This window comes from Pseudomonas sp. Irchel s3h14, assembly GCF_900187425.1.
Classification (GTDB): Bacteria; Pseudomonadota; Gammaproteobacteria; order Pseudomonadales; family Pseudomonadaceae; genus Aquipseudomonas.
This window is the reverse complement of sequence record NZ_FYDJ01000004.1, coordinates 1-114,491: the sequence shown is the minus strand read 5'-3', so window position 1 is coordinate 114,491 and position 114,491 is coordinate 1. Positions and strand designations below refer to the sequence as shown.

General features: G+C 59.3%; 108 protein-coding genes (1 of these 108 running past the window's edge). 52 read left to right on the top strand and 56 right to left on the bottom strand.

Annotation, left to right across the window (positions count from 1 at the left end):
- Positions 1-532 carry the 5' portion of an oxidoreductase gene (locus CKW16_RS09790; RefSeq protein WP_095128233.1) on the bottom strand. 314 nt of this gene lie to the left of the window's left edge, so only the first 532 of its 846 coding nucleotides appear in the window; the start codon lies at positions 530-532; its stop codon lies beyond the left edge, outside the window.
- 114 nt (positions 533-646) lie between these two features.
- Here CKW16_RS09790 and CKW16_RS09785 point away from each other — a divergent pair, with 114 nt between their 5' ends.
- Positions 647-1,567: a LysR family transcriptional regulator gene (locus CKW16_RS09785; protein ID WP_095128503.1), complete on the top strand. Its 921-nt coding sequence runs from the start codon at positions 647-649 to the stop codon at positions 1,565-1,567.
- A 10-nt stretch (positions 1,568-1,577) separates the two neighbouring features.
- Here the strand turns inward: CKW16_RS09785 and CKW16_RS32490 are convergent, their stop codons facing one another.
- On the bottom strand, positions 1,578-1,769 hold the full coding sequence (locus CKW16_RS32490; RefSeq protein WP_095128232.1) for a hypothetical protein: 192 nt from the start codon (positions 1,767-1,769) through the stop codon (positions 1,578-1,580).
- Between the two features lie 114 nt (positions 1,770-1,883).
- Between CKW16_RS32490 and CKW16_RS09775 the strand changes: the two genes are divergently transcribed.
- From CKW16_RS09775 to CKW16_RS09765, 3 genes are all read left to right on the top strand, one after another.
- Positions 1,884-2,387 (top strand): VOC family protein, encoded by a 504-nt coding sequence (locus tag CKW16_RS09775; protein ID WP_095128231.1) that lies wholly within the window; start codon positions 1,884-1,886, stop codon positions 2,385-2,387.
- A 35-nt stretch (positions 2,388-2,422) separates the two neighbouring features.
- Positions 2,423-3,256 (top strand): AraC family transcriptional regulator, encoded by an 834-nt coding sequence (locus CKW16_RS09770; protein WP_095128230.1) that lies wholly within the window; start codon positions 2,423-2,425, stop codon positions 3,254-3,256.
- A 460-nt stretch (positions 3,257-3,716) separates the two neighbouring features.
- Positions 3,717-7,169, top strand: coding sequence for a hypothetical protein (locus CKW16_RS09765; RefSeq protein ID WP_141232723.1), 3,453 nt, complete (start codon positions 3,717-3,719; stop codon positions 7,167-7,169).
- Positions 7,170-7,179: 10 nt separating this feature from the next.
- Here CKW16_RS09765 and CKW16_RS09760 read toward each other — a convergent pair whose 3' ends face one another.
- Positions 7,180-7,767 (bottom strand): LysE family translocator, encoded by a 588-nt coding sequence (locus CKW16_RS09760; protein ID WP_095128228.1) that lies wholly within the window; start codon positions 7,765-7,767, stop codon positions 7,180-7,182.
- Between the two features lie 170 nt (positions 7,768-7,937).
- On the opposite strand from CKW16_RS09760, the gene CKW16_RS09755 reads away from it, so the two are divergent.
- The 5 genes from CKW16_RS09755 to CKW16_RS09735 all read left to right on the top strand — a co-directional run bounded on the left by CKW16_RS09755 (position 7,938) and on the right by CKW16_RS09735 (position 12,305).
- Positions 7,938-8,558, top strand: coding sequence for a LysE family translocator (locus tag CKW16_RS09755; RefSeq protein ID WP_095128227.1), 621 nt, complete (start codon positions 7,938-7,940; stop codon positions 8,556-8,558).
- Between the two features lie 73 nt (positions 8,559-8,631).
- A complete protein-coding gene (locus CKW16_RS09750) occupies positions 8,632-9,672 on the top strand; it encodes a DMT family transporter (RefSeq protein ID WP_095128226.1) in 1,041 nt (346 codons plus the stop codon).
- Between the two features lie 81 nt (positions 9,673-9,753).
- Positions 9,754-10,836, top strand: coding sequence for a bifunctional transcriptional activator/DNA repair enzyme AdaA (locus CKW16_RS09745; protein WP_095128225.1), 1,083 nt, complete (start codon positions 9,754-9,756; stop codon positions 10,834-10,836).
- 43 nt (positions 10,837-10,879) lie between these two features.
- Positions 10,880-11,683, top strand: coding sequence for an isocitrate lyase/phosphoenolpyruvate mutase family protein (locus tag CKW16_RS09740; RefSeq protein ID WP_095128224.1), 804 nt, complete (start codon positions 10,880-10,882; stop codon positions 11,681-11,683).
- Positions 11,684-11,687: 4 nt separating this feature from the next.
- Positions 11,688-12,305, top strand: a complete 618-nt coding sequence (locus CKW16_RS09735) for a DNA-3-methyladenine glycosylase (protein WP_095128223.1) — start codon at positions 11,688-11,690, stop codon at positions 12,303-12,305.
- A 147-nt stretch (positions 12,306-12,452) separates the two neighbouring features.
- Here the strand turns inward: CKW16_RS09735 and CKW16_RS09730 are convergent, their stop codons facing one another.
- From CKW16_RS09730 to CKW16_RS09720, 3 genes are all read right to left on the bottom strand, one after another.
- Positions 12,453-13,550 carry an extracellular solute-binding protein gene (locus CKW16_RS09730; protein WP_095128222.1) on the bottom strand — a complete coding sequence of 366 codons (1,098 nt, stop codon included), beginning with the start codon at positions 13,548-13,550 and terminating at the stop codon, positions 12,453-12,455.
- A 2-nt stretch (positions 13,551-13,552) separates the two neighbouring features.
- Positions 13,553-14,677 carry an agmatine deiminase gene (gene aguA, locus CKW16_RS09725; protein WP_095128221.1) on the bottom strand — a complete coding sequence of 375 codons (1,125 nt, stop codon included), beginning with the start codon at positions 14,675-14,677 and terminating at the stop codon, positions 13,553-13,555.
- 100 nt (positions 14,678-14,777) lie between these two features.
- Positions 14,778-15,662 (bottom strand): LysR substrate-binding domain-containing protein, encoded by an 885-nt coding sequence (locus CKW16_RS09720; RefSeq protein ID WP_033054579.1) that lies wholly within the window; start codon positions 15,660-15,662, stop codon positions 14,778-14,780.
- Between the two features lie 265 nt (positions 15,663-15,927).
- Between CKW16_RS09720 and CKW16_RS09715 the strand changes: the two genes are divergently transcribed.
- The 3 genes from CKW16_RS09715 to CKW16_RS09705 all read left to right on the top strand — a co-directional run bounded on the left by CKW16_RS09715 (position 15,928) and on the right by CKW16_RS09705 (position 17,756).
- Complete coding sequence (locus tag CKW16_RS09715; protein ID WP_033054578.1) at positions 15,928-16,332, top strand: PaaI family thioesterase; 405 nt, start codon at positions 15,928-15,930, stop codon at positions 16,330-16,332.
- Positions 16,333-16,378: 46 nt separating this feature from the next.
- Complete coding sequence (locus CKW16_RS09710) at positions 16,379-16,867, top strand: GFA family protein (RefSeq protein ID WP_095128220.1); 489 nt, start codon at positions 16,379-16,381, stop codon at positions 16,865-16,867.
- A 100-nt stretch (positions 16,868-16,967) separates the two neighbouring features.
- Positions 16,968-17,756 (top strand): MipA/OmpV family protein, encoded by a 789-nt coding sequence (locus CKW16_RS09705; RefSeq protein WP_095128219.1) that lies wholly within the window; start codon positions 16,968-16,970, stop codon positions 17,754-17,756.
- A 110-nt stretch (positions 17,757-17,866) separates the two neighbouring features.
- Here CKW16_RS09705 and CKW16_RS09700 read toward each other — a convergent pair whose 3' ends face one another.
- The 3 genes from CKW16_RS09700 to CKW16_RS09690 form a co-directional block, all read right to left on the bottom strand.
- Positions 17,867-19,153 (bottom strand): ATP-binding protein, encoded by a 1,287-nt coding sequence (locus tag CKW16_RS09700; RefSeq protein WP_095128218.1) that lies wholly within the window; start codon positions 19,151-19,153, stop codon positions 17,867-17,869.
- Positions 19,154-19,861 carry a winged helix-turn-helix domain-containing protein gene (locus CKW16_RS09695; RefSeq protein WP_095128502.1) on the bottom strand — a complete coding sequence of 236 codons (708 nt, stop codon included), beginning with the start codon at positions 19,859-19,861 and terminating at the stop codon, positions 19,154-19,156. It abuts the gene before it with no gap.
- Positions 19,862-20,016: 155 nt separating this feature from the next.
- Positions 20,017-20,625 (bottom strand): tRNA-(ms[2]io[6]A)-hydroxylase, encoded by a 609-nt coding sequence (locus CKW16_RS09690; RefSeq protein WP_095128217.1) that lies wholly within the window; start codon positions 20,623-20,625, stop codon positions 20,017-20,019.
- A 160-nt stretch (positions 20,626-20,785) separates the two neighbouring features.
- Here CKW16_RS09690 and CKW16_RS09685 point away from each other — a divergent pair, with 160 nt between their 5' ends.
- Entirely contained in the window at positions 20,786-21,649 is an 864-nt protein-coding gene (locus CKW16_RS09685) for a universal stress protein (protein ID WP_095128216.1), read from the top strand.
- Between the two features lie 102 nt (positions 21,650-21,751).
- Here CKW16_RS09685 and CKW16_RS09680 read toward each other — a convergent pair whose 3' ends face one another.
- Positions 21,752-22,222: a DUF1289 domain-containing protein gene (locus tag CKW16_RS09680; RefSeq protein ID WP_033054572.1), complete on the bottom strand. Its 471-nt coding sequence runs from the start codon at positions 22,220-22,222 to the stop codon at positions 21,752-21,754.
- Between the two features lie 567 nt (positions 22,223-22,789).
- On the opposite strand from CKW16_RS09680, the gene acnB reads away from it, so the two are divergent.
- Positions 22,790-25,399, top strand: a complete 2,610-nt coding sequence (acnB, locus tag CKW16_RS09675; RefSeq protein ID WP_095128215.1) for a bifunctional aconitate hydratase 2/2-methylisocitrate dehydratase — start codon at positions 22,790-22,792, stop codon at positions 25,397-25,399.
- Between the two features lie 194 nt (positions 25,400-25,593).
- Here acnB and CKW16_RS09670 read toward each other — a convergent pair whose 3' ends face one another.
- On the bottom strand, positions 25,594-26,874 hold the full coding sequence (locus tag CKW16_RS09670) for a serine/threonine transporter (protein WP_095128214.1): 1,281 nt from the start codon (positions 26,872-26,874) through the stop codon (positions 25,594-25,596).
- Between the two features lie 269 nt (positions 26,875-27,143).
- Between CKW16_RS09670 and CKW16_RS09665 the strand changes: the two genes are divergently transcribed.
- The 5 genes from CKW16_RS09665 to CKW16_RS09645 all read left to right on the top strand — a co-directional run bounded on the left by CKW16_RS09665 (position 27,144) and on the right by CKW16_RS09645 (position 31,343).
- Positions 27,144-27,527 (top strand): tautomerase family protein, encoded by a 384-nt coding sequence (locus CKW16_RS09665; protein WP_095128213.1) that lies wholly within the window; start codon positions 27,144-27,146, stop codon positions 27,525-27,527.
- Positions 27,528-27,558: 31 nt separating this feature from the next.
- Positions 27,559-28,176 carry a TetR/AcrR family transcriptional regulator gene (locus tag CKW16_RS09660; RefSeq protein ID WP_095128212.1) on the top strand — a complete coding sequence of 206 codons (618 nt, stop codon included), beginning with the start codon at positions 27,559-27,561 and terminating at the stop codon, positions 28,174-28,176.
- A 179-nt stretch (positions 28,177-28,355) separates the two neighbouring features.
- Positions 28,356-29,315: a 2-hydroxyacid dehydrogenase gene (locus CKW16_RS09655; RefSeq protein ID WP_095128211.1), complete on the top strand. Its 960-nt coding sequence runs from the start codon at positions 28,356-28,358 to the stop codon at positions 29,313-29,315.
- A gap of 144 nt (positions 29,316-29,459) precedes the next feature.
- Positions 29,460-30,527 (top strand): phosphotransferase family protein, encoded by a 1,068-nt coding sequence (locus CKW16_RS09650; protein WP_095128210.1) that lies wholly within the window; start codon positions 29,460-29,462, stop codon positions 30,525-30,527.
- A gap of 48 nt (positions 30,528-30,575) precedes the next feature.
- Positions 30,576-31,343 (top strand): SDR family oxidoreductase, encoded by a 768-nt coding sequence (locus CKW16_RS09645; protein ID WP_008149805.1) that lies wholly within the window; start codon positions 30,576-30,578, stop codon positions 31,341-31,343.
- Between the two features lie 87 nt (positions 31,344-31,430).
- Here CKW16_RS09645 and CKW16_RS09640 read toward each other — a convergent pair whose 3' ends face one another.
- Entirely contained in the window at positions 31,431-32,027 is a 597-nt protein-coding gene (locus CKW16_RS09640; protein ID WP_095128209.1) for a hypothetical protein, read from the bottom strand.
- On the bottom strand, positions 32,027-32,440 hold the full coding sequence (locus CKW16_RS09635) for a hypothetical protein (protein WP_095128208.1): 414 nt from the start codon (positions 32,438-32,440) through the stop codon (positions 32,027-32,029). Before CKW16_RS09635 ends, CKW16_RS09640 begins: the two co-directional genes overlap by 1 nt.
- 321 nt (positions 32,441-32,761) lie before the next feature.
- Between CKW16_RS09635 and CKW16_RS09630 the strand changes: the two genes are divergently transcribed.
- Entirely contained in the window at positions 32,762-33,877 is a 1,116-nt protein-coding gene (locus CKW16_RS09630) for a Gfo/Idh/MocA family protein (protein WP_095128207.1), read from the top strand.
- A gap of 415 nt (positions 33,878-34,292) precedes the next feature.
- Here the strand turns inward: CKW16_RS09630 and CKW16_RS09625 are convergent, their stop codons facing one another.
- The 6 genes from CKW16_RS09625 to CKW16_RS09595 all read right to left on the bottom strand — a co-directional run bounded on the left by CKW16_RS09625 (position 34,293) and on the right by CKW16_RS09595 (position 40,721).
- Positions 34,293-34,541 (bottom strand): DUF1652 domain-containing protein, encoded by a 249-nt coding sequence (locus CKW16_RS09625; RefSeq protein WP_095128206.1) that lies wholly within the window; start codon positions 34,539-34,541, stop codon positions 34,293-34,295.
- A 129-nt stretch (positions 34,542-34,670) separates the two neighbouring features.
- Entirely contained in the window at positions 34,671-36,167 is a 1,497-nt protein-coding gene (locus tag CKW16_RS09620; protein ID WP_095128205.1) for a helix-turn-helix transcriptional regulator, read from the bottom strand.
- Positions 36,168-36,393: 226 nt separating this feature from the next.
- A complete protein-coding gene (gene sigJ, locus CKW16_RS09615) occupies positions 36,394-37,287 on the bottom strand; it encodes an RNA polymerase sigma factor SigJ (RefSeq protein WP_095128204.1) in 894 nt (297 codons plus the stop codon).
- 3 nt (positions 37,288-37,290) lie between these two features.
- Positions 37,291-37,725, bottom strand: coding sequence for a carboxymuconolactone decarboxylase family protein (locus CKW16_RS09610; protein WP_095128203.1), 435 nt, complete (start codon positions 37,723-37,725; stop codon positions 37,291-37,293).
- Positions 37,726-37,820: 95 nt separating this feature from the next.
- Positions 37,821-39,104, bottom strand: coding sequence for a Zn-dependent hydrolase (locus tag CKW16_RS09605; RefSeq protein WP_095128202.1), 1,284 nt, complete (start codon positions 39,102-39,104; stop codon positions 37,821-37,823).
- A gap of 132 nt (positions 39,105-39,236) precedes the next feature.
- Complete coding sequence (locus CKW16_RS09595; protein WP_095128200.1) at positions 39,237-40,721, bottom strand: NCS1 family nucleobase:cation symporter-1; 1,485 nt, start codon at positions 40,719-40,721, stop codon at positions 39,237-39,239.
- 551 nt (positions 40,722-41,272) lie between these two features.
- On the opposite strand from CKW16_RS09595, the gene hydA reads away from it, so the two are divergent.
- The 3 genes from hydA (at position 41,273) to preA (ending at position 45,509) form a co-directional block, all read left to right on the top strand.
- Positions 41,273-42,712 (top strand): dihydropyrimidinase, encoded by a 1,440-nt coding sequence (hydA, locus tag CKW16_RS09590; protein ID WP_095128199.1) that lies wholly within the window; start codon positions 41,273-41,275, stop codon positions 42,710-42,712.
- 154 nt (positions 42,713-42,866) lie between these two features.
- Complete coding sequence (locus tag CKW16_RS09585; RefSeq protein WP_095128198.1) at positions 42,867-44,234, top strand: NAD(P)-dependent oxidoreductase; 1,368 nt, start codon at positions 42,867-42,869, stop codon at positions 44,232-44,234.
- The gene (gene preA / locus CKW16_RS09580; protein WP_095128197.1) at positions 44,235-45,509 is read left to right on the top strand and encodes an NAD-dependent dihydropyrimidine dehydrogenase subunit PreA; all 1,275 of its coding nucleotides are present in this window, start codon (positions 44,235-44,237) and stop codon (positions 45,507-45,509) included.
- Positions 45,510-45,620: 111 nt separating this feature from the next.
- Here the strand turns inward: preA and CKW16_RS09575 are convergent, their stop codons facing one another.
- Positions 45,621-46,241, bottom strand: coding sequence for a TetR/AcrR family transcriptional regulator (locus CKW16_RS09575; RefSeq protein WP_008149783.1), 621 nt, complete (start codon positions 46,239-46,241; stop codon positions 45,621-45,623).
- A gap of 140 nt (positions 46,242-46,381) precedes the next feature.
- Between CKW16_RS09575 and copC the strand changes: the two genes are divergently transcribed.
- The 6 genes from copC to CKW16_RS09545 all read left to right on the top strand — a co-directional run bounded on the left by copC (position 46,382) and on the right by CKW16_RS09545 (position 52,350).
- Complete coding sequence (gene copC, locus CKW16_RS09570) at positions 46,382-46,747, top strand: copper homeostasis periplasmic binding protein CopC (RefSeq protein ID WP_095128196.1); 366 nt, start codon at positions 46,382-46,384, stop codon at positions 46,745-46,747.
- A gap of 3 nt (positions 46,748-46,750) precedes the next feature.
- Positions 46,751-47,611 (top strand): copper homeostasis membrane protein CopD, encoded by an 861-nt coding sequence (gene copD / locus CKW16_RS09565; RefSeq protein ID WP_095128195.1) that lies wholly within the window; start codon positions 46,751-46,753, stop codon positions 47,609-47,611.
- A gap of 265 nt (positions 47,612-47,876) precedes the next feature.
- Positions 47,877-49,175, top strand: coding sequence for an OprD family porin (locus CKW16_RS09560; protein ID WP_095128194.1), 1,299 nt, complete (start codon positions 47,877-47,879; stop codon positions 49,173-49,175).
- Positions 49,176-49,504: 329 nt separating this feature from the next.
- Positions 49,505-50,329: an NAD(P)-dependent oxidoreductase gene (locus CKW16_RS09555; protein WP_095128193.1), complete on the top strand. Its 825-nt coding sequence runs from the start codon at positions 49,505-49,507 to the stop codon at positions 50,327-50,329.
- A 53-nt stretch (positions 50,330-50,382) separates the two neighbouring features.
- Positions 50,383-51,270, top strand: coding sequence for an SMP-30/gluconolactonase/LRE family protein (locus CKW16_RS09550; RefSeq protein ID WP_095128192.1), 888 nt, complete (start codon positions 50,383-50,385; stop codon positions 51,268-51,270).
- Positions 51,271-51,474: 204 nt separating this feature from the next.
- The gene (locus CKW16_RS09545; protein ID WP_095128191.1) at positions 51,475-52,350 is read left to right on the top strand and encodes an aldose 1-epimerase; all 876 of its coding nucleotides are present in this window, start codon (positions 51,475-51,477) and stop codon (positions 52,348-52,350) included.
- Here CKW16_RS09545 and CKW16_RS09540 read toward each other — a convergent pair.
- From CKW16_RS09540 to CKW16_RS32485, 14 genes are all read right to left on the bottom strand, one after another.
- Positions 52,335-54,062 carry a NahK/ErcS family hybrid sensor histidine kinase/response regulator gene (locus CKW16_RS09540; protein ID WP_095128190.1) on the bottom strand — a complete coding sequence of 576 codons (1,728 nt, stop codon included), beginning with the start codon at positions 54,060-54,062 and terminating at the stop codon, positions 52,335-52,337. The genes CKW16_RS09545 and CKW16_RS09540 overlap by 16 nt on opposite strands.
- The gene (gene ercA, locus CKW16_RS09535) at positions 54,046-55,209 is read right to left on the bottom strand and encodes an alcohol dehydrogenase-like regulatory protein ErcA (RefSeq protein ID WP_008149766.1); all 1,164 of its coding nucleotides are present in this window, start codon (positions 55,207-55,209) and stop codon (positions 54,046-54,048) included. Before ercA ends, CKW16_RS09540 begins: the two co-directional genes overlap by 17 nt.
- Before the next feature lie 258 nt (positions 55,210-55,467).
- On the bottom strand, positions 55,468-56,610 hold the full coding sequence (pqqE, locus tag CKW16_RS09525; protein ID WP_095128188.1) for a pyrroloquinoline quinone biosynthesis protein PqqE: 1,143 nt from the start codon (positions 56,608-56,610) through the stop codon (positions 55,468-55,470).
- Positions 56,588-56,860, bottom strand: a complete 273-nt coding sequence (pqqD, locus tag CKW16_RS09520) for a pyrroloquinoline quinone biosynthesis peptide chaperone PqqD (RefSeq protein ID WP_095128187.1) — start codon at positions 56,858-56,860, stop codon at positions 56,588-56,590. The genes pqqE and pqqD overlap by 23 nt, the downstream gene beginning before the upstream one ends.
- Positions 56,857-57,609, bottom strand: a complete 753-nt coding sequence (gene pqqC / locus CKW16_RS09515; protein WP_095128186.1) for a pyrroloquinoline-quinone synthase PqqC — start codon at positions 57,607-57,609, stop codon at positions 56,857-56,859. Before pqqC ends, pqqD begins: the two co-directional genes overlap by 4 nt.
- A 126-nt stretch (positions 57,610-57,735) precedes the next feature.
- Complete coding sequence (pqqB, locus tag CKW16_RS09510; protein ID WP_095128185.1) at positions 57,736-58,650, bottom strand: pyrroloquinoline quinone biosynthesis protein PqqB; 915 nt, start codon at positions 58,648-58,650, stop codon at positions 57,736-57,738.
- Positions 58,651-58,705: 55 nt separating this feature from the next.
- A complete protein-coding gene (gene pqqA / locus CKW16_RS09505; protein WP_003253598.1) occupies positions 58,706-58,777 on the bottom strand; it encodes a pyrroloquinoline quinone precursor peptide PqqA in 72 nt (23 codons plus the stop codon).
- 227 nt (positions 58,778-59,004) lie between these two features.
- Positions 59,005-60,525, bottom strand: coding sequence for an aldehyde dehydrogenase family protein (locus CKW16_RS09500; RefSeq protein ID WP_095128184.1), 1,521 nt, complete (start codon positions 60,523-60,525; stop codon positions 59,005-59,007).
- A 284-nt stretch (positions 60,526-60,809) separates the two neighbouring features.
- Positions 60,810-62,588: a PQQ-dependent methanol/ethanol family dehydrogenase gene (locus CKW16_RS09495; protein ID WP_095128183.1), complete on the bottom strand. Its 1,779-nt coding sequence runs from the start codon at positions 62,586-62,588 to the stop codon at positions 60,810-60,812.
- Positions 62,589-62,877: 289 nt separating this feature from the next.
- On the bottom strand, positions 62,878-63,816 hold the full coding sequence (locus tag CKW16_RS09490; protein WP_095128182.1) for a quinoprotein relay system zinc metallohydrolase 1: 939 nt from the start codon (positions 63,814-63,816) through the stop codon (positions 62,878-62,880).
- 16 nt (positions 63,817-63,832) lie between these two features.
- Entirely contained in the window at positions 63,833-64,594 is a 762-nt protein-coding gene (locus CKW16_RS09485; RefSeq protein WP_095128181.1) for a quinoprotein dehydrogenase-associated SoxYZ-like carrier, read from the bottom strand.
- A complete protein-coding gene (locus tag CKW16_RS09480) occupies positions 64,594-65,469 on the bottom strand; it encodes an ABC transporter substrate-binding protein (RefSeq protein ID WP_033054528.1) in 876 nt (291 codons plus the stop codon). The genes CKW16_RS09485 and CKW16_RS09480 overlap by 1 nt, the downstream gene beginning before the upstream one ends.
- A 3-nt stretch (positions 65,470-65,472) precedes the next feature.
- Positions 65,473-65,934, bottom strand: a complete 462-nt coding sequence (gene pedF, locus CKW16_RS09475) for a cytochrome c-550 PedF (protein WP_095128180.1) — start codon at positions 65,932-65,934, stop codon at positions 65,473-65,475.
- 151 nt (positions 65,935-66,085) lie between these two features.
- Complete coding sequence (locus CKW16_RS32485; RefSeq protein ID WP_256580463.1) at positions 66,086-66,208, bottom strand: hypothetical protein; 123 nt, start codon at positions 66,206-66,208, stop codon at positions 66,086-66,088.
- A 158-nt stretch (positions 66,209-66,366) separates the two neighbouring features.
- Here CKW16_RS32485 and CKW16_RS09470 point away from each other — a divergent pair, with 158 nt between their 5' ends.
- The 6 genes from CKW16_RS09470 (at position 66,367) to CKW16_RS09445 (ending at position 71,610) form a co-directional block, all read left to right on the top strand.
- Positions 66,367-67,551 (top strand): ABC transporter substrate-binding protein, encoded by a 1,185-nt coding sequence (locus tag CKW16_RS09470; protein ID WP_095128179.1) that lies wholly within the window; start codon positions 66,367-66,369, stop codon positions 67,549-67,551.
- Between the two features lie 45 nt (positions 67,552-67,596).
- Positions 67,597-68,571: a YVTN family beta-propeller repeat protein gene (locus CKW16_RS09465; protein ID WP_095128178.1), complete on the top strand. Its 975-nt coding sequence runs from the start codon at positions 67,597-67,599 to the stop codon at positions 68,569-68,571.
- Positions 68,568-69,299 carry an ABC transporter ATP-binding protein gene (locus tag CKW16_RS09460; protein ID WP_095128177.1) on the top strand — a complete coding sequence of 244 codons (732 nt, stop codon included), beginning with the start codon at positions 68,568-68,570 and terminating at the stop codon, positions 69,297-69,299. Before CKW16_RS09465 ends, CKW16_RS09460 begins: the two co-directional genes overlap by 4 nt.
- Positions 69,296-70,087: an ABC transporter permease gene (locus tag CKW16_RS09455; protein WP_046048912.1), complete on the top strand. Its 792-nt coding sequence runs from the start codon at positions 69,296-69,298 to the stop codon at positions 70,085-70,087. The genes CKW16_RS09460 and CKW16_RS09455 overlap by 4 nt, the downstream gene beginning before the upstream one ends.
- Before the next feature lie 246 nt (positions 70,088-70,333).
- The gene (locus CKW16_RS09450; RefSeq protein ID WP_095128176.1) at positions 70,334-70,891 is read left to right on the top strand and encodes a PQQ-dependent catabolism-associated CXXCW motif protein; all 558 of its coding nucleotides are present in this window, start codon (positions 70,334-70,336) and stop codon (positions 70,889-70,891) included.
- Positions 70,892-70,947: 56 nt separating this feature from the next.
- Positions 70,948-71,610 carry a response regulator transcription factor gene (locus tag CKW16_RS09445; protein ID WP_008149733.1) on the top strand — a complete coding sequence of 221 codons (663 nt, stop codon included), beginning with the start codon at positions 70,948-70,950 and terminating at the stop codon, positions 71,608-71,610.
- A 128-nt stretch (positions 71,611-71,738) separates the two neighbouring features.
- Here CKW16_RS09445 and nahK read toward each other — a convergent pair whose 3' ends face one another.
- The 4 genes from nahK to CKW16_RS09425 form a co-directional block, all read right to left on the bottom strand.
- The gene (gene nahK, locus CKW16_RS09440; protein WP_095128175.1) at positions 71,739-74,333 is read right to left on the bottom strand and encodes a hybrid sensor histidine kinase/response regulator NahK/ErcS'; all 2,595 of its coding nucleotides are present in this window, start codon (positions 74,331-74,333) and stop codon (positions 71,739-71,741) included.
- Positions 74,302-75,465: a nitric oxide-sensing protein NosP gene (gene nosP, locus CKW16_RS09435; protein WP_095128174.1), complete on the bottom strand. Its 1,164-nt coding sequence runs from the start codon at positions 75,463-75,465 to the stop codon at positions 74,302-74,304. The genes nahK and nosP overlap by 32 nt, the downstream gene beginning before the upstream one ends.
- Before the next feature lie 155 nt (positions 75,466-75,620).
- On the bottom strand, positions 75,621-76,805 hold the full coding sequence (locus CKW16_RS09430) for a porin (RefSeq protein ID WP_095128173.1): 1,185 nt from the start codon (positions 76,803-76,805) through the stop codon (positions 75,621-75,623).
- A 209-nt stretch (positions 76,806-77,014) separates the two neighbouring features.
- A complete protein-coding gene (locus CKW16_RS09425; RefSeq protein ID WP_095128172.1) occupies positions 77,015-77,821 on the bottom strand; it encodes a sulfite exporter TauE/SafE family protein in 807 nt (268 codons plus the stop codon).
- Between the two features lie 161 nt (positions 77,822-77,982).
- On the opposite strand from CKW16_RS09425, the gene CKW16_RS09420 reads away from it, so the two are divergent.
- Positions 77,983-78,846 (top strand): MBL fold metallo-hydrolase, encoded by an 864-nt coding sequence (locus CKW16_RS09420; protein WP_095128171.1) that lies wholly within the window; start codon positions 77,983-77,985, stop codon positions 78,844-78,846.
- A 153-nt stretch (positions 78,847-78,999) separates the two neighbouring features.
- Here the strand turns inward: CKW16_RS09420 and bkdR are convergent, their stop codons facing one another.
- Complete coding sequence (gene bkdR, locus CKW16_RS09415; protein WP_033054503.1) at positions 79,000-79,488, bottom strand: Bkd operon transcriptional regulator BkdR; 489 nt, start codon at positions 79,486-79,488, stop codon at positions 79,000-79,002.
- A 185-nt stretch (positions 79,489-79,673) separates the two neighbouring features.
- Between bkdR and CKW16_RS09410 the strand changes: the two genes are divergently transcribed.
- From CKW16_RS09410 to CKW16_RS09390, 5 genes are all read left to right on the top strand, one after another.
- Positions 79,674-80,909, top strand: a complete 1,236-nt coding sequence (locus CKW16_RS09410) for a 3-methyl-2-oxobutanoate dehydrogenase (2-methylpropanoyl-transferring) subunit alpha (protein WP_046048921.1) — start codon at positions 79,674-79,676, stop codon at positions 80,907-80,909.
- 1 nt (position 80,910) lies between these two features.
- Positions 80,911-81,969 carry an alpha-ketoacid dehydrogenase subunit beta gene (locus tag CKW16_RS09405; RefSeq protein ID WP_033054499.1) on the top strand — a complete coding sequence of 353 codons (1,059 nt, stop codon included), beginning with the start codon at positions 80,911-80,913 and terminating at the stop codon, positions 81,967-81,969.
- Positions 81,970-83,247 carry a dihydrolipoamide acetyltransferase family protein gene (locus CKW16_RS09400; protein WP_095128170.1) on the top strand — a complete coding sequence of 426 codons (1,278 nt, stop codon included), beginning with the start codon at positions 81,970-81,972 and terminating at the stop codon, positions 83,245-83,247.
- A gap of 11 nt (positions 83,248-83,258) precedes the next feature.
- Positions 83,259-84,641 carry a dihydrolipoyl dehydrogenase gene (gene lpdA / locus CKW16_RS09395; protein ID WP_095128169.1) on the top strand — a complete coding sequence of 461 codons (1,383 nt, stop codon included), beginning with the start codon at positions 83,259-83,261 and terminating at the stop codon, positions 84,639-84,641.
- A 224-nt stretch (positions 84,642-84,865) separates the two neighbouring features.
- On the top strand, positions 84,866-85,885 hold the full coding sequence (locus tag CKW16_RS09390; RefSeq protein WP_095128168.1) for a branched-chain amino acid aminotransferase: 1,020 nt from the start codon (positions 84,866-84,868) through the stop codon (positions 85,883-85,885).
- Between the two features lie 188 nt (positions 85,886-86,073).
- On the opposite strand, the gene CKW16_RS09385 is transcribed toward CKW16_RS09390, so the two are convergent.
- From CKW16_RS09385 to CKW16_RS09340, 10 genes are all read right to left on the bottom strand, one after another.
- The gene (locus tag CKW16_RS09385; RefSeq protein WP_095128501.1) at positions 86,074-86,838 is read right to left on the bottom strand and encodes a LuxR family transcriptional regulator; all 765 of its coding nucleotides are present in this window, start codon (positions 86,836-86,838) and stop codon (positions 86,074-86,076) included.
- An 89-nt stretch (positions 86,839-86,927) separates the two neighbouring features.
- A complete protein-coding gene (locus CKW16_RS09380; protein ID WP_095128167.1) occupies positions 86,928-87,521 on the bottom strand; it encodes an aminodeoxychorismate/anthranilate synthase component II in 594 nt (197 codons plus the stop codon).
- Complete coding sequence (locus tag CKW16_RS09375; RefSeq protein ID WP_095128166.1) at positions 87,518-88,993, bottom strand: anthranilate synthase component I family protein; 1,476 nt, start codon at positions 88,991-88,993, stop codon at positions 87,518-87,520. The genes CKW16_RS09380 and CKW16_RS09375 overlap by 4 nt, the downstream gene beginning before the upstream one ends.
- Positions 88,994-89,532: 539 nt before the next feature.
- Positions 89,533-90,405, bottom strand: a complete 873-nt coding sequence (locus tag CKW16_RS09370; protein WP_095128165.1) for an alpha/beta fold hydrolase — start codon at positions 90,403-90,405, stop codon at positions 89,533-89,535.
- A 29-nt stretch (positions 90,406-90,434) separates the two neighbouring features.
- Positions 90,435-91,319, bottom strand: coding sequence for a DMT family transporter (locus tag CKW16_RS09365; protein WP_095128164.1), 885 nt, complete (start codon positions 91,317-91,319; stop codon positions 90,435-90,437).
- Positions 91,320-91,326: 7 nt separating this feature from the next.
- Positions 91,327-91,938, bottom strand: coding sequence for a flavodoxin family protein (locus tag CKW16_RS09360; protein WP_095128163.1), 612 nt, complete (start codon positions 91,936-91,938; stop codon positions 91,327-91,329).
- A 4-nt stretch (positions 91,939-91,942) separates the two neighbouring features.
- Positions 91,943-92,629: an iron-containing redox enzyme family protein gene (locus CKW16_RS09355; RefSeq protein ID WP_095128162.1), complete on the bottom strand. Its 687-nt coding sequence runs from the start codon at positions 92,627-92,629 to the stop codon at positions 91,943-91,945.
- Positions 92,622-93,176 carry an acetyltransferase gene (locus CKW16_RS09350; RefSeq protein ID WP_095128161.1) on the bottom strand — a complete coding sequence of 185 codons (555 nt, stop codon included), beginning with the start codon at positions 93,174-93,176 and terminating at the stop codon, positions 92,622-92,624. The genes CKW16_RS09355 and CKW16_RS09350 overlap by 8 nt, the downstream gene beginning before the upstream one ends.
- A 13-nt stretch (positions 93,177-93,189) precedes the next feature.
- Positions 93,190-94,545: a phenylacetate--CoA ligase family protein gene (locus tag CKW16_RS09345; protein WP_095128160.1), complete on the bottom strand. Its 1,356-nt coding sequence runs from the start codon at positions 94,543-94,545 to the stop codon at positions 93,190-93,192.
- A 315-nt stretch (positions 94,546-94,860) separates the two neighbouring features.
- Positions 94,861-95,760, bottom strand: coding sequence for a LysR substrate-binding domain-containing protein (locus tag CKW16_RS09340; RefSeq protein WP_095128159.1), 900 nt, complete (start codon positions 95,758-95,760; stop codon positions 94,861-94,863).
- Between the two features lie 105 nt (positions 95,761-95,865).
- Between CKW16_RS09340 and CKW16_RS09335 the strand changes: the two genes are divergently transcribed.
- Complete coding sequence (locus tag CKW16_RS09335; protein WP_095128158.1) at positions 95,866-96,474, top strand: LysE family translocator; 609 nt, start codon at positions 95,866-95,868, stop codon at positions 96,472-96,474.
- On the opposite strand, the gene CKW16_RS09330 is transcribed toward CKW16_RS09335, so the two are convergent.
- On the bottom strand, positions 96,471-97,235 hold the full coding sequence (locus CKW16_RS09330; protein ID WP_095128157.1) for a helix-turn-helix transcriptional regulator: 765 nt from the start codon (positions 97,233-97,235) through the stop codon (positions 96,471-96,473). The two genes, CKW16_RS09335 and CKW16_RS09330, sit on opposite strands and share 4 nt — an antisense overlap.
- 82 nt (positions 97,236-97,317) lie before the next feature.
- Between CKW16_RS09330 and CKW16_RS09325 the strand changes: the two genes are divergently transcribed.
- A complete protein-coding gene (locus tag CKW16_RS09325; protein ID WP_095128156.1) occupies positions 97,318-98,439 on the top strand; it encodes a cytochrome P450 in 1,122 nt (373 codons plus the stop codon).
- Between the two features lie 118 nt (positions 98,440-98,557).
- On the opposite strand, the gene CKW16_RS09320 is transcribed toward CKW16_RS09325, so the two are convergent.
- Positions 98,558-99,037, bottom strand: a complete 480-nt coding sequence (locus CKW16_RS09320; protein WP_256580462.1) for an MEKHLA domain-containing protein — start codon at positions 99,035-99,037, stop codon at positions 98,558-98,560.
- Between the two features lie 81 nt (positions 99,038-99,118).
- The gene (locus CKW16_RS09315) at positions 99,119-100,000 is read right to left on the bottom strand and encodes a LysR substrate-binding domain-containing protein (RefSeq protein ID WP_095128154.1); all 882 of its coding nucleotides are present in this window, start codon (positions 99,998-100,000) and stop codon (positions 99,119-99,121) included.
- A gap of 139 nt (positions 100,001-100,139) precedes the next feature.
- Between CKW16_RS09315 and CKW16_RS09310 the strand changes: the two genes are divergently transcribed.
- Positions 100,140-101,171 (top strand): D-cysteine desulfhydrase family protein, encoded by a 1,032-nt coding sequence (locus CKW16_RS09310; RefSeq protein ID WP_095128153.1) that lies wholly within the window; start codon positions 100,140-100,142, stop codon positions 101,169-101,171.
- Positions 101,172-101,174: 3 nt separating this feature from the next.
- Here the strand turns inward: CKW16_RS09310 and CKW16_RS09305 are convergent, their stop codons facing one another.
- On the bottom strand, positions 101,175-101,513 hold the full coding sequence (locus tag CKW16_RS09305; RefSeq protein WP_074875989.1) for an FKBP-type peptidyl-prolyl cis-trans isomerase: 339 nt from the start codon (positions 101,511-101,513) through the stop codon (positions 101,175-101,177).
- A gap of 146 nt (positions 101,514-101,659) precedes the next feature.
- On the opposite strand from CKW16_RS09305, the gene CKW16_RS09300 reads away from it, so the two are divergent.
- The 3 genes from CKW16_RS09300 to CKW16_RS09290 all read left to right on the top strand — a co-directional run bounded on the left by CKW16_RS09300 (position 101,660) and on the right by CKW16_RS09290 (position 104,221).
- Positions 101,660-102,724: a M4 family metallopeptidase gene (locus CKW16_RS09300; protein WP_095128152.1), complete on the top strand. Its 1,065-nt coding sequence runs from the start codon at positions 101,660-101,662 to the stop codon at positions 102,722-102,724.
- Positions 102,721-103,044 (top strand): protealysin inhibitor emfourin, encoded by a 324-nt coding sequence (locus CKW16_RS09295; protein WP_095128151.1) that lies wholly within the window; start codon positions 102,721-102,723, stop codon positions 103,042-103,044. Before CKW16_RS09300 ends, CKW16_RS09295 begins: the two co-directional genes overlap by 4 nt.
- Positions 103,045-103,147: 103 nt before the next feature.
- Positions 103,148-104,221: a sensor domain-containing diguanylate cyclase gene (locus tag CKW16_RS09290; protein WP_095128150.1), complete on the top strand. Its 1,074-nt coding sequence runs from the start codon at positions 103,148-103,150 to the stop codon at positions 104,219-104,221.
- Between the two features lie 5 nt (positions 104,222-104,226).
- On the opposite strand, the gene CKW16_RS09285 is transcribed toward CKW16_RS09290, so the two are convergent.
- On the bottom strand, positions 104,227-104,691 hold the full coding sequence (locus CKW16_RS09285; RefSeq protein ID WP_095128149.1) for a hypothetical protein: 465 nt from the start codon (positions 104,689-104,691) through the stop codon (positions 104,227-104,229).
- Positions 104,692-104,956: 265 nt separating this feature from the next.
- Between CKW16_RS09285 and CKW16_RS09280 the strand changes: the two genes are divergently transcribed.
- Together CKW16_RS09280 and CKW16_RS09275 are read left to right on the top strand one after the other, a co-directional pair.
- Positions 104,957-106,765, top strand: a complete 1,809-nt coding sequence (locus CKW16_RS09280; RefSeq protein WP_095128148.1) for a monovalent cation:proton antiporter-2 (CPA2) family protein — start codon at positions 104,957-104,959, stop codon at positions 106,763-106,765.
- Positions 106,766-106,896: 131 nt separating this feature from the next.
- Positions 106,897-107,997: a DNA alkylation repair protein gene (locus tag CKW16_RS09275; RefSeq protein WP_095128147.1), complete on the top strand. Its 1,101-nt coding sequence runs from the start codon at positions 106,897-106,899 to the stop codon at positions 107,995-107,997.
- A gap of 156 nt (positions 107,998-108,153) precedes the next feature.
- Here the strand turns inward: CKW16_RS09275 and CKW16_RS09270 are convergent, their stop codons facing one another.
- Together CKW16_RS09270 and CKW16_RS09265 are read right to left on the bottom strand one after the other, a co-directional pair.
- Positions 108,154-108,369, bottom strand: coding sequence for a DUF4287 domain-containing protein (locus CKW16_RS09270; protein ID WP_095128146.1), 216 nt, complete (start codon positions 108,367-108,369; stop codon positions 108,154-108,156).
- A 76-nt stretch (positions 108,370-108,445) separates the two neighbouring features.
- Positions 108,446-109,330 carry a LysR family transcriptional regulator gene (locus tag CKW16_RS09265; protein ID WP_095128145.1) on the bottom strand — a complete coding sequence of 295 codons (885 nt, stop codon included), beginning with the start codon at positions 109,328-109,330 and terminating at the stop codon, positions 108,446-108,448.
- Positions 109,331-109,451: 121 nt separating this feature from the next.
- Here CKW16_RS09265 and CKW16_RS09260 point away from each other — a divergent pair, with 121 nt between their 5' ends.
- The 3 genes from CKW16_RS09260 to lldD all read left to right on the top strand — a co-directional run bounded on the left by CKW16_RS09260 (position 109,452) and on the right by lldD (position 114,140).
- Positions 109,452-111,116 (top strand): GMC family oxidoreductase, encoded by a 1,665-nt coding sequence (locus CKW16_RS09260; RefSeq protein ID WP_095128144.1) that lies wholly within the window; start codon positions 109,452-109,454, stop codon positions 111,114-111,116.
- Between the two features lie 157 nt (positions 111,117-111,273).
- On the top strand, positions 111,274-112,896 hold the full coding sequence (locus tag CKW16_RS09255) for an MFS transporter (RefSeq protein ID WP_095128143.1): 1,623 nt from the start codon (positions 111,274-111,276) through the stop codon (positions 112,894-112,896).
- A gap of 101 nt (positions 112,897-112,997) precedes the next feature.
- Positions 112,998-114,140, top strand: coding sequence for an FMN-dependent L-lactate dehydrogenase LldD (gene lldD / locus CKW16_RS09250; RefSeq protein WP_095128142.1), 1,143 nt, complete (start codon positions 112,998-113,000; stop codon positions 114,138-114,140).
- Positions 114,141-114,491 lie beyond the last annotated feature (351 nt).

Here is a 114,491-nt window from a genome sequence, read left to right as displayed (position 1 = left end):
CGTTAATGCCCAGCGGTGCCAGCTCGGCGTGCAGCGCCTCGCTCAAGCCTTCGACGGCAAATTTGGTCGAGCAATAGACGCCGAAGCCCGGACCTGACCTGTAACCACCCACCGATGAGAGATTGATCACATGTCCACGGCGAGCGGCGCGCATGTGCGGCAGGACGGCGCGAGTGACATTCAGCAAGCCGAAGACGTTGGTTTCATACACGCGGCGCACTTCATCGGCGCTGGCTTCTTCCACCGCACCGAGCACGCCGAAACCGGCGTTGTTGACCAGCACGTCGATGCGCCCGAAGTGGTCGATGGCCGCCTTGGCGACCGCAACGCCCTGGGCTTCGTGGGTCACATCAAGGGTGGCGGCCAGCAAACCTGGCTGCTCGCCAAAACGCTGGGTGATGCTGCTGGCGTCACGGGCAGTGGCGACCACGGCGTCGCCATTGGCCAGCGCGGCGGCAGCGATCTTGGCGCCGATACCGCGAGAAGCACCGGTGATCAGCCAGACACGTTTGAAGTTTTGGGAGGTGGTCATGATCGCGAATCCTTGTAGTCAGTTGGGGTAAGCACAAGGTACGCAGGAACATTGGTCGGAAAAATGCCCTCGTGTTACAAGCACTATGAAACGCTCTTTCATAATGGCGCCGATATGAATCACGACCCGTTTGATGGTTTGACCGAGTTTCTCGCGGTCGCCGAGCACAAAAGTTTCACCCTGGCCGCGACTCGGCTAGCCGTTACGCCCACCGCCGTCAGCCATGCGATGAAGCTCTTGGAACGACGCACCGGCGTGCTGCTGTTTCAGCGCACCACGCGCCGAGTGGCACTGACCGAAGCCGGCGCCAGTCTGTTTGCCCGCTTGCGTCCGGCGGCCAGTGAAATCGATGAGGCGCTGGCGGTGCTCAGCGGTTTCCGCGATCAGCCCATGGGCACACTGAGACTCACGGCCCCACGATTGTCCGGGGCTTTATTGATGGAGCCGCTGATTCCGCTGTTCCGCGAGGCCTACCCGCAAGTCACTCTCGATATTTCCCTGGACGACGCCACGGTCGACCTGATGGCCGGCGGCTTCGATGCCGGGATTCGCTTGGGAGAGTCGATTGAAAAAGACATGATCGCGGTGCGCCTGACACCTGACCTGCAATGGTCGGTGGTGGGCTCTCCGGCGTACTTCGCCAAGGCTGGCAAGCCGGTCATTCCAGAAGACCTGACCCGACATCAATGCATCGGCTTTCGCTTCTCGACTTCAGGCAGCGCCCATCGTTGGGAGTTTCGCCGCGAGGCTCGGGACTTTACCGTGGGCGTCAAGGGTGGTGTGATCGTCAATGACCGCCGGTTGTTGGTGGCGGCCGCTCGCAGCGGTTCGGGCCTGGCCTATGCCTGTGATCTGGAGATTGCCGACGAGTTGGCGGATGGACGCCTGGAGCGGGTGCTGCAACCCTTCGTGCCACTCAGCTCGGCGTTGTACCTGTATTTTCCCAGCCGCACCCAGACACAGCCGAAACTGCGGGCCTTTATTGATTTGGCTACCCGGTGGATCGCTGAAAAAGGAGGCCTGGGCGGTCGCTGAACCTTCGCCTTCAGGCCACGGCGACAACCAGATCTTTGCCCAACCGATGCTGCGCCAGAAGACGCATCACGTAGCCGATTTTGAGCAAGCGCCAGCAGCAACCGCTTTTGGACTGGGCATGCAAGCTTTTGGTGACCGGGTCGATGTCGAACATGCCCAGGTTTGCGTCACGGGTCAGTGCGGAAAAGGACGTGTTCAACACGAGCGTCGGGCTCTCGGGAAACTCTTTCGACTTGTCGATCTACGGTACGGCCAGACGACCCGAGGCTGACTACGCTGAAAGTCCAGCCTGAGAAATCCGTAGAGGAGCTACACCATGCACCGCGTTCAAAAACTCACGCCCTGCCTGTGGTTCGACAATCAAGCCGAGGAGGCCGCGAAGTTCTATTGTGCGATCTTCGATCATTCGAAAATCAGCGCCACCACTCACTACAGCAAGGCCGGTCAGGAGATCCACGGCAGGCCCGAAGGCTCGGTGATGACGGTCAGTTTCGAACTGGACGGGCAGAGTTTTACCGGCCTCAACGGCGGTCCCATATTCAAGTTCAATGAAGCGGTTTCATTTCAGGTCAATTGCCATACTCAGGAAGAAGTCGACCACTTCTGGGGGCGCCTGTCCGTGGGCGGGCCCGTTGAGGCCCAGCAATGCGGCTGGCTCAAGGACAAATTCGGCGTGTCCTGGCAGATCGTACCGGTGGCCCTGATGGACATGATGAAAGACCCTGACACGGCGAAATCCCAACGCGCCATGACGGCGATGTTGCAGATGAAAAAACTCGACATCGCAGCGCTGCAACGAGCCTTTGCCGGCGAGAGCTAATACACTGCGACGCTGACCTGCCAAGGACGCTGACCATGAAGCACGCCGTTGCCAAAGACGCTGACAAAGCCCCGCGCTTCTGGCGCGACGACGCCCTGCCCTTCATCGAAGCCCGCTCCATCGCCGACGGCCGCGAGGTCTGCTACACCCGGCATTCCCACGAGCACTTCTCCATCGGTGCGATCACGGCCGGGCGCAGTACCTACCTCCACGAGCAATCGGAGTTTCAGGTCAGTGCCGGCACCGTGGTGCTGATGAATCCCGGTGATGTCCACGCCTGCAATCCCATCGATGACCAGCCGTGGTCCTACCTGATGCTGTACGTCGAGACACCCTGGCTGACCGATTTGCAGCATCAGCTCGGCTTCAGCCAGGACTTGGCGTTTCGCCGGTTTTCCATCACCCATACTCACGACAGCGACCTGTTTGTCGGCCTGAAGGGTTTGTACGACACACTGGTCGATGCGCAGCAAGACGTGCTGCGCAAGCAAAGCGCGGCGGTGGAGTTTTTCACCGACGTGCAGCAGCGGCTCAATCCGATCGATCAACCGCTGCGCGAGCCCAATTTCAAACTGGAACGGGCGGCCGATTACATCCGCGACAACTGCACGCAAATGCTCAAGCTCGAAGACATTTGCGAGGCGGCCCAGCTATCGCCGTCCTACCTGATCCGTGCGTTCAAGCAGCATTACGGCATGACGCCCCACGCTTTTCTGGTTAACCGGCGTATCCAGTTCGCCCGCGATCAGTTGCGCAGCGGCAAGCTGATCGCCGATGTGGCGCTCGAAGCCGGGTTTGCCGATCAGGCGCATTTTCAGCGTGCGTTCAAACAGCATCTGGCGGCGACGCCTGGACAGTATCGGGGTTAAACGGGTTATTGCTGGTCAGCTCGGAGTCCTCTTAAACTTCATTCCTATGATTACATCTATAAACACATATCAATAAAACTATTCTCACCCGATTAAAACTGCACACTAGCAGCCCTTCCCGCTCTATTTATTAAGAGCGAAACATACAGACATATAAATACAATTACTTATTATCCCCTCATCCCCCACCATCAAAACCGCTCAACTTTCACCTAATTATTTTTTTAACACTCAAAAAAATTAACAACTTCCAGAAAGATTTTATCTAACTATGAAAACTCAAGACATCCTGTCCGAAAGCACTCCAAACGGCCGTCAAAAACAAGCAATCACTACCGTCGTCAGTCAAGCCCTTGGTAACGAGATAATCCAGGACCTCGGGTGGTCATGGAACAACATTGCGGCCACCTGCATTCCCGGTTCCGATTTCGATCAGGTTCATCGTTCCGCCAGTGTTTACTTGTACAACCTGACCCGACATCCCGACTTTCTGACAATCCGCACCTCGAAGTCCATACCGCCACACGCCGTTTTCCTCGTCGATGAAGGCGGCCGGCTGTATTACTCCTGGCCGAACTCCAGCACTCTGAACGATGCCACCACTGCCTGGTTTTCGCCCATGGACATCACTTCCCATGTGCTAGCCATTGCAACTATCAACGAAGAATTAAAACGGTTGGCGAACATGGCAAAGTTGACCGGCGGCTGGATAGCCACCGGCGATAAAGTGGTCGTCAGTCAATGGTTGCGCTTTCATGATTTGCCACTACCCACCGATGAAGAAAGTACCAAAGCGCTGATTGACCTGCTCAACTTCGCCGTTATGCCGGACCTGCCGGACACGGGTAACTACTGGGAGCTGCTGGACGCTCCAGAGGATTCGCCCTTCGAGTTAACCAAGAGTAAACGCGCGATTATTCGTGACATCACAGCGCAACTGACCGGCAACGAAATGCCGTTGGCCGAATACTTTGGCGCATCGCTGGTGTTGGAAAACGCAGGATCGGACAAGCAGCCACAGAGCCTCGAGTACCGCTTGCAACGGCTGATCAGCGATGCGCGCCTGCAGGATGAAACAGGGCAAAACTACATTGATGCGCTGGGTTGGTTCACCGACGAGTCAGGCCCCAAGGCGTCGAAACAATTTGTTGATCAGTTGCTGATCGCCGCCATGCTGCTGGACCTCGATCCCGAGATAGACACGGCCAACACGACGCTTGCAGGGTTCAACTTTTACTCCTCGGCCCAGGTTCAGCGCCGGCCTTGCGATGTCCGCAATGACCTGGAAGCGCATCTGATTCAGCGCTTCAAGCTCGATAAACTCATCGCCCCCCTGGTGGCCGAACTGGCATTGGCGGGTATGGCACCGGAGTATCTGGTGCGCGAACTACCCCCGTCGCTGGAGGTCGGAACCCCGGGCTGGGTCATCCTCTGCCAAGCCGTGGGCTTGGCCGAAAGCATTGTTCCCGGTTGCTCCCGGCGCATGACCTATGAACACTTGCTGGGCTTTAGCCCGATCTCGGGGCTCACCCCGCAACTCAATGATTTGCACGCCATGGCGGGGATTGACCCGGTCGTTACGTGGGCATTGATGAATGGACTGATCCAACGCGACGCGGACGGCAACCTGAGCTTCGAAACGATCAATAAAGGCATCAAGGCCTATAACGAGCATGTCGAGACGCTGTCTACCGCGCTTAACGCGATCAACAAGCCAATTCCCCGGCTCAAAGCCCTCGCATTGAAAGAGCTGACATCGGTCGTACCGGCCTGCGACCCTCATGAACGGCTGGTCAAACACCGGGGCTCCGGTGGCGGTGGCGGACGCGAAGTGTCGGTGTTGGACTTGTACATGAGCGACCAACTTCACACGCAAGACTGGGGGCGTACCAGGGGCCAAGATATTTATCAGGAGTTTCCCAGGCTCAAGCAGCTATACCCGGTTGCCGACCTATATGAAACAGCCGTGCACAATCACTACAGCGATCTGATATCCGGCCTGTCAACCACGATTCGCTATGTGTTTTCACAGTTGGAGGAATCCAACAGAAGATTTATCGAACATGGGCGATTGGCTATCTACCGCGTAGAAGCCTACAAACAGCATTTTTACGCAGGATCAATACCCGAGGCGACACGGGAGCGAACGGGCCGTTACGGCGTGATCATTTGTGCAGAATATCAAGGCACACTGGTTCGCTGCTTCGAGCTGTTCCCGTTGCGCTCTGAATGCCGGAGCGCGCCGGAACTCAGGGAGAAAGTCGGTCAATACCTGTTTACTTATGGACAGGACGGCATACGGGGCAACTTTATCGAAGACAACAGCTTTCAGAATGCACCACTGGATCTGGATGCCTACTTGGAAAACGCTGCGCCGCGCAGTGATACGACGTCTTCGGTATTCGTGCGCAAGATAGGTGAATTCGACAGTGCGTCGCACCCGACCCTCTCCAATAAACCGATGGCTTACTTCAACGCCGAGCGCATAAAAGCCATCAGCGACCTGATCGCTGAGCAGCATCCCTTCCTGACCGAAAGTGAACTGGCGGACATGGGCCGTGACAGCACGGAACAGGAACTGGCGTCGGAAAAGTTCGATGTCATCTTTAATACGCTGTTGAATTTGATCATTCCGTTCAAGGAATGCATCGAGGGTTTGTCTTCCGGTATTCCGGCCAGGCAGCGGGACGCGATCGCCAGTTGCGTAATGGACGCGGCGGCTGTTGCCTTTGTCTTTGCCAGCGTGCCGGCACAAGTGGGCAAGGCCGTTGGAAAGAGCGCGTCATTGGCCACAAAATTGTTGTCCGCATCCCGGATTGGCACGCGCACCGTCGTTTCCCTGTTGAACCCGCTGGACGGAATACCGACCCTGCTCAACGGCGGTGTAAAACTGATTGGCAGAGGCGCGATAAAATTCGCCGGCCATACTGCCGCTGCGGCGCATATCGTCAGGGCGCAGCTGTATCGCCTGACAGGCGCCCATTCCTACAATCTGCTGCGCGCCCTCTACCACACCGGTGCGGCTGCGCGGATCCGCATCAGCCTCGACACCGTAGCGCATGCGCGGGCGCTGTTTAAAAGCGATGGGCTCGAAACCGCTGAACATGTGCTCAAGCACCTGCAAGCCAATAGTGCAAAGTTGCCCAAGAACGTTCCCCAAACGGAGCTTCAGCATTTGCTTGAAGGCTCGTTGACCGACCTCGCACGCCAGTCTGACACCGCTCAATCGCTGAAGAAGGTCCTGGATTCGGACGTTGTCGATTCGTTGATACGCCAGCAAGCGCAAAAGTTTTCCCTGGATAACCTGCGACAGTTCAAGGATCACACGACACTGCCGGAGCTGTTCAACGACCTTCTGGAGGTGGAGTACAAAAACTTGACGGCCATGAATCAACATCAAAAAACATTGCTCGCTTCGGACCTTGGCAAAGCACCTTACAGCGGCTTTCTCGACGATGTGTCCTTTAACCCGGACCGCTTGACCGACAACGCTGATCGAGCCGCTGCCTGGATTCTCAAAGCGTCGAGCTCTCGAAACGAGGTTGATAACATCAGGACCTTGCTTCGCGAGTTCAGCGGTAATGGCAAGTCCCTGACCGACCCTGCCGTTTACAAAGAACTGCATCGGCGTCTGGTGCCCGAAGCGACAGATGCCTTGCGCAGCCCTACCGCTCAAGCACGTTACCCGTCCAACGTGTCGGGCGCAGCGATGCTGGAAAAACACCTGGCAGTCCTGGATTCGGCTCATGAGTACTTCGGCAAACAGATGCTGGGGGCATTCCTGGGCTACCACAGTTTTATCGACGGAAATGGCCGCACAGCGCGCGCCATCTATGCCATCGCGGAACTGCGAACCAATCGGTTCAACGCCCTGCCGCTACCGGTAGAAAATGCACTGAGCGGTCTGGGTTGATGCGCAGCGCCTAAGCCCGGATCAAATATCCCGCGCACACCACCAAGAGCAACGCCATGCTTCGGTTAAACAACCGCATGCCTTTGGCGTTGCTCAAATACCCGCGTAAAAACGTCCCGGCGTAGACCCAACTGCCGACCGACACGTAGCAAACCACCAGATACACCGCCGCAAACTGCCAGACCAGCCGCGCCTCGCCATCCGCCACAAAAGCGCCCATGCCGGCCACACAGGCCAGCCAGGCTTTCGGGTTGAGCCATTGCATGACGGCGCCGTACACCATCGACGGTGCCCGGCCTGACTCCTTCGCATCCAGATGCCCATTGTCGGCGGCCAACTTGAAGGCCATGTACAACAGGAACGCCACACCCGCCCATTGCACCACCTGCGTCAGCGCTGGCCATCGCTGCAACACCTCATGCAGGCCTAATCCCATCAACACCAACAACACAACGAAACCCAGCGTCGCCCCGGCCACATGCCTTTGACTGGCGCGAAAACCAAACTGCGCGCCGGAACTCAACGCCACGATGTTCACCGGCCCTGGGGTTATTGAGGCCACCAGTGCGAACGCCGCCATCGAGATAATCAGACTCATCACAGACCTTCTTCAATTCAGTTGAACGAGGCCTCAAGGTAAAGAGCGACCTGATGGCTGTATTGAACAAAACACCCCTCAGCTGTACCGCGACCGACGTCCACCACTGTATGGGTCAAGCCGCCCCACGCCTGTGATAAAAATACCGTTCCTGCTTTTGGAGCCCCGTCATGGACCTCGCCACCCTCACCCTGTTTCTTCCGGCCTGCTTCGCCCTGAACATGGCGCCCGGGCCGAACAACCTGTTGTCGGTCAGCAACTCGACCCGCTATGGCTACCGCATCGCCTGTGTCGCCGGGATCGGCCGGCTGCTCGCGTTCGCCGGCATGATCGCCCTCGCGTCGGCGGGGCTGGCGGTGGTGCTGCAAACGTCGGAGTTGTTGTTCTACGCGATCAAGATTCTGGGGGCGGCGTATCTGCTCTACCTCGCCTGGCAATTGTGGCGCGCGGATCCCGGGGCGGAAAACGTGGTGGCGGGCGCGCCGGTGGGGATGCTGGCGTTGGCTCGGCAAGAGTTCCTGGTGGCGGCCGGTAATCCGAAAGCGATCCTGATCTTCACCGCGTTCCTGCCCCAGTTCGTCGACTCGACCCAAGCCGTATCGCCGCAATTCGCCGTGTTGGGCGCGTTGTTCCTGATGCTGGAATGGATCGCCATCGGCGCCTACGCCTACATGGGCCTGCACATGCGCCGCTGGTTCGCCGAACCCCGGGGCAAGCGGCTATTCAATCGTTGCTGCGCGGGATTGCTGTCGGCGGCGGCTTCGGTGTTGCTGATGGCGCGCCGAGCCTGAGGTTATGGATTGACTGGACGCAATGCAGGTTCAAACTGCGTTTCATCCCGTCTCAATCTCCAACGAGCCTTGAATGAATCTGAACGTTGTCTACGCCCTTGGTGCTGCCGCTCTTTTTGGCGCGAGTACGCCATTGGCCAAGTTGCTGGGCCTGAACCTTTCGCCGATCCTTTTGGCCGGTTTGTTGTACCTGGGCAGCGGGCTGGGCCTGACGCTCGTCAGACTGTTGCGCGACCGGGGCTGGCAGCCCAGCGGCCTGAAATCGTCGGAGTGGCCATGGCTGATCGGTGCCATCGCTTTTGGCGGCGTGCTCGGGCCGGTGGCGCTGATGTTCGGTTTGACCCTGACCTCCGGCGCCACAGCCTCGCTGATGCTCAATCTCGAATCGGTATTGACCGCCGTCCTGGCCTGGGTGGTATTCAAGGAGAACGCTGACCGGCGCATCGTCGCCGGAATGCTGGCAATCGTCGCCGGTGGCTTACTGCTGGCCTGGCCGCAGAACCCGGCGCAGTCACAGGGCTGGATCGGACCGTTGGCGGTAGCGCTGGCCTGCGTCTGCTGGGCGATCGATAACAACCTGACGCGCAAGGTATCGGCCTCGGATGCGTTGTTTATTGCCGGCATCAAGGGGTTGGTCGCCGGGGCGGTGAACTGCTCTCTGGCACTGTTACTCGGCGCAAAACTGCCGCACATGACGGTGCTGGGGCCTACGTTGATCGTCGGTTTCCTGGGGTATGGCATCAGCCTGGTGTTGTTCGTTCTGGCGCTTCGAGGCCTGGGCACTGCGCGTACCGGCGCCTACTTTTCCACGGCACCTTTCCTCGGCGCGGCGATTGCCATCTTGCTGTTGAATGAACCCGTCACGCTGACGTTTTGGGCCGCTTCGCTGTTGATGGGCCTTGGGGTATGGATTCACCTCAAGGAACGTCATGCCCATGAGCATCAACATGAGGCGCTCAAGCATGCTCATCGCCACGTGCATGACGAGCATCATCAACATGAGCATTCGTTCCAGTGGGACGGGACCGAACCCCACAGTCACGAACATGAACACACACCGCTGCGCCACAGCCATCCACATTTTCCGGACATCCATCACCGACATAGGCATTAGGCAGTTCCTCATGACGAATGACTGGAATTCTCTGTCGATTTTCCGGTGGAGGCGTTGGGCGACGCGCCTTATGCTCACTTCATGAACCTACAAAACGCTTTGCTTCCGCCCCACGCCGAGATGGTTCGCGCCATGCTCGAACGAGACACCGCCTACGAGGGGGTGTTCTTTACCGCGGTCAAAACCACCGGCATCTTCTGTCGCCCCAGTTGCACCGCGCGCAAACCGAAGCCGGAGAATGTCGAGTTCTTCGCCCATGCCGATGAGTGCATGTCGGCGGGCTACCGCGCTTGCCTGCGCTGCAAACCACTGGACGCGGCGGCCATCGCGCCGGACTGGGTGCAGCGGCTGCTCAAATCGGTAGACGCCGACCCCGACCAGCGCTGGACCGATGCCCAGTTGCTGGCCGAGGGCATCGAGCCGCTGAAACTGCGCCGTTGGTTCAAGCAGCATTTCGGCATGACCTTTCACGCCTGGCTGCGCACCCGACGCCTCGGCATGGCGTTGGGCGGGATCAAACAGGGCGATTCCATCGACAGCGCGGCGTTCGACTCGGGCTACGAGTCCCTGAGCGGATTTCGCGATGCGTTTCAAAAGTCCTTCAACATCACGCCGGGCCGCGCCGCCAACAGCGAGCCGCTGCTGTTCACTCGCCTGACCACACCGCTGGGGCCGATGATCGCCATGGCCGAACGACGCGGCCTGGTGCTGCTGGAGTTTCTTGATCGGCCAGCGCTGACCAGGGAAGTCGAAGAATTGCAGAATCGATACGGCTATGCGGTCGCGCCAGGACATAACGCGCATTTGCAGCAGATTGAAGACGAGCTGACGCAGTATTTCGCCGGCAAACTCACTGACTTCAACGTTCCACTACACTTGCCTGGCAGCGATTTCGCCCGACAGGTCTGGGCCGAACTGGCGAAGATCCCGTACGGCCAGACCAGCACCTACGGCGCCATCGCGGCGCTATTGGGCAAACCCGGCGCCAGTCGCGCCGTGGGCCTGGCCAACGGGCATAACCGTCTCTCGATTGTCGTGCCCTGTCACCGGGTGATCGGCGCGGACGGCTCGCTGACCGGCTATGGTGGAGGACAACCGCGCAAGGCGTTCCTGCTCAGGCTGGAAAAAGCGGCGGTGCAGATCACGCAACAACTCGCATTCTGATTACTTTCCGGCTCTCTCAATCAGTCATAAGGAAGGACATTCGATGGACAACCTATTTCACCAGTTGCACCACGACGGCTTGCTGATCCTCACCAACGTCGCCGATGCCGCCGGGGCGCGCATCGTGGAACAGCTGGGCTGTAAAGCCGTCGCCACCAGCAGCGCGGCAGTCGCCTGGGCTCACGGTTATCCGGATGGCAATGCCCTGCCCCTTGAGCGCCTGATATCAACGGTCGAGTCCATCGCCCGGGTGATCTCGGTGCCGTTGACCGTGGACATCGAGGCCGGTTATTCCGATGACCTGACGCGGGTGGCCGACCTCATCGATGCGGTGATTGCCGCCGGGGCCGTCGGGATCAATATCGAGGACGGTGCGTCCCCGCCCGAGCTTCTGGTGCGCAAGATCGAAATCGCTCGGCAGGTTGCCAGTCGCCGAAATGTGAAGCTGTTCATCAACGCCCGCAGCGATGTGTATCTCAAGAGCCTGGTGCCCGCCGAAGATCGCGTGGCAGAGACGCTCAGGCGCGCCGCGTTGTATCAGGCGGCCGGTGCCGATGGTTTGTTCGCGGCTGGCGTCACGGCTGAGTACGAAATCGCTGCGCTGTGCCAGGGCACTCCGTTGCCATTGAACGTCCTCGGGCTCCCCGGTTTGCCATCGCCTGAAGAGCTGAAAGCCCTCGGCGTACGCCGTTTGAGCGCGGGTTCACGCATTGCCGAGTTTCTGTATGGCGCCATGAGCGCACTGGCCAAGAGCTTTCTGGAAACAGGAACACTCGACAGCCGTGATCTGAAGACCTTCACCTATGGCGAAGTGAACGCCTTGTTGGCGCCGTCCGGGAAAGCTTGACCCCATGCCCGACGCCTATCTGCCCGCCACCGAGTTTCTATCGTCCATCGATGAGGACTGGCGCCGCCACATCGCAGCCGTCGGCCCTTGCCTGCATCAGCCCCATGCGGCTCGCGATCCTTATGAGTCACTGGTGCGGGCGATTGCCTACCAGCAACTGCATGCGAAGGCCGGGGATGCGATTGTCGGTCGGTTGATCGCGTTGTTTGGGACGGGTGAGTTCCCGAGGCCTGAACAGATTGTCGCGACTGAGTTTGATCAACTGCGCAGTTGCGGGTTTTCCGCTGGCAAGATCGCGACCATTCAGGGCATTGCCCAAGCAGCGCTGGACGGTGTGGTGCCGGATTACGCCACGGCACTGGCCATGGATGATGAAGCGTTGATCGAACGCTTGATCACCCTGCGTGGGGTTGGGCGCTGGACGGTTGAGATGTTGCTGATTTACAGCCTGGAACGACCGGATATTTTGCCGGCCGATGATTTCGGGGTGCGTGAGGGGTATCGGCGGATGAAGGGGTTGGAGGTGCAGCCCAATCGCAAGCAGATGATTGAGATCGGGCTGGGGTGGAGTCCGTTTCGGACGGTGGCGGCGTGGTATTTGTGGCGTGTGCCCAACCGGTAGACCGCGTTATCGTTCTTCGCGAGCAAGTCGAATCGTCGCACCGCCGCTCCCACATTTAACCGAGCTCTACCGGATGAATGCGGTCGAATGTGGGAGCGGGCTTGCTCGCGAAGGCGTCAGCACATTCAACACATCATCCAATGCCAGTCACAACCCCGACTTCAACCGACTGAACGCCCGAATCAACGCCCGGTTAAACGCCTTGCCATTGTCATTCTTGCTATACAACGAAGCCCTCACTTCAGCCGACGGATACGTCCCCGGGTCATTGCGAATCGCCGGATCAATCAAGCCGTCCGCCGCCGTAATCGCATTGGCGTAGTGGATGGTGTCAGTGATCGGCGCAATCACCTCCGGCGTCATTAGATAATCCATCAACGCCAGTCCCGCCTGCGGATGAGGCGCATCCTTGGGAATGACCATCGCGTCGAACCAGATCAACGTGCCCTCCTTCGGTATCTGATAATTCAACTTGAACGGCTTGTTCGCAGCCTCGGCCTGTCCGGCGGCGATGGCGACGTTGCCGTTCCATGACATCGCGACGCAGGTGTTGCCATTGGCCAGGTCGCTGATGTTCAGGTCATTGTCGAAGTAGCGGATGTAGGGCCGGATCTTCGCCAGTTGCTGCTCGGCCCGCTTCAGGTCATCGAGGTTCTGACGGTTGATGTCCAGGCCCATGTACTTCATGACCGCTGCGAAAACCTCGTTGGGATCGTTGAGCAAACTGACCCCGCAATCGGCAAATTTCGACACCACCGCTGGGTTGAACAGCATCGCCCAACTGTCCCGTGGTGCGTCGGGCAGGCGCTTGTTGATTGCCTCTTCCTGATAGCCGACGCCAGTGGTGCCCCAGGCGTAGATCCCGGCGTACCGATTGCCCGGATCGAACACCGCCATGTGCTGGCGGAACTCGTCACCCACGCCAGCAAAATGCGGCAGCTGTTGCGGGTTCAGGATTTGAATCGCCCCGCTCTGGATCGCCCGGGACAAATGTTGGCCGGCGGTCAGCACCAGGTCATAGCCGCTACGTCCGGTGAGCAGTTTGGTCTCTACGGTTTCCAGGGAGTCGAAGTGGTCGACCACCACGTGGATGCCGGTTTTCTTCTCGAAATTGGTCAGGGTGTCCGGGGCCAGGTACTCGCCCCAGATGTACAGATTGACCACCGGCTTGGCGGTGTCGGCGGCCTGCACACACAGGGGTGCAAGCACCAGCAATAACGCTTGAGTCAGTTTGTGCAGGCCCATTTTCAAACTCCCTTTTTGTTGCAGGCACTGCCTGCATACTGCGGCATGGTGATGCACGCGACGTTACCGCCACCGAGGAGGATTTCCCTGGAGTTTTCGATACCGACGATTTTGTGTTGCGGGAACAGTTCCGCAAGGGTCGCCATTGCTGCCTGATCATTACGATCACCAAACAAAGGCACCACGATCGAGGAATTGCCGGCGTAGTAGTTGATGTACGACGCGCAGATTTTCGTCCCGGCCTGACGGGTGTGCGTGCTGTCTTGCTGATCCAGGCCTTCAGCTTCCTCGGCGGTCCATTCCAGCACATTCGGTTGTGGCAGTTTGTGCACGATCAACTCACGGCCACGGCTGTCGCGGGTGGTGCGCAGGATGTCGTAGGCCTCCTGGTAGATTTCCCATTGCGGATCATCGCGATTATCGGTCCATTGCAGCACCACTTCACCGGGGCGCACGAAGCAGGCGAGATCATCGACATGGCCGTCGGTTTCGTCGAATTTGCAGCCCCGTGGCAGCCAGATGATTTGCTCGGCGCCGAGGTAATCGGTCAGTCGGCGGGTGACTTCTTCCTTGCCCAAATGCTGGTTGCGATTGCGGTTGAGCAGGCATTGCTCGGTGGTGAGAATGCTGCCCTCGCCGTCGCTCTGGATACCGCCCAATTCGGCAATCAGCGGCGCGCGGTAGCGGTCGAACCGTTCGATTTCGAGGATTTTGCTGGCGATCTGATCGTCCTTGTCCCACGGGTAGTACAAGCCACCGTCGAGGCCGCCGTATGCGTTGAACTCAAAGTCAACGCCGCGCACCTCACCGCTGTCGTCATTGACCACAAAGCACGGGCCACTGTCACGGAACCAGGTGTCGTTGCAGGTCATTTCCACCACCCGCACTTGAGGCGGCAATTGGCGGCGAGCGGTGGCGAACTGCGCAGCGGAGGCGCACACGGTGACCGGTTCGCTGCGGGAGATGGCGGTGACGATCTGCACCCAGACTTTCTGCGCAGGCTTGGCGCCATTGCGCCAGACGTCGGTGCGCTCCGGCCAGCCGAGCCAGCAACCGGACTTGGTTTCGAATTCGCCGGGCAGGCGGAAACCATCGAGTTTGGGGGTGGAGTCGAGCAACCGTGCCATGGTCAAACCTCATCAACGGGGATTGGAATAACCACAGGCTACGGTCGCCAGCGCCCTCCTCGCCAACGATGAATATTTCGGAATACTTGAATTCAATTCATCAATCGATCAGCTGATCGTTGAACCACTCCAGCATCTGCGCCACTGCCGGGCGCTCCAGCCGCACCCGCTCACACACCAGCGCATATTGGCCGAGTGCAGTCATGCTTGAAGTGAACGGCCGGACCAGACGACCGCTGAGCAAATCCTCCTGCGCGGTCAAGTTATCGCCCATGGCCACACCCTGACCTTGAGCCGCCGCTTCCAGCGCCAAACCGGCGTGGGCGAAATACAACTGTCGTTCCGGACGCTGATCGCCGGCATGGCTGGTGAGCCAGGCGGTCCAGGTCTTGCCGTCCTGATCGTCGTGCAGCAGGCAGTGACGCGCCAGATCCTTCGGGGTTTTCAACGTGCCCTGGTTGAACAGTCCGGGGCTGCACACCGGGAAGAACTGCAACGCCGGCAAGGGCCGGACAAAGTACGCGCTGCTGTCCACCGGGCCGGTGCCGTAAGTGATCGCCAGGTCGATGTCTTCTCCTGGCGCTGTGGCGTCGATCGGTTGTTCGTAGAGGTGCAAGGTGATGTGCGGATAGCGCGCGTAGAAATCCGTCAGGCGACTCATCAACCACTTTTGCGCCAGCTCGGCAGTGACTGCCAGACGCAACACCGCCAGCGATGACGGGTCACGCAGCTCATCGCAGGCATCACCGATCAGCTCGAAGGCCTGCTGCAGACTTTGCATCAGGCGCCCGGCGGCCATCGTCGGGCGAATCTGCCGGCCTTCTCGGATGAACAACGTCACGCCCAATTGCTCTTCGAGCTGGCGAATCTGATGGCTGACCGCGCTGTCGGTGACGCACAACTCCGCCGCCGCCCGACCGAAATGGGCGTGGCGGGCGGCGCATTCGAAGGTTCTGAGTGCTGCTAAAGAAGGCAGTCGTCGCATGATCAAGGTCCCGATTTCGAGGCGCCATGCTGACCCGGCGGACAGTGGGCGTCCAGTGGGACCGCGTTATCGTTCATCGCGAGCAAGCCCGCTCCCACATTTAACCGAGTTCTCCCGGATGAATGCGGACGAATGTGGGAGCGGGCTTGCTCGCGAAGAGGCCAGAACATTCACCACAAATCCAACGGCCCATCACCCTCCCTTATCCACCATGACTTCCCCCAAAACCCGGCGCATGTTGGTGCCTCAATCGGAGGGATTCGCCATGCTCAACGCACTCAAACAGATCAACTCAACCTCAGCCTTTAACCGCTGGGCCGGTTTCGAAGTTACTCGCGCAGAAAGCGGCGAAGCCGAGCTCACGATGGCGTTTCGCGAGAGCGATATGGCGCAGTATGCAGGCTTCCTGCACGCCGGACTGATCGGTGCGCTACTCGACACAGCCTGCGGATTCGCAGCCGGAACGGTCGCCGGCAACGTGCTGGCATCGCATTTTTCAGTGAACTGCCTGGCACCCGCCATCGGCGAAGTGTTCATCGCTCGGGGTCAGGTGGTGAAGGCTGGCAAGAAGCAGGTGTTCGCCCGCGCCGAGTTGTTCGCGCAAACCGGCGATCAACTGAAACTGGTGGCGACCGGCGACGCGATTCTCGTACCGGTCGAAGGGCGCTGAAGGTCTAGGCTGTCTTGGGTAAGTTCCAGACCTGTCGGAGGTTCCCATGCAGCTCGAAGGTTCCTGCCATTGCGGCGCAGTGTCGTTCAGTTTGACCAGCGCCCACCCCTACCCGTATCAGCGTTGCTACTGCTCGATCTGCCGCAAGACTCAGGGCGGTGGCGGTTATGCGATCAATCTGGGCGGCGAAGCCGGCAGCCTGAAGGTGCGCGGTCGCAAGCACATCGCGATTTATCACGCACGACTCAAGGACGAAGGCGATAAACGCGCCCACAGCAGCACTGCCGAGCGGCATTTCTGTTCTCTGTGTGGCTCAGGCTTGTGGCTGTTCAGCCCGGAATGGCCGGAGCTGATTCACCCGTTTGCGTCGGCCATCGACACCCCGCTGCCGGTGCCACCGGAACATACGCACTTGATGCTCGACTCCAAGGCGCCGTGGGTGGAAGTCGAGGCGCATCCTGGGGATCAGCAGTTCGACGTCTATCCCGCAGAGTCCATCGCCGAGTGGCATGAGCGCTTGGGTTTGAGCCGCTAAGCCGGTTCACAGTCTTTGACAGTTTCCCGACAAAGCTGTCAAAGATTGCTGGCCGGCAGCTGCCTAGCATAGGCGCATCCAAATTCCCTCGGGTGCTCCCATGTTTCGCTCGCTATCTCTGTCGTTGACTTCCCTTTGCCTGCTCATTCCCACCGACTCGTTACGAGCCGAAGACTGGCGCTACACCTTGCGGGCCGGTGCAGCCAGCGTGCCCCGTTACAGCGGCAGTGACGAACGCGTGGTGGCGCCGCTGCTGGGCGGTGAAATCGTCAGCCCTTACGGATTCTTCCTGGACACTGAAAAGGGTCTGGGCTGGGCGTTTGACGAGGACGACTTCGGCCTCAGCGTGTACATCGGCGCCAGTGATGTGCGCAAGGATCGCAAGACCGGGTTCAAAGGTTCGGATGAGCTGAACGGCATGGGCTCGATCAAGTCGCGCCCGGTGCTGGGGCTCGACGGGACTTACCACATGGGGCCGATTATTCTCGGTGCGAGTTTTGAGCATGCCTTGGAAAAGGACGATGACGATCATGACACCGGCTCGGCGTGGAACCGGTTGAAACTGAGCATCAGCGCGCCGTTTTATGAAGGTGACCATGGCAAGGTCGTGGGCAGCCTCAATAGCCAGTTTGGTGACAGCAATTACGTGCGCACCTGGTACGGCGTCAGCGATGCCCAAGCGTCGCGCAGTCAGTTCAGGGCTTATGACACGCATGGCGGGCTGGTGAGTCGCGGGGCGGATTTGACCTGGTCGTTGCCCGTCAATGATCAGTGGAGTGTTTCGACGGTACTGGCCGTGCAATATCTGGCCAACGATGCGGCGGACAGTCCTATTGTCGAGCGGCGGATGCAGACATCGTTGGCTAGCCAAGTGATTTACTCGTTCTAAAGATCGTTCCCACGCTCTGCGTGGGAATGCCTCAACGGACGCTCTGCGTTCGGCTTGTGATGGGACGCGGAGCGTCCCGGGCTGCATTCCCACGCAGAGCGTGGGAACGATCAATCCAGGTGCGCCCAGGTCATGCGAAACGACGCCCCGCCCCACGGCGAGTCCGCCACTTCCACTTGCCCGCCATGGGATTGCGACACCCGCCGCACCAGCGCCAGGCCCAGGCCGAAGCCGCCGGTGCGGCGGTCGCGGCTGGCGTCCAGGCGCGAGAACGGTTCGAAGATTTTCTCCCGCCCGTCCATCGGCACGCCGGGCCCGTCGTCGTTGACCCGCACTTCGTAGTGATCACCGGAGCGCACCAACGACACTTCCACCCGCTCATCGGCATAACGAATGGCATTGCGCAGCAGGTTGATCACCGCCCGGGCCATGAAGCGCGGCTCGATACGGACCTCATCGACCTGACACTCGACAATCAGCAATTGCACGCCAGCGGCTTCGGCTTCCAGCGCGACGCTGCCGACCACGCTGTCGAGCCAACTGCTGGCCTGAATGTTTTCCCGAGTGATCACCGTGGCGCCGCGCTCGAGGCTGGCATAGGTGAGCAGTTCGGACACCATTTCTTCCAGCTCGCCGAGGTCAGCGTACATGTCGGCAATCAGTTCACGGTTCTGGGTCGGATCGGGTTGCTGCTTGAGTTGATCGAGCTCGAACGACAGCCGGGCAATCGGCGTGCGCAGCTCATGGGACACGGCGTTGGTTAGCTCGCGCTGATTGGCGATCAGGCCTTCGATGCGGGCGGCCATCAGGTTGAAGTGTTCGGACAGGTCGCGGATGTTCGAGCGCTTGGACAGCTGGATCCGCGACGACAGATCGTTATCGCCAAAACGCTCGGCCGCCAGACGCAGCTTCTCCAGATCGCGCCAGTGCGGCCGTACCCAGAAAAACAGCACGATGCCGATCAGCCCGGCCAACATCAGGTACGCAGCGGAGATGTAGAACGGCATCAGGCTCGGCTCGGCCGGCAACTTGATGCTCAGCAGTTGAGAACCGCCGTCGATCGACGAAATGAACTGGGTGTACTCATCCCGAATGACCAGTTTCCCTTCGGCCAACAGGGCTTTTTCACGATCATCGAGGGCCAACTGATCGGCTTCTGGCAGGCTCAGCCCCAAGCCGTAATGCGGGCGCAGCGCTTCCAGTTGTTGCGCACGCGCGGGGCCTTCGAGCCCGCGCAATTGCTCAACCAGCGACCAGGCCTGCCCTCGCACCGCTTCACGGTTATAGGCCTGCATCTGCCCATCGAGCAGCGCGTTGAATGTGTGCTCAACCGCCTGCAATGCCAGCACCAGCCCCACCGCCAGCACCAGGTACAACCCTAAAAATAGTCGCAGCATTTACAGCTCCCACGCAAACGGATTGAACAGGTAACCCTTGCCCCAGACGGTCTTGATGCACACCGGTTCGCGCGGGTTGTCCTTGAGCTTGCCTCGGAGTTTGCTGATGTAGACGTCAACGCTGCGGTTGAGACCATCGAAAGCAATGCCACGCATGCGGTTGAGGATGTCGTCACGGGACAGAATCTTGCCGGCGGCGCTGGCCAGCAACCACAGCAGTTCGAACTCCATGGTGGTGAGTTCGATGCCCTCTCCCGCCAGCCGCACTTCCCGGCAACTGCGGTCGATGCTCAGATGGCCGAACTCCAGAGCGGTGCACACGCCGCTGTCCGGCGTCTGGCGGCGTTGCAAGGCACGCAACCGGGCCAGCAGAACTGGCGGTTTGATTGGTTTGATCACGTAGTCATCGGCGCCGGACTCCAGCCCGAGGATGTGATCAAGGTCGTCCTCCTTGGCGGTAAGAATGACGATCGGCGTGTCGGACACGCTGCGGATCTCGCGGCACACGTGCAGACCGCTCTGGCCCGGCAGCATCAGGTCGAGCACGACGACTTTCGGTTTGAATTCGAGGAACGCGGCCAATGCGAGGTCGCCGCGGTGCACCTGCCGGACCTCAAAACCGTGTTGGGACAGGAAATGCGCGATCAGCCCGGAGAGCTTTTCGTCGTCTTCCACCAGCAGTACTTTGCCAAAACCCAGGTTATCCATAACGACCGTCTGCCAGCCCTTGCGTGAAGTGGCCGGCATTATGGCGCCAATCGGTGACCGGACGGTTATCACAGGCAGCAAAAACCGGCCTCGGGGGCCGGTTTTCGGAGATGTTTCATTCTTTTAAGAGTTTTTTACATTTTCGGTCGAAAACGTCAGGCCGCGGCTGGCACACCGCTGTGGAAACGGAATTCCACGTCTGGCGACTCGATCAGTTCCTGCTCGGCGGCGCGGACCTTGTCGATCACCTGGGCGATGTCCTTGGCGTCACCGTACTGGTAGGCCAGTTTCAGATAACCCTGGAAATGCCGGGCCTCGCTTTTCAGCAGGCCGAAGTAGAACTTGCCCAGTTCTTCATCCAGATGCGGCACCAGCGCCTCGAAACGCTCGCAGCTACGGGCTTCGATAAACGCGCCGACCACCAGGGTGTCCACCAGTTTGACCGGCTCGTGACTGCGCACCACTTTGCGCAGGCCCGAAGCGTAGCGCCCGGCGGACAGCTGACGCAGCGCGATCTTGCGCTTTTTCATCAGGCGCATGACCTGTTCGTGGTGCACCAGCTCTTCCCGGGCCAGACGCGACATCAGGTTGATCAGATCGACGTGGGAGTGGTACTTGGCGATCAGGCTCAACGCGGTACTGGCGGCCTTGAATTCGCAGTTCTTGTGATCGATCAGCAAGGTTTCCTGATCGGCCAGCGCGGCTTGAACCCAGCCATCGGGGGTGCGGCAGCCGAGGAACTCGTGAATTTCGGGAAGGATCATGGGGCTCACGGATAAGAGGTTCAAAATCGAAGGGCGCCGATTATACCGGCCTGCCGGCAGACCACCAGCCGCGACCGTTGATATACATCAAGTCCCGAATGGCCAACCAGCAACTATAGTTGTCCAACGCAGTATTTCTTACTTCATGGAGATCCCGATCATGCAAGCCATTCGCAGCATTCTGGTGGTCCTCGAACCTGAACACTCGGACAGCCTGGCGCTCAAACGGGCCAAGCTGATTGCCGGCGTGACCCAGGCTCATCTGCATCTGCTGGTCTGCGACCGCAAGCATGACCACAGTGGCATGTTGGGCGTGCTCAAGGCCGCGCTGATCGAGGACGGCTACAGCGTCACCACTGAGCAGGCGTGGAACGAAAGCCTGCACGAAACCATTGTCGATGTGCAGCAGGCTGAAGGTTGCGGCCTGGTGGTCAAACAGCATTACCCCGACAGCCCGCTGAAAAAAGCCCTGCTGACCCCGGCGGACTGGAAACTGCTGCGTTACTGCCCGACGCCAGTGCTACTGGTCAAAACCTCGAAACCCTGGACTGGCGGGGTCATACTGGCGGCGATCGATGTTGGCAATACCGATGGTGAACACCGCACGTTGCACTCTTGTATTGTCGATCACGGTTACGACATCGCCAGCCTGGCCAAGGCCCATTTGCATGTGGTCAGTGCCCATCCGTCGCCGATGCTGTCGGCGGCCGACCCGACGTTGCAGCTCAGTGAAACCATCGAGGCGCGCTATCGCGAACAGTGCAAGGCGTTTCAGGCCGAGTTCGACATTGATGACGACCACCTGCATATCGAGGAAGGGCCGGCTGATGTGCTGATTCCGTTCATGGTCCACAAACTGCAGGCGGCGGTGACGGTCATCGGTACCGTGGCGCGGTCCGGATTGTCAGGGGCGTTGATCGGGAATACGGCGGAAGTGGTGTTGGATGCGGTGGAGAGCGATGTGCTGGTGCTGAAGCCGGATACGATCATGGATCATCTGGAGGAGATCGTGACCCAGCATTGAGATTTGCGGCGCCAGATAGATCGCCATCGCGGGCAAGCCTTGCTCCTACAGGGGGACGCGGTCATCTGTAGGAGCAAGGCTTGCCCGCGATGCTTTTAACGGTTAGCCGCCGAAGGCATCCCGGAGGAAACCGGGGGCAATGTAGCGCTGGTAATGCGCTTCGGAGAGCAAAAAGAACTCCCGATCAATAGCATCCCGCAGTTCCGGCAGGTTCCAGTCGCGAAACTCCGGCATCAGCACCATTCCGTAGGCTTCCAGGTTGTTGATCACTCGCGCCCCCCGGGCGATCAACTGATAGGCCCAGCAATATTCCGACTGATGCGGCACAAAGCGGATCTTGCGCTGCTCCAGTTGCAGTCGAAGGCGCTGGGGATCGAAAACTTCAAGCTTGCTGGCCATCACCTGGGACAGCAGCAGCTCAAGACGCAGCCACACCGCGCGCTTTTCCTCCTCGTTGTAACCATTCCAGTTGATCACTTCATGGTGGAAACGCTTGCAGCCACGGCACACCAAATCACCGTAAACAGTGGAGCAGAGGCCGACGCAGGGGGTCTTGATGGTCTGATTGGGCATAGGTTGGGAGAGCACGGGAAAGCAGAACAGGTCGGCATGTTAGCCCTTTGTCTAACATTCATCACCCCTCAAAGTTCAGGGCTGAGGGTCTATTGGACTTTGGTGGCGAGTCGCGTTGTGGGCCAACGTGCGCGAGGCCGCGTTGCGGGATTTGCCAAGGGAACAACCATTAGCGGCATCCCGCGCCTTGCCTCGCACACGTTGGCCCACAACGCGACTCGCCACCAAAGTCCAATAGACCCTGACTTACCTTTAATTTTTTTTTGCCGTAGAATCAGCCAGCCTTTTAAGGCGCCAATGTCCGTTAGAAGCTGTTTTCAAAGCGTCACGAGCACAGTCGTTCCTTCAGAGCGGTGTTGGCGAAGGGTTTTTCCAGCGGGGAAAAGCCTGACGCCAACCCTCATCAGCTCCCCGTTCTGCAGGCGTAAAACTTTGAAAGCAGCTTCTGTAAGGAATTGTCGGTAATTCTGGCTAAGTGGCCCACAACGCCACGCAGCGCATGAGTACGGCAATTTCGGGATGAGCGTCCCGGACACCCATTTGGGACCACTGATGAGGGTAATAACTGTGCTTGAAGCCTACCGCAAACATATCGAAGAGCGTGCAGCACTGGGTATCGTTCCCCAGCCGCTAAACGCCGAACAAACTGCAGGCCTGGTCGAGCTGCTGAAGAATCCCCCGGCTGGCGAAGAAGCTTTCCTCGTTGACCTGATCACCAATCGCATTCCGCCAGGTGTGGACGAAGCAGCCTATGTAAAGGCCGGTTTCCTGTCTGCCCTCGCTAAAGGCGAAGCAAAATCCCCTCTGATCGACAAGAAACGCGCTGTTGAACTGCTCGGCACCATGCAGGGCGGCTACAACATTGTGACTCTGGTTAATCTGCTGGAAGACGCCGAACTGGCGCCAGTCGCTGCCGAAGAACTCAAGCACACCCTGCTGATGTTCGACGCTTTCCACGACGTCGCTGAAAAAGCCAAGAACGGCAACGTTCACGCTAAAGGCGTGCTGCAATCCTGGGCTGACGGCGAGTGGTTCAAGAACCGCCCTGTGCTGGCCGACAAGATCAGCCTGCGCGTGTTCAAGGTCACCGGCGAAACCAACACCGACGACCTGTCCCCTGCTCCGGACGCCTGGTCCCGCCCGGACATCCCGCTGCACGCCCTCGCCATGCTGAAAATGGCCCGTGAAGGCATCGTGCCTGACGCCCAGGGCGTCACCGGTCCGATGAAGCAGATTGAAGAAATGCGCAACGCCGGCTTCCCGATCGCCTACGTTGGCGACGTGGTTGGTACCGGTTCTTCGCGTAAATCCGCCACCAACTCGGTGCTGTGGTTCTTCGGCGACGACGTTCCTTTCGTGCCGAACAAGCGCGCCGGTGGTTTCTGCTTCGGCAGCAAAATCGCTCCAATCTTCTACAACACCATGGAAGATGCTGGCGCACTGCCAATCGAATTCGACGTCACCAACATGCACATGGGCGACGTGATCGACCTGTACCCGCATGCTGGCAAAGTCTGCAAACACGGCACTGACGAAGTCCTGACCACCTTCGAAATGAAGACCCCGGTGCTGTTGGACGAAGTTCGTGCTGGCGGCCGTATCCCGCTGATCATCGGCCGCGGCCTGACCGACAAGGCCCGTGCCGAACTGGGCCTGGGCCCTACCGACCTGTTCAAACTGCCTGAAGCACCTGTCGACACCGGCAAGGGCTTCACCCTGGCACAGAAAATGGTCGGCAAGGCTTGCGGTCTGCCAGAAGGCAAAGGCGTTCGTCCAGGTACATACTGCGAACCGAAAATGACCACCGTGGGTTCTCAGGACACCACCGGTCCTATGACCCGTGACGAACTGAAAGACCTGGCGTGCCTGGGCTTCTCGACCGATCTGGTAATGCAGTCCTTCTGCCACACTGCGGCTTACCCTAAGCCGATCGACGTGACCACCCACCACACCCTGCCAGACTTCATCATGACCCGCGGCGGCGTTTCCCTGCGTCCGGGCGACGGCATCATCCACAGCTGGCTGAACCGTATGCTGCTGCCGGACACCGTCGGTACCGGTGGTGACTCGCACACCCGTTTCCCGATGGGCATTTCGTTCCCGGCCGGTTCCGGTCTGGTAGCGTTTGCCGCAGCCACTGGCGTTATGCCGCTGGACATGCCGGAATCGATCCTGGTTCGCTTCAAAGGCAAAATGCAACCGGGCGTCACCCTGCGTGACCTGGTTCACGCCATTCCTTACTTCGCGATTCAGGCTGGCCTGCTGACCGTCGAGAAGAAAGGCAAGAAGAACGCCTTCTCCGGCCGCATTCTGGAAATCGAAGGCCTGGACAACCTGAGCATCGAGCAAGCGTTCGAGCTGTCCGACGCCTCGGCCGAACGTTCGGCTGCCGGTTGCACCATCAAGCTGTCGAAAGAGTCGATCACTGAGTACCTGAGCTCCAACGTCACCCTGCTGCGCTGGATGATCGGCGAAGGCTACGGCGATGCGCGTACCCTGGAACGTCGTGCTCAAGCGATGGAAGCCTGGATCGCCAACCCTGAGTTGATGGTTGCCGATGCTGACGCCGAATACGCTGAAATCATCGAAATCGACCTGGCCGACATCAAAGAGCCTGTGCTCTGCGCGCCAAACGATCCGGACGACGCCCGTCTGCTGTCCAGCGTTGCTGGCGAGAAGATCGACGAAGTGTTCATCGGTTCGTGCATGACCAACATCGGTCACTTCCGCGCTGCCGGCAAGTTGCTGGAACAGGTCAAAGGTCAGCTTCCAACCCGTCTGTGGCTGTCGCCGCCGACCAAAATGGACGCTCACCAGCTGACCGAAGAAGGCTACTACGGCATCTACGGCAAGGCCGGCGCTCGCATGGAAATGCCAGGCTGCTCGCTGTGCATGGGTAACCAGGCACGTGTAGAGCCGAACTCGACTGTTGTGTCGACGTCGACCCGTAACTTCCCGAACCGTCTGGGTGACGGCGCGAACGTCTACCTGGCTTCGGCCGAGCTGGCGTCTGTTGCTTCCATCCTGGGTCGCCTGCCGACCGTCGAGGAGTACATGGAATACGCTGGCAAGATCGACAGCATGGCGGCCGATGTTTACCGCTACCTGTCCTTCGACCAGATCGCCGAGTTCCGTGAAGCTGCTGCGAACGCCAACATCCCGGTCGTTCAAGCCTAACGCTGCAACGCAATAAAAAACGCCGCCCATCGTGAGATGAGCGGCGTTTTTTTATGCCTGATCGTTGCCTGATCGTTCCCACGCTCTGCGTGGGAATGCCTCTAGGGACGCTCCGCGTTCCAGCTCTCGAAAGGGACGCGGAGCGTCCCGGGCTGCATTCCCACGCAGAGCGTGGGAACGATCAGAGTGGTGGTTCAGGCAGTCAGCGAATAGATCAACGCCGAGATCGCCACCAGGCCCACCGCCGTCACGAAGACATTGGAAGCCTGACCGCGAAAACGCGCCATGGCCGGAACCTTGCGGATTGCGTACATCGGCATCAGGAACAGGATCGCGGCGATGATCGGGCCACCGAGGGTTTCGATCATCCCGAGAATGCTCGGGTTCAGCGTGGCAACGATCCAGCAGACCACCAGCATGAAAGCAGCAGTCATGCGATCCAGGGTCTTCGGTGCCGGGCGCTTGCCACTCTTCACGATCAGACCTTTAAGACCTTCGCTGGCGCCGATGTAGTGACCCAGGAACGACTTGGAAATGGCCACAAATGCAATCAACGGCGCCGCGAAGGCGATGGTCGGGTTGCTGAAGTGGTTGGCCAGGTACGACAGGATCGACAGGTTCTGCGCCTTGGCTTCAGCCAATTGCGCCGGTGACAGGGTCAGCACGCAACTGAACACGAAGAACAGCACCATCACCACCATCAAGGCGTGGGCGCGGGACAGGATCTGCGAGCTGCGCTCTTCGGCGTGATCGCCATAACGACGCTTCTGGTCCACCGCGAACGCCGAGATGATCGGCGAATGGTTGAACGAGAACACCATCACCGGAATCGCCAGCCACAGCGTGTGCAGCAGTGCCGACGGTTCTGGCAGCGTCGACGCGGTGGCGAGGATGCCGCCGTTCCAGTGAGGAATCAGGAACACCGCGAGGAACAGCAGCGCAACAATGAACGGATAAACCATCAGGCTCATGGCCTTGACGATCACCTGCTCGCCGCAACGTACCACCGCCAACAGGCCGAGGATCAGCACCAACGACAGCACGGCGCGCGGTGGCGGCATGATGTGCAGTTGATGCTCGAGGAAACTGCCCACGGTGTTGGTCAGGGCCACGCTATAAATCAGCAGGATCGGGAAGATCGCGAAGAAGTACAGCAAGGTGATCAGCGCGCCAGCCTTGATCCCGAAATGCTCTTCCACCACTTCAGTGATGTCCGCGCCTTCGCGTCCGGACAACACAAAGCGTGTCAGGCCACGGTGTGCGTAAAACGTCATGGGGAACGCCAACACCGCCAGGACCAGCAACGGCCAGAAGCCGCCCAGACCCGCGTTGATCGGCAAAAACAGCGTGCCAGCCCCGATGGCCGTGCCAAACAGGCCCAGCATCCAGGTGGTGTCATGGCGATTCCAGCTCTCAAGCGTCGCTGGTGCCGCCGATACATAGCGTTCGTCGACGCTATTGGCCTGATCATTCATCCGGTGGGATCTCCGCATTCCGGTCAGTTGCTACCCGGTCAGGACGAGTCGGAAAAATCCGACAGGCAGCGCCCTGGCCGAAACAGGGGCGCGATTGTCCGGGATTAATGAGCAGAAGCAAAGACTTAGCTGAGGAGTGGTTGTGCGGATCAGATCCTCTGGCACCCTTTATTAAATAGATGTTTTAAAAAATCTATTCAATAAAGGATTGCCGTCATGTAATTTCGATCCCGACTGCTGACCGGCAACCCTTATTTCGGAGCCCTCTCATGCCACTCGTTCGCGTCGACATCAAAAAGCATCAAGACCCTACTCATGCCAAACGTGTCGGGCAATTGATCTACGCCGCCATGCACAGCGCCATTGGCGTGCCGGAAAACGATAATTTCCAGATTCTTGCCGAGCACGATGTACAGCATTTCATCTTTGATCCCGGCTACCTGGGCATCAATCGCACCGACAATCTGGTGGTGATTCAGATCACCTTGAGCGAAGGCCGCACCATCGAGCAGAAAAAACTCCTCTACAAAACCATTGCCGAGAGCCTTAACGCCGAACTGGCGGTGCGTCTGGAAGATGTATTCATCAATCTGGTGGAAGTAAAGAAAGAGAACTGGTCGTTTGGCAACGGCATAGCCCAGTACGCCAGCTGATTTCTGCCTTCTATATACCTGTGAGCCGCCAATGCCCCGAGTCTCCCGCAAACAAGCCGAACTCAACCGCGAGATCATCGTCGAAGCCGCCACGCGTCTGTTTCGCGAACGCGGCCTGCACGGGATCAGTGTCGTCGATGTGATGGGTGCGGCCGGCCTGACTCATGGCGGCTTCTATGGTCACTTCGAATCCAGGGAAGCGCTGGCGCAAGAGGCGTGCAGCCGGGCGTTCACCCAATCGATGGAACGCTGGAAGCAGAAAATAGAGGATAACGACGACAGCCTCTCGGCTCGCGAGAGCATCATCGCGCCCTACCTGTCTGCGGCCAATCGCGATAATCCGGGCGAAAGCTGCCCAGTGACCGCGTTTGCCGGCGACATGTGTCATGAAACCGCTGAAAGCGGTTTGCACCAGACCTACACCCAAGGGCTGGAGGCATTGTTGCAGATGCTGGCACCGCTGATGGGCGCGGATCAGCCCGACACCAATCGGCAAAAAGCGTTGGTGGACTATTCGCTGATGGTCGGCGCCCTGACCCTGGCCCGCGCAACCCGTGGTAACGCCTTGTCCGATGAAATCCTCGACGCAGCCCGGACATTTCTCACCTCGGACACGGCCGCGACGCCGACTGCAGGATCGGCCTCATGAACATTCCTGCGCTGAACTGAGATAAACACAGCGCAGTGTTAAACGCCGTGGATGTGTAAGCGCTATCGGAGGTTGCAGGCCACAAGCCTGCTATCTTTGGTAAATGCCAGACCGTTGCGCAATCAGCAATCCGAGCGACGTTCGAGCCCCCGACTTTCCGATGCCCACAGGAGCCCAGCATGCCCGCAACCGTTCTGGTACTGGTTGAAACCATCAATGATTACCTGCCGATTCTCGAACATCAGGGCTTTCACCTGATTCTGGCGCCCACGCCTGCCGAGCGCGCCGATGCCATCACACGGCATGGCGCGCAGATCGATGCGGTGCTGACCCGTGGTCCATTGGGGCTGTATGCCGACGAAATCGCCGCCCTGCCCAATCTCAAGATTATCTGCGTGATCGGCGCCGGCTACGAACACGTCGACCTGCAAGCCGCCGCCAACCGGGGCATTACGGTCACCAATGGCGCCGGAGTCAATGCCTCTTCCGTCGCCGACCATGCCATGGCGATGCTGCTGTCTCTGGTACGTGACATTCCCCGTTGCGACGCCGCCGTACGCCGGGGTGAGTGGCCGAAAATCATGCGCCCTTCCCTGGCGGGCAAGCACCTGGGCATCCTGGGTCTCGGTGCAGTCGGGATGGCCATCGCCAAACGCGCCGCCCACGGCTTCGATATGACGGTCAGTTACCACAACCGCCAGCATCGCAGCGATGTGCCGTACAGCTTCCGCTCGACGCCCACCGAGCTGGCACGGGAATCAGACTTTTTGGTCGTCGCCACCCCCGGCGGGCTGGGCACCAAACACCTGATCAACCGACAAGTACTCGACGCCTTGGGCCCTCAGGGGTTCATCGTCAACATCGCCCGAGCCAGTGTGATCGTCACTGCAGACCTGATCAGCGCGCTTGAGCAGCGCAGGATTGCTGGCGCTGCGCTGGATGTCTTCGACACAGAACCCCACGTACCCAATGCCTTCAAAACGTTGGCCAATGTGATCCTCACCCCGCATGTCGCCGGTTTGTCCCCGGAAGCCACTCAAGGCACCGTGGAGCTGGTAGGTCGCAATCTGGTGGCGTTCTTCACCGGCAATCCGGTATTGACCCCGATTGCCCTGCCATCGTCGACGAGCATGATCTGACCACCATTCAAACAGGTGTATCAAACACAATGATTGCCCGGCAACACGCTCACCTATAAGGGCGTTTCGTGGTTGTGGGTGTCGGGTGTGCGCATTAGATTAGCCAATAGTCTCAGGCCTCCAGAATAAGCAGAAGGGATAAGCATGGCGCTTACTGACCAGTCCACACGTATCCGCACCGGCGAAGAACTCGATGCCAGCCTGATCGATCCGTACCTCAAGGCCCACATTCCGGGCCTGAGTGGTTTGCCGCAGATCAGCCAGTTTCCGGGCGGTGCGTCGAACCTCACCTACTTGCTGGAATACCCCGAGCAGGAGTTCGTCCTGCGTCGCCCGCCCTTTGGCCACAAGGCCAAATCCGCTCACGACATGGGCCGCGAATTTCGCATCCTTAATCAGCTCCGTGATGGTTTTCCGTACTGTCCCAAAGCCTACGTGCACTGCACTGACGAATCGGTGATCGGTGCCGAGTTCTATGTGATGGAACGGGTCAAGGGGATCATCCTGCGCTCCGAACTGCCGCCGGAACTGGGTCTGGATTCGGCGAAAACCGAAACGCTGTGCAAGAGCTTCATCGACAAGTTCGTTGAACTGCACCGGGTCGACTACAACGCCTATGGCTTGGGCGACCTCGGCAAACCCGAAGGTTATGTCGCGCGGCAGATCAAAGGCTGGAGCGATCGCTACGAGAAAGCACTGACGCCGGACGCGCCGAAGTGGGAAGCGGTCAAAGCCTGGCTCAACGACAAGATGCCGGCCGATCACCCGACCTCCAGCATCGTCCACAACGACTACCGCTTCGACAACGTGATCCTCGACCCGAACAATCCGATGGACATCATCGGCGTGCTCGACTGGGAATTGACCACCCTCGGCGACCCGCTGATGGACCTGGGCAACACCCTCGCCTACTGGATCGAAGCCGACGATCCGGCACCGGTGCAATTGATGCGCCGTCAACCGAGCCACGCACCGGGCATGCTGACCCGCCGCGAGTTCGTCGATTACTACGCCGAGCGTTCAGGCATCCAGATCGACAACTTCGACTTCTACTACACCTACGGCCTGTTCCGCCTGGCCGGCATCGTGCAGCAGATCTACTACCGCTTCTTCCATGGTCAGACCCAGGACAAACGCTTCGCGCAGTTCATTCACATGAACAAACTGCTGGAGCAGATGAGCCTGCAAGTCATTTCGAAATCCAGCCTCTGATCGCCCGGCTCCGATTACATTCCCTGGCCCCAATAACAAGGAAAAACCATGTCCAAGACTCAGTTGTTCGACCTCGATGGCAAAATCGCATTCGTATCCGGCGCCAGCCGCGGCATCGGTGAAGCCATCGCCAAACTGTTGGCCCAGCAAGGCGCCCATGTCATCGTCTCGAGCCGCAAACTCGACGGCTGCCAGCACGTGGCTGACGCGATCATCGCCGCCGGCGGCAAAGCCACTGCCGTGGCATGCCACATCGGTGAAATGGAACAGATCAGCCAGGTCTTCGCCGGCATCCGCGAACAGTTCGGGCGCCTGGACATCCTGGTCAACAACGCGGCGACCAACCCGCAGTTCTGCAACGTACTGGACACCGACCTCAGCGCTTTCCAGAAAACCGTCGACGTGAACATCCGCGGCTACTTCTTCATGTCGGTGGAAGCCGGCAAGCTGATGCGCGAAAACGGCGGCGGCAGCATCATCAACGTCGCCTCGATCAACGGCATCTCGCCGGGGATCTTCCAGGGCATCTACTCGGTGACCAAAGCGGCGGTCATCAACATGACCAAAGTATTCGCCAAGGAATGCGCGCAGTTCGGCATCCGCTGCAACGCCCTGCTGCCAGGTCTGACCGACACCAAATTCGCTTCGGCGCTGGTGAAGAACGAGGCTATTTTGAACACCGCATTGCAACAGATTCCGCTCAAGCGTGTGGCGGATCCGAGTGAAATGGCGGGAGCGGTGTTGTATCTGGCGAGTGATGCGTCGAGTTACACCACTGGGGTTTCGTTGAATGTGGATGGTGGGTTCTTGTCCTGATCCGATTTACCGGATGAGCAAAAGGCAGCCTTCGGGCTGCCTTTTTATTGTTCTGATGGTGATCGCCAGCTGGATAAAGCAAGGACACTACTCAGCGCGAACAAACTCAACCGGCTTCCCAGTCAGATCCAGAACTCTAAAATAGCCCTTGATGCTCTTTACATTACGGATCGCCAGCTGAACATGCGTTTCATGCATAAAGTCCGTGCCTGGATAAAGACGTTCACCCTCCCAGAATGGTGAACGGACAGAATCGTACGCAGGTGCCTCCGTAACCTCCCGGAAGGTATGTAAGGCATCAATGACCTGACAATCCAAACGACGTAGGTAGGGATTGTTTTTCTTAAGCGGTTGACCGCCCTCTTCTTTAGAAGCGGCTTCAAGCCAGAGGTAGGTCTGACGGATTTCACGCAACGCACTCTCGGCGGTGAAATCCAGACAACGGCCCAAGTCAATCACTGCGCCAATCACAAAGGGATTTTTGATAGAGCTCCGCTTTTGCGCATTCGTCGCAAAGCTCAGTGCGCGTTGCGGGTTGTTTTCCCAAAAATAGGCGCCGCGACCAAGCCAATCATAGTCATTAGTGCTATCAAGTAGCGTTGCCTCGCCAGCCAGTACGCGCTCGCCAATTTCTCGTTCGCACCCATGGAAACCAAGAACAAAAGAAGGAGAAATGCAATACATCAGCGAGCCTTGGCATCCCCATTCACACGTTCGAAAAACGCTCGAACCTTGTTCGGGTCCTTGAGCATTTCAGCAGCGTATTCATCGATACGCACCGAAGCGCACGTGGCGGCTGATAACTTGGTGCCGTTAGAACCGACCATGACCCAGCCACTCTCAGCCGCTGTTTTGTATCCTTCGCTATCCATATCGATCCTCACTCCTGAGCCACTTTTTGCAACCGCAGCTGCGATAAATCCGTATGCCTTCTCGGAATTGGTTTTGACAGTACTGGCACGACCGCTAACGATTTTTCCGTTCGCCAGGCGGATGATGCCGCCATGCTGGAATCCGACAGAATCACGTACAGCCTTAGCTTCGTGACGATCACCATCAACGAAAACACAGATTGTATTTTCGAGATCCTTCGACATAGCCACCTCTATTCGAGCTTCGTTGCATTGCTCAAATTTGATTAATTAGTGGCCAATATAGTCTGAGGTGTATGTCCCGTCATCAAAGCCCGCGGTTTGTGGTTGATCTGGGCACCCGGAAACGATAGAGATCGATAGCGAGACGCACAAGCCGGCGGATTCCGGCGTAGTTGTAGGCAATGGAGCAAGGCGGTGTAGCCGTTCTCTGTGCTTTCTGAAACAGCACAGCAAAAAGAATTATTATTCCAGTATGTTGCACAAAGAGAATATTTATTCCATAAATAGCCCTCCTCAAAACAAAATCCCAAAAGGACCCCGGCTATGCGCAAACTCGGTATCGGACTCATCGGCACAGGTTTCATGGGCCGCGCCCATGCCTTGGCGTTTTGCAACGTCAGTGCGGTTTTCGAACTGCCCCTCAAGCTCAAACTCGCCGCCCTGGCCGACGCCGATCCGCAGCGAGCCCGCCACTGTGCCGATGCCTGGGGTTTCGACACCGCTCATAGCGACTGGCAACAACTGATCGATGACCCCAAGGTCAATCTGATCGCCATCACCACGCCCAATCACCTGCACTACCCCATGGCCATGGCCGCCCTCGCCGCCGGCAAACCGGTGTATTGCGAAAAGCCGTTGGCGGTGAATCTGCAACAGGCCGATGCCATGCGTCTGGCGGCCAAAGCGGCGGGGGTGGTGACGCGGGTGGGTTACAACTATCAGCACAACCCGATGATCGGGCTAGCCCGGCAGCTGATTAAAAACGGCGACTTGGGTCAGATCATCAGTTTCCAGGGTGAATTCAGCGAAGACTTCATGGCCGATCCCGCGTCACCCTGGTCGTGGCGTTGCGATGCCGATCATGCCGGTGGCGCACTGGCGGATCTGGGTAGTCACTTGTTGGCCATGGCCCGTTATCTGGTGGGCGATGTCGAGGCAGTGAGCGCCGACACCCAGACCGTGCACCGGCAACGTCCCGCCACGGCTGGCAGTCTGGAACAACGCAGTATCGCGGTCGACGATCAGGTCCACGCCTTGTTGCGGTTTGCGAATGGCGCTCGTGGCACGTTCAGCAGCAGTTGGCTCAAGCACGGCTACAAGAATCACCTGAGTTTCGAAATCAGCGGCACCCAAGGGACTTTGGTGTTCGATCAGGAACGCCTGAATGAACTGCGTCTGTTTCGTGCCGGTCAGGACGGTTTCCAGCGCTTTCTGGCAGGGCCGAATCTGCCAGGTTATGCGGCGTTCAGCCCGGCGGCCGGGCATCAGCTCGGCTACAACGAACTCAAGACATTGGAAGTCCATGATTTGGTGATGGCGCTGGCAGGTTTATCTCAGGGTGGAACAGATTTCGAACAGGCGTGGGAAGTCGAACGCCTGGCGACGGCCATTCGACTGGCAGCGCAGGAATCACGCTGGGTCAGGATCGAGGAAGTCTGAGCGAAACGCGCGGATACCCGCCAGCAGCACAGCGCCGCTGGCGGTTCAACGTGAGCAGATGGACGCTTACTGAGTGATGCAACGAGTGAGCGTGGTTTCCCTGGTCACCTGCCCCTCAGCCCTCACATCGCCTTGCACATCGGTGCTTTCAGTGGTCTGGCAAGTGCGCACAGGGGGTGGAGGCGGCGCGGCGGGAGGTGGCGGTGGAGGACTGGCACAACCACCCAGAATCGCTATCCAGAGTGCGAACGACAGTGTTGTAAAAGTGCGTTTCCCAAGACTTTTCATAGGTTGACCCGCGGTAAGTGATCGACATATTTCCGCGACCCAACACTCTCACCGCGTACCCGCGGACCGGTCACAGAAAAAATACTCTCGTATTCTTTATACGACCGCCGGCAAAACCCGACAGTTCCTAGGACGTTTCGCGACGACTCAACGTGTTGCTCTCGAGTTCATAACGCAGCTCTTCGATCAACGCTGCCACCGACTCCGGCGTTCTGAGGTTAGCCACGCTCAACCCGGTGACCACCAGATCCACCTGACCCGACACCGGATGATAGAGCTTCACCGTCAGTGAATGATCACCCGTAACAGCGCAGTCACAGGCCAACGGCGAAAAGCTCCGCTCCAGTTGCATACGCAATTGCGCCACATAAATCATCTGGCAGTTCCTGTAGCTGTTTCGAAAGGGACGCGATACCCGAAGACCTGTATCGCACCCTTACAGCCTAAGAACTGCCGCCCCCGCCTTGAACATGAATTTGCACCCCCTCGAGTAGTGCATTTGCACCTACCGCTGGGCCTTGGGCCGCCACTCGCCGGAGAACAAACCGCGCTCGCGAGCCCAGACAATCGCCTCGCTACGACTGTGAACATCGAGCTTGGAATACACCGTCGAAACATGGTTGCGCACCGTGTTGGGTGCGAGCTTGAGCCGCGCGGCGATTTCCTTGTCAGCCAGGCCTTCGCAAATCAGGCCGAGCACATCGCGCTCGCGGGCAGTCAGGTCGGTGAACGACACGCCAGGCAACTGCGGCGAGTTGACGTTTTTCACGTTAGCGAGCTTCTCGATGAGCGTGCGACTGAACCAGGAGGCGTCTTTCATCACCTCTTCGATCGCCGACACCAGCTCCAGCTCCGTGCGTTTACGTTCGGTGATGTCCATAAACACCAGCAGGTAGCAGGGACTGTCCTGAATGTTCACGGTGTCGGCCGAGACCGCGCAATCAATCAGCCCCGCGTCTTTCTTGCGTACCCGAACATCGACACGATCCACGCTTCCGGTTTTTTCCAGCGCTGCAAACAGTCGCGAGCGCGCGCCTGTGTCATCGATAAAATCGATCTGCGTCACCGATTGGCCGAGCACTTCTTCACTGGAATACGCGAGCGTATCGAGGAACGCTTCATTGACGTCCATCACCACCTGATCGCCGGCGTTGCACACCAGGATCGGCACCGGGGTCAGTCGAAACGCCTTGGCGAAACGTTCCTCGCTCTGGCGCAGGGCGACTTCAGCCTTATGCCGAGGCTCGATGTCGACGAAGGAAAACAGCATGCAGGCTTCGTCGTTCAGCTCAAGGGGCTGGCCGGCGACGATCACCTGTTTGCTGCCACCTTCGGGTAGCTGCAACTGCGCCTGCATTTGCGGAATGGTCGCCCCTTCGCGCAACCGCTGCTTGGCCAGGTCTTTGTTTTCGGCCCCCTCCAGCACGTCCAGTTCGTAGGTCGAACGGCCGATTACCTGATCACGGGTATAGCCGGTCATCTCCAGGAAGCCCGGGTTGACTTTGATGTAGCGCAAATCGCTGAGGCGACAGATCACCGCCGGGGCCGGGTTGGCATTGAAGGTTTTTTCGAAACGCTGTTCGGCGCTGGCCCACTCCGTGACATCGTTCATGATCAGCACCAGCGACTCCGGCTTGCCAGCGCTGTCGGCCAATACCATGCTGCGCACGCTGTGGACCCAGGTGCGCTCTTCGTCATCGGTGGGCGTCACCTCAACCAACACATCGCTGAAGGACTCGCCTCGGGCGACGCGGCTGATCGGATAATTGTCGGCCTGAACCGGATGATTATTGCGATAACGCAAGGCGAAGCGCTTGGCGTACTCCTTGGCATTCGCCCCCAGCTCGCTGAGCTGCCCGACGCCGTGCATGGCCAACGCGGCGTCATTGGCCCAAAGGAGGGTCTGGTCGAGCTCCAGCAGAATCACCCCATCTGACAGGCCGGCGATAATCTGCTGCAACTGACGGCGATTGGTTTCGGTGGTCAGGACGTCCTGGCTCATTGGATCTCCACGCGTGCGGCGGCGCATTCACGCGCCACCCTGTGAAGATTACGACCGCGTGGGGGTGGGATAGTGCAGAGGACTCATCCCCCGACATCGATCGTTCCCACGCTCTGCGTGGGAATGCCTCAAGGGACGCTCCGCGTTCCAGCTCTCGAAAGGGACGCGGAGCGTCCCGGGCTGCATTCCCACGCAGAGCGTGGGAACGATCAGTGCCGGCACTAAGTCACTGCACATCCAACAAATCCTGCAGCCCCGCCAACTTCTCCGGGTTACGCATGATAAAAATCCGCCTCACCCGCCCCGCTTCGTCAAACCCAAAAGTCATCGACGCAGTGATGACCCCGTCTGCCTTGATGATCACGCCTTGGGCACCATTGATTTCGCTGGGCAGCCATTCGCAAGCCTGCCAATAGACGTGCAACGACTGACCAATGAAATCCAGCACGCGGGTAATGCCGGACAAGGTTTCGCGGATCGCCGAGGCCTTGCCGCCGCTGTCGGCGCAGAGTTCGACGTCTTCGCTCAGCATCGCGGTCAAGGAAGCGGTCGAGCCGCTGGCGATGGCGCTATGGAAAGCGCTGAGCAATTGGTCCTGACGTGCCGGTTCCGGCTGAAAGCGCGTTTGTCCGCTGCCCAGGCTGGCCTTGGCTCGGGACACCAGTTTGCGGCACGCTGCCTCTTGAACCCCGACCGCGTCAGCCACTTGCGCGTAATCCATGTCGAATATTTCGTAGAGCAAATACGCGGCACGCTCCTTGGGGGTTAGCCGTTCCAGCAACAACAGGAACGCGGTGGACAGCGACGAGGCCAGTTCATGCCTGTGTTCGGGTGAATCCTGGTGGGTGGTGTGAATCGGTTCCGGCAACCAGGTGCCGATGTAATCAACCCGCGACTTGTGAGCCGAGCGCAGCAGATCGATGCAGTGCCGAGTGCACGCTGTGGTCAGCCAGGCGGCCGGCGCGGCAATGGCGGCGCGGTCGGCCTCCAGCCATTTGATGAACAGCTCTTGCACGACATCCTCGGCTTCGGCGCGGGAGCCGAGGATGCGATACGCCAGACCAAGCAAAAAGGGCCGGCGCTGCTCGAACACAGCGGCGGCATTTTCAGCGGAGTTCATCAATCAGTGCCTCGACACCTGCAAACGGTTCCACAGGTTGATCATGCCGATATCGGCCGTCAAGGCACCGATTTGCGCGTCATTGAAGTGCTCGCGCAAGTCGCCGCGCAGGCTGGCGTAGTCGGTCTTTTCATCGAGAACGGTGAGGGCTTCGGTCCAGGCCAGGGCGGCGCGTTCGGAGGCACTGAAATCGTTGACGTGACGCCAGACGATCAGCCGATCCAGCCGCTCGTTGGTTTCATTGGCTTCACGGGCCTCGCGGGTATGCATCTTCACGCAGAAACCACATTGGTTGATCTGCGAGGCACGCAGGTGCAGCAGGTGTTTGAGGGTCGGGTCGAGGTCGTGGCTGTCGAGGGTGACGTGGACCTGGGTCAGGCTTTCGAACACCTGAGGAATCGATTGCAGCAGGTTGACCGGTTGGGTGTTGGACGACATCGTGTTGCTCCACTGTTTGGGGGATTCAACAGGATGACGATTGAGGATTCGGGTTTGTGACGTGCGCTGTTTTTTTTCAGCGCACGTCATGCATTTCAAGCCGCCAATTCACCGTTGGCAATCGCCGCCGACGCCGCCAGCATCGCCCGCAACAACACCGCACACCCGGCCGCCAGATCATCCGGCGCGGCGTTTTCGATTTCGTTGTGGCTGATACCGCCTTCGCACGGTACGAAGATCATCCCGGCCGGGCCGAGTTCGGCGAGGAAGATTGCGTCGTGTCCTGCTCCGCTGACGATGTCCATGTGCGACAGGCCCAAGCCTTGGGCGGCGCCGCGTACCGCTTCGACGCAGCCTTTGTCGAAGTACAGCGGCGGGAAATCCGCAGTGGGTGTAAGTTCGAAGGTCAGGCCGTGTTCCTCGCAGGTGGTTTCGATGACTTCGCGGACTTCGGCGATCATCGAATCCAGGCGCGCCGGTTCCAGATGACGGAAGTCCAGGGTCATGCGCACTTCGCCGGGGATGACGTTGCGTGAGCCGGGATAGGCTTGCAGGCAGCCGACGGTGCCGCAGGCGTGGGGTTGATGTCCGAGGGCGGCGCGATTGACCGCACCGACGATCACCGAGGCGCCGACCAAGGCGTCCTTGCGCAGGTGCATCGGCGTCGGGCCGGCGTGGGCTTCGACGCCGCGCAGTTTCAGGTCGAACCATTTCTGGCCGAGGGAGCCCATCACCACGCCGATGGTTTTGTGTTCGTCTTCGAGGATCGGGCCTTGTTCGATATGGGCCTCGAAATAGGCGCCGACGGCATGGCCGCTGACCTTGCGCTCGCCGGCATAGCCAATGGCGTTCAAGGCTTCACCGACGGTGACGCCCTCGGCATCGACTTTGGCCAGGGTTTCTTCGAGGGTGAATTTTTCCGCGAACACACCGGAGCCCATCATGCAGGGGGCGAAGCGTGAGCCTTCTTCGTTGGTCCAGACCACCACTTCCAGCGGCGCTTCGGTTTCCACGCCCAGGTCATTGAGCGTGCGCAGCACTTCGACGCCGGCCAGTACGCCGAAGCAGCCGTCGAACTTGCCGCCGGTGGGTTGGGTGTCGATGTGACTGCCGGTCATCACTGGTGGCAGGTTGGGGTTGCGGCCCGGACGGCGGGCGAAAATGTTGCCGACGGCATCGATGCTGACGGTGCACCCGGCCTCCTCGCACCAGTTGACGAAAATGTCCCGAGCCTGACGGTCGAGGTCGGTCAGGGCCAGGCGACAGACGCCGCCCTTGACCGTGGCGCCGAGCTTGGCTAGGTCCATGAGCGACTGCCACAAGCGGTCGCGGTTGATGTGCTGATGGGTGGACTGCAGAACGTCTACGGCAGCGTTCATGATGATCTCCTCAGTTCTTCTAGTTCTGATAGTTCCCACGCTCCGCGTGGGAATTCATCCATGGACGCTCTGCGTCCAGGCGTGGGACGCTCTGCGTCCCGGGCTGCATTCCCACGCAGAGCGTGGGAACGATCAAACCGTGGATTTCGCGATTGACGGATTCGGGCGCATCGAACACAACCCGTAATAAATCAGTCCGCCCAGTGCCGATCCGGTGAACCAGCCATAGTCGTAGAACCAACTGAATGCATCGCTGCCGAGCGACAGCAGCGTCAGCGCCACTGGCACACCAAACGCAATAAACCCAAACCAGTTCCACGCCGGGTAAACGTCATCGCGATAGAGGCCGGCCAAGTCCAGTTGCTGTTTCTTGATCAGGAAATAGTCCACCACCATGATCCCGGCAATCGGCCCCAACAGGCTCGAATAGCCCAGCAACCAGTTGGAATACACCGTCTCCAGGCTCAAATCCGAGACGATCAAACCGAGCTTCTTCAACAGCTCATGGGCCATCAGCGCCAAGCCGACCAGGCCGGTGAGCAACACCGCTTTGGTGCGGTTGATGTACTTGGGGGCGACGTTCTGGAAATCGTTGGTCGGCGAAACGATGTTGGCCGCGGTGTTGGTCGACAGCGTGGCGATGATGATCAGCGCCATGGCCAGTGCGACCCAGACCGGGCTCTGGATATGACCGATCAGGGTGACCGGATCGGAGACGGTGACGCCCACCAGTTTGACCGAGGCGGCCGTCATTACCACGCCGAGGGAGGCGAACAGAAACATGGTCAGGGGCAAGCCGATAATCTGCCCGACGATCTGGTCCTTCTGGCTTTTCGCGTAGCGGCTGAAGTCCGGAATGTTCAGGGACAAGGTGGCCCAGAACCCGACCATGGCGGTCAGCCCGGCGGCAAAGTAACTGACCACGCTCGCGCCTTCTGGACGTTTGGCCGGGATCGCCAGCAACTCGGTCATCGACACGTTCGGCATCGCCCATACCAACAGGCCCACGCCCACCAGCACCAACAATGGCGCCGAGAGGGTTTCGAGCCATTTGATCGAGTCCGCGCCGCGAATCACCACCCACAGGTTCAAGGCCCAGAACACCATGAACCCGATCACTTCACCGGTACCGCCGAGGGATTTCCAACCGTCGAACACCGAGCCGAGAAACAGGTGGATGGCCAGCCCGCCGAACATCGTCTGAATGCCGAACCAGCCACACGCCACCAGCGCCCGGATCAGGCACGGAATGTTGGAGCCGAGGATGCCGAAGGACGAACGCAACAACACCGGAAACGGAATGCCGTACTTGGTGCCGGGAAAGGCGTTCAGGGTCAACGGGATCAGTACGATGATGTTGGCGAACAGAATCGCCAACAGCGCTTCGCCGACGCTCAGGCCGAAATACGCGGTGAGCACGCCGCCGAGGGTGTAGGTCGGCACGCAGATCGCCATGCCGACCCACAATGCGGTGATGTGCCATTTGTTCCAGGTTCGTTCGCGCACCTTGGTCGGTGCCATGTCGTGGTTGTAACGGGGGCTGTCGAGGACGTCACTGCCGGCTTCGAGCTCAAACAAGCCGTCGCGCTCGGTCACTTGCGATCTGATCTGTTGCATGGCCGCTCCACTGTTCTTTTGATTATTGTTGCTCATCAGGGGCTGGCGGCATCAATTAACGTGCCGGCTACCCCGTTTGCGCATCGGGCAGTTCCATAAAAACTTTGTAACCAACTGATGTTTATCAGTTTTATTTATATAGCCGTTGAGTCACCGGTTACTTGCTTGTTCACTCAGGCCAAATGCCAGGCAAGTTGTCCGAACCGTCAGGACTCAATCTGGTGCATACCACTTTTTTTCAACGTCGCGCATCAACCATAGACCATCCTCAACCGGCTGATTTCACATAAGAAATCTCGTCTATTTTTGGAACCTGTCAAGTGCGTCAAAATGGTGAGAGGCCTCACCATTTTGGTGATTTACGTATTTAGTCGTTATTTATCAATTAGTTAAAACAGATATAAGCTTATAAAAAATATTCTTGCTCAATCCTAAAACTCAGACTAGCGTTTATTCCTGACAGCGCTGACAGGAATACACCTGTTTGCGTCGGCTTCAAATAAAACATTTAGAACCGGCACAAGTCGGTCATTGCCTGCGAGGAACTCGGAATGTCTCTGTTGATCCGTGGCGCCACCGTTATTACCCATGATGAAAGTTATCGCGCCGACGTCTATTGCGCCGACGGCGTGATCAAAGCCATCGGTGAAAGCCTTGATGTTCCCGCCGATGCCGAAGTGCTCGACGGCAGCGGCCAATACCTGATGCCCGGCGGCATCGATCCGCACACCCACATGCAACTGCCCTTCATGGGCACAGTGGCCAGCGAAGACTTCTTCAGCGGTACTGCGGCGGGACTTGCCGGTGGCACCACGTCGATCATCGACTTTGTGATTCCAAATCCGCAGCAATCCTTGATGGAAGCCTTTCATCAGTGGCGCGGCTGGGCCGAGAAGTCGGCGTCGGATTACGGTTTCCACGTCGCGATCACCTGGTGGAGCGAACAGGTGCGCGAGGAAATGGCCGAGCTGGTCAGCCAGCACGGGGTCAACAGCTTCAAGCACTTCATGGCCTACAAGAACGCGATCATGGCCGCCGACGACACCCTGGTGGCGAGTTTCGAGCGCTGCCTGGAATTGGGCGCGGTGCCGACCGTGCATGCGGAAAACGGTGAGCTGGTCTATCACCTGCAACGCAAGTTGATGGCCCAGGGCATGACCGGCCCGGAAGCGCATCCATTGTCGCGCCCCTCGCAAGTGGAAGGTGAGGCGGCCAGTCGGGCGATCCGCATTGCCGAAACCCTGGGCACGCCGCTGTATCTGGTGCATGTCTCGACCAAGGAAGCCCTCGACGAAATCACCTACGCCCGCAGCAAGGGCCAACAAGTCTACGGCGAAGTCCTGGCCGGGCATTTGCTGCTGGACGACAGCGTCTACCAACACCCGGACTGGCAGACCGCCGCCGGTTACGTGATGAGCCCGCCCTTCCGTCCGCGCGGCCATCAAGAAGCACTTTGGCACGGTCTGCAGTCGGGCAACCTGCACACCACCGCCACCGACCACTGCTGTTTCTGCGCCGAACAAAAAGCCGCCGGCCGTGACGATTTCAGCAAGATCCCCAATGGCACGGCCGGTATCGAAGACCGCATGGCGGTGCTCTGGGATGAAGGGGTGAACACCGGGCGTTTGTCGATGCAGCACTTCGTGGCGCTCACCTCCACCAACACCGCGAAAATCTTCAACCTCTACCCGCGCAAAGGCGCGATTCGCGTCGGTGCAGACGCGGATCTGGTGCTGTGGGATCCGGAAGGTACGCGGACGATTTCGGCGAAGACTCACCATCAGCAAGTGGACTTCAACATCTTCGAAGGCAAGACCGTGCGCGGCGTACCGAGCCACACCGTCAGCCAGGGCCGGGTGGTGTGGGCCGATGGCGATTTGCGGGCCGAGCGTGGTGCCGGGCGGTATGTCGAACGGCCGGCGTATCCGGCGGTGTTTGATTTGCTGAGTAAGCGGGCTGAGTTGAACAAGCCGACAGCTGTGAAACGCTGAAATCGAGGCCTTCGGCCTTCGCGAGCAAGCCCGCTCCCACATTTGAAATGCATTCCCATGTGGGAGCGGGCTTGCTCGCGAAGGCGGCAGCCCTGACGACGAAAAACTCAATGCCCATCAGAGGCAGTACCTCAATAACCGTGAGGCCAACACCGTGATCAAGACTCTGAACCACCTCCCGCATCCGCACGAGAATGCGGCCGCCCTCGCCGGCCATTTCACCGATCTGGCGCCGCCACTCAACGACCGTCAGGCCCATCTGGAAGCCTCGCGTTGCCTGTACTGCTACGACGCGCCGTGCGTGAATGCTTGTCCGAGCGAGATCGATATTCCGTCATTCATCCGCAATATCCATCAGGAAAACGTTCAGGGCGCCGCGCAGAAAATCCTCTCGGCGAACATCCTCGGCGGCAGTTGCGCCCGGGTCTGCCCGACGGAAGTGCTTTGCCAGCAAGCCTGCGTGCGCAACAACGACCATGAATGCGCACCGGTGCTGATTGGCCTGTTGCAGCGTTACGCCGTCGACAACGCACACTTCAGCGAACACCCCTTCACCCGTGCGGCATCAACCGGCAAGCGCATCGCCGTGGTCGGCGCCGGTCCGGCCGGTTTGTCCTGCGCTCACCGCAGTGCCATGCACGGTCATGACGTGGTGATTTTCGAGGCGCGGGAAAAGGCTGGCGGCCTCAACGAATACGGGATCGCCAAGTACAAACTGGTGGACGACTACGCGCAGAAGGAGCTTGAATTCCTACTGGAGATCGGCGGAATCGAAATCCGCCACGGGCAGAAACTCGGCGAAAACCTCACCCTCAGCGACCTGCATCAGCAGTTCGATGCAGTGTTCCTTGGCCTCGGTCTGGCCGCCAGCAAACAGCTGGGGCTTGCTCATGAAGATGCACCCGGTCTGCTGGCCGCCACCGATTACATCCGCGAACTGCGTCAGGCCGATGACCTGACCCAACTCCCCCTCGCTGACCGTTGCATCGTTTTGGGCGCCGGCAACACCGCCATCGACATGGCCGTGCAAATGGCTCGCCTCGGGGCGCGCGACGTCAACCTGGTGTACCGCCGCGGTGTCGAGGAAATGGGCGCCACCGGCCACGAACAGGACATCGCCAAAGCCAATCAAGTGCGTTTGCTGACGTGGGCACAACCCGAAGAAGTCCTGCTCGATGCTCAAGGCCAAGTACGCGGCATGCGCTTCGCTCGGACCTGGTTAGTCGAAGGTCGCCTGCAAGCCACTGGCGAAACGTTCGAACTGGCCGCTGATGCGATCTTCAAAGCCATCGGCCAGGCCTTTGATGGCAGCGCCCTCGCCGATCCGCTGGCCCGTGAACTCAAGCGTCAGGGCGAGCGAATTCAAGTGGACGAAAACCTGCGCACCAGCATCCCCGGCGTGTACGCCGGCGGCGACTGCACCAGTCTCGATCAGGACCTCACCGTGCAGGCCGTGCAGCACGGCAAACGGGCCGCCGAGGCCATCAACGCCCAACTCATGCTCAACGTGGAGGCTGCGTAAATGGCCGATCTCTCGATTGTCTTCGCCGGCATCAAAGCCCCCAATCCGTTCTGGCTGGCCTCCGCGCCACCGACCGACAAGGCCTACAACGTGGTCCGCGCCTTCGAGGCCGGCTGGGGTGGCGTGGTCTGGAAAACCCTGGGTGAAGACCCGGCGGCGGTCAACGTGTCGTCGCGCTACTCGGCGCACTTCGGGGCCAACCGCGAAGTGGTGGGCTTCAACAACATCGAACTGATCACCGATCGCTCGCTGGAGATCAACCTGCGGGAAATCACTCAGGTCAAAAAAGACTGGCCCGACCGCGCGCTGATTGTGTCGCTGATGGTGCCCTGCGTCGAAGAATCCTGGAAATTCATCCTGCCGCTGGTGGAAGCCACCGGCGCCGACGGTATCGAGCTGAACTTCGGTTGCCCGCACGGGATGCCGGAGCGCGGCATGGGCGCGGCGGTTGGCCAGGTGCCGGAGTACGTCGAGCAGGTCACCCGTTGGTGCAAGACGTATTGCTCGCTGCCGGTGATCGTCAAGCTCACGCCGAACATCACCGACATTCGCGTCGCCGCCCGTGCGGCTCATCGTGGTGGTGCGGATGCGGTGTCGCTGATCAACACGATCAACTCGATCACCAGCGTCAACCTGGAGCGCATGGTCGCCAATCCCGCCGTGGGCAGCCAAAGCACTCATGGTGGTTATTGCGGTTCGGCGGTGAAGCCGATTGCACTGAACATGGTCGCCGAAATCGCACGCGATCCACAGACGCAAGGCCTGCCGATCTCCGGCATTGGCGGCATTGGCAACTGGCGTGACGCGGCGGAGTTTATTGCGCTGGGCAGCGGCTCGGTGCAGGTGTGCACGGCAGCAATGCTGCATGGCTTCCGGATTGTCGAGGAGATGAAGGACGGCTTATCGCGCTGGATGGACAGTCAGGGCTACGCCAGCGTGTCAGAGTTTTCCGGGCGTGCGGTGGGCAACACCACGGACTGGAAGTACCTGGACATCAACTATCAGGTGATTGCCAAGATTGACCAGGAGGCCTGCATTGGTTGCGGTCGTTGCCACATTGCTTGCGAAGACACTTCGCACCAGGCGATTGCGAGCCTTAAGCAGGCGGACGGGACGCATAAATATGAAGTGATTGATGATGAGTGCGTGGGGTGCAATCTGTGTCAAATCACGTGTCCGGTGCAGGATTGTATCGAGATGGTGCCGATGGATACGGGCAAACCGTTTCTGGATTGGAATCATGATCCGCGCAATCCCTACCACGTCGCTCCCTAACCGATCGTTCCCACGCTCTGCGTGGCAATGCAGCCCGGGACGCTCCGCGTCCCAAAGCGGACGCAGAGCGTCCATTGAGGCATTCCCACGCGGAGCGTGGGAACGATCGAGTTAGGGCTCCAACCCAATCCCCCGCAAGATCACACTCGTCACCGTCTGCACCGCACGCTCGAACTGCATGTCCGACAACGGCTGATGGTCATTCAGAATATTCACCTGATGATCAAAGTCGGCGTAATGCTGGGTCGACGCCCAGATCATGTACAGCAGGCTCGAAGGTTCCACCGGCAGGATGCGTTTGTCGTCCACCCACTGGCGAATTTTCGCTTCTTTCATCTTGGCCCAGTCGTACAGACTCACGTCCAGCTTCTCACCCAAGGTCGGTGCGCCGTGGATGATTTCGTTGGCCCAGACTTTGGAGCCGTAAGGCCGGCTGCGGGAGTGGTTCATCTTGGCGCGGATGTAGCTGCTGAGCACAACGCGCGGGTCGTCGAACATCTCGAAGCACAGAGCGTCCTGTTTCCACACTTCCAGCAGACCCAACAGCACCGCGCTGTACAGCTCACTCTTGGTGCTGAAGTAGTAATGCAGGTTGGAGCGCGGCAGTTGCACTTCGGCGGCGATGTCGGCCATGGCGGTGCCGCCGAAACCTTTTTCGGCGAACACCTTTTCGGCCCCCAACAGAATTTTCTCGACGTTACTGCGACGAATCTCGATCTTGTGATTGCCCATGAGGGCTCCCTGACAACAGCGTTGCTCAAGACTAGCATCCGCTCTACCTCGCGGCGACAAGGGAAAACGAAACTTCGTACACCCAGCTTCTCGCAGGTAAACTGGCCGCCTTTTCGAACCTGCCTCAGAGGTATTCCACGATGTTGCTCAAGAAAACCCTGACCACTGCCGCCCTGCTCGGCTCGCTGTTCTCCGCTTCATCGGTGTTTGCCCACGCCCATCTGAAAGACCAGACCCCGGCCGCCGACAGCACGGTGAGCGCACCGTCGGAACTGCGCCTGGTGTTTTCCGAAGGCGTTGAAGCGACCTTTTCCAAAGTCACTATCAGCAAGGACGGCAGCGATGTGCCGGTGAAAAGCCTCGCCACCGAAGGCAGCGACAAGAAAACCCTGATCGTCACCCCGGCCGCACCGTTGGCAGCGGGTGCCTACAAAGTCGAATGGCACGCGGTGTCGGTCGATACCCACAAAAGCGAAGGCGCCTACAGCTTCAAGGTTGGCCAGTAATTCATGACGAGCGCGATGGTGCTGTGCCGCTTTCTGCATTTCACCGTCGTGCTGATGCTGTTCGGGACGTGGGTGTTCAGGCCGCTGCTGGTCAATGGCGACGCTGGAAATCTGGATCAGCGATTGGCCAGAACAAGCCGCTGGCTGGCGGCGTTGGCGTTGGTCACTGGCGTTGGCTGGTTGCTGCTGATCACCGCCAGCATGGCCGGTTCGTGGGACGCGGCATTCGATCCGTCGACCCTGCAACTGGTGCTGGGCAAAACGTTTTTCGGGCAGGTCTGGCGCTGGCACTTGCTGCTCAATGCGTTGTTGGTCGCGCTGCTGATGACGCCATTGCGTGCAAACCTGCCCCTGCGAATCGGCCTCGCCAGCTTGCTGCTGGCCACCCTCGCCCCGGTCGGCCACGGGGCCATGCTCGACGGCCTCAATGGCCAATTGCTGATTCTCAATCAAATCATTCACCTGACCTGCGTCGGTGCCTGGCTCGGCGGCTTGATGTTGTTGGTGATGATCCTGCTGCAGCCGGCAGAGCATTCCATCAAAGCGACCTTGCAACGCTTCAGCGGCATTGGTTACGTATTGGTGGCCGGGTTGGTGATGACCGGGCTGATCAACGTTCGCGTACTGACCGGGCAATTCTGGCCGACGCCGTTGCTGTCCGGGTTTGCGCTGATTCTGTTGATCAAGGTTCTGCTGGTCGCCGCAATGCTGGGATTGGCGTTGTTCAATCGGCTGCGGATCAATGACTGCGAGCAGCGTCCGACTGCTCTGAAAAGCAGTGTAATTCTCGAATGGTTGCTCGGGATGGGAGCGGTGGCTGCCGTTTCTTTACTAGGCACGATGCCGCCGATGATTGTGAGCTAAACACAATCCAATGTGGGAGCGGCGGTGCGGCGATCCGACTTGCTCGCGAAAGCGGTGTGTCAGTCAGCCAATGCGTTGAATGTGACGCCGCTTTCGCGAGCAAGCCCGCTCCCACAAGGGTTCTTCGACATACTACAAAACCGAGCCAAGTCATCGTACAACTTCTGATTGACATTCCCCGCAACACTTGCAAATAATCCGCCCCAATGTTGTACGACGACGTATAACAAAAAATAAAAACAACAAGAAACACGGGAGCGTCACTGTGAGCAAGCTCGTCCGCAATTCCTCCGTCTGCACCCCTCGCCCAACTTTCGCACGCCGTCACACCCTGAGCCTGATCGGTTGCAGCAGCCTGGCCCTCGCCTTGCCCATGACCAGTCATGCCGAAGGTTTCGTCGATGACGCCAAAGCCACGCTGAACCTGCGCAACTTCTACATCAACCGCAACTTCACGAACCCGGCCTACCCGCAGGGCAAGGCTGAAGAGTGGACGCAAAGCTTCATCCTCGATGCCAAATCCGGATTCACCCAGGGACCCGTCGGTTTCGGCATGGATGTGCTGGGCCTGTACTCGGAAAAACTCGACGGTGGCAAAGGCACGGGCGGCACCTCGTTGCTGCCGATTCATGACGACGGCCGCCCGGCCGACAATTTCGGGCGCCTGGGCGTGGCGCTGAAGGGTAAAGTCTCGAAAACCGAATTGAAGGTTGGCGAATGGATGCCGGTGTTGCCGATCCTGCGCTCCGACGATGGCCGCTCGCTGCCGCAAACCTTTCGCGGTGGTCAGGTGACGTCCACCGAGATCAGTGGCCTGACGCTCTACGGCGGCCAGTTCCGCGCCAACAGCCCGCGCAACGATGCGAGCATGGAAGACATGTTCATGAACGGCAAATCCGCTGCCTTCACCTCGGACCGTTTCAACTTTGGCGGCGGTGAATATGCGTTCAATGAGAAGCGCACCCAGGTCGGTGTCTGGTACGCGCAACTCAGCGACATTTATCAGCAGCAGTATTTCAACCTGAGCCACAGCCAGCCCATCGGCGACTGGACCCTCGGCGCCAACCTTGGCTACTTCATCGGCAAGGAAGACGGCAGCGCCCTGGCCGGCGACCTCGACAACAAAACCGCGTTCGCCATGCTCTCGGCCAAATACGGCGGCAACACCTTCTTTGTCGGCCTGCAAAAACTCACCGGCGACGATGTCTGGATGCGGGTCAACGGCACCAGCGGTGGCACCCTGGCCAACGACAGCTACAACTCCAGCTACGACAATGCCAAGGAAAGATCCTGGCAGCTGCGCCACGACTACAATTTTGTGGCGCTCGGCATTCCCGGCCTGACGATGATGAACCGCTACATCAGCGGCGATAACGTGCACACAGGCACCATCACCGACGGCAAGGAATGGGGCCGCGAATCAGAACTGGCTTACACCGTACAGAGCGGCGCGCTGAAGAACCTCAACGTCAAATGGCGTAACGCGTCGATCCGCAAGGATTTCAGCATCAACGAATTCGACGAAAACCGCATTATCATCAACTACCCGATCTCATTGCTGTAAGGCGGGTATCACGACAAGGTTGGATCCCCGATTTGTGCCACAACTCACTCTTTGTAGCAGCTGGCGAAGCCTGCGTTCGGCTGCGTAGCAGTCGTAAAATCAGCCGACGCGGTGCATCAGGAAAATTACGTGTACAGGGTTTACGACTGCTTCGCAGCCGAACGCAGGCTCCGCCAGCTGCTACATCAATCGAGGGGCGGCCAGACCCTTCGTCAATTTCAATTGATGTGTCGTTGACAACCACCAGAAAGGCTAACGATACTTCGGTCTAGTCGTACGACAACCTACAACAAATTCAATAACAACTGACTGCTTGTTCAGGGACTTCCATGATCATCACACCTAACGCCCGCGCTCCTTTCAATCGTCTCCTCCTGACCGGTGCCGCCGGTGGCCTCGGCAAAGTCCTGCGCGAACGCCTGCGGCCCTACGCCAATGTGATTCGCCTGTCGGACATCGCCGACATTGCCCCGGCCATCGATGACCGTGAAGAAGTCGTGCCCTGCGACCTGGCAGACAAGCAAGCAGTCCATCAGCTGGTTGAAGGCGTGGACGCGATCCTGCACTTTGGTGGCGTGTCGACGGAGCACTCGTTTGAAGAGATCCTCGGCGCCAACATCTGCGGCGTGTTCCACATCTATGAAGCCGCGCGCCGCCATGGTGTGAAGCGGGTGATTTTCGCCAGTTCCAATCACGTGATCGGCTTCTATAAGCAGGATGAAGTCATCGACGCCCACTCCCCTCGCCGCCCGGATAGCTACTACGGCTTGTCCAAGTCCTACGGCGAAGACATGGCCAGTTTCTACTTCGATCGCTACGGCATCGAGACCGTCAGCGTGCGCATCGGCTCCTCGTTCGCGGAACCACTGAACCGCAGAATGATGAGCACCTGGTTGAGCTTCGGCGACCTGACTCAATTGCTCGAATGCGCGCTGCACGCCCCCAATGTCGGCCACACCGTGGTCTACGGCATGTCCGACAACAAGAACGTCTGGTGGGACAACCGTTTCGCCACCTGCCTGGGTTATGAACCTCAGGACAGCTCCGAAGTGTTCCGCGAAAAAGTCGAAGCCCAACCGATGCCGGCCGCTGATGACCCGGCACGGGTCTACCAGGGTGGTGCGTTTGTCGCGTCCGGCCCGTTCGGCGACTGAACCCGCGCACATCACTTGATCCCAACAACAAAAACCCGAGGGGATGAGTTGTCATGCAAGCCGAATTGATTGTCGATGCCCGTAACGCGGTCGGTGAATGCCCGGTCTGGGTCCCCGAGGAAAACGCTCTGTATTGGGTGGATATTCCTGCCGGTGGACTTCAGCGCTGGAGCGCCGAAACCGGCCATGTCCATGCCTGGAAAGCGCCGGAGATGCTCGCCTGCATTGCACGTCACAGCAACGGCGGCTGGGTTGCCGGGATGGAAAGCGGGTTCTTTCATCTGCACCCGCACAATGACGGCAGCCTCGACAGCAATCTCCTGGCACCGGTCGAACACGCCCGCACAGATATGCGCCTGAACGATGGTCGTTGCGATCGTCAGGGGCGCTTCTGGGCCGGCAGCATGGTGCTGAACATGGGCGCCAACGCTGCCGACGGCACGCTTTATCGCTACAGCGCCGGGCAACGCGGGCCACTCGAGGCGCAACTCGGCGGGTTTATCGTGCCCAACGGCCTGGGTTTCAGCCCGGACGGGCGAACGATGTACCTGTCTGACTCTCATCCTCTGGTCCAGCAAATCTGGGCCTTTGATTACGACATCGACAGCGGCACGCCGTCCAACCGGCGGCTGTTTGTCGACATGCATCAATTCCCCGGTCGTCCCGACGGGGCGGCGGTCGATGCCGAAGGCTGCTACTGGATTTGCGCCAATGACGCCGGGCTGATTCACCGTTTCACGCCCGATGGCCGACTGGACCGTTCCCTCGCCGTACCGGTGAAAAAACCGAGCATGTGCGCCTTCGGCGGCAGTCGCCTGGACACACTGTTCGTGACCTCGATCCGCCCCGGCGACGACCATGACGAACAGTCACTGGCCGGCGGTGTGTTCGCCCTCAATCCAGGCGTCAAAGGCTTACCGGAGCCGTTGTTCCAGGGATGAACCCCGTGTAGCAGCTGCCGAAGGCTGCGTTCGGTTCGGGCCGCGTTCGGACGAAGCAGTCGTCAATCCGGTGAATGCGATTTTCCTGATACACCGCGTCGTATGGTTTTACGACTGCTTCGTCCGAACGCGGCCCGAACCGAACGCAGGCTTCGCCAGCTGCTACAAGGCTCAGCGGTGTTCTCACATCAGAGCTCAATTGAAATGACGCCAACGTTGCTTAACCTCGAAGACGAATTCACCCATCTCACCCTCGCCCCGCAACTCGGTGGCAGCATCGTCAACTGGAGCGTGCGCGGCACGGGTCTGCCGCTGTTGCGCCACAGTGACGCTCACGCGCTGAACACCGGTCTGCCCGGCAAGCTCGGCTGCTTTCCCTTGGCGCCGTGGTCGAACCGAATTTCCGAAGGCGGCTTTGAATGCCCCGAGGGCTGGCTGGCCCTGACACCCAACAGCCTCACCGATCCCATGCCGATTCACGGCAGCGCCTGGCAGCAGCCGTGGCAGGTGGTTTCGCAGACGCGCGATGAAATCGTCCTGCAACTCGACAGCACCACGCCCTTCGCCTATCGCGCCCGGCAACGATTCCATCTGAGCGATGGCAAGCTGAGTATTGATCTTAAGGTCACCCATCTGGCCGAAAACCCGGCCTGGCATGGGCTCGGTTTGCATCCCTACTTTCCGCGTACCACGGGCACCCAGTTGCAGGCGCAAGCCCGGCACGTCTGGTTGTGTGACGTAACAAAGCTGCCGACACACCTCAGTGCGTTGCCGGCCGAATGGGATTTCCAGTCGCTCAAGGCGCTGCCCGAGACATTGGTCGACAACGGCTTCTGCGAATGGGACGGCCAATGCCTGATCCGCCAGCCCGCGTTGGGCTATGAGCTGGAATGCCGGGCCACCGGCAGCGATTACTTCCTGCTCTACTGCCCGGCGGGCCTGGATTTTTTCTGTATCGAACCGGTGAGCCACCCGGTCAACGCGCATCACCTGCCCGGTCGACCGGGGTTGCGATTGCTGGAGCAAGGCGAGTCAGCCGAGCTCGGTTTCAGCCTGCACTATCGCTACCCCAGCAACTGACTCAGCACCGCGCGCAACTTGCCGGGTTTCACCGGTTTGTTCAGCAGCGGTGCGTCGAGTCGCTGCAATGAGCGCCGACACTGATCCGTGCGGTCGGCAGTGATGATGACCGCCGGAATCGCCTGGTGGTAATGCTCACGCAAATGCCTGACCACATCACAGCCCACCACCCCGTGATCGAGGTGGTAATCCGCCAGAATCAGTTCCGGTGGTCGCCCCTGCAAGGCGGCCAGTGCAGAGAATTCATCGGTGGCCGTCACCACTTCGCAGCCCCATTGCCCGAGCAGCGCGCTCATGCTTTCGAGGATGCTCACTTCGTTGTCCAGCACCAGCAAACGTCGGCCCGGTAATGGATTGCCGGTGCCGGGTTGTGGTGCCGCCAGGCTGATCGGCAGCGGAATTTCATGGGAAATCGGCACGTCGATGCTGAACATCGAACCGCGCCCCGGCAACGAATGAACCCCGACTTTATAGCCGAGGATCTTGGCGATGCGTTCAACGATGGCCAGCCCCAGGCCCACACCCTTACGGTCGGAGGCGCGGCCGACGTCCAGTTGGTTGAACTCGAGGAAGATCGAATCCAGTCGGTCCGCAGCGATCCCGCGTCCGGTGTCCCAGACTTCCAGGCGCAGCATTTCACCCCGGCGTCTGGCACCCAGCAGGATGCTGCCTTCGTCGGTGTAGCGGCAGGCATTGCTGAGGAAGTTGCGCAGGATCCGCGTCATCAGGCGCAGGTCAGTGCTGATGGCGTAATCGCCCATGTGCACCCGCAGGTTCAACCCTTCAGCCTGGGCCACTGACTGGAACTCCGACACCAGCGGCGCGAGCAATTCATCGAGACGGTACAGCGCAATGTCCGGTTTGACCGCCGCCTGATCGAGCCGGGAAATATCCAGCAAATCGGTGAGCAAATCCTCCGCCCCTTCCAGCGCCTGGTGCGTACGCTCCACCAGCACTTGTTCGACGTCGGGCAGCTTGCGTTCGCGCAGGGTCGAGATCAGCAAACGCGCGGCGTTGAGCGGTTGCAGCAGGTCATGACTGGCGGCGGCGAGGTATTTGTCCTTGCTGCGATTGGCGGCCTCGGCGGCGTCCCGGGCATCGCGCAAGGCTTCGGCAATCTGTTTACGCTGGGTGATCTGCTGTTGCAGGTTGCGGTTGGCTTCCAGCAACTCGTCAGTACGCGCGGTGACCCGCTGCTCCAGTTCGTCGTTGAGTTGCTGCAGGCGCTGCTGGGCGAGTTTGCGTTCGGTGATGTCGGCGACAAAACCTTCCACCAGCCCTTCCTGATCGGGCTTGAGCAACAAGTTCATCAGCACGTCGAGGCTGCTGCCATCCTTGCGCCGCAATTGGGTTTCGTAGCCATGCAGGCTGCCCTGGTGCCTGAGGATTTCGCCGATATTTTCCAGTTCCTGTGCACCACCGACAAACAGGTTGCTCGCCAGATCCGCCAGGGAAAACAGCACTTCCTGGGGATTGTCGTAGCCGAGCATCCGCGCCAGTCCCGGATTGGCGGCGCGCATGCCTTCCAGGAGGCTGGCCTGAAAGATCCCGTGGACCGCGTTCTCGAACAGCCATTTATAGCGATTGCGCTCGGTTTCCAGCTCGTCAAGGCGCGCAGCCAGTTCCGGGTAATGACTCTTGCGCGCCGAGTGGCTGCCTAATCCCAGTAACCCCGCCAGCGCCCGTTGTTGTTCGTCAGAGGGCTTCGCCATAGACGACCTCGACATCACGCTGACTGGACTCGCGCGGGTTGGTCAGGATGCACGGATCGTGCATGGCGTGTTGCGACAGGAACGGAATGTCCGCAGTGCTGACCCCGTGCAGTCCGAGGGTTTCGTGGAAGCCGATCGCATGTTTCAGAGCGATCAGATGTTCGACCAAACGCCCGCAAATCTGCCGGTGATTGAGGCCACGGCAATCGATGCCAAAGGTCTCGGCTATCACCTTGAAGCGCTCCGGTGCGGAGCTGTAGTTGAACGCCACCACGTGTTCCACCAGCACCGCGTTGCACAGCCCATGAGGCAAGTCGAGAAAGCCACCGAGGCTGTGGGACATGGCGTGCACAGCGCCGAGGATCGCGTTGGAGAACGCCAGCCCGGCCTGCATGCTGCCGAGCATGATTTTCTCGCGCAGGGCAATGTCGTTCGGATTGGCGATCATCTGCACCAGGTTGCCGTTGATCAGGCGCATCGCCTCCAGCGCATGGGGGTCGGTCAATGGCCCGTGACCGGTGGAAACAAACGCTTCGATGGCATGCACCAACGCATCGATGCCGGTACAGGCCGACAGGAACGGGTCCATGCTCAGGGTGGTTTCCGGGTCGATCAACGACACGTCCGGGACCACCGCCTTACTGACGATGGAGAACTTCATGCGTTCTTGCTGGTTGGAGATGATCACGAACTGCGAGACATCGGCCGAGGTCCCGGCGGTGGTCGGAATCAGGATCAGCGGCGGACTGGGGACACGGATGGTGTCCACGCCTTCGAATTCGAGGATGCTGCGCCCATGGGCGACGACAATGCCGATGCCTTTGCCGCAATCCATCGGGCTGCCGCCACCGACGGCCACGATCACATCGCAATGGTTTTCCCGGTACAGGTCGGCGCCGAGCATCACTTCCTCAACCCGAGGGTTGGGCGAGACCGCGCTGTACAGGACGTACTCGATGCCCTGGGCTTGCAGGCTGGCCTCGACATCGGCAACCCAACCGGCGGCAATCACACCGGGATCGCTGACCAGCAGCACCTTGCGGGCACCAAAGGTTTTGGCGCAATTGCCGACGTTGTGCCGGCAGCCGGCACCAAAGATGATTTCAGGCGAAACGAATTTACGCAGCTGACTAAGACTCTGGCTCATTGGAAAGCCTGTTTTTATTGTTTTGGAAGGTAATGTCCACACTAAAGCATCCGGCTGTGAATGCAATCAGACCTATGGGTAGCAGGCTGGTGTACTCAGACTCTGAATTCACTGGAGAACCCCCTGTGGGAGCGGGCTTGCTCGCGAAGGCGGCATTACATTCAACATTGATGTCGACTGTCCCACCGCTTTCGCGAGCAAGTCGAATCGTCGCACCGCCGCTCCCACAGGGGTTCGCGTTGGACGCAACATCTGGATTCATCCGCGATAGATCAGTCGCGAAGCCTTCTCGTTACGCAACGTCAGGTGTTCCATGCCCAACCCCGGTGCGTCGGCTTCCTCGCGGGCCTTGAGAATCACACCGTGATGCGGTGACTTGCTGCACACCGGGTCCGCATTGGCGGCGTCGCCGGTCAGCATGAATGCCTGGCAGCGGCAACCACCCAGATCCTTGTGCTTTTCATCGCAGGAGCGGCACGGTTCCTTCATCCAGTCATCGCCACGAAAGCGATTGAAACCGAAAGAATCAGTCCAGATGTGCTCGATGCTGTGCTCGCGCACATTGGGAAATTGCACCGGCAACTGTCGGGCGCTATGGCAAGGCAGCGCCGTGCCGTCGGGGGTGATGTCGAGAAACAGATTGGCCCAGCCGTTCATGCAGGTCTTGGGGCGTTCTTCGTAGTAATCCGGGGTGACGAAGATCAGCTTGCACGGGTGGCCCTGCGCTTCAAGACGCTCGCGATATTCGTTAGTGATGCGCTCTGCGCGCTGCAATTGTTCGCGCGTGGGTAACAGGCCAACGCGGTTGAGCTCGGCCCAGCCGTAGAACTGACACGTCGCCAATTCGACGAAATCCGCTTCCAGCTCCAGGCACAAGTCGATGATCTGCGCGATCTGGTCGATGTTGTGCCGATGGGTGACGAAGTTCAGCACCATCGGGTAGCCCTGGGCTTTCACCGCCCGGGCCATCGCCAGTTTCTGCGCGAAGGCTTTGCGCGAGCCGGCGAGCATGTTGTTCACCGCTTCGTCGGCGGCCTGGAAGCTGATCTGGATATGGTCCAGCCCCGCGACCTTGAAATCGCGCACTTTTTGCTCGGTCAGGCCGATGCCCGAGGTGATCAGGTTGGTGTAGTAACCCATGTCCCGGGCGGCCTTGATCAGTTCGACCAGATCCTGACGCACCAACGGTTCGCCGCCGGAAAAACCCAGTTGCGCGGCACCCATCTCCCGGGCCTCGCGGAACACCCGGATCCATTCCTCGGTGCTCAACTCTTCACCTGATTGGGCAAAGTCCAGCGGGTTGGAGCAATACGGGCATTGCAGCGGGCAACGATAGGTCAGCTCCGCCAACAGCCACAGCGGCGGACCCGGACGCGAGTCACTCGATCCAGAACTGAGCATGGGCCACCTCCAAAAACGCCAGCACGTCTTCGTCGATCCCAGGTACGCCGGGGAAACTCTCAGACAGTCGATCAATGATCGCCGCAACGCTGCGCTGGCCGTCCACCAGATCGAGGATCTGCCCGGCACTGTCGTTAAGTTTGATCATGCCTTCGGGGTACAGCAGCACGTGACAGTCCTGACGAGGTTCCCATTGCAGGCGAAAACCCTGGCGCAGCGACGGTGATTGCTCGCGGTTGATCAGGCTCACAGGGCAATCCCCCGATGCCAGACCTTCTCCGTGGTGACGGTGTGATACGGCGGACGCTCCAGTTCGTAGGCCATGCTCATGGCGTCGAGCATGCTCCACAGCACGTCGAGCTTGAATTGCAGGATTTCCAGCATGCGTTGCTGGCCTTCGACCGTGACGTAGTGCGCCAGGGTGATGCGCAAACCATGCTCGACATCCCGTCGCGCCTGACTCAGGCGATTACGGAAATAGTCGTAACCGCCGACGTCGATCCACGGGTAATGGGCCGGCCAGGCATCGAGCCGGGATTGGTGGATCTGTGGCGCAAACAGCTCGGTCAGCGAACTGCTGGCGGCTTCCTGCCAACAGGCGCGACGGGCGAAATTGACGTAGGCATCCACGGCGAAACGGACACCGGGCAGCACCAATTCCTGTGAAAGGATTTGCTCGCGATCCAGTCCAACCGCTTCCCCCAGCCGCAGCCAGGCTTCGATGCCGCCTTCGCTGCCGGGTGCACCGTCGTGGTCGAGAATTCGTTGCAGCCATTCCCGGCGTACGTCGCGGTCCGGGCAGTTGGCGAGAATCGCCGCGTCCTTCAGGGGGATGTTCACCTGGTAATAGAAGCGGTTGGCGACCCAACCTTGAATCTGCTCGCGACTGGAGCGCCCGGCGTACATGGCTTGGTGGAACGGATGATGGATGTGGTAATAGGCGCCTTTGGCGCGCAGGGCCGCTTCGAATTCGGCGGGGGACATTGGGGTGTCAGTCATTGCGGTTCTCCGGGGAATCTGCGGTGTCTGGTCTGGCCCCATCGCGAGCAAGCTCGGCTCCTACAAGGGATCTTCGGTGTACACAAAACCCTGTGGGAGCGGGCTTGCTCGCGAAGGGGCCATCCGCTACAGCTCAATACTCATACCGTCAAACGCCACTTCGATCCCGCGCCGATCCAGCAGCGCCCGCTCGGCCGAGTCTTCATCGAGGATCGGGTTGGTGTTGTTGATGTGGATCAGCACCTTGCGCTGGCGGGTAAAGCCTTCAAGGATGTCGAGCATGCCGCCAGGGCCGCTTTGCGACAGGTGACCCATTTCACTGCCCAGGTTCTGGCCGACTTCGCAGATTCGCATCTCGTCGTCGCGCCACAAGGTGCCGTCCAGCAACAGGCAATCGGCGCGTTGCATCCAGCTCAGCACCTCGTCGTCGACTTGTCCCAGGCCCGGCGCATAGAACAGCGAAGCACCGCTGCGTCGGTCTTCGATAAACAAGCCGATGGTGTCGCCCGGCTGCGGATTGCCGCGATTGGGCGAGTACGGCGGTGCGTTGCTGACCAAGGGGATCGCGCGAAATCGCAGGTGTGCGCAAGCGGTGATGCTGAACGGCTCGCGGTCGAGCCCGACCGGTTGCCACTGCAACCCGCCGTTCCAATGCTTGAGCATGGTGAACAAGGGGAAGCCGCTGCTCAGGTCTTCATGGACCCGTTCGGTGCACCAGACCGAATGCGGGCAGCCTTCGCGCAGACTCAACAGGCCGGTGCAATGGTCAATCTGGCTGTCCAGCAGGACGACGCCGGCAATCGCCGTGTCACGAACCCGGCGCGCCGGTTGCAGCGGCGCGAAACTCTCGAGTTGCGCGCGAATGTCCGGTGAAGCATTGCACAGCACCCAATCCACACCGTTGTCGCTCAGGGCAATCGAGGACTGGGTGCGCCGTTGGGCCCGCAGGCTGCCATTGCGCATCGCGGCGCACTGGCGGCAGTTGCAATTCCATTGCGGAAAACCACCGCCAGCGGCGGATCCGAGAACGCGAATGTGCATGGGCAATGCTCCAGAAGGCAGGCCCGGCCAACGCAACAGCTGGCCGGGTGAACAATCAGCGGTTGGCGAAATACATCGTCACTTCGAAGCCAATGCGCAGATCGGTAAACGCGGGTTTAGTCCACATGGGTCAATCCTCTTCTTGTGCCGGACGATTCCGGTAAAGCCATTAATGCACGGGGCGCCGGGCACCCGAATGCTACTTTCGAACGAGGTGGCGGCGTGCATTGGTAGGGGGTGTTGCGGGGTGTCAGAGACGGCCAAATCGCGGGCAAGCCTTGCTCCTACAGGTATTGCGCGATCCTGTAGGAGCAAGGCTTGCCCGCGATGGCCATCACACGGTTGTGTGTCGAATCAGAAGAACCCCATCGGATTGATGTCGTAGCTCACCAGCAGGTTTTTGGTCTGCTGATAGTGGTCGAGCATCATCTTGTGGTTTTCACGACCGACGCCGGACTTCTTGTAGCCACCGAACGCGGCGTGGGCCGGGTACAGGTGGTAGCAGTTGGTCCAGACACGCCCGGCCTTGATCGCACGGCCCATGCGGTAGGCGCGGTTGATGTCGCGGGTCCACAGACCGGCGCCGAGACCGAACTCGCTGTCGTTGGCAATCGCCAGGGCTTCGGCTTCGTCCTTGAAGGTGGTGATACCCACCACCGGGCCGAAGATTTCTTCCTGGAACACGCGCATTTTGTTGTGGCCCTTGAGCAGGGTCGGCTGGATGTAATAACCCGTCGACAAGTCGCCCTCAAGACGCTCGGCCGCGCCGCCGGTGAGCAGCTCGGCGCCCTCCTCCTGAGCGATTTTCAGGTACGAGAGAATCTTGTCGTATTGCTGCTCGGACGCCTGGGCGCCGACCATGGTTTCGGTGTCCAGCGGGTTGCCGCGCTTGATCTTGACGATCTTCTTCATCACCACTTTCATGAAGTCGTCGTAGATCGACTCCTGCACCAGCGCTCGCGATGGACAGGTGCAGACTTCGCCCTGGTTGAAGAACGCCAGCACCAGACCTTCGGCGGCTTTCTCGATGAACTGTGGCTCGGCTTGCATGATGTCTTCGAAGAAAATGTTCGGCGACTTGCCGCCCAGTTCGACAGTGCTCGGAATGATGTTCTCGGCCGCGCATTTCATGATGTGCGCGCCAATCGGGGTGGAACCGGTGAAGGCGATCTTGGCGATGCGCTTGCTGGTGGCCAACGCCTCACCCGCTTCGCGACCGAAACCCTGAACGATGTTCAGCACGCCGGGTGGCAGCAAGTCGGCGATCAACTCAGCGAAGACCATGATCGACAGCGGCGTCTGCTCGGCAGGTTTGAGTACCACGCAGTTACCGGCGGCCAGGGCCGGGGCGAGTTTCCAGGCGGCCATCAGCAGCGGGAAATTCCACGGAATGATCTGTCCGACCACGCCCAATGGCTCGTGGAAGTGATAGGCCGTGGTCAGCTCGTTGATCTCGGCGGCACCGCCCTCTTGAGCGCGGATGCAACCGGCGAAGTAACGGAAATGGTCGGCGGCCAGCGGCACGTCGGCGTTCAGGGTTTCGCGCACGGCTTTGCCGTTGTCCCAGGTTTCGGTGACGGCGAGGATTTCCAGATTCTGTTCGATGCGGTCAGCGATTTTCAGCAGCACCAGGGAGCGGTCCTGCGCTGAGGTCTTGCCCCAGGCATCGGCGGCGGCATGCGCGGCGTCGAGGGCTTTTTCGATGTCGGCGGCGCTGGAGCGGGGGAATTCGGCGATCACTTCACCGGTGACAGGCGAAGAGTTGGTGAAGTACTCACCATTGACCGGAGCGACGAACTCGCCGCCGATGAAATTGCCGTAGCGCGGTTTAAACGTAACGACGGCGCCAGGTGTGCCGGGTTGTGCATAGATCATGGTGGGCCTCTGTCTGGGTCGATGCCTGTCGGGCAAACAGGCGATGAACCGATAGTAGAGAGCCCTGCGCGTCAGACGAATGCGCCGTTGGCAGGAGGACTCTCGTTATTTGGTAGTAGGAGCTGAGCTTGCTCGCGATTGGAGCACCACAGTTATCCGGGCATTCCGCAACACGTGTAGGAGCAAGGCTTGCCCGCGATTGGGGCGCCGCGGTGATTCAGTCAAAACGCGGTGAGTTCATCGCGAGCAAGCTTTGCTCCTACAGGTTTGGTGCAGGTATTCGATCAGTGCTTGGCCACTACAAGGTCTTTCGGCAGCTTGAAGGTCCAGAGCATGCCGCCCTGGTTGAAGTCCTTGACGCGCTTGGCCACTTCGCCGCCCCACAGCGGTACGGCGCCGCCCCAACCGGACAGCACCGAAACGTACTGTTCGCCGTCCATTTCCCAGGTCACAGGCGAGCCGAGTACGCCGGAGCCGGTCTGGAATTCCCAGACTTTCTCGCCAGTCTTGGCGTTAAACGCCTGCAGGAAACCTTCCGGCGTACCGGTGAACACCAGGTTGCCCTTGGTGGTCAGTACACCGCCCCACAGCGGCGCGAAGTTCTTGTGGCGCCAGACTTCCTTGCCGGTTTTCGGGTCGATGGCGCGTAGCACGCCGATGTAGTCTTCATTCAATGGCTTGATGGTGAAACCGGCACCGAGGAACGCCGCGCCTTTCTTGTAGGCGATGCCTTCGTTCCAGATGTCCATGCCCCATTCGTTGGACGGCACATAGAACAGTCCGGTGTCCTTGTTGTAGGCCATCGGCATCCAGTTTTTCGCACCGAGGAATGCCGGAGCTACGAATACCGAACTGCCTTTGGCTTCGGTGCCTGGCGCGCCTGGGCGGCTGGCTTCGTTGTAGATCGGGCGGCCCTCTTTATCCAGGCCGGTGGCCCAGGTGATTTTGTCCACGAACGGGAAGCCGCGAATGAATTTGCCGTTGGTGCGGTCCAGCACGTAGAAGAAACCGTTACGGTCAGCGGTCGCGGCGGCTTTGATCTCTTTGCCGCCTTCGGTGTAGTTGAACGAGACCAGCTCGTTTACGCCGTCATAGTCCCAGCCATCGTGAGGTGTGCTCTGGAAGTGCCACTTGATAGTGCCGTCGTCCGGGTTGAGCGCCAGGCGCGACGAGGAGTAGAGGTTGTCGCCAGGACGCAGGTGCGAATTCCACGGCGCCGGGTTGCCGGTGCCGAACAGCAGCAGATTGGTTTCAGGGTCGTAGTAACCACCCAGCCAAGGGGCGGCACCGCCGGTTTTCCAGAGATCGCCGGGCCAGGTCTTGCCGGCTTCGCCGCCCGAGATGCCGTTCTCTACCGCTTTGCCGTCCTTGTAGGTGTAGCCCATGTGGCCTTCGACGGTTGGACGGGTCCACAGCAGGTTGCCGTTTTTCGGGTCGTAGGCTTCGATTTTGCCAACCACCCCGAACTCGCCGCCGGCGACACCGGTGATCAGTTTACCGTTGATCACCAACGGCGCGGCGCTGATGGAATAGCCTTCCTTGTGGTCGGCGACTTTCTTGCTCCAGACGACTTTGCCGGTGTCTTTGTTCAGGGCCACGAGCTTGGCGTCGAGGGTGCCGAAAATCACCAGATCGCCGTACAGCGCGACACCACGGTTGATCACGTCGCAGCAAGGACGGATGTCATCGGGCAGGCGCGCATCGTATTGCCAGAGCTTCTTGCCGGTGCGCGCATCCACCGCAAACACCCGCGAGTAGGAACCGGTCATGTACATCACGCCGTCCTTGATCATCGGCTGTGCTTGCTGACCGCGTTGTTTTTCACCGCCGAAGGAGAATGCCCAGACCGGCCGCAAGTCCTTCACGTTGTTGACGTTGAGCGTATCCAGCGGACTGTAGCGTTGACCCTGGACGCCCAGACCGTTGGTGACGATCTGCTCCGGGTTCTTGGGGTCCTGGAGGATGTCTTTATCAGTGACGCCGGCCAATGCCGAGCCAGACAACAGCATGGCACTGAGCAGCACGCTCAAGACGAAGGGTTGGCGACGTGCGGGTTGGGTCATGACGGCTACCTCTGCAGTTTTTGTTATACCCGGGAAATTTTCCCGGTCTGGTGCAGATTCTTGGGCGCCGCCGCCCTTGGAACAATTGCCCGCAGTGCTGAGATTGCTAGTTCCTTAGTACCGGGTCGGAGGAGATCAACACCGAAATTCGTGATCGACACTGATCTAATGTGGGAGCGGGCTTGCTCGCGAAGGGGCCTTCACATTCAACAATGATGTCTGCTGATAAGCCGCCTTCGCGAGCAAGTCGAATCGTCGCACCGCCGCTCCCACAGGGGATTTGTGTTGATCATTTGTTCGCGGCGGAGTCGACACGGGGCATTTGTGCGCGCTCGTAACGCGGGTACAAATGGCTGACGCTGCGGATCAGTTCGTAACGACTCAGGCTGATCCCGGTAAACCGTTCGGGAATTGGGCTACGGATCATCTCAGCCATGTCGCTGCCATTGGCGGCGCCATCGCGCATCAACTGGTCGAGCCAGCCGAGGTAGTCGCGCATCTGTTCGAACGGCTGCTGATCCGTGGCCACCGGTCCATGGCCGGGGACGATCAGCGTCCACGGCAGGCCTTGAAGGGTGGCGATGTCCGCCAGCCACACCGCCAACCCCGGACTGTTGGGCGTGGTCAGCGCCCGTTGGTAAAACACCAGATCCCCGGCAAACAGCACGCCGGTTTTCTGGTCGAGAATAGCCAGATCCGCGCCCGTGTGCCCACCCAGGCCCAACAGACGAAAATCGTGATTCCCAAAACTTCGCACGCCGGGCGTCAGCGTCCGGGTCGGCAACACCGCTTCGGTGCCGCGCATCCAGTCGCCCACCAGGCGATACATATTCTCGGACATGGCGTCGCCCTGCTGCTGCAACAGCTCGGTGGTGCCGGCCAACGCGCTGATCGGCACATCACTGAAGGCCTGGTTACCGAGCACATGATCAGGATGATGATGAGTCAGCAGCACCTCGATCACCGGTTTTTCGGTGATCGAGGCAATCGCCTTGCGCATCGCTTCGCCGTAGCGTTTCGACGGCCCGGTGTCGATCACCACCACACCCTGTTCGGTGACGATGAACGCGGTGTTGACGATGTTGCCGCCATTGGTCTTGGCGAAATTGTCGGTGCTGCCTTCCAGCAGCCAGGTGTCTTCGGCGATCTGCCGGGGCTTGAGTGAGTAGTCGAGCTCGGCCAGAACCGGCAGGCTCAGACTCATAAACAACAGCAGCATCCAGCGCATCACGCGCTCCTTTGGGTCAGGGTATGGCCGCATCGAATTGATTGCCGCTGTTGTCGCGCAGCATCAGGCGCGTCTGCCCTGCCCCTTCGATATCAAAGGCCAGGTTTGGGTTTTCGCTGACAGCGGGAAACAACTCAAGACGTGCCAACAGCTGATCGTTGTGATCCCGCAGTTCGGCATGGTTGATGAAGAATTCCGGAATACCGCTGACCATGCCGTTGTCCATCGGGTGCGCCACCTGCAAGCGCACGCGACTGAACTCGCCCCGGGGATAACGACCGCCCAGCACTTCGCCGATGTGCTCTTCCCAGCCCGGCTGAGTGCGCACCACGCTCGGCGCCGTGCAACCGCCGCCCGCGGCATCGATCAACGTCGAGCCGACATGCCACACCCCATCACGGGTCAGCACTGCCGCGCGCAACGGCGTGGCCTGTTCAATACGGATGCGGATCGACAGCCACGGCAGCACCCGTTCCAGCGGCTGAAAATCGACAATTTTCGGCAAAGGGTTGAGTTCGGCCCAGGCGAGAATTTTCACCACCTCGCCCTTGAACGCTCGCGCGTCGATTTCCAGCGGTACTTGCCGGGCGTCTTCGGCGAACGGCGGCGCCAACAGCTTGACCCGTTCGTCGAACACGAACGGCGCATCGCCGAGCATCTGCTTGTGATAGAAGGCCCACATCACCGACGGAACCGGGTCTTTGCCCGGGTCGATGTCCACGGCGTGCGCGGCGATGGGTAACCAACAGGCCAACAGACAACCCGCTCGCCAGTTCACTATTGATACATCTCGGGCACGTCATAGCGCAGGCCGTAATGGCCATAAATGGTTTTGACAGCGCCCTCACGGATCAAGGCTTCCAGTGCCTCTTCCACGGCATAGGCCAGTTGACGGTTGCTTTCGTGCACCGCCATGCCGATCTCCCACAGCTGCTTGCCCATGTTCGGGTAGGCGTTTTCCGCCAGCGCCACTTGCGGGTCCGCCGCTTCATGCACTTGCCAGTCGATCTCGCCGCGCATGGCCATGACCGCGTCGACTTCACCGGCCTTCATGGCCGCGAAAGCCTGGGGCACGCCGGGATAGTGGTGGGTTTTGCCGGCGAGCATGCCGTTGAACACCGAGGTCAGGTAGAACGACGGCACGCTGTCGACTTCGACGCCGATCGGGTGATGCTCGAACACGGCGACGCTACCGACCTTGTCCAGCCGACGGCGATCATAGGCGACCTGCCATTGTTCGTTCTGGTACGGCCCGAACATCACCACATGGCCGTTTTCCAGCTCACCCAGTTCATTGCGTTTCTGCGCGTAATCGCGATCGTACGGCACGCGCATCATCAGGTCGGCCAGTTGCAGATCGTGCAACTGACTGGCGCGCCAGATGTAATCGCGCAGGTCATCGTCGAGCTTCTCGCCGGCAGGTGCCCAAATCAACGTCAGGCGCACGCCGAGGGCCTTGGCCAACGCTTCGGCGAGTTCGACATCAACGCCACGGGCCTGGCCGGCGTCTTCAAAACTGTAGGGGGCGAAGTCCTTGTAGACCGCCACTTTCAGCTCCCCGGCGGCGATCATTTCGTCATAGGTACGAACCTGCGCCTGCACTGCCTGGCAGCACAGCAACACAGCGCTGATCAACACAGCGAGCAGGCGCATGGGTTACTCCTCGACGCGAACAGTGTCCAGGTAAGTGCGTACCGCCCACAAAGCTTCCTGGCTCAGGTAGTCGGCCATCTTCGGCATGTAGACCCGGCCGTCACGCACGGCGCCGTGGCGCACGCGTTCGACGAACCATTCATCACCCGCCTCGCCGACATCCAGCATGCGCAAATCAGGGGCGATGCCGCCGGATTTGGCTTCCAGGCCATGGCAGGCCGCGCAGTTCTGGTTGTAGGCCGAAGAGCCGATTTCCACGGCCTTATCGTGTTCCGGGGTAGCGCGATAAGGGTTCACCGCGGCCCAACCATCGGCATCGACCGGTACGCCAGCGTCCTTGATCGGGGTCAGGCCCGGGGTGGCGACAGCCTGGGGGACCACGTTGCCGTGGGCCCAGACGGAACCTGCGCTGATAAAGCCGGCCAGCAGTCCGGCAACGAGTAAGGCGTTGCGTTTTGTTGTCATTGTTATGCCCTCTTGATTGCACGCAAAACCTCTTTGAAGAGGCTATGGCACCCATCTTAGGAAGGGCTTCGCGCAAGCCCCATGCTGCTTTGGTGGCCGCCGTCTAGTTCCTTGGTAGTAGGGCTTGTGGCCGTACGGCAAGCGGGAACGATCATCGCCCCGGTGTCATGGGCAAGACCGGCAACGGTGCTGGACGTGGGCCGTGGAGCTTGTCGACGCCGATCAGGGTCAGGATCAGCAGCAACGGCAGAAGCAACGCTTTGAGAATACGCATGATCAATCTCCTCCCGTGTGATGGCCGCTATTGCCCATGCTAAAACCGCGCCGCTCCGGGCGAGTTACTACCTTGGTATTGGCTCATTGGTACTTTCTGCATATTTCCTTCTGCCTCACAGCGTTCCTATGCTGGCGCTACCTGTAATGGAGTGCCCTATGCGCCAGCTTGCCCCTTACGCCCTGATCTACCTGTTGGCGATTGCCTGCGCCGCCGGGTTGGCGACCCAGAGCCAGGCTGCCGACGCGCCGTTGCAGGTGCAGATCGGTTACCTGGGCTATCGCCCTGATCCGGGCCCGTTGCTGTCGAACGTCATTCCCGAACCTATCGATGCCGGGCTGCGTGGCGCCGAACTGGCGATCACCGACAGCAACAGCACCGGGCGTTTCCTCAACCAGAGCTACAACCTTGTGAGCACCAACGTCGACAATCCGGATGCCTTGGTCGAAGCGGCCAAGGCTCAACATGAGCAAGGTCTGCGCCTGTTTGTCGTCAACGCACCGGCCTCCAGCCTGCGCCGGCTCGCCGCCGTGCTACCCGACAGTTTGTTGTTCAACGCCGGAAGCCCCGACGACAGCCTGCGCACCACCGACTGCCTGCCGAACGTGCTGCACAGCCTGCCGAGTCGGGCGATGCTCGCCGATGCGCTGGCGCAATTTCTGGTAGTGCGCAAATGGCAACGGGCGCTGCTGATCGTCGGCCCGACCCCGGACGATCAAGCCTATGCCGCCGCCCTGCGCCGCGCGGCCAAACGCTTCGGCCTGAAACTGGTCGCGGAAAAAGCCTGGAGTTTCGACAACGATCAGCGTCGCAGCGCCCAGGCCGACATGCCGCTGTTTACCCAGACCGCCGAGTACGACGTGGTGCTGGTGGCGGATGAACGCGGCGATTTCGGCGAATACGTGCCCTACCAGACCTGGTACCCACGGCCGGTCGCCGGCACTCAGGGGCTGACCCCGGTGGGCTGGCATAAAACCGTGGAAACCTACGGCGCCGCCCAGTTGCAGAAACGCTTCGAAGCCCTGACCGGGCGCTGGATGAATGACCGCGATTTCGCGGCCTGGATCGCCGTGCGCAGCATCGCCAGTGCCGTGAGCAAACTGCGTCAGGTCGATGCGATGGCGATCCGTACGCTTGAGATCAGCGATCAATTGCCGCTGGACGGCTTCAAGGGTCGCAAGCTCAGTTATCGGCCGTGGAACGGCCAGTTGCGCCAACCCATTCCCATCGTGCAGCCCCGGGCGCTGGTCAGCACGTCGCCGCAAGACGGCTTCCTGCACCCCTTCAACGAGATGGACAGCCTCGGCTACGACAAGCCCGAGGTCAGCTGCCGCTTTCCCTGATCCAACTTTCCACAAAAACCACAACAAAAAAAAAAGGAATCCGCCATGCGCCGCACCCTGCTCTGCCGCTCCCTGCTTTTCTGGGCCCTGCTGCTCGCCGCCGGGCAGGCCGCGGCCAGCACCGCCTGGGTCTCCAACGAAAAAGACAACAGCCTCAGCCTGATCGACCTGCAAACCCTGCAAGTCACCGACACCCTGCCCGTTGGCCAACGCCCGCGCGGTCTGCTGCTGTCCCACGACAATAAGCTGCTGTACATCTGCGCCAGCGACTCGGACCGGGTCCAGGTGATGGACGTCGCCACCCGCAAGATCATCAAGGAATTGCCCTCGGGCAAGGATCCTGAACAATTTGCCCTGCACCCGAATAATCGTTGGCTGTACGTTTCCAACGAAGACGATGCGCTGGTGACAGTGATCGACACCGAAACCTCCAAGGTGCTGAGTCAGATCAACGTCGGCGTCGAACCCGAAGGCATGGCCGTCAGCCCCGACGGCAAGTGGGCGGTGAACACCAGCGAAACCACCAACATGCTGCACTGGATCGACACCAGCACCCAGACCCTGGCCGACAGCACGCTGGTGGATCAGCGGCCGCGCTTCGTCGAGTTCACGCCGGATGGTTCGAAGCTCTGGGCCTCGGCGGAAATCGGTGGCACGGTGACCATTCTCGACGTCGCCACCCGCAAGACCCTCAAGACCCTGACCTTCCAGATCAAGGGTGTGCACCCGGACAAAGTCCAGCCGGTGGGGATCAAGCTCAGCGCCGACGGCAAGTACGGTTTCGTCGCCCTCGGCCCGGCCAATCATGTGGCGGTGATCGACGCCAAGACCTTCGAGATTCTTGATTATCTGCTGGTTGGACGACGGGTCTGGCAGATGTCGTTTACCCCGGATCAAAAACAATTGCTGGCCACCAACGGCGTCAGCGGCGACGTGTCGGTGATCGATGTCGACAACCTCAAGGTCACCAAGTCGATCAAGGTCGGGCGTTATCCGTGGGGCGTGGTGGTGACGCCATGAACGCACTGGAAGTCAGCGAGCTGAGTTTCGCTTATGGTGCGAAAGAGGCGTTGCGTCAGGTGAGTTTCAGCCTGGCACCTGGCCGTTTTGCTGCGCTGCTCGGGCCGAACGGCGCTGGCAAATCGACGCTGATCGCCCTGCTCACTCGACTCTACGATTTGCAACGCGGTGACATCCGCGTCGGCGGCTGTTCGTTGCGGAATGCGGCGCGTCCGGCGCTCAAGCAATTGGGTGTGGTGTTTCAGCAAAGCACGCTGGACCTGGACCTCAGCGTCGAGCAAAACCTGCGCTATCACGCCGCGCTGCATGGGATGTCCCGGCGCCAGACCGGCCTGCGGGTCGACGCCGAACTGGCTCGTCAGGCCTTGACCGAACGCCGTCGCGAACGGGTCCGCGAACTCAATGGCGGCCACCGTCGCCGGGTGGAAATCGCCCGCGCTCTGCTGCATGAACCGCGCCTGCTGTTGCTCGACGAGGCCAGCGTCGGCCTCGATCCGGCCAGTCGTCTGGCGCTCAATCAACACATCCGCAGCCTGTGCCTCGAGCAAGGCATCAGCGTGCTCTGGACCACTCACTTACTCGATGAAGTACAGCCGAGCGACGACTTGTTGATCCTGCATCAGGGCCGGCTGGTCGCCAGCGGACAAGCCGACGCCCTGAGCCTGGAACACGGCGGCGACCTCGGCTCGGCCTTCACTCGACTGACGACTTCAGGAGCCGCCCAATGAATGCCTACTGGCAATGTTTCAGCGGCATCGTGCTGCGTGAATGGCTGCGTTTTGTGTTGCAACGCACGCGGTTTCTCAGTGCGCTGGTGCGGCCGTTGTTGTGGCTGCTGGTGTTCGCCGCCGGTTTTCGCGCCGCACTCGGGATCGCGATCATCGAGCCCTATGACACCTACATTCCGTATGAGGTGTACATCATCCCTGGTCTTGCCTGCATGATCCTGCTGTTCAACGGCATGCAAGGTTCGCTGTCGATGGTCTACGACCGCGAAATGGGCAGCATGCGTGTGTTGCTGACCAGTCCCCTGCCCCGGACTTTCCTGCTGTGCAGCAAACTGTTGGCCACCTCGTTGATCTCGCTGTTGCAGGTCTATGCCTTTCTGGCGATTGCCTGGGTGTACGGCGTGCAACCACCGGCCATGGGGCTGTTGATCGCGTTACCGGCGTTGCTGCTGGTGGCGTTGATGCTCAGCGCGCTGGGCCTGTTACTGTCGAACGCGATCCGTCAGCTGGAGAACTTTGCCGGGGTGATGAATTTCGTGATCTTCCCGCTGTTTTTCCTGTCGTCGGCGCTGTATCCGCTGTGGAAGATGCGCGAGTCCAGCGAGTGGCTGTACTGGTTGTGCGCGTTGAACCCGTTCACCCATGCGGTGGAATTGGTGCGGTTTGCCTTGTATGAACGCTTCAATCCGTTGGCACTGGCGGTGTGCGTGGGGCTGACGCTGATATTCGCGCTGCTCGCCGTGTTCACCTTCAACCCGCAACACGCCGCCCTGCGCAAAACCAACTGACAACACAAATCCCCCTGTGGGAGCGGGCTTGCTCGCGAAGACGGTCGTCCAGTCGACGAAAATGTTGCCTGACATACCGCCTTCGCGAGCAAGCCCGCTCCCACATTTGATCTCCGCTGACTTCAGGATTGGTGCATGCGGCAGGTGAAATTACTACTTTAGTACTGGTTTTCCTGTCTATCGTCGCATTCCAATCGCACCGAGACTGGCATGTAATAGGTTCATAACTATAAGGATTGAACCCCCATGCCGCGTGCCCGACGTCGTCTGCTACGCCCTTCTCTCGCCGCGCTATCGCTGAGCCTGTTGCTGGGCGTCGCGCAGGCCGAAACCCCGCTGTTTTCCGCTGACGGCTATCGCATCGGTCTGTACCGCAGTCCGACCCCGAATCAAGTCCAGGGCGCCGGCATCATCGATACCGCGGCCCTGCAAACCCTGCTGACCCAGACGCCGCGTCCGGTGCTGATCGACGTCTACCGCCGCCAGTGGTTGCAAGGACGTTTCATCGAAGACCAGCCCCACGAAAACCTGCCCGGCAGCCATTGGCTGGCCAATACCGGCGACGGTGACCTGACACCCGACTGGCAGGACTATTTTGCGCGTAAGCTGAACACATTGACCGCAGGTGATCTCGCGCAACCGCTGGTCTTCTACTGCCGCTCCGATTGCTGGCTGAGCTGGAACGCCGTGAAGCGCGCCGCCGCCATGGGCTATAAGACTCTGTATTGGTATCGCGACGGCCTGGACGCCTGGCAGGCAGCCAACCTGCCCGTAACGCCCGCCCAGCCCGAGCCCTTCCCCTGACCTATACGCGTGCGAGTTGTTGCCACACCCTAAACAAAATAATGAGGTGAAAGGCTATGTACAAAATTCTGATTGCCGACGATCACCCGCTGTTTCGCGAAGCCATTCATAACGTCATCAGCGACGGTTTCCCCGGCAGCGAAGTGATGGAAACCGCCGACCTGGACAGCGCCCTGGTGCTGACGCAGGAACACGACGACCTGGATCTGATCCTGCTCGACCTGAACATGCCCGGCATGCACGGCCTCAATGGCCTGATCAACCTGCGCAACGAGGCGCCGACCATTCCGGTGGTGATCGTCTCGGCCGAACAGGACAAACAGGTCGTGCTGCAAGCCATCACTTACGGCGCGGTGGGTTTCATCACCAAATCCTCGCCACGGGTACAGATGACCGAGGCCATCCAGCAGATCCTCAACGGCAATGTCTACTTGCCGCCGGACATCATCCGCACACAAAAATGCGGTACAAGGCGCATGAACGATGCCCCGAGTTTCCCACCTGAACTGCTCCAGGCCTTGACCCGCAAGCAGTTGCTGGTGCTCGAACGCATGACCAAGGGCGAGTCGAACAAACAGATCGCCTACACCCTGGAAATCGCCGAAACCACGGTTAAGGCGCATGTCTCGGCAATCCTGCGCAAACTCAATGTGCACAACCGGGTGCAAGCGATCTTGAGTGCCGGCGACATAGATTTCGGATCGTATTTACGGCGTTGAGACCGAGTCGCCCCATTCGCGAGCAAGTCGAATCGTCGCACCGCCGCTCCCACATTGGATCTGAGTCGCCTCGGTCAATTGTGGGAGCGGGCTTGCTCGCGAAGGGGGCAGCACAGACACCAGAAGCCTCAAGGCCTGCCGAGCAAGTGACTCATCGCGGTCTTGAGTTTCATCGGCCGCACCGGTTTGTGCATCAGGGTGTGGCCCAGTTCGCGGATCTGCTGCTTCAGCTCGTTGCTGTAATTAGCAGTAATCATCATCGCCGGAATCGCCGAGCCGCGACGGGCGTTGATCCGGGCCACGGCATCGACGCCGTTCTGATCGTCATTCAGGTGATAGTCGGCGATCAGCAAATCGGCTTCTTCGTGATAGTTGTCCACTTGCCGCGCCAGGTCCTGCTCCGACAGTGCAGTGACCACCAGACACCCCCACCCTTCAAGCAACGTGCGCATGCCGGCGCAAATGGCCGCGTCGTTGTCCAGCACCCACACCCGCGCCCCACGCAGACGTTCAAGCATCGGTTCACTCATCAGCAGACTCGGCAGCGCCTTGGGTGCCGTGGCGCTGAGCGGCACTTCGACCGAGAACATCGAGCCCTTGCCCGGCCACGAACGCACATGAATGCTGTGACCGAGAATCCCGGCGATCTTTTCCACGATCGCCAGGCCCAGGCCCAAACCGCGATCCTGATCAGGACGCTGCACATCACCACGCTTGAACTCTTGAAAAATCTCCTCGAGGCGATTTTCAGCAATGCCCATGCCGCTGTCCCAGACCTCGATCGACAGGCGCTGGTGATGACGCCGGCAACCGAGCACCACACGACCGCTGTAGGTGTAGCGAATGGCGTTGCTCAACAGATTTCGAAGGATCCGTGCCAGCAACTGAATGTCGCTGCGCACCAATGCGGAACAAGGAATGAAATGCAGTTCCAGGCCTTCACTGCGAGCCACTTGGGTGTACTCGGCCGCAAGGTTCTCCAGCAATTCGCTCAGGGCGAACGGCGCAATGTCGGCCTTGATCACCCCGGCATCCAGTTTGGAAATGTCCACCAGCGTACCCAGCAGGTTCTCCACGTCTTCCAGGGAGTTGCTGACATTACGCACCAAAATCGCATTGGCCACCGGCTCCCGCCGTTCGAGCAACGCGCTGGTAAACAGCCGTGCGGCGTTGAGTGGTTGCAGCAGGTCGTGACTGACGGCGGCGAGAAACTTGGTCTTCGACAGGTTGGCCTGTTCGGCCTCGAGTTTGGCTTCACGCAGGCGAGATTCCGCCCGCCGACGCTCATCGATCTCACGCAGTAATTGGTCGTTGAGCGTGGTCAGTTCCGCCGTCCGTTCGCGCACCCGCAACTCAAGATTCTGATAGGCCTGGTGCAGCGCTTCAGCGGTGCGGCGGCGTTCGGTGATGTCGCGGATCAACACGAAAATCCCCACCACTTCCCCGGTGGCCAGGCGATTGGGTACGTAGGAGCGCAGCATGTAGCGTTCCTGGTTGTTGATGTTGGTTTCGGCGAACTCGAACGTCACGCTCTCACCGGCCAGGGCCCGGGCCACGTAGGCTTCGAGGCGCTGGTAATGCTGTTCGCTGTGGACTTCGCGCAGGCTCTGCCCGAGCATCACGCCCCGAGGCCAGCAGTACCACTCTTCATACACCTTGTTGGTGAACTCGTAGACCAGATCGGCATTGAGGTAGGCGATCAGCGCCGGCACATGGTCGGTGATCAGGCGAATCCAGCGCTCGCTTTCGCTCAGCGCTTCGGCGTGTTGGTAGCGTTCGGTGATGTCGGTGAAGGTGTTGACGAAACCGCCGGTAGGCAACGGATGGGTGCGGATTTCCAGCACCCGGCCATCGTAGAGGCGCTGCTCGCATTCCTGCACGTGCCGCCCGTTTAGATCCCGACTGGCCGGGGTCAGCAGGTTCAACTCGCTGTCGCCGATCACTTCGGCAAACGGACGATGAGCCGCCACCGGGGCCAGTCCGCTGAGTTCGAGGAAACGCCGGTTCCACAACTCCAGAATGCCCTCGGCGTTGACCATGGCCACGCCTTGGGACAGGTTGTCGACCGCACGTTGCAACAAATGCGATTTCTGCGCCACCGCCTGCTCGCGGCGCACGGTTTCGCTGAGTTTGACGTCGGTAATGTCGGTAAACAGGATCACCCGCCCGCCTTCCTGAGTCGGCCTTTCGCTGACTTGTAACCAGCGACCGTCCTGCAGGCGATAGAGCAGGTTTTCGTCGGCATGACCCCGCGGTTCTTCAGTGAACAGCCCGGTGGCGGACATCAGTCGCTTGACCTCGGCCAGGCGCATGCCGGCGTTGATCCGCACCCGGCTGTTGCCCCAGAACGCCTTGAAACGGCTATTGAACAAGACGATTCGCTGGTCCGCATCGAACAGCACAAACGCATCGGAAATGCTCTCGATCGCATCGATCAAATGCTGATGCGCGGTTTCCGCCCGCAGGCGAGCTTCGCTGAGCAAGTGATTGCCCGACTTGAGTTCGGCCATGGCCTGGTTCAAGGCGTCGGTGCGTTCACGCACCTGCTCGGCCAGCACCACCGAATGCTGGAACGCCGCGTACGGGTCGTTGCCGCGGGTGATGCCGGACTCGATCCGTTCGATCAGCGCGCCATTGATGCGCTGCAGTTTGTGGTTGTCGCGCTGCAGGCTGGCGATCTGCGCCTGAAGCTCAGCGGTGCCCAGGGGACCGGCCTCGGGCAATGGCAACCCCGGTGAAGGTCTGGTTGATGTGCATGCCATTGAACTGTTCTCCGTAGGTGTTGAAACCCATCACCCGCTGGTCACGCAAAAACGTTCCGATCTGCTCCAGACTGCCGCCGTCTTCGAGTTCCAGACGCCTGAGAAAGCAGTCGCAGCCGATGGTCAGCAACAGATCGCCGAGGCGCTCCTGCAAGCCTTCGAACAGGGTTTGCAGATTCGGCAGCATCGGGCCTGGCGTCATGACCGTGAGGACGATGCCGTTTTCCACCGCGCAGTAGAAACTCAGGCTCAGGTCCGGGTGAACCTGCTGGATCGCCCGCACGTAATACTGATCGTTGATCCGCACGGCCAACGGGTGCGCGGCGAAGATCCGATGATCGAGCTCCGCCACCGGCACGCCGATGTGCCGGGCGTACTCCTCGGCGGCCGGCTCGGCGTTGAGTTCAAAGACCCGGCGCGAGGCGCTGTCGGCTCCGGTGACCACCAGTTTTTCCGCCCTCGGCAGGATGTGGTGAGTGGTGAACACCTCGAAGTCCAGCCAGGTATTGACCAGCACCACCACCGCCGCGCCGCTGTGGAACTCGCCATTAAAATAGACGTGGGTGTGGGTCAGGTAATTGTCGTCGCCGGCCGAACCGCCGAAATGCGGAATGTCGCCCAACGCCGCGCTCAGGGCCGCGAGGACCATTTCTTCCCGACTGGACAAACCATCGAGCAGGGTCAACGCAAAGCTGTTGCCCTTGATCGGCGCCAGGGTGTTGCTGCGACAGCCACTGACCAGTCGCTCGACCATTTGCTGGGCGTCGATCAGGCTGAAACGCTCCATCTCGGAGATCAGTTCGGCGTCGATGGAAAAATGCCGGTGGTCAAAGCCCACCGCGGTCACGCAGTTGCGCCCGTAGCCCAGGGGCGTGATTTCCCCGGCGCTGGTGCAACCCACCAGGCGAATGCCACCGAAGCTTTGTTGCAAGGCCTGGCCCAGCGCCTGCAAGTCGTACTCGGCGGAACAGAAGAACAGCACGAAGCCCAAGTGCGGGTGCAACAGTTGTCGCGCCAGCTCCTGGGCCACTTGCTGGGCATCGGTGGCCTGGGACATTGCACTGACCACACCTTCACTCTGGACCTGCTGCATCGTCGCCTCCCGCAGGTGCGCATGTATGAGGTTCGAGTGTACGAAGCCTGTGAGCTGCTACGTATGCTACTTGGGTAGCGGGTAGCCGCTTCGATGGGATGAGAACGGTGTCGACCCTCGCCGCGATGCGCGCAGCGAAGGTCGCCACCAAAGGCTTACCAGGTCAGCACCGCCCCCACCGCAAAGGTGTCGGTGTCTTCGTTCTGGTCGCTGGTGTCGTGGCCGTTGATTGCGAACTGGTTGTACTCGGCCACCAGCTTGAGGTTGTCGTTGACGTCATGGAACAGCGCAACGCCGCGCGTTTCGTAGTCCGCGCCGCTGCCGACCACGCCATTGCCGTCGTCGTTGGTCTTGCCGTAAGACAAAGCCAAGCGGTTCTTGCCCAGTTTGTAGGAGCCCTGCAGCAGGTAACCGTCACTGTCGACGTTGCGCAGGGTCGGCTCGCCGGCGTTGTTGGTGAAGAACGGGTTGATGCCTTTGGCCTGGAAACCGGAGCCAGTGAGCGACAAGCCGCCCATTTTCGCCTGCACGCCATAGCCGACGCCTTTGGAGGTGACGGACTCGACGGTGGAATCGGTATTGTCCGACGTCTGGTAGCTGCCGTTGACCCAGCTGTAGATCTTCGCCCCGGCGAGGTCGAACTGATAGGTGATCTCGCTTTCGGTACGCGGGTTTTCTTGGTAAGCCTTGCCTGTCGGGCTGCTGTCGTTGGTGTCCACCGGGTCCATGATCCCCACGGCCACCCGCAAACCCTCCATCACCGGCGTGCGGTAGGTAATCTGCGACGTCGGGAACGGGTACGGATAACCCGTGCCGATGTTGCCGAACGACACCCCGCCACCGTCCACCAGCCCCAGGGTATCGCTGACCTGGCCGTAACCGGCGAGCATTTCATCCAGCAGGATGTTGGAACGGGCAAACAGGCCGAAGTCCTTGCCGATCAGCACTTCGCCCCACTCCGGGTTGGCCACCGTGCCGTAGAACTGCCGCACGTCGATGGCGGTGTCGGTGCCGTTGGTTTCACTGTCGTTGATGGTCACCCAGAAGGAGGACCGGGCACCGAGCTTGAGGTCATCGACCTGCTTGCTCATGTTGAAGCCCAGGTAGTTGGGCAGAAAACCCATTTTGACCCGCGCCTGTTTCCGGTCGAATTGGTCGCCGGCACGGTCCACATCGCTGTTCACATAGAAGGCGTTGATGTAGCCGTCGGTGGAAAACGTGGTCTGGTCCTTGTCGTACAGCACGATCTCGGCTTCGGCCATCGAGCTCAAACCGAGGGTCGACAGGCTGGCGATGAAGGCCGGCAAGAAACGATGCTTGATGTTCTTATTGTTGTGCATGACGCGCTCCGCAGCGGGGGACTGGATGTCGGAGGCGATTATCGAAAGCTGACCGGCGGCGTCATACGCTGCCTTGGAGGCGGTTTTGAAGTGCTTTGGAGTGGCAGGTCATGCGCGACAAGTTCGGTGTAAGACCGTCCATCGACGAGGCCCGGAACTTAAGGTGTACGCCTGTGGAACGGACTGGCCTCCACAGGAACCGGTACTTGCTAGACCCCCGCTCTAAACAGCATATAAGCGGCGACCACGACACAGATGCTGGCGAAGCCGATCTGTAATCCCCGGGCCGGTACTCGCGCGCAAAGTCTTCGGCCAATGATCATGCCGACGATGCTCGCGACGATAAACGCCACGCCCAGACCGTCGATTCGCACCCCGGCCTGAAACGCGCCGATCACGCCGATGGCGGAAATCAGGCTGATCACCATCAAGGAAGTGGCGACGATTCCGCGCATCTGCACATCGGTCAGTTGCTTGAACGCCGGGACGATCAGGAAGCCGCCGCCCACCCCGAGCAGCCCGGAGACAACACCGGTCACCGCGCCCAGTGCCGCGAGGGTCGCGGTGCACTTGGCGGTCCAGGAGAAGCGCCCGGTCTGCTGATCGAGCATGCAGTTCTTCTGGCCCCAGTTGGCGTGGCCGTGGTCGCTTGGTCCCTCTTCCTGTCGTTCACGGCGCAGCATCCGCCAGGCCACCATGACCATCAGCAGGCTGAACAGGATCATCAGGATTTTTTCCGGCAACTGATGGGCGAAGTAGATGCCGACCGGCGAAAAAACCGCCCCCAGCAGGGCAATCAGCAAGGCTGCGCGATAACGCACCAGACCATGGCGCAACCCGTCAATGGCGCCGACAGCCGCCGCACTTCCCACCGCAAAGAGTGCGACCGGCGCAGCCTGGGTCATGGTCAAACCCAGCCCCAGCACCAAGGCCGGCACCGCAAGAATGCCGCCACCGGCGCCGGTCAAACCAAGTACCAACCCCATCACCACGCCAAAGAAACTTGCCAGCAACATAAAACACTCGTGATCTGCAAAAAAAAGCCGGGAGCGCCCGGTATCGATGACTGACAGGATAGAGCCCGCGCAGCTTTTTTCATTAATTGAATTGATGCGGGCTGGTCAGCGCAGGGAAAATGAAACTACCCTCAAGGCTTGTCCAGAAAGAAACGGCCACCATGCCTGCCTTGATTGAAGCTTTTTTAGACCCTGCCTCGTCGACCTTCAGCTACGTCATCTACGAGCACGATGGCGGGCACTGCGCTATCGTCGACCCGGTACTCGACTACGATCCCGCCGCCGGGCGAACCGCCACCGCCCAGGCCGACAAGATCATCGCCTTCGTTCGCCAACATCAATTGCAAGTGCAATGGCTGCTGGAAACCCACGCCCATGCCGATCACCTGTCCGCCGCACCGTATTTGCGTCGGGAACTGGGTGGCAAGATTGCTATCGGCGAATCCATCAGCAAGGTTCAGGGCGTGTTCAAGACCCTGTTCAATCTTGAGCCGGAATTCTGTATCGATGGTTCGCAGTTCGATCATCTGTTCGCGCCGGATGAATCGTTTCGCATCGGCAATCTGAAAGCCACGGCGCTGCATGTGCCCGGCCATACGCCAGCGGACATGGCCTATCTGATCGACAGCGATGTGATTCTGGTGGGCGATACGCTGTTCATGCCGGACGTGGGCACCGCGCGCTGCGACTTTCCCGGCGGCAACGCCAATCAGATGTTCGCCTCGATTCGCAAACTGCTGGCTTTCCCTGCCGCCGTTCGACTTTATGTCTGCCACGATTACCCGCCTGCGGGCCGCGATCCTCAGTGCATGAGCACGGTGGGCGAGCAGCGCAAAAGCAATATTCATATCCATGACGGTATCGACGAAGCCGCGTTCGTCGCCATGCGCACCCAGCGCGATGCGGGGTTGGGCATGCCGACACTGTTGCTGCCGGCGATTCAGGTGAATGTGCGGGCGGGGAACTTGCCGCCGGCCGAAGGCAATGGCGTGACCTACCTCAAAATCCCTCTGAATAAACTCTGAGTTTCCCCTCGTAGCAGCTGTCGAGCACCGCGAGGCTGCGTTCGGTTTGGGCCGCATTCGGACGAAGCAGTCGTAGAACCTGTAAACGCATTCTTTCTGACAGGCCGCAGACGCAGCCTCGCGGTGCTCGACAGCTGCTACAGAGCTTTGCGTTTAGTTGTTGAGGGTCAATCCGTTAGCCGGCAACGGCAGTGCGGTTTTATAGCGCACTTGCTTCAGCGCAAAGCTCGAGCGGATGTTGGCGACGCCGGGGACTTTGGTGAGGAAGTCCATCATGAAGCGCTCCAGCGACTGAATGGTCGGCACCAGTACGCGAATCAAATAGTCCGGGTCGCCGGCCATCAAATAGCATTCCATCACTTCCGGGCGATCCGAGATCGCCTCCTCGAAATGCTGCAACGCCTCCTCCACCTGTTTTTCCAGGCTGACGTGAATGAACACGTTGACGTGCAGCCCTAGCAGCTCGGCATCCAGCAGGGTCACTTGCTCACGAATCAGGCCCAGTTCTTCCATCGCCTTGACCCGGTTGAAGCACGGCGTCGGTGACAGATTGACCGAGCGTGCGAGGTCGGCGTTGGTGATGCGCGCGTTCTCCTGAAGGCTGTTCAAAATGCCGATATCGGTACGGTCCAGTTTGCGCATGAGACAAAACCACCTGTTTTTTATGTTTATGCAGATTTTTTATCCTCAAATGATCGCCAACGCAACGAAACAGAGAGAAATATTCTTCTGGGCCCGGCCTATGATTGTTGTAGGACAAGAATTCTTTCATCGAAGAATGACGGTCAGCTCACTACAAGAAATTCACAAGATCGAGCGTAGAAGCCATGAACCAAGCGTACGAACCGCTGCAACTGCACGTTCCCGAACCATCGGGCCGTCCTGGCTGCAAAACCGACTTCTCCTACCTGCGTCTGACCGACGCCGGCACGGTGCGCAAACCCCCAATCGACGTTGAACCGGCCGACACCGCTGATCTGGCCAAGGGCCTGATTCGCGTGCTCGATGACGAGGGCAATGCCCTCGGTCCATGGGCCGAAGGCGTTCCGGCCGAGATCCTGCGTAAAGGCATGCGCGCCATGCTCAAGACGCGGATCTATGACAACCGCATGGTGGTCGCCCAGCGTCAGAAAAAAATGTCGTTCTACATGCAGAGCCTTGGCGAAGAAGCCATCGGCAGCGGCCAGGCCCTGGCGCTGAACGTCGATGACATGTGCTTCCCGACGTACCGCCAGCAAAGCATCCTGATGGCGCGAGACGTGCCGCTGGTGGACCTGATCTGCCAACTGCTGTCCAACGAGCGTGATCCGCTCAAGGGCCGTCAGCTGCCGATCATGTACTCGGTCAAAGACTTCGGTTTCTTCACCATTTCCGGCAACCTCGCCACCCAATTCGTACAGGGTGTGGGCTGGGGCATGGCCTCGGCGATCAAGGGCGACACCAAAATCGCCTCGGCCTGGATTGGCGACGGCGCTACCGCTGAATCCGACTTCCACACCGCCCTCACCTTCGCCCACGTTTACCGTGCGCCAGTGATCCTCAACGTGGTCAACAACCAGTGGGCGATCTCCACGTTCCAGGCGATTGCCGGTGGTGAAGCGACCACGTTTGCCGGTCGTGGCGTCGGTTGCGGCATTGCCTCCCTGCGGGTCGATGGCAACGATTTCGTCGCGGTCTATGCCGCCTCGGCCTGGGCTGCTGAACGCGCCCGCCGCAACCTCGGCCCAACCATGATCGAATGGGTCACCTACCGCGCCGGTCCGCACTCGACTTCCGATGATCCGTCCAAATACCGTCCTGCCGACGACTGGAGCTACTTCCCGTTGGGCGACCCGATTGCGCGCCTGAAGCAGCACCTGGTGAAAATCGGTCAATGGTCCGAAGAGGAACACGTCGCCGTCAGCGCCGAACTCGAAGCCGAAGTGATCGCCGCGCAAAAAGAAGCCGAACAGTACGGCACCCTCGCCGGCGGCCAGATTCCAAGCGCCGCGACCATGTTCGAAGACGTCTATAAAGAGATGCCGGAGCACTTGAAGCGCCAGCGTCAAGAGTTGGGGATCTGACATGAACGATCACAACAACAAAATCGAGTTGGAAACCGCCATGACCACGACCACCATGACCATGATCCAGGCCCTGCGCTCGGCCATGGATGTGATGCTTGAGCGTGACGACAACGTCGTGGTGTTCGGCCAGGACGTCGGCTACTTCGGCGGCGTGTTCCGTTGCACCGAAGGCCTGCAGAACAAGTACGGCACCTCCCGGGTGTTCGATGCGCCGATCTCCGAAAGCGGCATCGTCGGCGTCGCCGTGGGCATGGGTGCTTATGGTCTGCGGCCGGTGGCCGAGATCCAGTTCGCCGATTACGTGTACCCGGCGTCGGACCAGATCATTTCCGAAGCCGCACGCCTGCGTTATCGCTCGGCCGGCGAGTTCACCGCACCGATGACCCTGCGCATGCCTTGCGGCGGCGGCATCTACGGCGGCCAGACCCACAGCCAGAGCATCGAAGCGATGTTCACCCAGGTCTGCGGTTTGCGCACGGTCATGCCGTCCAACCCTTACGACGCCAAAGGCTTGCTGATCGCCTCCATCGAAAACGATGACCCGGTGATCTTCCTCGAGCCAAAACGCCTGTACAACGGCCCGTTCGACGGTCACCACGAACGCCCGGTAACCCCGTGGTCGAAACACCCGGCCGCACAAGTGCCGGACGGTTACTACACCGTGCCGCTGGACGTCGCCGCCATCACCCGTCCGGGCAAGGACGTGACCATCCTGACGTACGGCACCACGGTTTACGTGTCGCAAGTGGCGGCTGAAGAAACCGGCATCGACGCTGAAGTCATCGACCTGCGCAGCCTGTGGCCGCTGGACCTGGACACCATCGTCAAGTCGGTGAAGAAAACCGGCCGTTGCGTGATCGTTCACGAAGCGACCCGCACCTGCGGTTTCGGCGCCGAACTGGTCGCCCTGGTGCAAGAGCACTGCTTCCACTACCTGGAAGCGCCTATCGAGCGCGTCACCGGTTGGGACACTCCCTACCCGCACGCACAAGAGTGGGCGTATTTCCCTGGTCCGTCCCGAGTGGGCGCGGCTTTGCATCGGGTTATGGAGGTCTGAATGGGCACGCACGTTATTAAAATGCCGGACATTGGCGAAGGCATTGCAGAAGTTGAATTGTCGGTTTGGCACGTCAAAGTCGGCGACATGGTCGTCGAAGATCAGGTACTCGCCGATGTCATGACCGACAAGGCGATGGTCGACATCCCGTCGCCGGTGAACGGCAAGGTGATTGCGCTGGGCGGTGTGCCGGGCGAAGTCATGGCGGTTGGCAGCATCCTGATCAGCATTGAAGTCGAAGGCGCGGGCAACGTTAAAGAGTCGGCTCAGCCTGCACCTGTTAAAGAAGCGCCGGTTGCGGCACCGAAAGTTGCAGCCGCTGTTGAAAGCAAACCGTTCGCCGCTGCAGCGCCGCGAGCTGCCGTATGCCAAGGTCCGATGGTCGCTCGCGAAGCTGATGAGCGTCCGCTCGCCTCCCCGGCTGTACGCAAACATGCGCTGGACCTCGGCATCCAGTTGCGCCTGGTGCGTGGCACCGGCCCTGCCGGTCGGGTGCTGCACGAAGACCTCGACGCCTATCTGGCCCAAGGTCAACAGCCGCAATCCACCGCTGCCGCCGCTTACGCCCAGCGTAACGACGAAGAACAAATCCCGGTCATCGGCATGCGCCGCAAGATTGCCCAGCGCATGCAGGACGCTACTCAGCGCGCCGCTCACTTCAGTTACGTCGAAGAAATCGACGTCACCGCCGTGGAAGAACTGCGCGCGCATCTGAACGAAAAATACGGCGCAACCCGCGGCAAGCTGACCTTGTTGCCGTTCCTGGTCCGCGCATTGGTCGTTGCCCTGCGCGACTTCCCGCAGATCAACGCCCGTTACGACGACGAAGCCCAGGTCATCACCCGCCTCGGCGCGGTGCACGTGGGCATCGCCACCCAAGCCGACATCGGTTTGATGGTGCCAGTGGTCCGTCATGCCGAAACCCGCAGTCTGTGGGACAGCGCTCAGGAAATATCTCGCCTGGCCACCGCTGCGCGCACTGGCAAGGCCAGCCGCGATGAACTGTCCGGCTCGACCATCACCCTGACCAGCCTCGGCGCCTTGGGCGGCATTGTCAGCACCCCGGTGCTGAACCTGCCGGAAGTGGCGATCGTCGGCGTCAACAAAATCGTCGAACGCCCGATGGTCGTCAAAGGCCAGATCGTGATTCGCAAGATGATGAACCTCTCCAGCTCCTTCGATCACCGCGTGGTCGACGGCATGGACGCGGCGCAATTCATCCAGGCCATCCGTGGCTTGCTCGAACAACCCGCCACCCTGTTTGTGGACTCTTTTTAACTGGAGCAGGCATGCAAACTCTGAACACCACGCTGCTGATCATCGGCGGCGGCCCTGGCGGATATGTCACGGCGATTCGTGCCGGTCAGCTGGGCATCTCGACCATTCTGGTGGAAGGCGAATCCCTGGGCGGTACCTGCCTGAACATCGGCTGCATTCCGTCCAAGGCGTTGATCCACGTCGCCGAACAGTTTCACCAGACGCAGCACCACAGCCAGCACTCGGCGCTGGGCATCAGTGTTTCGGCGCCGACGCTCGATATCAGCAAGAGTGTCGAGTGGAAGGACGGCATCGTTGACCGCCTGACCACGGGCGTTTCGGCGCTGCTGAAAAAGAACAAAGTCCAGGTCATTCAAGGTTTTGCGAAGATTATCGATGGTAAAACCGTAGAAGTCGGCGACACGCGCATTCAGTGCGAGCACCTGGTGCTGGCCACCGGCTCGAAAAGCGTGAACCTGCCAATGCTGCCGATTGGCGGCCCGATCATCTCCTCCACCGAGGCCCTGGCGCCAACGTCTGTGCCGAAACGGCTGATCGTGGTCGGTGGCGGTTACATCGGTCTGGAGCTGGGGATTGCCTACCGCAAGCTCGGCGCCGAGGTCAGCGTGGTCGAGGCTCAGGATCGTATCCTGCCGGCCTACGACGCCGAACTGACGCAGCCTGTGCATGACGAACTGAAAAAGCTCGGCATGAAGCTTTACTTGAAGCACAGCGTCCAAGGCTTTGATTCTGCTAGTAATATACTGCAAGTGCTTGACCCGAATGGCGACACCCTGAACCTGGAAACCGATCAGGTGCTGGTGGCCGTCGGCCGCAAACCGAACACTCAAGGCTGGAACCTCGAAGGTTTGAACCTGGACATGAACGGCTCGGCGATCAAGATCGACAACCGCTGCCAGACCAGCATGCGCAACGTGTATGCCATCGGCGACCTGAGCGGCGAACCGATGCTCGCGCACCGAGCCATGGCTCAGGGCGAGATGGTTGCCGAACTGATCAGCGGTAAATCCCGCGAGTTCAACCCGACTGCCATCGCCGCCGTGTGCTTTACCGACCCGGAACTGGTGGTGGTCGGCAAGACACCGGACGACGTCAAGGCGGCGGGTCTGGACTGCATCGTTTCCAGCTTCCCGTTTGCGGCCAATGGCCGGGCGATGACTCTGGAATCGAAAAGCGGCTTCGTGCGGGTCGTGGCGCGGCGTGACAATCATGTGATTGTCGGCTGGCAGGCGGTCGGTGTGGGTGTGTCGGAATTGTCGACGGCGTTCGGTCAGAGCCTGGAAATGGGCGCGCGGCTGGAAGACATTGCCGGCACCATCCACGCGCATCCGACCTTGGGCGAGGCTGTACAGGAAGCGGCGTTGCGAGCCCTTGGCCACGCGCTACACCTCTAACTGATCGTTCCCACGCTCTGCGTGGGAATGCAGCCCGGGACGCTCCGCGTCCCAAAGCGGACGCAGAGCGTCCATTGAGGCATTCCCACGCAGAGCGTGGGAACGATCAAAGGAACGCAATCTGGGCTGCGAAATGGGCCCGGAATGAAGTATTGTTGTCCCCATCCAGAAAAACGTCAGAAGCCTTGAACCGTTTCGGCGGTTGTTAAGTGATAGAGGGTGTCATGGGTAACGAAAGCATCAATTGGGACAAGTTGGGTTTTGACTACATCAAGACAGACAAGCGCTATCTGTCGCACTGGCGTAATGGCGAGTGGGACAAAGGCACCCTGACCGAAGACAATGTGCTGCACATCAGCGAAGGCTCCACTGCCCTTCACTATGGCCAGCAATGCTTCGAAGGGTTGAAGGCCTATCGTTGCAAGGACGGTTCGATCAACCTGTTCCGCCCGGACCAGAACGCCGCACGCATGCAACGCAGCTGCGCGCGCCTGCTGATGCCTCATGTGTCCACCGAGCAGTTCGTCGAAGCGTGCAAGGAAGTGGTTCGCGCCAACGAGCGTTTCATCCCGCCTTACGGCACCGGCGGCGCGCTATACCTGCGTCCGTTCGTGATCGGCGTGGGTGACAACATCGGCGTGCGTACCGCCCCCGAGTTCATCTTCTCGATCTTCGCCATCCCGGTCGGTGCCTACTTCAAGGGCGGCCTGACCCCGCACAACTTCCTGATCTCCAGCTACGACCGCGCCGCCCCACAAGGCACCGGTGCAGCCAAGGTCGGTGGTAACTACGCGGCCAGCCTGATGCCAGGTTCCCAGGCCAAGAAAGCCCACTTCGCCGACTGCATCTACCTGGACCCGATGACCCACACGAAAATCGAAGAAGTCGGCTCGGCCAACTTCTTCGGGATCACCCACGACAACAAGTTCGTGACCCCGAACTCGCCGTCGGTCCTGCCGGGCATCACCCGTCTGTCGTTGATCGAGCTGGCAAAATCGCGTCTGGGTCTGGAAGTGGTCGAAGGCGACGTGTTCATCGACAAGCTGTCCGACTTCAAGGAAGCCGGCGCTTGCGGTACTGCTGCGGTGATCACCCCGATCGGCGGCATCAGCTACAACGACAAACTGCACGTGTTCCACAGCGAAACAGAAGTCGGCCCGGTCACCCAGAAGCTCTACAAAGAGCTGACGGGCGTACAGACCGGCGATATCGAAGCGCCAGCGGGCTGGATCGTCAAGGTTTGATTTGACACCCTCGCTGTATCGAAGCCCTCCATTGCTTTGGCGATGGGGGTTTTTTTTTGGTTCTTCACGCAATCCCGGAAAATACAGAAACAAAAATGCCGATTGGACGGATGATTGCCAGGGCCTCGTAAGCCGGGTTCGCTGGCCGCTGCATACCGGTCAACTGGAAGAGATAAACAGATCGTTCGCTACAGTGAAATCAAACCCTGCGCTAACGCCACGCCTACCGCTTGCCGACGGCTGAAAGAGCCCAGTTTTCGACTGGCATTGGCGATATGAAAGTTGATGGTGCGTTCCGAACAGCCCAGGATGCAGCTCATTTCCCAAGTCGTTTTACCCACTCCAGACCATTTCAGCACTTCACACTCTCGCAGGGTCAGGCTGCGGAATTGCCCGCCTGGTTCTTTCAAGTGTTTCTGTGAGCCTTCCAAAAGGAACGGAATCAGCATGAATAGCTTCCCCAGGGCGGCATTCAGATCATCGTCGAACTCGTCATTAGAATTCATGCATTGAGCGACATTGAGTGACCCGAACCTTTCATTACACCGCAAAGGAATGCTAACCCCTTGTAAAAGGCCGTACCCCTCGCGTGCCTTCCAGAACTCATTAGACCTGCCCCGCGCCTGTCCCCGTGCTGCCCCCCAAAAGAGCGGCACAAAGTGGTGACGACAATGCCTGATTATCGGGTCCACCTGAATAAAGTTCTCATCCTTGTATTGCCTGAGCCAATCAGAAGGGTAAGACGTTATGATCCTATTAAAGGGGTCATTCGTTGTAGAGGAGCCCAGGCTCAACAAGTAGCGATCATAACCGATTCTACGCAGCACCTTGCGTAAATGGCTTTCCCAGTCACGCCGGTGCAAATCCTTGGCCAGAACGGAGAAATCATCCAATACCTCTTCGAAGTTAATCCTCAGGGGTTCTTTATTTCTATATCTATATAAGTCATCCACGATGAATCCCTGCACTCATAGAAGCTTTTTTTTCGTTACTGCAACATTGAAAACACGGGTTGCGGTAGAAGCAACCCGTTACCCGCCGCTTATACCTCTGCTTTGCGACAGTGCTGTTCTATAAAACTTTTAAATATGCCAAGACCATCCTCCGTCAAAATGCTCTCGGGATGAAACTGGACACCCTCTATCCGATGCTCAACATGCCGCACCCCCATGATGTATCCGTCATCACTTGAGTTGGATGTCACGGCCAACTCCTCGGGCAGGTCTTTGTTATCGATAATCAGCGAATGGTAGCGTGTCGCCTTGATCGACTTGCCGTTAGTATGGGCGTACACACCTTGGCCGTCGTTTTCTATCATGCTGACCTTTCCATGCATGACATGGGCAGCCCGAATGACCGAGCCACCGAAGGCCAGGCCAATTGCCTGATGCCCAAGGCATACACCCAATATGGGCAGACGCCCTTTAAAGTGCTGGATCACCTCGATATATCCGGCGTCCCGTGGATGACCGGGTCCAGGTCCCAGTACACAAAAGTCCGGGCCATACGCTTCAATCCTTTTAATCAGATCCGGAACATCATTGCGCTCTACGTGGGTTTCCAGACCTAACTGTTCAAGGTACTGACTGATAATAAATACAAAGCTGTCATACGCATCAATCAGAAAAACTTTCATTGCAGCATCTCCTTTCCGGTAACGGCGCGATAAACAGACCCCATTTTGTAGAATGTTTCAGTCCACTCTTTATCCGGAACCGAGTCTGCGACGACCCCTGCAGAAGCCCGCAAGTAATAAGTGCCGTCTTTATGAACTGCCGAACGAATACACAACGCCGTATTGACGCTGCCATCAAACCCGATAAGGCCGACTGCTCCGGCATATATTCCACGGCGGTTGTTTTCCATGCTTTCGATAATCTGCATCGCCCGAATCTTCGGCGCACCCGTCATGGTTCCTGCCGGAAAAGACGCCTTGATAACATCAAAGGCATCAAACCCTTTTCGCAATAAACCGCGGACGTTTGACACCATGTGATAGAGATGAGAGTACTCCTCTACCAACATCAACTCGTCGACCTCAAGTGATCCTGGCTGGCAGACGCGACCGATATCGTTTCTGCACAAATCCACCAGCATCAAATGCTCCGCCCGCTCTTTTTCAGAGCGCGTCATGCTCAAGATCAACTCGCTGGAGGGTACACCGGGGGTTTTTCCGACCGTTCCGGCGATCGGTCTCATCTCGATCAGCTCATCCTTGATGCGGACAAACAATTCGGGACTGGCGCCGATCAAGTCGACCCCGCCCAAATTGGCCAGGTACATGTAGGGTGACGGGTTGTTTTTGCGCAATGCCCGATATACGTCAAAAGGCTTGATCGGCGTATCAACCTGAACTTCGTGGCCCAACTGAATTTGATAGATATCACCTTGGCGAATGTGCTCCAGCGCCGTGTCGACCCAACCGAGGAACTGGTCTTTTTCCACGGTATCGCGAGCAACCGTAACGGAAGGGTAAACAATCGGCGCGTCAGAAGCCGCCATGCCCCCAGCATCGGCCAACAGCGCGACATAGTCATCGGTGCTGTGGGACTTCCATAGAGAACAATTGTTAACCATGACGTCCACGGTTCCGTTGGCGTGGAAATACACCAGCGTCTGAAACACGGTCAAGGCAATAATCGGATAGTTATTGGTTCGTTCGGTCAGGTCCGGAATATCTTCGACAAACCTGACACTGTCATAGGAGAGGTAACCAAAAAAAGCGAGGCTGGGATTAGACTGGCGTGGAACATCAAAAGGTGTTTGTAACGCACGTAATAAATCCCATACAGCATCGTTCGAATCAACACCAATATTTCCACTGCCGTCCAGAATAATTCCCCGCTCTGACAGTGAACTTCTTAAATGAGCTATGAGCCGCTCATTACCCTCAAGTGTCGCGTACCCCTCATAAATCTTAACTGCCAGTAATGGTTCCATCCCGATGATAGTCGCCTTACGATCGCGGCTGGGGCCAGACAGCGATTCGAGAATAAAGGTCTTATCGGGCCCTAACGCTTTTGCAGCCGCTTCATATACAACAAGCGGATCGCATTTCAAGCGCTCAGTGTGTAACTGAACACTGACGGGGGTGGGTATCGCACTCATAAATCACTCCTTTATTATTGCCAAACGCTCACACAGATGAGAGTCGAACGCACAGGCCGACGCCTCAAACTGCCAAGCAGTTCAATCAGCTTAATTATTGATTTAGAGGATCCATCAAACAGGCGGGCGCACAGGGTCACGCAAAGAGATGCCTCGGAAAAGAGACAGAACTTTACCGCACCATTCGTGTAGTACGACTTTCGAAATAACAACCACGAAAGATCGAATCACAGCGTTCGGCCGTTTAATGAATCACTATTTTGGGGTGTTTGACTGAAACAGACAGCAAGACACCGGCGGTTGCTGAATTAGCGACGCCAGATATTGCTTTTGAAAACCGAAAGATGGGCAGTGTTTGACTCGGATGAGGATCCGAGGGAGTTTTTCAGCACTGATAGTCGGTAATACATTTAAGACTTCCTGTGTCTTGAAAGGCATTGCAGGAGTAATTCCTGAATGCCCATCGGATACTACTCATAGGTTCAATACGGGTCAACCTACAATTACCCAGGCTTTACTTGCTGTTCCAAAAATCGCCGTCAGTCGAGAAACCGCTGGATAGCGTCCAGGGTCTGGTCGGCGCACTCCAGATACGGAACATGCCCGGCCCCCTCAATGATGCAGACACTTGCCTGCGGCAAGAGGCTGTAGACCTCGTCCAGACAGGAAACATCAAACACCCGATCATTGCTCCCCCAAACAATCAAGGTCCGGGCCTGAACGTCAGCTAGCCGCCTTTGAAGCGGGTAGAGGCCAGCGTCCTTGAAGTCCCCCAGTATTTTCCCGACCCTCGCATAGCGAAGCGCACCCTTGATAGCCAGAGCCTTTGCCAGAAAGGCCGGGACCTTGGGGACTCGAGTAAATACGATCGCCCAAAGCCCCTGCATTTCACTGACAGACCGATAACCAAACGGATGCTTGCCAGACTCAAAAAACTGGCTCATCGCTGGACTTGGCCTTACCGCTTGCAAGCCGGCGGGCGCGATTGCGATTAAACGGGACACCGCTGCCGGATATGCGACGGCAAAAAGGCAGGCGATGCAGCCGCCAATGGAACTGCCGATCAATACGACGTCGTTGAGGGACTGCGCATCAAAAAACGCCTTCAGCCGCTCCACTTGTGCCGCGGGACCGTAGCTTTGCGTGCCGTCGAACGAGGACTCGCCTTCACCGGGAAGATCCAGAAAAACGCAGTTGTAAGACTCCACCAACGAATAAATCCGCGGTCCCCACTGATCCTTACTGGCTCCTAATCCATGGAGGAACACCAGGGTGGGCTCGGCCTCGCGGCTGCTCGAGTGCAGATAGGCGATATCGTAACCCTCTGCCTTCCAGCGGCGGATTTTGAGTCCGTAGCGAAACCGGTTTTGCCAACGCAAGGCGAACAACGCCAACTGTCCTGGCCACTTCATGAACAATCACCTCCCAACGGGTTTGCCGATCAATCGGCCGGGTTGTTGCTTGCGCAAACCTGCCGGGGTTGCAGGCGAACCTGGCAAAGCCCGACTCCGGCCAAAACCGCCACACCGCCGACGACGAGGCTCAGCGACAGGCCTTCTTTCAGAAGAAGCTGGCTGACCGCGACGGCAAACACCGGCACCAATAACAGAAACGGCGTCAACCGCTGGACAGGGTGTCTGCCCAACAGCCAATACCACAGGCCAAATCCGATCAGCCCACCACTGACCGCGGTATACAACACAGCGGCCCAGGCCGTCGGGCTGGCCGTGAGGACTGAACCCCACGCGTGCCCCTCAACCGCAGCCGAAACAATCAGCAACTCCGGCGCAGCGATCAATGCTGTCCACGCGCTGATCGCCACCGGGTTGAAAGGTCCCCATCGCTTGGTAAGCAGCGTTCCTACGGCGAAGACAAAAGCCGCAGCAATCACCAGCAATATGCCCGATAGCGCACCGCCCTTGCCGACGCCGCCCAGCACCGTCAGCACGCCAAGCAGCGCGATGACAATTCCCCCTACGACGGGCAATGCGATACGCTCCCCCAATACCGCAAAGGCCAGCAAAAGAGTGAAAGGTGTCGCAAGTTGGTAAGTGATGGCAGACGTCGAGGCATCCACTCGCGAGATGCCGCAATACAGCAATCCGAAATGGAGTGCCCCTACCAGAGAAGCAATCCAGAACACTGGAAGCCATTCGCTGCGTTTGGGAATTCCGCAAAAAGGCATCAACACAGCGGCCATCAAGGCGAAGCGCATCGCGACCATCAGAATAGGCGGAAGCTCTTGCCCGCCAATTTTAACCGCCGTCACTTGTGCCCCCCACAAGAACGCCACCAGTACGGCTATCAAAGAATCTCGAATAGGCATTTATCCATCATCCCGTTTGAAATTGGACTTGTTTGAGCAGGCGCAAACGCTCGGCGCCGCGACGGGGTCGTTCGTTCAACTTGTGATAGTGCTCGACGAGGCGATCCAGGGTTTCGCGCAGTGCCTGCTCCGCTTCCGGGTCCTGAACGAGTTGCGTGTTGAACGTGGCCGGAAACCCCGAACCGACCAACACCATTTTGTTCAACAGTACGTTGAGCACCACCTGGCCAAATACCGCCGTGTGACCGTATCGACGCCCCACCACCGCCACCGCTGCAAGCTTGTCCCTTAACGGGCGCTCCCGGGGACGCATGAAGCCATAGCCCACGCGCTCCAGAAACGCCTGGAAACGGCTGTTGGTTCCATAGGCATGCATCACCGGCAGGTACAGGATGGCGTCCGCTTTGACCATTTCATCAACGATGTTGGCGACATCGTCCTGCAGGGAACAATCGATGAGTGAACAGGCGTTATCGGCATCGCAGTAGTCGATACGGTAATCGCGAAGCCAGAGATCTTCGACCGAGGCGCGTCCTTCCAGGTGGCGTCGAATCAACGACACCACCCGACTGCTGACCCCGTGTGCCCGGTTTGACCCGACAATGACGATCAGCTTCATCAGGTCAGGACGCCTTGGCCAATGTGGCGTGGGCGAGACGTTCATATTCCAGCAGCGACTCTTCCAGCAACTGGCCAGTGAGGTACAACGTCACCCTCGCCACTTCTTTGATCAGCGCGCGCTCTTCATCCGTCTTCACCGCGCGCTGCATCGCCAGGCGCACTTCTTCGGAATGCTTTTCATCGATAGTCGAATGAGCGACAAAGAACGTCATCTGCTCGTCTTTAAGCCCCAGGTCTACGCGGAACTTGTTCAGGATAGGCTGGATGTGGTCATACACTTCTTCTGCCCAATAGCTGTACCCCAAGCGGGCAATCGGCCCCAGGCGGATCGCCACATCGTTCAGATAAGCGATCAGTGCCTGAGTGGGAGGAAGCGGTGCAGGCATCGATGCAGGCAAGGCACCGATGGATTCCAAGTCACGAATGACCATTTTCTCGTGGCCCAGCTCTTCAAGCGCGTGCTTGTAAACGAACCGCAGCAGCGTTGTCTGGGACGGATCCGCGCTGAATGCACAAGCCGCCTGATTGATCGAGTTGAACCGGGTGTAATGATAAACCTGAAGCATTACCTGCTGATAAAGCTCGACCGTAATGGTCTGCTCAAGACTGTGATTCCAATAGCGACCTTTTTTGATTTTGGCCCATCCACAGTCGACAATGGCATCCAGTTCTTTAAAAAATTTATCCATGAGCTACTTTCCCTTTGATGGTGTTAAAGACGGTTTCCAGTTCCAGGTAAACCAAACTGTAATCACGTGATGATTGACGGTTCGTCCAAGTAATGTCGTCGGCCAGAACATGCCCTCCGATATCGACATACAAGGCAGCCAGGCGCCCCCGACACAATGCCGAGATGTATCGAAATTGCGTATTGGCCTTCAACCAAATGGCTGTTTGTAAAAGAAAGAACCTTAAGTGCAAACCGCCTCGGTACTTTTCATCCAGCACCAGCCGATTGGCATCAAAAGAATCCATTGGATGAGCAAAGTAATGCCCCACATTAACGACCCGCTCGACAAAGCTTATGCCATGCCCTAACGGGGTAATTCGAATGGCGCCGACAATCTCGTTTCCATCCAGATAAGCCATGTGGTAAGAGTCGGTATCGCGTATTGCCTCGGCATCGGAAAAGCTTTCCTCGCTGGCGGGGTTGTCACCAATGTAGCGCGATCTTAAAGCGCGGACTTTCTGGAACAGTTCACTTTTCGCCGACACGATTTGCACGGACATGCTCATACAGGGCCCTCGACTATCGGCTGCGCTGGTCGACAATTCGCGCTTCTTTCCAGCTGAACCAACTGCCCAGATTCACGTGGTCATCAAGGTCATCGACCATCATGATGGTCGCCTCCACCCCTAGGCGCTCACGCACACGCTCTCGAATCAGCAGCGTCAATTGGCTGCGATCACCTTGGTAAAACCTGGACATTTCCATTTTGGCGATCACCGTATCCCTGCTGTTCACGCAGTTGATAACGATTTGATACCCCAGGCATTGCTCGACACCTTCAAGTAGCGCCTGCTCGATCTGGCCCGCCGTGAAGGCGTTGCCGTTCAGGGTCATGGCGTCTTTGACACGCCCGACCACTTTCATCACTTGCGCGAGGGCGATCGGTTGTTTCGGAGCTTTTTGAATGGAGACCAGGTCGCCCGTACGGTAGCGAATCAAAGGTTTCACGCCGTCGATCAGCATGGTGACACACAGCTCACCCTCGCCGCTGTCACCCAGACTTTCGCCCGTTTGCGGGTTCAACACCTCAAAGATGTAATTGAGCCGATGAGGCATCAATTGGTCGCTGGTATTGGCAGCGGCAATGATCATTGCTTCCTGGGAGCCATATAGACTGTTGTACGCTTCACAGCCCCAGAGGCTGTACAAGTTGTTCTTCAGGGCTGGCGTACACAGTTCACCGCTCATCATGAACGCGCGCAAATGAAAGTCCTCGCGCGGGTTGAGGCCCAGCCGCTCGGCCTCCTTGGCCAGTGCCAGCAGCAGACCTGGGGCCGAAGCGACTACGCCGATACGCAAGTCTTTCATCAACTGGAGCGTCTTGGGATAGCCAATGACCGGGGAATGTGGCCAGATTTTGGCGTTACAAACACCCAGTTGATGACAGACATCACCCAGGGTGTCACCGAACGAATGCACCTCAGTCGGCCCCATGACGCCTACAACGGTTTTCTCCGTAGGGAAATGTTTCTCCAACACCGCCTGATAGGCCATCGCGAGTTGCTTGTTACTCGCGTAACTTTCTTTTTTATCTCGCGGGCAAGGCGTCGCCGGGCCGGTCGTGCCGGTGGTTTCATAATAATAAATGCTGTCTTCCAGCGTGCCAGACAAAATGTCCAGCATGGACTCTCTCAAATCGTCCTTGGTGGTAAAAGGCAGTGAAGAAAGATTTGCCAGCGTGACGCCTTCAACATCGATATGTTTAAAGTGCTTGCCGTAGAAAACGGATTTGCTCTTGACGTGTCGGAGCACGGCGTTAAGCCGTTCTTCGTGCCAATGCTTAAGGTCGTCTTCACTTAGTGTATTGGTCCAGTACGCCCGATGAATATCGTCATACTTTATGGTGAACTCATCAAACCCCTTTCTTGCACCCATCACTTGCTCCCTCATCGACATTTATGTTCTTCGCCATTAAGGCTGCCCTCTCTGGGTGCAGACATTAACAAGCCACGAAAAACCATATACCTGTCTACTGAAGCAGTTGTTGGCGCGAAAACTATATGCTAGTGCCGACCTCTCAAGTGGGGAGGCTTGTCTGAGTTCATGAGAATTATTGGATTCCATGGCCATATGGCCCTGCGCCGATGACCTGTTAGGAAGGTGGCCGAGGAGTATCCATAGATAGCGGATTTGCCCCTAGACCGATAAGAGTAAGTTTGAGGGTTCGAGTCGTTTAGAGCCCTGGGTTCGTCAGATGCCTTGAAACCCATCCTGAGCAATCCGGGCAAACAACCACTCCACAAACACCCGTGTCTGCACCGTCACGTCCGGCGCAACACCGTAGTAATAACGCGGCAATGGCATCCGCAACTCGGGCAACGGGCAAATCAGGCGACCGCTCGAGAGGTGGGTGCCCAGCAAAGAGGTCGGGCACAAGGCAATGCCCTGTCCATCCACGGCGGCCTCAAGCACCAGGTGCATGTGGTCAAACTGCCGGGTGACCTGAGTGGCTGACTTGCCTTGACCAAAATGCAGGGCCCAGTTGTGCCAATCTTCGCGACGCGCCTTGGCGGTCAGCAACGTGTGCTGGCTCAGGGACGCGATGTCTTCAAGGGCCAGGCGCTCGATCAGCGAGGGTGCCGCGACCAGCAACAGTTCGTCTTCGAAAAGTGCTCGCGCCTCAATCGCCGGCGCCCAGTCGTCACGACCACGGCGAATGACGATGTCGAACCCGTCGCGTGCATGATCCGGTGCCTGGGTTTGGGTGATCACCTGCGGCTTGATGTCCGGGTGCTGCGCAATGAAATCCACCAGCCTGGGTGCTAGCCAAAGCATCGCAAAGGATGGACGGACATTGATCTTCACGGTCGGCAGCGAGGCATGTTGCTTGAGTTCAGCCGCGGCGTTGGCGATCTGCGCCAGCCCGGCACTGACCTGCTCATAAAAGCGCTGACCGGCCGGCGTCAGCACCGATTGACGGACACGCCGCTCGAACAGCAGCACACCCAGGTGCTCTTCAAGCAATTTGATATGCCGGCTGACGGCACTGTGACTGACATGCAGCTCTTCGGCCGCCAGGCTGAAACTCTGATGACGAGCAGCAACGGCGAAGGCGCGAACAGCATTAAGCGGCGGTAGTGGATTTGTCATGCGTCTAATTTAGTCACATATGCACCGCAATTAAAGCGTTTGTCACACCCACGTCGCCACGCCAATCTGCCCGCACGCAGCCAGCGCCACCTGACGGAGCAAGACATGAACAGCTACGGACTTTTTCTACTGTTTGCCACCCTGACCATTTTGAGTCCGGGGCCTGGCGTGCTCCTGACCCTGTCTAACGCAGCTCGCCACGGCTGGACGGGGGCCGTGCCGGGCATTCTGGGGATCGCGTCGGGGGCGTTTATCGTCGCCGCCATCAGCGCCACCAGTGTCGGCCTGATCCTCAGCACCTCCGCCAACGCCTTTACCGCGTTGAAATACGCAGGGGCCGCCTATTTGTTGTACCTGGGTTACAAAAGCTGGCGCTCGGCTGGTATCAACACGCTGCTTGAAACGCGCCCCTCAAGCCCGGGCTACCGTTTCCTTGAAGCGGCTTCGATCCAGTTTTTGAACCCCAAAGCAGTGTTTTTCTTTCTGGCGGTGTTCCCGCAATTCATCGACACCTCCGCGCACTTCTCCACCCAGTTCTTCAAGTTGGTGGCCTCCTACGGCGCACTGGTGATTCTGGTGCATGGCAGCTATGCCTTGCTCGCCAATGCCGCCAAAGGCTGGTTATCCAGCCCGAAGGGTTCCTGGCTGGCGGCGAAAGTCTCGGGCGTGACCTTCGCCGGTTTCGGCGTGCTGATGGCCTCGGCCAGTCGCTAAGGCGCAGAGCTGGCGATCGCTCGGCGTCTGGTCTCGGTGGAAGCGGGTTGTGCTGTCGATACCTGAATCGGCAGTTCAACAGCGAACCGACTGCTGAGTTCCTTTCGCCCCGTCGCCGTCAACGCCAGCGCGCGGCTGTCCAGGTCCTGAGTCACCCATTTTCGCTTGATCGCCGTTTGCAACAACGCCGCCCCCAACGAACCGCCCAGATGCGGCCGGCGCATGCTCCAGTCCAGACATGGGCAGGCGAAGCGGCGGCGCAACGTACTCAGGTCCTTGACCTCAATACCCAATCCTTCAAACAACGCCTCACCGCTGTCGCTCAGCTGATAGACCTGTTCATCGGTTTCCAGCAGCCACCCCGCTTCGATCATCCGGTCATGCAGCAGCACCGCCAACGTGCCGGCCATGTGGTCGTAGCAGGTGCGGGCGAATTGCAGGCGATCCGGGGTCCGCGAATTGAAGGTCGGCGCGGCGTTCTGGCCGATCACCATCAACGCTTCCAGCGCTTGGGCGACGCGCTTGTCCGTCAGGCTGTAATAGCGATGTCGGCCCTGCACATGCAGCCGCACCAGCGCCAAATCCTTGAGTTTGGCCAGGTGCGCGCTGGCGGTGGAGGCGCTGACTTCGGCAATCGCCGCCAACTCAGTGCTGGTGCGGGCGTGGCCGTCCATCAGCGAACAGAGGATTTTCGTCCGGGCCGGTTCCGCGATCGCGGCCGCCACCTGAGAGACGCCGATGTCGTGCTGTTCTACGTTCATATTTCGCTCCCGGACGAATCAAGGCCCTTTCGGACTGGAGATAGTAGCAACACTTTTCCAACCACGAACAAGGCTGCGACCCATGGACCCGATCATCGCTGCGACTCATGCCGATCCTTATCCCTATTACGCGCAACTGCGCGCGGAGGGCGGGCTGGTTTTTCACCAAGGACTGAATGTGTGGGTGGCGAGTAGCGCCCGAGCCGTTGCGGCCGTGCTGGCGCACCCTGACTGTCATGTCCGGCCTTCCCACGAACCAGTGCCCAAGGCGATCGTTGGCGGGATGGCCGGCAAGATCTTTGGTCAGTTAATGCGGATGAATGAGGGCGAACGGCAGCGTTGCCCAAGGTCGGCGATTCAACCGGGGTTGGCGTTGATTGATGCAGATGAAGTCAATGCGCTGGTCCGCGCTCGCCTGATCACTCCGGGCGCCGATGGGTTGTACAAGGCGATGTTCCGAGGGCCGGTGTGCGTGGTGGCTGCATTGCTGGGGTTCTCTCCGGCTCAGGGCCGGGCTATCAGCGAACTGACCGGAGACTTCGTCGCGTGCCTGTCGCCCCTTGGCGATCAGGCGCAACGGGATGCAGCGCACGTTGCGGCGGAACACTTGAGCGGATATTTCGTTGAGCTGCTGGATGACCCGAACAATCAGAGCGCCCTGCTCGCCGGGATCCGCCAGCGCTTCGCGGCAACCTCTGGCGACTCTGAAACGTTGATCGCCAACCTGATCGGGTTGTTCTCCCAGACCTATGAAGCCACCGCCGGGCTGATCGGCAATGCGCTGGTGGCGTTGATTCGAATCCCGTCGCTGCACAGCGAATCGACACCCGTGGACGACTTGATCGCTGAGGTTCAGCGCTTCGATCCGTCGGTGCAAAACACTCGCCGGTTTGTCGCTGCGCCTTGTGAAATCGACGGGGTAAGCCTCAATTCAGGCGATGTGATTCTGGTGCTGCTGGCCTCGGCCAATCGCGATCCACAGCTCAATAACCATCCCGACGTCTTTCTTCTTTATCGTCCAGAACGACGCAGCTTCACCTTTGGTGCGGGGCGGCATCAATGCCCGGGACAGGCATTGGCCCTAAGCATTGCCAGCGCTACGTTGAAGGAAATTCTGGCGATGAAACCTGCTTTGGATCGCCTGACCTGGCGCTACCGACCTTCGCTGAACGGGCGTATTCCGCTGTTTAACGATTTGCCGTAAGACCGTGTCAACTGATCGTTCCCACGCTCTGCGTGGGAATGCCTCACCGGACGCTCTGCGTCCGCTCTTGGGACGCGGAGCGTCCCTGGCTGCATTCCCACGTAGAGCGTGGGAACGATCATATCTCTACGTGACCAACACGCTCCGCATCCGGCCAGAACAGTGCCGCCTGCCCCCGGTGCTCACCGTGCTGATCGATCAGCGTCCAGACTTTGCCTTCGTGAATCATGAAGGCATTGCCATCCCGATCCACCCGATACCCGCTGTAGCCATGAGCAATCCCATTGGCCGTGACCTGCTCCAGCAACGTCTGGCGCATGGCTCGGTCCAGTGGCGAAGCGCTGAACCGTGACGGCATGCCGAGGAATTGCGAGCGAGGGTATTTGAAACAGGCCAGCGTTTGTTCGTTGGCATAGAAGAAGCACGGATCGGCTTCGGTGCCATGAGCCAACAGGCTGTAAGGCGCGTGCGCGTGCAACCAGTGCAAGCGCTCAGGTCCGGTCAGCGACTCAGGGGATGGCAGGCTTTGGCCGGTCCAGCGCCGGTAAGCTTCGTCCAGCAGTTGAACAGCAGCTGCGTATTCGTTGATTGGCGACACGCGCCCTCCCACGCAAAGGCGTTGGTTTTTGATGCGCCGTAGCCTATCGAATCCCTGCTGAAAAATCCGCATCCGCAACGCTCACGCCAGTCGCTGCGCAACAAATTCGATAAAGGCTTTCAACTTGGGCAGTGATTTGCGCGAGCGTGGATAAACCATCTGTACCGGCTTGGGCGGCGGAGCATAGGCGTCGAGGATCCGCACGAGTTCGCCGTTGGCCAAGGCTGCCGACACCAGGAAATCAGGCTGCATCAATATCCCTTCACCGGCCACCGCCGCTTGCAGCAGCACTTGGCCGTCATTGCTTTTCAGCACCGCTCCTTCGGGCCAGGGAACCTCGCTGACGCCGTTTTGCAAAGGCCAGGCAAACCGATTGTTCCAGGACGTGTGGGTGAGGATTCTGTGTCGGTGCAGGTCTTCGGGGGATTGGGGTTCCTGCCATTTTTTCAGATACCGGGGCGATGCGCAGATCACCATTCGATACGGTGGCAATGGCTTGGCCAGCAGGTTCACGCCGATCAGTTCGGAGATCCTGAACGCCAGATCGAATGACGTCTCGTACAGGTCCACCACTTCGTTGCTCAGAATCAGCTCGACCTGGATCTGCGGATAACACTGCATGAACTCGGACACCAGAGGACCGACCAATGCCACGCCGAGGGTCATCGGCGCGGTGATTCGCAACAGGCCGCTGGGCTCCGGGTTCGACGCCTCCACCCGGCTGAATGCGTACTTCACCTGCTCCAGTGCCCGCTTGGCTTCTTCATAAAACAACCGCCCTTCCCCGGTGATGGATTGCCGTCGGGTGGTGCGTTGAATGAGCTGGGTGTTGAGGGTTTTCTCCAGGCTCTGGATATGCCGTCCAACCATGACTGCCGACATCCCGACGTCACTGGCCGCATCGGCGAAGCTGCCCGCCTCGACCACGGCGACGAAAACTTCCATTTGCCTGAGTTTGCTCATGACCATGCCTTGTGAAGGGAGGAAACGGAACGCTTGATTAAGTACATCAGGTTAAAGGAGTAATAACCGGCAATGCGTTTATCACGAAGGGCTTTCTCCCTAGAGTCACTTAATTAAAGTGAACAACGAGGCTCCATTGATGCAAACCCTACTGGACACGTCACTCAGTTCTTTTGCGCGGGCAGACCTTCTGCAAGGCCCCACGCCCATTCAGCGCGCCGAACGCCTCGAACAGCTGCTGGGCTTGAAGTCGCAGGGAATCGGCCTGTTTCTCAAGCGCGACGATCATATGCTGATTGGCGGTGGCGGTAACAAACTGCGCAAACTCGAATTCCATATCGGCGCAGCGCTGGCGGCCGGAGTCGACACGGTGATCACCGTGGGCGGCATTCAGTCCAACCACGCGCGCCTGACCGCGGCGGTCTGTGCTCGCCTGGGCCTTGCCTGTGAACTGATCCTGACCCGCGCGGTACCCAAAGCCGATGTAGATTACGAACTCAACGGCAACGTTTTGCTCGACCAATTGTTCGGCGCACAGCTACAGGTGCTTGCCGGGGGCAGCGACTCACTCGCCGTGGCCGAAACACGGGCCACGCAACTTCGGGATTCGGGACACAACGTGCTGGTGATTCCCACCGGTGGCTCAACGCCTCTGGGCAGTCTCGGTTATGCGCGCTGCGCAGCAGAGATCGCGCAACAGGAGACGGAACTCGGCCTCACCTTCAATCAAGTCGTGGTGCCCAACGGCAGCGCCGGCACCCACGCAGGGCTCGCGGCGGGCTTCCAATTGCTGGGCCGCGGCACCTCGATCGTCAAGTCGTACTCGGTTTTGTCCGATCGAGACACGTCAGCGGTCAGAACCCGGCAATTGACCCAGGACGCACTGGCGCTGTTGGGCAGTAGCGCCATTGTGCAGGCTGAAGAGATCGCCATCGACGGCAGTCAGTTGGGCGACGGTTACGGTCTGCCGACGCCAGCCATGCAGGAAGCAGTGCGCCTGATGGCTCGCGCCGAAGGCCTGTTGATCGACCCGGTGTACTCCGGCAAAGCGTTCGCTGGGCTGTTGGCCGATCTCAGGCAAGGACGTTATCGTTCTGGGGACAACGTGCTGTTCGTGATGACCGGTGGAACACCGGGGCTTTATGCCTACCGGGAGACCTTTCAGGCCTAGCGGTTAGTCATCGCGCGTCAGCACTTCCAGCAACTCAATCTCGAAAATCAAATTCGAGTTCGGCGTGATCTTGCCCATGGTCCGTTCACCGTAGGCCAGATGCGCCGGCACCAGCAACTTGCGCTTGCCGCCAACCTGCATCCCCATAATCCCCTGATCCCAACCCTTGATCACCCGACCGGTGCCAATCACGCACTGGAAAGGTTTACCCCGGCTGTAGGAAGAATCGAATTCAGTCCCGTCTTCCAGCCAGCCGCGGTATTGGGTGGTAATCAGCGCGCCTTTGACGGCGGCTTTGCCGTCGCCCGGCTCAAGGTCAATGATTTGCAACTCGTCGTTCATGATTCCTACTCGTTCACTGTCGCCCAGTGATTGGGGCGCGGACGGAGGTTTTCGCAGAAACCGGCGCGCAAGGCAATCCACGGAACCGAAAGACCGTCATCCGGTTCACATGAATAACGACTTCGTATTCAGGAAAGGATGCTCTGATGAACGACTCATCACCGCTGTACAGTTTCATCCCGCCCTACATCCTCAACCGTATTATCGCCCACGGTTCCGACCGTCAGCGCGCCAGCGCCCAGACCACGCTGATCCATGTCCGCCGTCTGCGGCACAATCCTGGCCCGCCATCGCGACCACCCGCCAAAGCGATCCTGCCGCTGCCCGGCCGCCCCGGCCTGGCGCAACGCAGCATTCATGACGCGCAAGGGAAAATGCTTCTGCCGGGTATGCCTGTGCGGCTTGAAGGTCAGGCGGCAACCGGCGATCCGGCGGTCGACGAGGCCTACGACGCAATGGGTGCCAGCTATGATTTCTTCTGGAAGGTGCTGGGTCGGGACTCCATCGACAACAAGGGTTTTGCCCTGATCGGCAGCGTGCATTACGGCCTGGATTACGAGAACGCGTTCTGGAATGGCGCGCAAATGGTGTTCGGTGACGGCGATGGCGAAATCTTCGAACGCTTCACCCGTTCTCTGGATGTGATCGGTCACGAGTTGACGCATGGCGTGATCGAAAGCGAAGCCGGTCTGGTCTATGCCAACCAGTCCGGGGCATTGAATGAATCGATTTCGGACGTTTTCGGGGTACTGATCAAACAACATGTACTGGGCCAGACCGCCGAAGAGGCTGACTGGCTGATCGGTGCGGACCTGCTGGCACCGGGCATCAAAGGCATCGGTTTACGCTCGATGGCCCATCCGGGCACGGCCTATGACGACCCGTTGCTTGGCAAGGACCCGCAACCGGATCACATGCGCAAGTTCGTCATCACCCGGGAAGACAATGGAGGGGTGCACATCAATTCGGGCATCCCCAATCGGGCGTTTTATCTGGCCGCGATGGCGCTGGGCGGCTTTGCCTGGGAAAGAACCGGCCGCATCTGGTACGACACGTTGTGCGACAAACGCCTGAGTAGCGAAGCGACATTCAGTGCCTTCGCGCAACTGACCGTCGAGCATGCCCGACAAGAGTTTGGGGCGAAGGAAGTCGAGGCGGTGCGACACGGCTGGTCTGAAGTGGGCGTCAACCTGACGCTGGAGGAACCATGAAAACCTTGCCAACACTGGACGATAACGCGGTGGTCTGTGTCTCCCGCCAGGGCGGCATTGCGGCAATCCACACCTTGACCCGCCCCCGAGAGATCGAATTCGCCCAATGCAATGCCGACCAACGCACCCGCATCTGCTCGTTGCTCGAGGGTTGCCTGCTTATGACGAGTTCATCCGCCGGCCGGGGCGATCAGCGCTTCTATCAAATCGAAGTGCGCTACCGCAGCGGCGAACAGGACGACCGGATGGTGATGAAGGTGCCTGAAGATCAGGCGCCAGGGGAATTGGTGCATCTGTGGGACAAAGGTGAACTGCTTTGAGTTTGGCGCCCCTCGTAATAGAGGCTGATGATCGAGGGCCGTGTGAACTAACATAGGCACACCTCTCCCGATACGGCTGATACGCCACGATGGCGAAACCTGAATGAATGTGGACTGGACCAGCGCCGCCATCGGCTCAACGATGCTAGCCCTGATCGTCGCGTTGATTTGTCGCGAGCGCTCGCTGCAAAAGCAGCTGGCCGAGTATCGCGTGCTGATCACCAGCCTGACTGACGGACAAAACATCCGTCAGGACGGCGATGCCGAACGCTTCAAGCGCAGCCAGTACTTCGCCCGCATCGGCACGTGGGACTGGGATGTCGACACCGACAAGCTCTACTGGTCGGACGCGATCTACGGCATGTTTGGCTTCAAGATCGACGAAGTAACGCCCTCCTACGCCCTGTTTTGCTCATGTGTTCACCCCGACGATCGGGCCAGGGTCCGGGCCGGGGAATTGCGTTGCCTGGAAACCGGCGACAACCATGACGAGGAATATCGGGTGGTCTGGCCCGACGGCACGATCCGCTGGCTTCGGGAAACCGGCAATGTGGTCAAGAATGACCACGACGCAACGATCAAAATGATGGGCGTGGTACGCGATATCACCGAGGAAAAAGCCTCCGCCAGTTACCTGCAACACCTGGCCCACTTCGACCCGCTGACCGGTCTGCCCAATCGCCTGGTGCTCGAGGAGCGTCTGTCCGAAGCACTGGAACAGGCGCGCATCAGCGCCACGAGGGTTGCGCTGGTATTTGTCGATCTCAATGGTTTCAAGGCAATCAACGACCATTACGGCCATGCCGCCGGCGATCGGGTACTGATCACCACCGCCACACGGCTGAAGAAAATCCTGCGTTCAACCGATACCGTCGCCCGGATCGGTGGCGACGAATTTGTGGTCATCCTCCAAGGCCTGCCCCAGGGCAACAGCCTGCAAGACGAAGCCCGCAGCATCTGCCAGAAAATCTTCGTCGAACTGTCGCCACCGGTGACCATCGGTAATGATCAACGCCACATCGGCACCAGCCTGGGGGTCGCGGTGTTCCCGGACCATGCGCCGAGCATGGACCGGTTGATTCATATTGCGGATCTGGCGATGTATGAGGCGAAGCGCAGTGGGAATAATCAGTATCGGCTGGGTGAACAATCGATGAGCCATAGCCGGGTTGATTGACCCGTTCAGTCCTTGCGCTGGCCGAAAGGAATGCCGTTGAAAGTGTGGGTGCAGCAATAACACTTAGGTGTCATTCGCTCGGCCGTCAGCTCGGGATTGACGATCCGCAGACACCCTTGATCATCGACATACAAGCCACTGAAGTAGCTCGACTCCCCCAATCGCACCTGCTCCTGCCTTTCGTTTTCATGCAGAGCCACCATCCAGAACACTGGTTCAGGCCGATCGAGGCGAGCCACCGCTTCGCTGAAAACCTCATCCCATTGCCCACCGACTCGGGATAGCAGAAACCGAAACAACGGCGTGTAGTCGAACCCGTGCCGACGAGTTCCATGCATCGATCCCCGGAGCGCATCGTTTTGAATTTCAGTCTTGGTATTGCGCTGATGCCGGTAATGCCCCGTGATTTCGTTACACCGGACACCCCAAGTGCGGGTATTGACCTTGCGGTAAAGAGGTTTCTTTTCCAATGAGTCGCTCCTGACATCCAGCCAACAAAATCGACGCCGATCTTTACCGGAACGGTGTGCAATTTCAATCAGCCTTCCATGGCCAATTGTTGCTTGCGGCCTAACGCTCCACTGGCGTGATATCAATAATCGTCCCGTTAGTAATCATCAGCTGGCGCTGAATCATTCCTTAGTGCTGTGATTATTACGATTGCATTGGCATGACGCATTCTTCTCAAGCCTTTATCCTTACCGCCCCGCCGTACCGAGTCCCTGGAGTTTCGCTATGCCCCATGAAGGCAACCTGTTGCAAGCCGCTGTCGTGTTTCTGTTCGCGGCCGTGCTCACCGTTCCCTTGGCCAAGCGCCTGCAACTGGGGGCGGTGCTGGGTTATCTGTTTGCCGGCGTAATCATCGGCCCGTCGGTGCTGGGCTTGATTGGCAATCCGCAAAGCGTCAGCCACATTTCCGAACTCGGGGTGGTGTTGCTGCTGTTCATCATTGGCCTTGAACTGTCGCCGCGACGTTTGTGGGTGATGCGCAAATCGGTGTTCGGCGTCGGCCTGGCGCAAGTGCTGCTGACGGGCTCGGTGATTGGTGTGCTGGCGTTGTTCGTGTTCGGCCAACCGTTGAACAGCGCGATCGTGCTGGGCCTGGGCCTGGCGCTGTCGTCCACCGCGTTCGGTTTGCAAAGCCTGGCCGAGCGCAAGGAACTGACCAGCCCCCACGGGCGCTTGGCGTTCGCGATTCTGTTGTTCCAGGACATCGCCGCTATCCCGTTGATCGCCATGGTGCCGTTGCTGGCGGGCGGCGATCACAGCAGCGGCGCTGGCGAAGGCCTCAATCACGGCTTGCGCGTGCTGGGCAGCATCGCGGTGGTGGTGATCGGTGGGCGGTATCTGCTGCGCCCAGTGTTCCGGGTGGTGGCCAAGACCGGTTTGCCGGAAGTCTCCACCGCCACCGCGTTGCTGGTGGTGATCGGCACAGCGTGGTTGATGGACCTGGTCGGCGTGTCCATGGCATTGGGGGCGTTCCTCGCCGGGTTGCTGCTGGCGGACTCCGAATACCGTCACGAACTGGAAGCGCAAATCGAACCGTTCAAGGGATTGCTGCTGGGGCTGTTTTTCATCAGTGTCGGCATGGGCGCCAATCTGAGTCTGCTCCTGAGCGCGCCGATTACGGTGCTGGGCCTGACCCTGTTGCTGATCGCAATCAAGCTGCCGCTGCTGTTTGTTGTCGGTCGGCTGGCGGGTGGTCTGGGCAAGGTCAGTGCGATTCGCCTCGGCATCGTGCTCGCGGCCGGAGGTGAATTTGCGTTTGTGGTGTTCAAGATCGGCCGCGACCAGGGACTGTTCGAGCCGCGCCTGTACGACTTGCTGGTGCTGACCATCACGTTGTCCATGGCGGTGACGCCGCTGCTGTTGCTGTTGTGCGCTCGACTGGTCAGCCCCAAGGTTCAACCGGTGGTGGTGCCGGAGAAATTCCGCGAGATCGATACCGACACGCCACGCGTGGTGATCGCCGGCATGGGCCGTATGGGGCAGATCGTTGCGCGGATTTTGCGCGCGCAGAACATCAAGTTCGTCGCCCTCGACACCTCGGTGGAAACCATCGAACTGTCCCGCAGTTTTGGCGGCGTGCCGGTGTTCTATGGCGACCCGATGCGCCCGGAGATCCTCAGTGCGGCCAAGGTCGAGCAGGCGGAATACTTTGTCATCGCCACCGACGACCCGGACACCAACATCAAGACCGCCGAACTGGTGCACAAACTCTATCCGCACATCAAAATCATCGCCCGGGCCCGTAACCGTCAGCATGTGCATCGACTGGTGGACCTTGGCGCCGAGGCCATTCGGGAAACCTATTATTCGAGTCTGGAAATGAGCCGACGCACCCTGGTCGGCCTGGGTTTGACCCAGGCCCAGGCCGATGCGCGGATCAAGCGTTTCAAGCATCACGACGAGCAAGTGCTGGAGGCCCAGCACGCGATTTATGACGATGCGGCGAAGGTATTGCAGACGGCGCAGGAGGCCCGGGTGGAACTGGCGAGATTGTTTGAGTCGGATCAGTTGGAAGAAGAATCAGGCAAGGCGTAACTGATCGTTCCCACGCTCTGCGTGGGAATGCCGCCCGGGACGCTCCGCGTCCCTTCGCAAGTCGTGACGCAGAGCGTCACAGGATGCATTCCCACGCAGAGCGTGGGAACGATCGACATAAGGAATCGACAATGGCTGATGACAAACCCGCCCCCGCCCTGAAAGAAATCTTCAACGCCGACCGCCTCAAGCACATCGCCACCGAGATGACCGCGGTCTACCCCGCGTTCAACGCCAAGGCCTTCCTGAAACTGGCCAATGACGGGCTTGCCGAGTTATCAATCATGCAGCGCATGGCCCGGGTCAGCGAATGCCTACACGCGGTGCTGCCATTGAGTTACGAGGAGACGCTTGAGGTGCTGCGCGCCCTCGCTCCGCGGCTGAACAGCGGCTTCGTCAGCATTTCATTACCGCATTACGTCGCGACCTACGGCGGACATGCCTTCGAACAATCCATGGAGGCGCTGAAATACTTCACCACCTTCGGTTCCTCGGAATTCGCAATCCGCCATTTCCTGCGCAACGACATCGAACGCTCACTGGCGGTCATGCACGATTGGTCCCTGGACGAAAACGAACATGTCCGCCGCCTGGCCAGCGAAGGCAGTCGACCGCGCCTGCCGTGGTCGTTTCGTCTGGAGCAAGTGCAGGCCGATCCGACTTTAGCGGCCGCCATCCTCGACAACCTCAAGGCCGACAACAGCCTTTACGTGCGCAAGTCCGTGGCCAACCACCTCAATGACATCACCAAGGATCATCCCGAATGGGTGCTGAACCTGATCGAAGGATGGTCGCTGGACAACAAACACACTGCGTGGATCGCCAAACACGCGCTGCGCAGCCTGATCAAACAGGGCAACCAACGCGCGTTGGCGATCATTGGCGCGGGCGGCAAGCCTGAGGTCGAGATCATCGGTGTGAAAGTCGAACCAGCGGTGATTCGTCTGGGTGAAAAAATCACCCTGTCCTTCGCCGTGAAATCCACGGTCCAGGACAGTCAGCGACTGGTGATCGACTACGCGATCGATTACGTCAAAGCCAACGGCAGCACGTCGGCGAAGGTATTCAAGCTCAAGGCGCTGACGCTTCCCGGCAAGGCGACCGAATCCATCGCCCGTAGCCAGCAGATCAAGGAACTCACCACCCGCCGGCATTACGCAGGCGAGCACGCCGTGCACATTCTGGTGAACGGCGAGCGCCTGGCCAGCACCTCATTCAAAATCCTCCCTTGAAACACGCTCCCCTGTAGGAGCAAAGCTTGCTCGCGATGAACGAAGACGCGGTATGCCAGACCTGACGCCATCGCGAGCAAGCTTTGCTCCTACAGGGGGACAACTCCACCGAGTATTCCCATAGCCATGCCACGTTGCGAGCCGCTTACAGGTGGCTCACGTTTTAGCGCTCGCCAAATAATGCGCAACCAACGCATTCGCATGGCCATGCCCCATACCGTGTTCAGTCTTCAGCCACGCCACCATTTCCATGTGCTTCTTGCCGCTCACTGTTCCCAGCAGATCCAACCAGTGGCTGATTGGCTGCCCGTACTTTTTCTCGATTGACGGGAAGTACGACGCCGGGCCTTTTGTTTTTGTGTCGTCGGTCATGCTGCAAGCTCCCTTTATCGCGACGGAGTGTCGGATAACGCTCCTTGTCGTCATCCAATAGACTGGACGACAAACCTTATCCCAGCAACAACCCCTGCTCCGCCTCACACAACCCCACCACGTAATCCCACATCACCCGCAGCCGTACGGATTTGTGCAGCTCACGCCGCGTGCTGATCCAGTAGCTGCGCTGAATACTCTCATCCGGCAACAACGGCACCAGGCCGGGATCGGTGCTGGCCATGTAGCACGGCAGCACGGCGATCCCCAGGCCTGAGCGCGCAGCCTGTTGCTGGGCGATGACGCTGGTGCTGTGGAACACCACCTGCGGATTGCGGCAGAAGCTGTTGAGGAACATCAGTTCCTGGCTGAACAGCAAGTCGTCGACGTAGCCAATCCACGCATGACGACCGAGATCTTCGCGGCTGCGCAGCGGTGGCGAACGGTCGAGATACTCCTGGCTGGCGTACAGCGCCAATCGATAGTCAGTCAGTTTGCGGGTGACCAGCATGTCGGCCGCCGGGCGTTCGAGGTGGATGCTGATCTCGGCTTCACGGTTGAGAATGCTGACAAAGCGCGGCACCGCCACCAGTTCCACTTCCAATCCCGGATAGCGTTCAAACAGGCCGTTCATGCGGCTGGCGAGAAACATGATGCCCAACCCTTCGGTCACGCCAACGCGGATCTTGCCCAGCGGCGCCGTGGACTGAGTGATTTCTTCCTGCGCCAGCAGCGCGACGTTTTCCATCGCTTCAGCATGTTTGAGCAGCGCTTCACCGGCCGGGGTCAGCTCATAACCCTGGGCGTGCTGAACAAACAGCGCAGTACCGAGGCTCTTTTCGATGGCCTCGATGTGCCGGGCCACGGTGGCGTGGGTGGTGTTCAAACGGCGGGCAGCGGTGAGCAGACGCCCGCTGCGCTGCAACTCGAGAAAAAACCGCAGGTCATTCCAGTCGAACATGAACCGTCCTTGAGGTGGGGCTGTTTAAAAACGCACAGCGGCTGCGCAAAAACTAACATTCTTTTGACGAAAGCTAACAACTAGGATGACCGACAACAAGAACAACAATACGAGGTCACGGATGCAGACTTCCCTGGATGAATACGACTACATCGTGGTCGGTGCCGGCCCGGCCGGTTGTTTGCTGGCCAATCGATTGTCGGCCGACCCGCAGAATCGGGTGTTGCTGCTCGAAGCCGGCGGCCGCGATAACTATGCGTGGATTCACATCCCCGTGGGTTACCTGTTCTGCATCGGCAACCCGCGCACCGACTGGTGCTTCAAGACCGAAGCACAACCCGGCCTGCAAGGCCGCACCCTGAGTTACCCACGTGGCAAAGTGCTCGGCGGCTGTTCCTCGATCAACGGCATGATCTACATGCGCGGGCAGGCCGGCGACTATGACGGCTGGGCGGCCAAGGGCAATCCCGGCTGGAGCTGGCAAGACGTGTTGCCATTGTTCAAAAAGAGCGAAAACCACTTTGCCGGCGACTCGGAATTTCACGGTGCCGCCGGGGAATGGCGGATCGAACGTCAGCGGCTGTCATGGCCGATTCTCGATGCCTTCCGCAGCGCCGCCGAGCAAAGCGGCATCGCCAGCATCGATGACTTCAACCAGGGCGACAACGAAGGCTGCGGCTACTTCCAGGTCAATCAAAAGGCCGGAATTCGCTGGAACGCCTCCAAGGCATTTATCAAACCGATCCGCCATCGGCCCAATCTCACCGTGCTGACCGACGTCGAAGTGGATCGAGTGCTGCTGGAAAACGGCCGTGCGTCAGCGGTCAGCGCGCGTTGGCAGGGTCAGGCGAAAACCTTCAAGGCGCGCAAAGAGATTGTGCTGTGCGCCGGTTCCGTCGGCTCACCGAGCATCCTGCAACGTTCCGGAATCGGCCCTCGCCCGCTGCTGCAACGATTGGGAATCGGCGTTGCCCATGAACTGCCCGGCGTGGGTGGCAATCTGCAGGATCACCTGCAACTGCGCCTGATCTACAAACTGGAAAACGCCCGCACCCTTAACCAGATCGCCGGCAGCCTGTGGGGCAAGATGGGCATGGGCCTGCGTTACCTGTATGACCGCAGCGGCCCGCTGTCCATGGCGCCGAGCCAACTCGGGGCCTTCGCCCGTTCGGGGCCGGAGCAGACATCGGCGAATCTCGAGTACCACGTTCAGCCGCTGTCACTGGAACGTTTCGGTGAGCCATTGCACGCCTTCCCCGCCTTCACGGCGTCTGTGTGCGATCTGCGCCCGCAAAGCCGTGGTCGCGTCGAGATCCGCTCCACCGATCCGCAGGAAGCGCCACTGATTCAGCCCAACTACTTGAGCCATCCGGAAGACTTGCGGGTGGCAGCGGATGCCATTCGCCTGACCCGCCGCATCGTCGCCGCACCGGCCCTGCAAGCATTCAAACCGGTCGAGTACTTGCCCGGCGACAGCTTGCAGAGTGAAGAACAATTGCACGAAGCCGCCGCCCGCATCGGCACCACCATCTTCCATCCGGTCGGCACCTGCCGCATGGGCAACGATGCGGACGCGGTGGTTGATGCGCAACTCAAAGTCCATGGCATCCCGGGCCTGCGCATCGCCGACGCCTCGATCATGCCGCGCATCACCTCGGGCAACACCTGTTCGCCTACGCTGATGATTGCCGAAAAAGCTGCACAGCTGATCCTTAACCCTTCGACCGTAGACCTACCCCCTGTGGGAGCGGGCTTGCTCGCGAAGGCGGCATTACATTCAACATAGAGGTCGACTGACCCAACGCTTTCGTCGGAACGCCGCCCGGAGCAAGCCCGCTCCCACAGGGGATTTGTATTTGATTCACGGACATTGAGCTTTAACCCTGCAAGGAACACGCAACACCAGTGGAACAAAAAAAACAATCACTGTGAGGGATACCGATATGTCAGAACATGTTCAGCCCCTGGAAGCCGTACGCAGCGCGGGCACCAGCCAGGAAACCCAGAAAGTCATCTTCGCCTCGTCGCTCGGGACGGTCTTCGAGTGGTACGACTTTTTCCTCTATGGCGCCCTAGCGGCGGTGATCAGCAAACAGTTTTTCGCCGGGGTCAATGACACCACGGCGTTCATCTTTGCGCTGATGGCCTTCGCTGCCGGCTTCATCGTGCGGCCGTTCGGCGCCTTGCTGTTCGGCCGGTTGGGGGACATGATCGGGCGTAAATACACGTTCCTTGCGACCATCGTCCTCATGGGCCTGGCGACCTTCTGCGTCGGGCTGCTACCGACCTACTCGAGTATCGGCATTGCTGCGCCGATCATCCTCGTGGTGCTGCGCATGCTTCAGGGCCTGGCCCTGGGTGGTGAATACGGCGGCGCTGCCACGTATGTCGCAGAACACGCACCAATGGGTAAACGCGGCTTCCACACCAGCTGGATTCAGTCCACCGCGACCCTCGGGTTGCTGCTGTCGCTATTGGTGGTGCTCGGTTGCCGCTACTTTACCGGCGACCAGTTCGAGGTCTGGGGCTGGCGGATTCCGTTTCTGTTTTCGATCATTCTGCTGGGCATCTCGACCTGGATTCGCATGAGCCTGCACGAGTCGCCAGCGTTCGTGAAAATGAAAGAAGAAGGCAAGCTCTGCAAATCGCCGCTGCGCGATTCCTTCGGCAAATGGGAAAACCTGAAAGTCGTCCTGATCGCCCTGTTCAGCATCAACGCCGGGCAAGCCGTGACCTTTTACGCGGCGCAGTTCTACGTGCTGTTCTTCCTCACCCAGTTCCTGAAAATGGACCCGGCCCTGGCCAACAGTCTGTTGATCGTCAGCGTGATCATCGGCGCGCCGTTCTTCATTTTCTTCGGCTGGCTGTCGGACAAAGTCGGGCGCAAACCGGTGCTGATGATCGGCCTGCTGCTGGCGACTGCACTGTACTTCCCGATCTTCAAGTCCATCGCCCACTACGCCAACCCGGCCATCGACCAGGCCAGCCGTCAGGCACCGATCACCGTACTGGCGGACCCGGCCACCTGCACCTTCCAGTTCGACCCGGTGGGCAAGGCGAAATTTGATAGCCCTTGCGACAAGGTCAAAACCTTCCTGGTGAAACAGGGCCTTCCCTACAACAGCGAAGCTCTACCTGCCGGCAGCGCCGTGCAGGTCAGCGTCGGTGAAGTGAAACTCGAAGGCTACGATGAAGCGGCCCTGCGTGGCGCCGTGACCCTGGCTGGGTATCCGTCAAAAGCCGACACCCAGCTGGTCAACAAACCGATGATCGTGGCGCTGATGGTCGCGCTGATCATCATCTCCGCCATGTGCTACGGCCCGCTGGCAGCGTTGATGGTCGAACTGTTCCCGACCCGCATCCGCTACACCTCAATGTCCCTGCCGTACCACATCGGTAATGGCTGGTTCGGCGGTTTCCTGCCAACGGTGTCGTTTGCCTTGGTGGTGTACACCGGGGACATCTTCTACGGGTTGTGGTACCCGGTGCTGATTACCGGGGTGAGCCTGGTGGTGGGCATGATCTGTTTGCGTGAAACCAAGAACGTGGATCTGGATACCAACTGACAGCACGAGCAAAAAAACGCCCCGCAATGCGGGGCGTTTTCGTTAATCTGACTCTACGCTCGACGCAACCATCGCCCCGCCACTCACCAGACCGAGGCACCATGATCATTTCATCCGCATCTGACTATCGCGAGGCAGCACGTCGCAAACTCCCACGTTTTTTGTTTGATTACATTGATGGTGGGGCTTATGCAGAGCACACGCTGAGGGCCAACAGCGCTGATCTGACCGGCATCAGCCTGCGTCAGCGCATTCTGAAAAACGTCGAAACCCTGAGCCTTGAAACCACCCTCTTCGACCAACCACTTTCAATGCCGATCATATTGGCGCCGGTCGGCCTGACGGGCATGTTCGCCCGCCGTGGTGAAGTGCAGGCGGTCAAAGCGGCGGAAAATAAAGGCATCCCGCTTTGTCTATCAACGGTTTCGGTGTGTTCGATCGAGGAAGTCTCGGCACAAAGCCAACAGTCCATCTGGTTTCAGCTGTATGTGTTGAAGGACAGAGGCTTCATGAAAAATGCACTGGAGCGGGCGAAGGCCGCCGGTGTGAAAAACCTGGTATTTACCGTAGACATGCCCACGCCCGGTGCCCGATACCGGGACGCACACTCGGGCATGTCAGGCCCTTTTGCATCATCGCGGCGAATGCTTCAGGTCATGACCAAACCCGACTGGGCATTCAACGTCGGCGTCATGGGGCGTCCTCACGACCTGGGCAATATTTCAAAGTACCTCGGCAAAGCCGTAACCCTCGAAGACTACATGGGCTGGCTGGCCAATAACTTCGACCCTTCGATCAGCTGGAGTGATCTGGAGTGGATTCGTGAGTTCTGGAAAGGCCCGATGATCATCAAAGGCATTCTCGATCCTCAGGATGCCAGAGACGCGGTCAGCTTTGGCGCGGACGGCATTGTCGTGTCGAACCACGGTGGTAGACAGCTGGACGGCGTGCTCTCCACAACCAAAGCATTGCCGCCGATCATGCAAGCCATCGGTAATGATTTGACGGTGCTGGTCGACTCGGGAATCCGCTCGGGACTTGATGTCGTACGGATGTTGGCGCTGGGCGCAAAAGGCGTATTGCTGGGGCGTTCCATGGCTTATGCACTGGCCGCCGATGGTCAACGCGGGGTGGAGAATATGCTGGATATCTTCGCCAAGGAAATGCGCGTCGCCATGACCTTGACCGGGGTGACCTCGATTGGCCAGATTGATGAATCTACGCTGGTGGATGCTGTTCGATGAGCTGAGCGCAACTGATCGCCACTGCAAGAAAGCGCCTCGTAAATGCGGGTAATGCTGTTCACTTAGGCGCGGGGGGGACATATCCGTTTCTGCGGTGATGGCTGATTACGGTTTCGCTTTTACAGCGACTCACTTTTCCAAACGCCGAAAAGTAAGCAAAAGGCTTTGCCCCTCCATTCGGTGCCTCGCCTAGGCTCGGCATGCCCTCACTCCGGCATTGCTCCGGGGGCCCGCCGCCATCGGCCATCCATGGCCGGGGGCGGCTACCGCGGCATCCTTGCCGCGGTGCCCCCTGCGCAACGCCTGCGTTCGGCCTCTGGGAAAGGGGCAACAGATCAAAATCAAAAGCAA

Coding starts and splice junctions, on each gene's coding strand:
- CKW16_RS09755 (WP_095128227.1), top strand. CDS start 7,938: ATGGACCTCGCCACCCTCACCCTGTTTCTTCCGGCCTGCTTCGCCCTG.
- CKW16_RS09690 (WP_095128217.1), bottom strand. CDS start 20,625: ATGATCCTTCCCGAAATTCACGAGTTCCTCGGCTGCCGCACCCCCGAT.
- pqqC (WP_095128186.1), bottom strand. CDS start 57,609: ATGACTGACACCCCAATGTCCCCCGCCGAATTCGAAGCGGCCCTGCGC.
- copC (WP_095128196.1), top strand. CDS start 46,382: ATGTTGCTCAAGAAAACCCTGACCACTGCCGCCCTGCTCGGCTCGCTG.
- CKW16_RS09680 (WP_033054572.1), bottom strand. CDS start 22,222: ATGCCCAATCAGACCATCAAGACCCCCTGCGTCGGCCTCTGCTCCACT.
- CKW16_RS09260 (WP_095128144.1), top strand. CDS start 109,452: ATGCAGACTTCCCTGGATGAATACGACTACATCGTGGTCGGTGCCGGC.
- CKW16_RS09315 (WP_095128154.1), bottom strand. CDS start 100,000: ATGAGCAAACTCAGGCAAATGGAAGTTTTCGTCGCCGTGGTCGAGGCG.
- CKW16_RS09360 (WP_095128163.1), bottom strand. CDS start 91,938: ATGAAGCTGATCGTCATTGTCGGGTCAAACCGGGCACACGGGGTCAGC.
- CKW16_RS09290 (WP_095128150.1), top strand. CDS start 103,148: ATGAATGTGGACTGGACCAGCGCCGCCATCGGCTCAACGATGCTAGCC.
- nosP (WP_095128174.1), bottom strand. CDS start 75,465: ATGCAGCAGGTCCAGAGTGAAGGTGTGGTCAGTGCAATGTCCCAGGCC.
- CKW16_RS09365 (WP_095128164.1), bottom strand. CDS start 91,319: ATGCCTATTCGAGATTCTTTGATAGCCGTACTGGTGGCGTTCTTGTGG.
- CKW16_RS09455 (WP_046048912.1), top strand. CDS start 69,296: ATGAATGCCTACTGGCAATGTTTCAGCGGCATCGTGCTGCGTGAATGG.
- CKW16_RS09700 (WP_095128218.1), bottom strand. CDS start 19,153: ATGCTGCGACTATTTTTAGGGTTGTACCTGGTGCTGGCGGTGGGGCTG.
- CKW16_RS09390 (WP_095128168.1), top strand. CDS start 84,866: ATGGGTAACGAAAGCATCAATTGGGACAAGTTGGGTTTTGACTACATC.
- CKW16_RS09710 (WP_095128220.1), top strand. CDS start 16,379: ATGCAGCTCGAAGGTTCCTGCCATTGCGGCGCAGTGTCGTTCAGTTTG.
- CKW16_RS09430 (WP_095128173.1), bottom strand. CDS start 76,805: ATGCACAACAATAAGAACATCAAGCATCGTTTCTTGCCGGCCTTCATC.
- CKW16_RS09355 (WP_095128162.1), bottom strand. CDS start 92,629: ATGGATAAATTTTTTAAAGAACTGGATGCCATTGTCGACTGTGGATGG.
- CKW16_RS09380 (WP_095128167.1), bottom strand. CDS start 87,521: ATGAAAGTTTTTCTGATTGATGCGTATGACAGCTTTGTATTTATTATC.
- CKW16_RS09280 (WP_095128148.1), top strand. CDS start 104,957: ATGCCCCATGAAGGCAACCTGTTGCAAGCCGCTGTCGTGTTTCTGTTC.
- CKW16_RS09775 (WP_095128231.1), top strand. CDS start 1,884: ATGCACCGCGTTCAAAAACTCACGCCCTGCCTGTGGTTCGACAATCAA.
- CKW16_RS09595 (WP_095128200.1), bottom strand. CDS start 40,721: ATGCAACAGATCAGATCGCAAGTGACCGAGCGCGACGGCTTGTTTGAG.
- CKW16_RS09375 (WP_095128166.1), bottom strand. CDS start 88,993: ATGAGTGCGATACCCACCCCCGTCAGTGTTCAGTTACACACTGAGCGC.
- CKW16_RS09740 (WP_095128224.1), top strand. CDS start 10,880: ATGGACAACCTATTTCACCAGTTGCACCACGACGGCTTGCTGATCCTC.
- CKW16_RS09495 (WP_095128183.1), bottom strand. CDS start 62,588: ATGACCCAACCCGCACGTCGCCAACCCTTCGTCTTGAGCGTGCTGCTC.
- CKW16_RS09670 (WP_095128214.1), bottom strand. CDS start 26,874: ATGAATGATCAGGCCAATAGCGTCGACGAACGCTATGTATCGGCGGCA.
- CKW16_RS09705 (WP_095128219.1), top strand. CDS start 16,968: ATGTTTCGCTCGCTATCTCTGTCGTTGACTTCCCTTTGCCTGCTCATT.
- pedF (WP_095128180.1), bottom strand. CDS start 65,934: ATGACAACAAAACGCAACGCCTTACTCGTTGCCGGACTGCTGGCCGGC.
- CKW16_RS09785 (WP_095128503.1), top strand. CDS start 647: ATGAATCACGACCCGTTTGATGGTTTGACCGAGTTTCTCGCGGTCGCC.
- bkdR (WP_033054503.1), bottom strand. CDS start 79,488: ATGCGCAAACTGGACCGTACCGATATCGGCATTTTGAACAGCCTTCAG.
- CKW16_RS09770 (WP_095128230.1), top strand. CDS start 2,423: ATGAAGCACGCCGTTGCCAAAGACGCTGACAAAGCCCCGCGCTTCTGG.
- copD (WP_095128195.1), top strand. CDS start 46,751: ATGACGAGCGCGATGGTGCTGTGCCGCTTTCTGCATTTCACCGTCGTG.
- CKW16_RS09665 (WP_095128213.1), top strand. CDS start 27,144: ATGCCACTCGTTCGCGTCGACATCAAAAAGCATCAAGACCCTACTCAT.
- lpdA (WP_095128169.1), top strand. CDS start 83,259: ATGCAAACTCTGAACACCACGCTGCTGATCATCGGCGGCGGCCCTGGC.
- CKW16_RS09400 (WP_095128170.1), top strand. CDS start 81,970: ATGGGCACGCACGTTATTAAAATGCCGGACATTGGCGAAGGCATTGCA.
- CKW16_RS09465 (WP_095128178.1), top strand. CDS start 67,597: ATGCGCCGCACCCTGCTCTGCCGCTCCCTGCTTTTCTGGGCCCTGCTG.
- CKW16_RS09685 (WP_095128216.1), top strand. CDS start 20,786: ATGCAAGCCATTCGCAGCATTCTGGTGGTCCTCGAACCTGAACACTCG.
- CKW16_RS09625 (WP_095128206.1), bottom strand. CDS start 34,541: ATGATTTATGTGGCGCAATTGCGTATGCAACTGGAGCGGAGCTTTTCG.
- CKW16_RS09655 (WP_095128211.1), top strand. CDS start 28,356: ATGCCCGCAACCGTTCTGGTACTGGTTGAAACCATCAATGATTACCTG.
- CKW16_RS09300 (WP_095128152.1), top strand. CDS start 101,660: ATGAACGACTCATCACCGCTGTACAGTTTCATCCCGCCCTACATCCTC.
- CKW16_RS09735 (WP_095128223.1), top strand. CDS start 11,688: ATGCCCGACGCCTATCTGCCCGCCACCGAGTTTCTATCGTCCATCGAT.
- CKW16_RS09660 (WP_095128212.1), top strand. CDS start 27,559: ATGCCCCGAGTCTCCCGCAAACAAGCCGAACTCAACCGCGAGATCATC.
- CKW16_RS09265 (WP_095128145.1), bottom strand. CDS start 109,330: ATGTTCGACTGGAATGACCTGCGGTTTTTTCTCGAGTTGCAGCGCAGC.
- CKW16_RS09330 (WP_095128157.1), bottom strand. CDS start 97,235: ATGAACGTAGAACAGCACGACATCGGCGTCTCTCAGGTGGCGGCCGCG.
- CKW16_RS09480 (WP_033054528.1), bottom strand. CDS start 65,469: ATGCGCCTGCTCGCTGTGTTGATCAGCGCTGTGTTGCTGTGCTGCCAG.
- sigJ (WP_095128204.1), bottom strand. CDS start 37,287: ATGAACTCCGCTGAAAATGCCGCCGCTGTGTTCGAGCAGCGCCGGCCC.
- CKW16_RS09575 (WP_008149783.1), bottom strand. CDS start 46,241: ATGGGCAATCACAAGATCGAGATTCGTCGCAGTAACGTCGAGAAAATT.
- aguA (WP_095128221.1), bottom strand. CDS start 14,677: ATGGCACGGTTGCTCGACTCCACCCCCAAACTCGATGGTTTCCGCCTG.
- preA (WP_095128197.1), top strand. CDS start 44,235: ATGGCCGATCTCTCGATTGTCTTCGCCGGCATCAAAGCCCCCAATCCG.
- CKW16_RS09635 (WP_095128208.1), bottom strand. CDS start 32,440: ATGTCGAAGGATCTCGAAAATACAATCTGTGTTTTCGTTGATGGTGAT.
- CKW16_RS09340 (WP_095128159.1), bottom strand. CDS start 95,760: ATGACAAATCCACTACCGCCGCTTAATGCTGTTCGCGCCTTCGCCGTT.
- hydA (WP_095128199.1), top strand. CDS start 41,273: ATGTCTCTGTTGATCCGTGGCGCCACCGTTATTACCCATGATGAAAGT.
- CKW16_RS09350 (WP_095128161.1), bottom strand. CDS start 93,176: ATGAGCATGTCCGTGCAAATCGTGTCGGCGAAAAGTGAACTGTTCCAG.
- CKW16_RS09255 (WP_095128143.1), top strand. CDS start 111,274: ATGTCAGAACATGTTCAGCCCCTGGAAGCCGTACGCAGCGCGGGCACC.
- CKW16_RS09720 (WP_033054579.1), bottom strand. CDS start 15,662: ATGCGACGACTGCCTTCTTTAGCAGCACTCAGAACCTTCGAATGCGCC.
- CKW16_RS09425 (WP_095128172.1), bottom strand. CDS start 77,821: ATGTTGCTGGCAAGTTTCTTTGGCGTGGTGATGGGGTTGGTACTTGGT.
- CKW16_RS09335 (WP_095128158.1), top strand. CDS start 95,866: ATGAACAGCTACGGACTTTTTCTACTGTTTGCCACCCTGACCATTTTG.
- CKW16_RS32485 (WP_256580463.1), bottom strand. CDS start 66,208: ATGCGTATTCTCAAAGCGTTGCTTCTGCCGTTGCTGCTGATCCTGACC.
- CKW16_RS09410 (WP_046048921.1), top strand. CDS start 79,674: ATGAACCAAGCGTACGAACCGCTGCAACTGCACGTTCCCGAACCATCG.
- CKW16_RS09745 (WP_095128225.1), top strand. CDS start 9,754: ATGAACCTACAAAACGCTTTGCTTCCGCCCCACGCCGAGATGGTTCGC.
- CKW16_RS09645 (WP_008149805.1), top strand. CDS start 30,576: ATGTCCAAGACTCAGTTGTTCGACCTCGATGGCAAAATCGCATTCGTA.
- CKW16_RS09345 (WP_095128160.1), bottom strand. CDS start 94,545: ATGGGTGCAAGAAAGGGGTTTGATGAGTTCACCATAAAGTATGACGAT.
- CKW16_RS09295 (WP_095128151.1), top strand. CDS start 102,721: ATGAAAACCTTGCCAACACTGGACGATAACGCGGTGGTCTGTGTCTCC.
- CKW16_RS09760 (WP_095128228.1), bottom strand. CDS start 7,767: ATGAGTCTGATTATCTCGATGGCGGCGTTCGCACTGGTGGCCTCAATA.
- CKW16_RS09405 (WP_033054499.1), top strand. CDS start 80,911: ATGAACGATCACAACAACAAAATCGAGTTGGAAACCGCCATGACCACG.
- CKW16_RS09640 (WP_095128209.1), bottom strand. CDS start 32,027: ATGTATTGCATTTCTCCTTCTTTTGTTCTTGGTTTCCATGGGTGCGAA.
- pqqB (WP_095128185.1), bottom strand. CDS start 58,650: ATGCACATTCGCGTTCTCGGATCCGCCGCTGGCGGTGGTTTTCCGCAA.
- CKW16_RS09730 (WP_095128222.1), bottom strand. CDS start 13,550: ATGGGCCTGCACAAACTGACTCAAGCGTTATTGCTGGTGCTTGCACCC.
- CKW16_RS09550 (WP_095128192.1), top strand. CDS start 50,383: ATGCAAGCCGAATTGATTGTCGATGCCCGTAACGCGGTCGGTGAATGC.
- CKW16_RS09325 (WP_095128156.1), top strand. CDS start 97,318: ATGGACCCGATCATCGCTGCGACTCATGCCGATCCTTATCCCTATTAC.
- CKW16_RS09605 (WP_095128202.1), bottom strand. CDS start 39,104: ATGAACGCTGCCGTAGACGTTCTGCAGTCCACCCATCAGCACATCAAC.
- lldD (WP_095128142.1), top strand. CDS start 112,998: ATGATCATTTCATCCGCATCTGACTATCGCGAGGCAGCACGTCGCAAA.
- CKW16_RS09370 (WP_095128165.1), bottom strand. CDS start 90,405: ATGAAGTGGCCAGGACAGTTGGCGTTGTTCGCCTTGCGTTGGCAAAAC.
- CKW16_RS09620 (WP_095128205.1), bottom strand. CDS start 36,167: ATGAGCCAGGACGTCCTGACCACCGAAACCAATCGCCGTCAGTTGCAG.
- CKW16_RS09750 (WP_095128226.1), top strand. CDS start 8,632: ATGAATCTGAACGTTGTCTACGCCCTTGGTGCTGCCGCTCTTTTTGGC.
- CKW16_RS09310 (WP_095128153.1), top strand. CDS start 100,140: ATGCAAACCCTACTGGACACGTCACTCAGTTCTTTTGCGCGGGCAGAC.
- CKW16_RS09545 (WP_095128191.1), top strand. CDS start 51,475: ATGACGCCAACGTTGCTTAACCTCGAAGACGAATTCACCCATCTCACC.
- CKW16_RS09610 (WP_095128203.1), bottom strand. CDS start 37,725: ATGTCGTCCAACACCCAACCGGTCAACCTGCTGCAATCGATTCCTCAG.
- CKW16_RS09445 (WP_008149733.1), top strand. CDS start 70,948: ATGTACAAAATTCTGATTGCCGACGATCACCCGCTGTTTCGCGAAGCC.
- CKW16_RS09275 (WP_095128147.1), top strand. CDS start 106,897: ATGGCTGATGACAAACCCGCCCCCGCCCTGAAAGAAATCTTCAACGCC.
- CKW16_RS09305 (WP_074875989.1), bottom strand. CDS start 101,513: ATGAACGACGAGTTGCAAATCATTGACCTTGAGCCGGGCGACGGCAAA.
- CKW16_RS09650 (WP_095128210.1), top strand. CDS start 29,460: ATGGCGCTTACTGACCAGTCCACACGTATCCGCACCGGCGAAGAACTC.
- ercA (WP_008149766.1), bottom strand. CDS start 55,209: ATGAGCCAGAGTCTTAGTCAGCTGCGTAAATTCGTTTCGCCTGAAATC.
- CKW16_RS09270 (WP_095128146.1), bottom strand. CDS start 108,369: ATGACCGACGACACAAAAACAAAAGGCCCGGCGTCGTACTTCCCGTCA.
- CKW16_RS09470 (WP_095128179.1), top strand. CDS start 66,367: ATGCGCCAGCTTGCCCCTTACGCCCTGATCTACCTGTTGGCGATTGCC.
- CKW16_RS09460 (WP_095128177.1), top strand. CDS start 68,568: ATGAACGCACTGGAAGTCAGCGAGCTGAGTTTCGCTTATGGTGCGAAA.
- CKW16_RS09695 (WP_095128502.1), bottom strand. CDS start 19,861: ATGGATAACCTGGGTTTTGGCAAAGTACTGCTGGTGGAAGACGACGAA.
- CKW16_RS09715 (WP_033054578.1), top strand. CDS start 15,928: ATGCTCAACGCACTCAAACAGATCAACTCAACCTCAGCCTTTAACCGC.
- CKW16_RS09630 (WP_095128207.1), top strand. CDS start 32,762: ATGCGCAAACTCGGTATCGGACTCATCGGCACAGGTTTCATGGGCCGC.
- CKW16_RS09540 (WP_095128190.1), bottom strand. CDS start 54,062: ATGGCGAAGCCCTCTGACGAACAACAACGGGCGCTGGCGGGGTTACTG.
- CKW16_RS09450 (WP_095128176.1), top strand. CDS start 70,334: ATGCCGCGTGCCCGACGTCGTCTGCTACGCCCTTCTCTCGCCGCGCTA.
- CKW16_RS09490 (WP_095128182.1), bottom strand. CDS start 63,816: ATGCGCTGGATGCTGCTGTTGTTTATGAGTCTGAGCCTGCCGGTTCTG.
- pqqE (WP_095128188.1), bottom strand. CDS start 56,610: ATGCTCAGTTCTGGATCGAGTGACTCGCGTCCGGGTCCGCCGCTGTGG.
- CKW16_RS09555 (WP_095128193.1), top strand. CDS start 49,505: ATGATCATCACACCTAACGCCCGCGCTCCTTTCAATCGTCTCCTCCTG.
- CKW16_RS09500 (WP_095128184.1), bottom strand. CDS start 60,525: ATGATCTATGCACAACCCGGCACACCTGGCGCCGTCGTTACGTTTAAA.
- CKW16_RS09420 (WP_095128171.1), top strand. CDS start 77,983: ATGCCTGCCTTGATTGAAGCTTTTTTAGACCCTGCCTCGTCGACCTTC.